The following is an 88,127-nucleotide window of genomic DNA, read 5'->3' as shown; positions in this document are numbered from 1 at the left end:
ATTGAGTATGATGGAACATTAGATTTCTTTGCTAAACCTCGTAATAATACCCAAAAGTCAAACCAAAAATTTATGCCTGATGAGGCTAAAAAAATGGCAAAAAAAAGACCCATTATTGAAACGGTTATTGGACTTCAAAAGGGTGTTTTAGACTTAGAACATACTCGCCATAGGTCGGCTTTAAATGCTTTTACTCATATGTTGGCGGCTATGTGTGCCTACTCTTTTTATCAAAGAAAACCAAAAGTTTCTATTCAGACTCATAAAGCTTTGAAGCAATATAATGGATTGATAGCCGCTTGAAATCTGAAAAGTTCACGTTTCTTTTAATATTTTATTGTAATATTTCAACTGTTCGTCCGCAATCGTAATAGACTCTATGTCAGAATCTTGCAATTCAATTTTCAAACGCAACAATTCAAACAAATCATCTTTTTCATAAGCCTGCGTAACCAATTTCATGATTTCGGTTTTGCGTTCACGTTCAGTTTCATCTTGCTCACGGTCGGGATGAAATGCCTTTACTAAGTCCGTATAAATACTTCGTGCAACTTTACTTATATTTTTGGCTTCTTGTTTTAGTTTTTCTTCTTTTTCAATTTGCTTTGCCGTTTTTTCTTTCGGAGGGTTTTGGGAATGGGCATTTGTTTTCTTTTCCTCCAATTTCAATGCAATATAATCTTGTATCTTTTGAGGGTTACTCAAATCTGCATTTTTATCAACTTCAATTCCGTATTTGGCTTCTATCATATTCTTCATCAAATCTGCCGTGATGGTATCAGCCTGAGAATTTACTTCGTCATAAGAACGATTGGCGTATTTTTCATAAAGAGGTTTCAAATTATCCATACCCAAATTTTCAATCAATTCTACCGTTCTGTCAATGATAAATTCAGCCATTTTAGCTCTCTCTTTTTTCTTGAAAAATGGATTATCATAATGTCTGTCAAAAACATAGACCAGTTCAATCAACTGATTATTATGCTTATGTTCAAGCGGTACAATTTCTGCTTGAATCCGAGTCATAATTCGTCGAAGCATTTCTTTTTCTGAAACAATATTGGCTTTCAACTCTTCTATTTTTTTAACATTAGCATTAAATTGTTTTTGGAGTTTGGATAAATCTTTAGCTGATTTTTTAGTAAGTATTAGAGATTGGTACGACATTGTTTTGAGTAGTTATTTTGGTTTAGATTTAAAAAGTAAAAAACCGTGAAATATTGCTACTTCACGGTTTTTATTTGAGTGATACTTATGAAATTTTGCTTCGTAAGTAGCCAACCAATATTTCAAGTCCTTTTTCAAAGTGAACATTGTTTGGAATGACCAAGTCAGATGCCTTTCGGTAGGGCTTTACATATTTCTGAAAAGCAGGTTCAACATGATTATTCCAACGGTACATCACCTCTTCACGTTCACCGTAGCCACGTTCTTCTGCATCACGTCTGATACGGCGGTCGAGTCTTAGTTTACGTTTGGCATCAATAAAAACCTTCAAATCTAATAAATCTGCAATTTCTTTAAAATAAAAAACGAATAAACCTTCCACCACGATAATTGGTTTAGGTTCAAAGGTCAAAGTTTTTGGAACAATATCAGGATTATTGAAAGTATATTCTTGTTTGTTGAAAGGCATTCCAGAGCGAATTGTCTGAATATCAAGAGCATACTGATGTAAATCTAAAGAATTTGGTTCATCAAAATTAATGTATCCGTGTTCATCAACTTGCTGGTCTTTGCGGTCACGGTAATAATTATCTTGAGAAATCAGGCAAATTTCATCTTTAGAAAAAGACTTCAATAATTGATTTAAGAATAGAGTTTTACCCGAAGCACTTCCTCCAGTGATGCCAATAATATACGGTCGTTGATTTGGTTTCATGCGAAAATTAGTCGTCGTGAATTTTCTGCAAAGGTCGTAAAGAATGTTAAAATTAACATCATATTTACTTCAAAGAGGTAATTAAAAAGTTTTTAGAAGGTTTTGATTAGTGATATCTGCTTAAAATGGGGGATTTTATTAAAATTAATAATTTGTTTATCACCGAGTTGTAGGTCTTTTTTATTATAAATTGTATTTTTGTTTAGCGTTGCCTATTAGTTCATCCTTCATTGTATTAAGCCTTTCATCCAAGTCCTACATTATCATACAAACTTAAAAAATCAATCATTCAACTAACTCATTCTATTGATAATGAAACACTTCGTCAACCAAAATTTCAGAAGCGTGCTTCTGAGCGTTTTTTCTTTGCTGTTATTTCAGACAGGATTTTCACAGGTAAACCCGACTCCACTTATTTTAACATCTAATTCTCACAGTATATTTACAAGTTGGGCTAATACTTCCACAAATGGTACTTTCCCATCAAATATGGCATTTTGGGTTGCTGGAGGAAGACAAGAAGTAACTCCACCAACAGTTGTTGGTGATTGGAATTGTGTTTATAATCTTACGTCTAATTCTCGATTTGTAGGAAAGGGTAGTGACGGAATAAGTATGGTGAATACGGGTACAGGAGCGTTAACAACTTGCTCAAATCCAACAAGTTCGGCAACTGTATATCCTTATGCAATCGTTTTGGCACTCAATACTACAAATAGAGTATCATTAGATATTGTTTGGACTGGCGGAACAGTTTCAACAGGACAAAGACCTTATATTTTACAATTACAATATAGAATTGGTAGTACGGGAAGTTTCATAGATATTTCAGGAGCGTCTTACAGCGGTTCAACCACAGGACATTCTCAAGTATTGACTTCAACATTACCAAGTGCTTGCGAAAATCAATCATTAGTACAACTAAGATGGATATATATCCAATCCGCAACAGGCTCAGGAACTCGTCCAGAACTTCGAATAGATGAAATATCTGTTAATAGTATTCCTGCATCCCCTACTCTTACGGTCAATCCAACCTCTTTAACAAATTTTACTTACGTTGAAAGCAATGGACCATCTACCGCAAAATCATACACGCTTTCAGGTAGCATTTTATCGCCTGATGCAGGAAATATCACTGCTACTGCTCCTACAAATTTTGAAATTTCAACAACTTCTGGCACAACAGGCTTCGCAGATAGCCAAACGATTCCATACACAGGCGGAGCATTCACAGGTACAACCATTTATACTCGCTTAAAAGCAGGATTAGCAGTTGGAACTTATAGTGGCGGAAATATTACTCATAGTGGCGGAAATGTGGCAAGTCCTCCAAGTGTTGCTTTATCTGGTTCTGTAACATCAGTTCCTCCGCCAGTAGTTACCACAACTGGTACGTTAACAGCATTTTCAACATTCGTAGGCAATCAAGCAACGTCTCAATCCTATACCGTTTCGGGTACAAATTTGGTTAGCGATATTACAATCACAGCTCCTTCTGGCTTTGAAATTAAAACAGGTTTAGGTACTTATGCTTCTTCATTGGTATTGCCACAATCAAGCGGAAGTGTTGCATCAACTACCATTGATGTAAGATTGATTAATACAACGGCTGGTACATTCTCTGGAAATATTACTCATGCTACAACCAATCTTACGCCTTCTCCAACTGTTGCAGTGAGTGGAACGGTTGTAGCAGCTTGTGCTACTCCAACTAATATTTCGGTAGTTCGTGCATCTATTCCAGAACAAGCATCTTATACAGGTGTTTCACCAAATTCTCCAGCTACGGTAGCTGGGCGTGTAACGGCAATCTTCGGTACTAATAAATTTTATGTGCAAGATGCAACAGGTGGACTTGCCATTTTTTCAACTGCCAACGGAGGGGTTGTAGCTGCTAATGGAATTGCTTTGGGTGACTCTGTAAAAGTTACAGGGCCAACTGCCCGTTTTAACGGAGAAGCTGAATTTAATGGGGTTACTTGTGTTAATAAAGTAACAGGAAGCGGTGTAACAACAACGCCTCCTGCAATTGTTTTTGATGCAAATAATCCGCCATCGGGTGTTAATTTACCTACATTCTTGACAAACAATGAAGGAAGATTAGTAAAAATAATAAGTAACAATATTAACGTTACAGGAACTTTTGGCTCAGGTACTAATTACTCTATTACTGCTTGTAATTCTCAAGGTGAAGCAGAAATTAGAGTTGATGCCACTGCAACGACTATCCCTTCTCAGCCAATCCCAACCGTTACTCAAGATATTACAGGGGTGATTGGTCATTATATCAATGCTTCGGCAACCGTTAATATTTTACAATTATTTCCAAGAACTATCTCTGATTTCAGTAACAGTGCTATTACTTGTGTAACTCCTGTACCAAGTCCGAGTGCAAGTTGTGGTGCTATTGCTTCTACAAATGTACCTGTTGATTCTACGCTTGATGTTACTGCATGGAACGTAGAATGGTTGGGAAATACAACAACTTCACCAAGTGCATTAGGGCCAACAAATGACGCCCAACAAATGACCAATGTTATCTCTGTTCTCAATACATTAAAGTCAGATGTATTTTGTGTAGAAGAAGTTTGTGACCATAAACAATTTATCGCAAGAGTTGGTACAGACTTACCAGATTATGGTGTAGTATGCCAGACTAAATATTACTCTCACTTTTTTGACTCGCCAGAAACAAATAGTGCCACTTCATTTGGACAAAAAGTATGTTTCTTGTACAAAAAGAGCATTGTAAGTTATGTTGATACATTATCTCTTTTAGCAAGTCAATATGGATATAACGCAACGCCTGTGGCAACTCCTTATCCAAACAACTGGGCTTCGGGACGTTTACCGTATATGTTTGTTGCCGATATTACTTTAAATGGACTTACAAAAAGAATCAACTTTGTAGGACTTCATGCTAAATCGGGTTCAGATGCAGCAAGTTATAACAGAAGAAAGCAAGACGTAATTGACTTAAAGGCTGAATTAGACACTAATTATCCAAATGCAAATATTATCATGCTTGGTGATTATAACGACGATTTAGATGGCTCTATTTATGTAGGACAAACTTCTACTTATGCGAATTTCGTTTCAGATAACACAAATTATGTTCAAATATCAAAATCGTTGAGTGATTGTGCTGTTTCGAGTACTGCTTCATACGCTGATATTATTGACCATATCATGGTTTCAAATGAATTTGGTGTAATTCCTGTAACAGGTCCAAACCCAGCTCCATCAACTTCTGGCATATACTATTTGGAAAAAACAGTAAACGTTTCAAGACCAATCAATTATGTGGCAGGATATACATCAACAACTTCTGACCATTACCCTGTTAACGCTCGTTTTAGATTTGGTTTACCTCCTGTTGCTCCTGCTACCATTACAAGCATAGGCACAGGCAATTGGTCATCACCAAGCACTTGGGACTGTAACTGTGTACCAACATCTGCAAGTGATGTAATTGTTGATACTGCCCATACCGTAACTGTTGATATTGCTTCACAAGCTAAAACGTTAAATTTGAAAGGAACACTTAATTGGGTGGCTACTTTTACATTATCATTAGGAATGTAATTGAAATCTAAAATTGATTGAAAAAGGTTCAAACGATTCTGTTTGAACCTTTTTTGTTTGATAAATGACTGATTATTTGTAGGTTTGGCATGAATCTATGACATAATCCATACCAACGTTTTTCAGCATGATTATTCCAACTTTACCAATATGCTCAATTTTTCAAAAAAGCCTTTTCACTTTGCTTCTATTGAGTTGTATCTGTTTAAATGGATTTTCTCAACGAAAAATCTTAATGCAAAACCCCAATGAAGCACAATTAATTGGTCGCCAAATTGAAGTTTTTGAAGATAAAACCGCTGAACTGACTTTTGAAGAAGTCAGCAAACGTTCTGATATTGATGCACGTTTTACGCAAAGTATTCAGCCCAATCCTAATTTTGGAGTGACCTCTTCGGTTGTTTGGGCAAGATTTACGCTCCAAAATAAATCTTCTCAAAAACTCTATCTTGAAATTTCGGAACCCGTTATTGATAGTATCGACGTTTTCAGAATTGATGCTAATGATAGAGTAACGCACAAAAAAGCAGGCGTTTATATTCCTGTCGGAAAAAGAGATTTTCATACCAATTTTTATTTATTCGACCTCAACCTCAGTTCAGAACAAACCTGTACGTATTACATTCGCTTCCAAAATTCATTGCCTTTATTGTTCCCGATACGAGTAGCCCCGCTAAAAGTGTATTTTGAAGATAATCACTCCAAAGACTTAATGCAGGGAATTTACTTGGGCTTGATGCTTGTCATGGCAATTTTCAACTTCTTTATTTATTGGACAGTTCGTAGCAAAGAATATCTTTATTATGTATTATACGTACTTTCTTTCGCTTGTTTTTTTGCGTATAACAAAGGTATTTCACATGAATTTGTCTGGAATAATGCCCTGTGGTTCAATCGTTTTACGCCTATATTTATTTCATCAGGCGTAATTTTTGGGCTACTCTTTGCCAATAGTTTTTTGGATGCAAATCGTTATTTACCCATTGCTCAAAAAGTTTCAAAAACACTCATCATTTTAATTATTGTTTGCTTAATATCATATTGGATAGGCTTGGGTTCATTAAGCATTACCTTGCTACATCTTTTTGCTTTCTTAACAGTCATTTATGTACTGATGATAGCTACATACGGATGGATGGAAGGCTCACAATCAGCGTTATTTTTCTTGATTGCATGGTCAGTTTTTTTAGTAAGTGCCTTAATTTTTATCATGCAATTATCGAATATTCTGCCAAGTGATAATTTCACCAGAAATGCACTTCAAGTAGGTTCGGCTCTGGAAGTTGTCCTTCTTTCATTTGCTTTGGCTTACAGAATCAATGCCGACCGTAAAGAAAAAGAACAATATCAAGCTGAGGTAATCAGACAATTACAAACTAATGAGCAGATGCGAAATCGTATCGCCCGAGATTTGCACGATGATATTGGTTCAACTTTGAGTAGTATCGGGATTCTGAGCCAAGTAGTAGAAAATCAGATGGGAGAAAACTCAAACGCTGTCAAAGAAATGGTAAAACGCATCGGCGAAAGTTCTCAGAAAGTTCAACGTTCATTGAGCGACATCGTATGGACGACCAAACAAACCGAAGATAATTTTGATAATGTTTTGGTAAAAATGAAAGAATTTACTTCCGAAATGTTAGAAATGAAAGATATATTTTACACTTTCAATACAGACTCGTTACCCGACGTAAAACTCTCTCCTTCAAAACAATACAACTTTTATTTGATATTCAAAGAAGCCATAAACAATATCGTAAAATACTCAAATGCTGAGGAAGTCACGATAGAATTAAATCGTCAAGAAGACAATTTAATTTTAAATATTACCGACAACGGCATCGGTTTCGACGAAAAAAATATCAAGTCAGGAAATGGCTTAGGAAATATGCGAAAACGAGCCGAAAGTCTGGGCGGAGAAATCAAAATTAACTCCAAATGCAAAGAAGGAACACAGGTTAGATTGACGATACCGGTATCATCTCAAATATAAGAATTGTATTTTTATTATTTCAGCCCGAAAAAACTTATTTTAAATCCAAATACTAACGTTTATCGAACAACTATTAAGTATTGATTTACAACAACTTAACGCTTCTGACGATAAATACTTAATCCAAATTATTTCTTCATTATTTTTTCTAACAAATAGTATTTTTCTAAGATAAACTCCGTACCTTTGCACCCTGATTTGGTTGCTCGGTAATCTGTTATTGATTGTCAGTTATTAGATACGGTATTTCATTGTTCTTTCTTTCATGCAAGAAGATGATTTTATACGTTTCAAATAACCAATAGCCGAAGACTAATAACCGAACACTGATAACATAAATTGAAATCATGCAAAGTATTCGTAACATCGCCATTATTGCTCACGTTGACCACGGTAAAACTACCCTTGTCGATAAAATCATCCACGCTTCAAAGTTATTTCGTGATAACCAAGAATTCGGAGATTTAATCCTTGACAACAACGACTTAGAGCGTGAACGTGGCATCACAATCGTTTCTAAAAACGTGTCTGTTCGCTATAAAGGCGTAAAAATCAATATTATCGATACACCTGGTCACTCCGACTTTGGCGGTGAGGTAGAAAGAGTATTAAAATTAGCTGATGGTGTTTGTCTTTTGGTAGATGCTTTTGAAGGTCCGATGCCACAAACTCGTTTTGTATTGTCGAAGGCAATTCAATTAGGATTGAAACCAATCGTAATCGTCAACAAAGTAGATAAAGAAAACTGTCGTCCTGACGAAGTTCACGAACAAGTTTTTGACTTAATGTTTAACCTTGAAGCAACAGAAGACCAATTGGACTTCCCAACACTTTATGGTTCGTCAAAACAAGGATGGATGAGTACAGACTGGAAACGTAAAACTGAAGACATCACCGAATTATTAGATGTTATCATTGATACGATTCCTCCTGCACCAGTAAACGAAGGAGCAGCTCAAATGCAGATTACTTCTTTAGATTACTCTTCATTCGTAGGTCGTATCGCTATCGGACGTGTTCACCGTGGAACTTTCAAAGAAGGACAACAAGTTGCTTTAATGAAAGCAGATGGTTCTGTAAAAAGAATGAAAATCAAAGAACTTCAAGTATTTGAAGGTCTTGGAAGAGCCAAAGTTACAGAAGTTTCAGCAGGTGAAATTTGTGCAATGACAGGTATTGAAGATTTTGAAATTGGAGATACTGTTGCAGATTTTGAAACGCCAGAAGCATTACCAAGAATCTCGATTGATGAGCCAACAATGAATATGTTGTTTACCATCAACAACTCTCCATTCTTTGGTAAAGAAGGTAAATTCGTAACATCTCGTCACTTACGTGACCGTTTATACAAAGAAACTGAGAAAAACTTGGCATTAAAAATTATGCCTACTGACTCGGAAGATAAATTCTTAGTATTCGGTCGTGGTATTCTTCACTTGTCAGTATTAATCGAAACGATGCGTCGTGAAGGTTATGAATTACAAGTAGGTCAACCACAAGTAATTTTCAAAGAAGGAGAAAACGGAGAACGTTTAGAACCAATTGAAACTTTAGTAGTTGACGTTCCAGACGAATCAGCAGGTAAAGTAATTGAATTAGCAACACAAGGAAAAGGAGAATTGTTGATTATGGAACCAAAAGGTGACTTACAACACTTAGAATTCGACATTCCTTCACGTGGTTTGATTGGTATGCGTTCAAAAGTATTGACTGCAACATTCGGAGAAGCTATCATGGCTCACCGTTTCAAGTCTTACGAACCATACAAAGGACCAATCGCTGGACGTATCAACGGTTCATTAATCTCAATGAACTCTGGTTCAGTAACCGCTTATGCAGTAGATAAATTACAAGATAGAGGCGTGTTCTTTATCGATCCGGGTGAGGAAGTTTACGCAGGTATGGTAGTTGGAGAGCATAACCGTCAGAATGACATTGAAGTAAACCTTCAAAATGCTAAGCAATTAACAAACATGAGAGCATCTGGTACAGATACAAACGTGAAAATTGCTCCGAAAATCCAATTCTCATTAGAAGAATCAATGGAATATATCCAAAAAGACGAATACTTAGAAGTAACTCCTAAGTCAATTCGTATGCGTAAAATATACTTAGACCCAAGTGTACGTAAGCGTATGGAGCAAAAAACTGAAATGGTTTAGTCTTCCAAGAATGATAAAACAACGAAAGCCTTCACATAAAGTGGAGGCTTTTGTTGTTTAAAATTAAAAGTATTTTCAAACAACTATGTCTGTATCAAATTAGTAAGTGTAAATTTGTATATTGAACTCTTTCAATCAATATATTTTCTACAATTTCTTATTCATAAGGCAATCAGATTATTTAATAGTTCACTCAATGGAAGAAAAACCATATAAATTCAGTAAAAGAGAAGATAAACGCTATGAATTTTATAGTGAAAGCGAGAATAGAAAAGTAAAAAAATTAGTCATATTTTCGGGTAGAGACGATAATCATGTTTATAATTTAGCCTTGTTAGATGTATTAGAAGATGGTCAGTACAGTGATATTATAGTAACAAATAACAATGACTTTCAAACAGTTATGGCAACTGTTATTGACATTTTGAAGGACTTTTTAAATGAATTTCCTCAGAAAATTGTTACTTTTAGAGGAAGTGATGAAAGAAGGCAACGACTGTACAGAATTATCATTACTCGTGAATTAGATATAATCAAACAAAGTTTTTCAGTATTTGGTCTTAAAAATGAGCATATTGAGCTATTTGAGCCCAACAAAGAATATGAACTTTTTATAATCACAAAACGATGAAAGAAGGATTAGATAAAGCAAAAAAAAAGTCAGGTTTAAAAATATATAAATCACTTGACGAAATTATTGAAAAGAAATTAAATGAATCAGAACGCCTTTTGAAAGGCGTTGATTTGAGTATGTTAAAAATATCTCAATTGAGATAATAAATGAAAGAGTGTAAAATAAATTCCACTCATAACTAATAACCAACAATGGGATTATTTGATTTTTTTAAGAAAAAAGAAGTATTAAATACCGAGGAAAAAGAAACTCTCGACAAAGGATTAGAAAAAACCAAAGAAGGGCTTTTTTCAAAACTAAGCCGTGCCGTTGTAGGAAAGTCGAAGGTAGATGAAGATGTATTGGATGAATTAGAAGAAATTTTAATTTCGTCGGATGTGGGCGTAGATACAACCCTAAAAATTATTGAAAGAATCGAAGCTCGTGTAGCCCGTGATAAATTCGTGGATACAAAAGAGTTAGACAATATTCTTAGAGAAGAAATCGCTGAATTATTAGCCGAAAATAAATCGCAAGATATTACCAATGCCTTCAAAATTACAGACGTAAAACCTTATGTAATTATGGTTGTTGGTGTAAATGGCGTTGGAAAAACGACTACGATTGGCAAATTAGCTTCGCAATTTCATAAAGCAGGAAACAAAGTTATTTTGGGAGCAGGCGATACTTTCCGTGCCGCAGCCGTTGACCAACTGAAACTTTGGGGACAAAGAGTAGGTATCACCGTAATTGACCACGGAATGAATACAGACCCAGCCTCAGTAGCATTTGACGCTGTAAAACAAGCCGTAGAGCAAAATGCGGATGTTGTAATTATTGATACCGCTGGACGTTTGCACAATAAAGTAAACTTGATGAATGAACTTTCAAAAATCAAGCGAGTGATGCAAAAATTCCTACCCGAAGCTCCACATGAAGTATTATTGGTTTTAGATGGTTCAACTGGGCAAAATGCTTTTATCCAAGCTCAGGAATTTACAAAAACTACTGAAATTACAGCTTTAGCCATTACAAAATTGGACGGAACGGCTAAAGGTGGTGTAGTTATCGGAATTTCAGACCAGTTAAAAATTCCCGTAAAATACATCGGTGTTGGTGAGAAAATAGAGGATTTACAAGTTTTCAATAAGAAAGAATTTGTGGATTCGTTGTTTAAAAGGAAATAATTCAATTTATCATGGCATATCGTGACTTTACGTTTTCAGACCTTTATACAAAATTTGGGATTCAACAATCTCGAAAGAAGCTATTTGTTAATGTAACTCCAGAACAACCAAGTGATTTATTATTGGCATATTTAGATACAGCTTCAGATGCAGCTCTTTCAACCGAAAAAGCGGTGTCAGAAGCGTTAGTATATCCAATTTTACAGGAAATAAGAATCAAAAATAGAGAAGAACTCAAATTATTTTCTGGTGAAAATTTAATGGGTGATAAAAGCAAGGGCTTGAACGGAGAATGTGATTTTATTTTATCAAAATCTCCCAGAACGCTTGATTTAGGTTCGCCAATTATTAATATTACAGAAGCAAAACAGGGTGATATAGAAAATCTAAAATCACAAGCTCAAGCAGCCGCTCAATTATTAGGAGCAAGATTCTTTAATCAACATCATGGTTCGTCTGTTGAAACTTTATATGGAGCGTGTACAAGTGGTTTCACATGGGTTTTTTTGAAATTAGAAAATAACGAAATCTTTATTGATACCGACCGTTATTCAACTTCAAATCTCCCACAACTAATAGGTGTTCTTCAAACAATTATCAATTCATATAAATGAAAATATCATCACTAATTTTATGTATTTGTTGTTTCATGACAACGCTTTCTTTTGCACAAAAAGCTAAAAAGAAGGTGCATAAAAAAGTGAAAAAAGTAAAGATAGTTGCCAAAGCTAAACCACAACCTGCCGTAGAAGAAAATACAGCAAGCTCTTCAACAACACAAGGAATTTGTGGTACAATTGTCTGGAAATCAGGCAATATGATGCCTTCGCCAGACCGTCCGATTCCTCCTCCTAAACCCATTGAGCGTGAATTATTAGTTTATGAACTTACCAATATTGCTCAGGCAACGCTACAAGATGGTTTTTATACTGCCATTGCTTCAACATTGATAAAAACAGTAAAATCTGATGTTCAAGGAAGGTTTTGTGTGGATTTACCCGAAGGAAGTTATTCACTTTTGGTACGTGAGGGAGAGAAAGGATTATTTGCCAATTCGTTTGATGATAAAGGGAATATTTTGCCTGTAACTGTGGGTAAAGATAAGGTTTCAATTATTGTCTTTACCGTTGATTATCAGGCGGTTTATTAGTAACACAGACTTCAGTCTGTAAATTTAGTAACACAGACTTTAGTCTGTAAATTAATGACATACAGACTAAAGTCTGTGTTACTGAACTACTTCTTAAAGCTATCTTTCAAACCTACGGTACGGTTAAATACTAAATTTTCAGGCGTTGAATCCGTATCTAAACAGAAATATCCTTTACGCATAAATTGGTAATTTGTGCCGATTTTAGCCTCTTTCAAACTTGGCTCTATAAATACCTCTGAAAGTACCGTCAACGAATCTGGATTAAGGAATTTTTTGAAATCATCTCCTACTTGCGAAGCGTCTTCTAAAATCAATAATCTATCATACAAACGTACCTCTGCTTTGTGAGCATGAGCTACTGAAACCCAATGAATTACCCCTTTCACACTCACACCTGAAGTATCTTCTCCCGAACGACTATTTTCGATATAACTACAATGTAATTCTGTAATATTACCGAATTCGTCTTTCACAAAATCATCACATTTGATGATATACGCCCCTTTCAAACGAACCATTAATCCAGGTCCTAAACGGAAAAACTTCTTCATCGGTTCTTCCATAAAGTCATCACGTTCAATATAAATTTCACGGCTAAATGGTACTAAACGGCTTCCTGATTCGGTATCTTCTGGATTATTTTCGATTGATAGTTCTTCCGTTTTTCCTTCTGGATAATTCGTAATAACCACTTTCAAAGGGTCAAGAACCGCCATAACACGAGTAGCAGTTTTATTCAAATCTTCTCTAACACAGAAATCTAAAACACTAACATCAATCAAGTTTTCACGTTTACCAATACCAATTTTTTCACAGAAATTACGAACTGAGGCAGGCGTAAAACCACGACGACGTAAACCCGAAATCGTTGGCATACGTGGGTCGTCCCAGCCTGACACTAAACCCTCTTGCACTAATTGTAATAATCTACGCTTACTCATGACCGTATTTGTCAAGTTCAAACGAGCAAATTCATATTGTTGAGAAGGAAAAATATTGAGTTTTTCAATAAACCAATCGTATAAAGGACGGTGAACGTCAAACTCTAAAGTACAGATTGAGTGTGTAATTTCTTCATAAGAATCTGACTGTCCATGAGCAAAATCATACATTGGATAAATACACCAAGCATCGCCAGTGCGGTGATGATGAGCGTGTTTGATACGGTACATCAATGGGTCACGCATGTGCATATTGGGGTGAGCCATGTCGATTTTTGCACGCAAAACTTTCGCTCCGTCTGGAAATTCTCCCGCACGCATACGAGCAAATAAGTCAACATTTTCGGCAATCGGACGATAACGATATGGACTGTCTTCCCCCGCAAAGTTTGGATTTCCTTTTTGTGCAGCAATCATATCAGCAGGTTGGTCATCAACGTAAGCCAATCCTTTTTTGATAAGTTCTACGGCAAATTGATAAAGCGTTTCAAAGTAATCAGAAGCGTATAATTCTTGGTCATTTGTCCAATTGAACCCCAACCATTTTACGTCCGCTTTGATAGACTCCACATATTCTGTTTCCTCCTTTTCTGGATTGGTATCATCAAAACGGAGATTAGTTTGTCCGCCATATTTTGCAGCTAATCCAAAGTTTAAACAGATAGATTTGGCATGACCGATGTGTAAATAACCATTTGGCTCAGGTGGGAAACGAGTAAGGACACGTCCGCCATGTTTGCCAGAGGCTAAATCTTCTTCTACAATTTGTTCAAGGAAATTCAGTGATTTTTTTTCTTCTTCCATATTTCAATATTCGATGTGACCGTTTTATGGCTCGTATTTCGATGTTTGTTGTAACTCTATATGCTTGATTCGATAAATTTACTTTATAAGGACTACTAAATTACGGAATTTTTGGGGAATGGGCTTTGCTGTGGGAGTGGTTTTATCTTGTTTTAAAGATATAAATAGCTTCATCACAAATTTATCCCTCAAAAATTCATTTATTTTTAAAACCGTTGAGTGAACGGTATGTTTTTATGTTGGTCTTTTGGTAAATTTGCCCAAGAGATTTTTTCTTCATCACAGCTTCTTGATTATTATATTCTACTCAATTTTTCTGATTTCGCCCAAAGTATATTTAAAAAGATGATTTTCTGAAATCGATACTAACGCATCGGTTAATAAAACGTGTTCAAATATTTATGAAACTAAAACTTACCGTTTTTTTTATCATTCTATCTGCTATCAATTTTAACATTCAAGGACAACAAACAGTAACTTTTGGACTTGGTAATGTTAAAAATGTGACTGTTTCGTCATCTTCAAACAGTACAGATGGAACAAAAACATTGTTGAGTTCGGGATATTTACCCAATTATAATTCGGCTTCACGGTTTCTGTCGCACGCTACGCTTGGAGCAAAAATGACTGATATTCAGAGTGTTGCTACTTTGGGAAAAGAACAATGGATTGACAATCAACTCAATTTGTCAAACTCTTTTAGTACGGAAACATATTTGAAAAGCCTCCACCAAATAATGGTCGATTCTATGCTTCGGGATAATCCTGCTGGAGGATATACGCTTGATAATACGGGTGTACAAAATTGGCATTTCGATGCGTCGTGGTTTCAAGGAAGTATGACTGCCCCAGACGTACTACGTTGGCGAGTGGCATTAGCATTGAGTGAGATTTTTGTTATTTCTCGTATTTCTGGTCTTGATGGTCAACCCTATGCTTTGGCTAATTATTATGATGTTTTACTGAATAATGCTTTCGGAAATTATCGTACAATATTAGATAAAATCACCTATCATCCTGCTATGGGTTCGTATTTGACTTTCTTGAATAATCATGCTACCAATACCACCAAACAAATCTATCCCGACGAAAATTATGCTCGTGAAATCATGCAATTATTTTCTATTGGTTTGTACAAGCTCAATTTGGACGGGACTGAAATAAAAGATGCCAACAATAAGTCTATTCCAACTTATACCAATACTGATATTGCCGCTTTAGCGAAAGTTTTTACGGGTTTGGGTTGGGGAGACAGACCATATTTAGGTCATTATCAAAAAGATAAGTGGAGTTATACCAAACGAATGAAGTTCTTTCCGCTTGATTCTCTGGAATATTATCAGGGTTGGTGGCAACCCAAAATTTATAATGGTCACGAACCGGGTTCAAAAACTTTTTTAGGAAGTACCATTCCCAATCGTCCAGTAGTACAAGGTGAACAAGATATTCAAGATGCTTTAAATATTATTTTCAACCATCCCAATGTTGGTCCTTTTATAGCACGTCGATTAATTCAGCGTTTGGTCGCTTCTAATCCTTCTCCTGCTTATATTCAACGAGTTGCCACAGTTTTCAACGATAACGGAAGTGGTGTTCGGGGTGATTTAAAAGCGGTAGTCAGAGCCATTTTGTTAGACCAAGAAGCTTGCGACTGTAACCCTGACAATAACAATAATTATGCAGGAATGCTCCGTGAGCCTTTCGTTAGATATATGAACTTAATGAGGGGATTAAAATTGACAACTCAGAGCGGTGTATATCGAAATGTCATGTACACCCTGTATAATAGAATTGAGCAAATTCCTTTGTATTCACCAACGGTTTTCAATTTTTTCCAACCTGATTATTCGCCAGATGGAGAGTTGAAAACAGCAAAAAAATTCGCTCCAGAATTTCAATTACTCAATTCACAAACACTTACTGCTTATGTAAATGCTTTAAATAGCTGGCTCGTCAATGATGACCCCGTAGAATTTTGGGGACTTTTCAATAATGAAACTTATAAACCCGACCAAGACGCAAAGTTTGATTTATTGGCAGATTCTACTTTAGCCATCAATGCAAAAATTCCGCAATTATTAGATAAATACAATTTGATTTTGGCACATGGAGCAGTCACTAAAGAGAACATTGAAATAATCAGAAAAGCCATCGTCAGTATGCCTTATACCTATGATTATTACGGACGACCATACAGTGAGGACGTTTACAGAAGAATTAGAATGGCAATTTTACTCATAATGGTATCTCCAGATTATTTGATAAACAGATAATTTTAAATGGTGAATTAGTGAGTTGTGAATCGTAATTCACTAAATCACAACTCACTAATTCGCAATTCTCAATTGAATATATGAACAGAAGAGATTTTATAAAACAGACCAGTTGTGCAGCTATGGGAACAACCACCCTATTAAGCACTTTGGCTAATTTGACAAGTCTGAATGGAGCTTTAGGGTCTGATTTGGTAAAATCCTCGCCTCCCTCCGACTACAAGGCTATTGTCTGTATTCTGCTTTCTGGCGGACTCGATTCTTACAATATGTTAGTCCCAACAGGTACAACTTCGGGAGGAGATAACGGTTATAACGAATATAAAGCAGTACGTACTGACCTCGCATTACCCAATGTAGGTTCGGCTGGCGGGTTATTGTCTCTCAATAATCCACAATGTAGCAGTTTTAGAGGAATTTCATGTTCTTATGGTTCATTTGGGGTACATCCAACCATGACGGGTGCAAGAACATTATTCAATAGTGGCAAACTTGCTTTCATGGGAAATATCGGTACTTTGGTTGAGCCTATCGCCAATTATACGCAATATCAAAGTGGGCTGAAAAAACTACCTGTTGGGCTTTATTCGCATTCAGACCAATCTATGCAATGGCAAACGTCTGTACCACAAACACGTGACGCTTTAGGTTTTGGCGGACGACTCGCAGATTTATTGAATGCAGCCAATGCACATCAGGAAGTATCGATGAATATTTCTTTAGCAGGAAAAAATATCTTCCAAAGAGGGCAAGGAATTTCAGAATATGCTATCAGAAATGATGTAAATGCCAGTAATGTGGGTTTTGAAAGTGTGCCAACTTGGTGGGGAAATTCGGGTTTATTGACCCAAACCAGAAATAATACGATTGACAGTTTGGTATCAAAAACATATTCTAATTTACTCCAAAAAACCTATTCTACTACCACCAAAAACTCTATGGCATCGTTTGGGGTTTTCAAAGATGCTTTACAAAAAGTACCTACCCTTACCACCACTTTTGCCAATAATCAGCTCTCAAATGACCTTGCCGCCATTACAAAAATCATGAGTGTTCGTAATTTTTTGGGAGCAAAAAGGCAAATTTTCTTTATTGATTTTGGTGGTTGGGATATGCACAGCGACTTGATTGCTGGCTTAAATAGCCGACTTTCCATTGTGAGTCAAGCCCTAAAAAGCTTTTATGATGCAACCGTAGAATTAGGAATATCTGATAAAGTTACCACTTTCACCATTTCTGATTTTGCCCGTACCATTACTTCAAACGGTGGCGGAGCAGACCACGCTTGGGGTGGCAATACAATGGTAATGGGAGGAGCAGTAAACGGTGGAAAAATCTATGGAACATATCCTAAAATGGACGTTCTGAGTGCTTCAAATCAGCAAAATGTTTCTTTTAGAGGAAATTTCATTCCTTCTATTTCAACCGATGAATTTTATGCAGAATTAGCCCTTTGGTATGGCATCAGTCCGTATGATTTGTGTTATGTGTTGCCCAATCTTGGTAATTTTTATAGCTACTCAGCTAATAATTATCCTGTTGGCTTTATGAATTTTAATGGAACAAGTATTTCAACCGAAAACCTCCCCCAAGATTGCTTAACGTATTGAGTTTATTTGTGATTGAGTGAGTTGTGAATTAGTGATTGAAAATTATTGAAAAAATGAAACTAAAGATATTTTACATATTAATCATTTTAACTTTAGCCCAAACTTCGCTCTACTCGCAAAGTAGTTGTGTGGGTACTCCCGGGCAGGTGAAATGGAGTTATTGGCTAAATTTCTCTTCGTATCCTGATAGTTCAGATTTGACTGCTTTAGAGAATTTCCCAACTCATCCCGACGGCACACAGCTTTTAGGTTCGCTGAAAATGCCCCAAAACTTTGCCGATAATTACGCTTCCATGATTAGAGGATATATTTACGTTCCTCAAACTGCTACTTATAAATTCAATATTACAGGCGATGACAGAGTAGCTTTTTATTTAAGCACCGACGATAATCCTGCGAATAAACGAAAAAAAGCAGAAGTAAAAACCTACACTGAAACCGACGAACACAATAAAGAAGCGAACCAAACATCATCGGCAATAACACTAACGGCTGGTCAAAATTATTACTTTGAAATGTATAATTATGAATCAGCTTGGAGCGACCACATGACCCTTTTTTGGCGAAAAACCGCTAATCCAGATACTACGTGGCTCGTAATAGATTATAATTATTTGAAAGAATACGTCTGCGGACAAAACTGTGCCGTCAGAGGAACGCCTTGTAATGATGGTAATTCCCTCACGAGCAACGACCAACAAGATGGATTTTGCAATTGCGTAGGAACATACCCAACCACAAATACTTGCGTTGGGCAAAAAGGGCTTACAGAAGCCTATTATTACGATAATATCGTGGGGAGTTACGTTGAACCAGACTTAGTAAATGCTGCAAAATTTCCACTTGTACCCGATAGAAAAGAAAATTTATTGGGTGCTTATGGACCTTTAGTACCTTATACCAATGATAATTACGGCACTTTGGTACAAGGCTTTTTGACTGTCCCAATTTCTGGAATGTATGAATTTAATATTACGGGAGACAATCAGACCTATTTTTTCTTGAGTAAAAATGACTCTATCCAATACAAACAATATCACCAAGCTATCGTAATTTATGGCGTAGATGAAAACGAGCATAATACTTCCAGTTTTCAGAATATTTCACCACTTTATTTAGAAAAAGGGAAATATTATTATTACGAATTTAGACATAAAGAAAACGGTTGGCGTGACCATTTTAATCTTTTCTGGAAAACACCATTTTATGAAAGTAAAGAATGGAAACGTGTTCCTAATTTTTATTTATACGATTATAACTGTGAAATTTCATGTATTTCGCAAGGAACGCCCTGTAATGATGGAAATCCATATACCAAAAACGACCAATATAATAACAATTGCCAATGCGTAGGAACGCCATGTTCGGGTACAGATTGTGACGATTTATCCGTCAGTTATCAGTCGTATGAAAGTTGTGCTGCTACCAAAAACCTCCTCAATAATGCAGAAGGCTCTTGGGTTTCATGCAATACAAGTCCAAATCCCAACTCAGCCCGTTCAACGCTAACAAAATGGATAAAATACGATTTTGGCGATGTGCATAAATTTCAAGGAACACGAGTTTGGAACTACAACGTTGCCAACGAAACCAATAAAGGATTTAAAAACGTAACGGTTGATTATTCAGAAGATGGAACAACTTGGCACGCTCTCGGTACAAGTTATTTATGGCAACAAGCTCCGGGAACATCAGATTATTCAGGTTTTGCAGGACCAAATCTCAACGATGTCAAAGCACGTTATATCCTCATTTCAGCCATTGATACTTGGGGAAATTCGTGTGCTGGATTTAGCAAAATTACCTTTGACGCTTCGTTATGCAGTGCAAAAGGAACTGCCTGCGACGATAAAGACCCACTCACAAAACATGACCAATTTGATGCAAATTGCAACTGTCGAGGCGTAAATATTAACTGTGCAACCGATACGCTAAAATTGGAAAACCTCACACTTTCTGAAGCATCATACAAAGCCGTAAAAGAAATAAAAGCGACCAGTCTTGTACCAAAACCAAAGAATATTTCATTTACTGCGGGTAATGACATTGTGCTTTTACCGGGTTTTGATACCAAAGATAGTACCGTTTTTTCAGCTGATATTGCCAATTGTTTACAAACGGCTTTTGTGCAAAATAAGTTAGAATCGAATAAATCTGTTGACTCAACAGCCACTGAATTTTCGGCAAAAGATACGTTGAATAATAAAACCAAAAAGATAATTTTCAGACTCAATAAACCTGCTCAGGTAGTCTTGACCGTGAAAAATGCAAGCGAGCAAATTGTCACGACCATTATTGATGATTATTATCAAAATTTAGGAACACAAATTAAGTTTTTGCCCACCAATAAATTAGCCAAAGGACAATATTGGGTAGAATTAAAAGCTGATAAAGAGGTTTTACGAGAAAGTTTAATTGTGGATAATTAGCCAAGTGTTATTGAAGAAGAAAAGGATTGAGAAATCATACCTAATCTTCATTATAAATCATGAAGTATTTTTTTTATATTTTACTATTTATTCTATCGTCAATCAAGTGTAAAGCTCAATTAGATTCCATGAGTTTTACACCTGTAAAGGATAATTCCATTTATTCTGAAAGCTCAAATTTGAGTAATGGAGCAGGAAATAACCTTTTTGCTGGTAGAACTCTTTCTTCATTAATGAGAAGAGCTTTATTAAAATTTGACTTCACAGCCTTACCTCAAAATGCTCAAATTCAGAATATTACGCTAAAATTACCTATTTTGCAGTCGTCAGGAAATACCACTATTCCGCATAGTTTCTCATTACATAAACTAACTAAAAATTGGGGAGAAGGCACATCAGCAGGAAGTGGACAAGGAGCAGCCGCAACTACAAATGATGCTACTTGGGGATATAATTTTTATAATTCGAGTTCGTGGACAAACGCTGGAGGTGATTTTGTGACTACTGCTTCTGCTACTTCAAACGTAACTTTTGCGATGTTTCCTCTGCAATTTGGTACTTGGAGTAGCTCCAATATGATAACAGATGTGCTTGACTGGATTGCAAATCCTAATAATAATTTTGGGTGGATTCTTAAAGGCAACGAAAGCCTTAGTGGTTCAGCCATGAAGTTTTCTTCTCGTGAAGAAACATTTTATCCCAAACCAACTTTAATGGTTTATTACACCTTTCCTGTCGTCGAAAAAGTTTTGATTAACGAAGTCAATCCGCAGAAAAAATGGATAGAACTTTACAATCCTTCAAGTCCTTCTATCAACTTAAATAATTATTGGCTTAGCAATGGAAATTCCTCTGTATCATTGGCAAATGTTACCGTTTTGAATGGGAATTTAACCTTAGATTCTGCTAAATATGTCGTTCTGAATTGGGTAGAAATTGGGCAAAACGATGGAGAATTGGCACTTTTTAACGGAAATCCAAGCAATGCCGAAATGAAAGATTATGTACAATACGGTTCAGCAAATCATCAACAAAGTGCCGCAGCAGTAACGGCTCAGGTTTGGGATAATATCAATAACTTTCTACCAAGTATTGCTACCGATACATTAACTTTTTCATTAAAAGGAAACAATATTTACACTTCTGGGAAAGCGACAAACTCAACTTCTTTTGTAACTCAGCGACAAACCCCGACTTACAAAAACCTACTTTGTCCGCCCAACCTCTCACTCTCAGGCAACATCATTGATGCCACCTATTCCACGTCAGGAAGTTTACAAATGACGGGCAGTCTTACCCCCACTTCATTCTCAAAATTCATTTCAGAATCATTTATTCAACTCAATCCAAACACTTTAATAGAACAAGGAGCTAAATTTCAAGGGCAAATTTCGGGTTGTTTGAATAATTGATTTTAAAACATAATCCCCAAACCAATAGTTATCAAAAAGTCGTAGCAATTGTTACGGCTTTTTTATTGACGAAAAATGAAATTAGCAAAACCCGAATTAACCGACCAAGAAATTGACCGTATTGTAGAAATGGCATGGGAAGACCGCACGCCTTTTGATGCTATCCTCACCCAATTTGGACTAAAAGAACAAGAAGTTATTGAATTAATGCGACGTGAAATGAAACCGTCTTCATGGCGAATGTGGCGTGAGCGTGTACAAGGGCGTGCCACTAAACATCTTGCAAAAAGTGCGGTAAATGATGCACGCTTTAAATGTACTTTACAAAAGAAAATTTCGTTAAACAAGATTTCTAAACGCAAATAATGCCATTTGCAAAAGAAGATTCTGTTTTACCAATAAACCAATTATCAAAATAATTCTGTTTTTACCGAATTTTATACCAATTTAAGCTAAAATCTACCACTTAATAAAAATATTATTCTTCCATATTGCATTTCTGTAAAATTTCTTAGAATTTTTCAAGAAAACTAATTAGCTTTGCAAATATTCCTATCCCACCGCTGATTTAAAATCAAGAAACGTATTTTCAAAAAATCATAAACTCTTTAGTGATAATTAATTACTGATTAGTTGAATGTTTTTCATTCTCTAAGTTTGGTAATTTTTCATTATACAAATATTCTAAACGCTGCATAAAATGAGCATTAAATTAGACTTAATCGACCATAAAGTATTAGAAATTTTACAACAAAACGCTAAAATTACTAATGCTCAATTGTCAAAAGAAATTGGTTTGTCACCAGCTCCGACATTGGAACGAGTAAAAAAATTAGAAATGTCGGGGATTATAGAAAGTTATCACGCACAATTGAACCGTGATAAGGTGGGTTTGGGCGTAACGACTTTTGTAACTATCACTTTGATTGGACATAAAAAACAGGTGACAGAATCATTCGTTTCTCAAATCAATATGATTCCAGAAGTTATTGAATGTCACCACGTTACAGGCTCAGGAGATTTCCTTTTAAAGATAATTGCCAAAGATATTGCCTCTTATCAGAAATTGATGTTGGAGAAAATTAACGAAATCGAAGAAGTAGCAGGAACGCAAACAATGGTTATTCTTTCAACTTTCAAAGAAAGTAAAGTATTACCAATTCCTTGATACAGTTAGCAGTTAGCAGTTAGCAGTTAGCAGTTAGCAAAAATGGCGATAAGGAAGTTAAAGTTCCTTATCGCCATTTTTTATTTTCTGGTAACTGTTTACTGATAACTGTAAACTGTCATTAAACTTCCACCATAATATAAAAACTAAAATCAAGCGGGTCAAAGACTTCTGCAACTTGGGTCAAGAATGCAGGGTTATTAAGTGAAAAATTCAAGAAATTTTCGGCTCTTTCCTGTGGTACGCCATTCGGGAAGAGTTTTTGTTTTAAGCCCAATAATTGATTTACTTCTACTTCTTGGTTACGCTCTTCTGCTTTTTTAAGGCGTTTTTCAAGGTTTTCTAAAGCATTTAAAACCTTTTGTTGTTCTCCCTTTACCGCACCTTCTAAAGTCTTATCAATTTTGACAGCCTTCTCCAAAATCTTATCGAATACTTTGGCAAAGTCTTGTCCTTCATCGGTTAAGCTTAATGTATTTTCAGAATTTCGTTCCACAAAATTCTTTTTCAAACTGATTTCATCTAAGAATAAATCGTTGGCAGATAATCCTAATTTCTCAATTTTCTTAGCTGATGGTTTATTAACTACCAAACCAAAATTACGAGGCATTAAAATTGGGAAAGGAATTTGATGAATTTCAAATATTTCTTTGAGTTGAAGCCAATAAGGAACTTCAGAAGGACCCCCAATATAGGCTAAATTCGGAAGGATAACTTCCTGATAAACAGGACGAAGTACTACGTTTGGACTAAATCGTTCGGGTTCGTTTTCAAGCAATGTCAAAATTTCACTTTCCGAAAACTGAATATCCGTATTTAGAACTTTATATACATTATCTTCTTTTACAATACGTTCACGAACACCGTCAACAAGGTAAAAAAAGTTGATTTCTCTTGGAGCAATTTGTGTTTTGTAACCTAAATTTTCAAGTTCTTTGGTCGTTTTTGTTACAACATCAAAAGCAGTATGTTGCAATAAATCGTTCTTGATAATTGGGATAAATTGTTTTTTCAGTTCACGGTCGTCGGCATCAATACAAATAAGTCCTTGACTACCAAATAGTTCATGAGCGTAACATCGAGCGGCATCTGCTAAAGTTTCATGATTCAAATAGGCATTTTTGAAAATGGTAGGACATTCAGTCATTTCTGAAATCAAGGTTTCTAATTCCTTCGGATTCATACGTCCAACTGCTCCTGTTTGCTGAGTTTCCCAAGCTAAATTTTTCCCAAATAATGAAAAATGGTTGATTTCAGCAAAATCATGGTCTTCCGTAGCCATCCAATACACAGGCACAAAATCATAATCTGGAAAATAACTTTTCAGCTTTTTCGCCAAATTAATCGTCGTAATCATTTTATAGACTACGTACAAAGGCCCTGTAAAAATATTGAGTTGATGTCCAGTGGTAACGGTGAATGTATTTTCGTTTAAGAGAATATCAAAATTGGGCTGATTCGGAAGGTTTTTATATTGGTTTTTGAGGGTTTCTACTAAAACCTTTCTTTTGTTGGCATCTAATTTTTTAGTAGCAATTTGTCGGTTAAATCCATGAATATCAGGGAAGTTGCTATAAAAATCTTTTACTTTAGATGATTGTTGGATAAAGTCTAAAAACAGAGAAGAAAATTGATTTACTTCCGAAAGTGGCAATTGATTAATTTGCATGACTTAAAAAAACAGTGAATGGTGAACGGTGAACGGTGAACGAAATTTGTTTACCACGCCTTTTTTTTAACGCATATTGGGGGCAGTTTGTTCCGTGAATAAAAAAGCGGATAATAATAGTAGATATTTAGCGTATTGGAACTATGATTGTTTAGATTTATAGATTTCAGAATTAACGTTTCTCAAAATCCCAAAATCTAAGAATCTGAATAATCTTAGTTCCAAACTTTCTTATTTCTTACTCACTCCCAGCAAAAACAAAACCCATCCAATCATCAAACTTGTTCCGCCGATGGGTGCTACTGCTCCCCATATTGTTACGCCTGTTGCACAAATTAGGTAAAGCGAGCCTGAGAAGATAACTGTTCCAATCAAAAAGGCATTGCCTGCCCAAGACAGATATTTATGCGAAATTTTATCGGTTAAAATTCCCACTAAAATCAAAGCCAAACCACCATACATTTGGTAACGTGCGGCAGTTTCAAAGGTTTCTGTACGATTAATTGCTTCTAAAGCTGCCTTAAATGCGTGAGCTCCAAAAGCACCAAGGGCAACGGACAAACCCGCTAAAACGGCTCCTGATTGGATAAAAAATTTGTTCATCTTGAAAATTATCTATGTGTTTGAAAATGATTCTAATTAGTCCTACAAAGGTAAATGATTTGAACGGAGGAAATCAGTTTTTAATCGTAAATCAGACGAATCGTAAAGCGTAATTATAGTACGAATTCATAAAAAAAATCACTAACTCCTATTTATTCTTCTATAAAACAGGTATTTCTACCCTTTTAAGACATCAATATTTCTCGGAGTTTTGTAAAAAGGTGTAAGCAGAAAAACCGTTTAAGAGAGTACGCAACAAAAAATCTAAATACTAAAACTATGGCAACCCCACTTTCATTGTACATTCCAATCAAACAAGATGCTGCTTCTCAGGCATCAGCCCAACATTTATATAATGATTTCATGAACATTGTAACGCCTATTCTTACTGAAATACAAATTGTGCATTATGCACGTTTGATATTAATTCCAAACTCAACAGGAGAAGGCATCAATTCAATCATGTTAATTACAACATTTGATGGAGCAATGAATCCGTATCTTAGCACATTTTGGAATTCTGGACCGGGTTTTAAGGGGTTATTAAACGCTATTGCAGCCATTGCTGTAACGCATCCTCCGCTACCAATAGTTTCATTAAGTGTTTTTGAAAATTTCATTAACAGTAATAATCTTAGTCAGCCAACAGATTTATATCAGGCTTACACTTACACGGTAGCACAAATCACCGAAGATTAAGAATGATTTTCATTTTGGGTTGTGTTGAAGTATAGATTAGGCATTGGGATTTGGGTGTTAGGGTTTAGTGCAATTTGTTAAAAATACTTTTGCCTAATAACTAAATTCTAACACCTTACCACTTCTAAGTACAAGGACGATTTAAGAATTACGATTTACGATTGTCATGAATTTGATTATCAATCATTATGAACTATCAAAATGGTACTTTATTTTGTCTCATTACTTAACTTCAACACAACCCTTAAAACCACTTAATAATGGCTGGTACAACTCCTCCTCCTCCCCCTGACAATTCAAATATTCAGGGTTTGCTCATTCGTGGCTATACACATCCGTATTCTTGTCATTTACTATTCAGTTTTCAAGCGGCATCGGTTACGTTAAATACCAAAGATTTTTTTGCTGAATTATATCCAAAAGTACAATCTGCGGTAGATTGGGGAAATAACAAGCCTGTTTCTATGCTAAATATTGGCTTGACTTTCAATGGTTTATCAATGCTTGGCGTTACCCAACCTAACTCAACATTTCCTGCGGAATTTCAGCAAGGACCTTGGTCGTCGGCATCACAACAGTCTTTGGGCGACTTCAATGCAAGTTCTCCTGATAATTGGTGGTACAACAACTTTTCAAATACCGCTTTACACTGTGTTGTTCATGCCTACGGACTAACGAACGATGCTTTGAATGATTTGATTTCTTTCATTACAAATGCAGCCTTAGCCAATGGTTTAACCGAACTTTTACCTATTAAAGATGGTGATGGCAGACTTTATCAGTCAATTATTGATGATAATCCTGCTAAAATTCACTTTGGATATGTTGATGGGATTTCTGAACCTGCACTCAGTATGCCAAGCAACCATTCATCCCGAAATCAGGCAGATTTAGATAATTTCTTGATTGGTTATCCACAATATTCAATTATTGACCCAAGTCCGTCGGGCGATGCTTCTACCAATTCGGAAGCAAAATTTGCCTTTGATGGTTTTTATAATGCTTTCAGAATTTTGTATCAAGACGTGGCAGGCTTCGATAATTTCTTGATTGCTCAAGCCACCAATCCTAATAATGTAGCAAAATTGGCGTATTTAGGGTTGAATCAAGATGAATTGGTGGAATGGTTTGCGGCAAAATTAGTGGGCAGATGGCGAAATGGCTCTCCATTGGTATTAAGTCCAAATGCTCCAGACCCTGCAACCGCCAAAAGTGAAAATTTTGGCTATGCAACGGCAGGCGTCCCAAGTCCAAACCAAGATGTTCCGAGTAGTTTTAAATGTCCATTTTCTGCTCATACACGAGTTTCTAATCCCCGTGACCAAACGCTCACTCCAGGAGAAGGCAATTTAGGCCCTGTCAGAATTGTTAGACGAGGAATGTCTTACGGAAAAGAATTAATTGGAAATACCGATGATGGCGTTGATAGAGGCTTAATTGGCTTATTTTTATGTGGAAGTATTGCTCAACAATTTGAGAAATTATATGGGTGGATGAATTACAATAATTTTAGTCCGAAGCCAGATTTTTCAGTCAAAAATCCTCCGCAAGATGCCTTATTGGGAAATCGTCCAACGGCTCCAAATTTGACTAATTATCCCGGAGTTGTCAGTACATTTACCATTCCGATTCAAAATCCAGCCACACCAGACCAACCTGATTCAATTGTCATTAGCGGTTTGCCCGAATTTATCCAAACCAGAGGAACAGCTTATTGTTTAATGCCAAGTTTGAATGCTTTAAACTATTTAGCAACTGGCGTGATGGCATAAGTTTTACTGATAAATACAAAAGTCCTACTTTAACATTTTAAAATAAAGATGAGAATTGGGGAGTTTGCTATTCAACTTGCCGAAAGTTTTGAACTTTCGGCAAGTGCGTAATTGAATTTATCTATTTCAAGTACCAAAATAGGACTTGATACAAAATCTATTTCTTACGTTTCAAAGCCAAATCATGGGCAGTATCGTAATAGCTTCTCAAATTACTCCAATCAAAAGTTTCTGAAATACTTTCTACACGGTTACGTTGCGTAATACGCTCACGAAGCGATTGTTTTACGAATTTCAATAACATTTCTGAAAGTTGTTCAGCCGCTTTGTGGAAATCTTGCGAAGTACGATTTACCACCATAACGCCCCATTGTTCATAGTCACGCATAATTTGCATCATATAATCACCAAAACCCGAAAGGTCGGACGTAATAGTTGGTACACCACGAGCAATACATTCAAGTGGCGTATATCCCCAAGGTTCATAATAACTTGGGAAAACGCCCAAATTACAGCCTCTCACAAACTGTCCATAATCTAAACCGAATAGCGGATTAGTAGAAACAATAAAGTCTGGGTGATAAACAATTTTCACTTTATCGTCAGGATTATTCATCAAGTTTGCCTTGCGAGTATAATCTGTAATTCCGTCTTCTTGCTTCAATAAGTGTGTTACCACTTTCGGACGTTTATTGGTTTTCCAAGTCTGAATAGTTCTACGCAAACGCAAACGCCAATATTCGTCAATAAAATCATTCAAATCAGGCATTTTCAAATCAGTTGCCATTGCCGAAGCTTTGAATAATTTTTCTCCAATTTGTTCCTCAATTGAATTACAAGTTTCATGAATTTCGTCCATTACGGCTCTTGATTGCAAAACTTCTGGGTCGATAGAATGATAAGGTTGTTTGGTGATAAAAAACATCACAACGGTTTTATCAATCTTTGCTTGTTTCATTTTCCAATTCAAACGAGCAAGGGCTTCAAGGGTAATATCATATCCTTTATTTGAGAATTCGTAACGTCCCGAAGTAAAGAAATAAAGCGTTTTTTCGAGGTCAAAAGGTTGACTTTGGAAGAAATGCCCCATCACAAATTCATTGATTTTATCTTTGAATTTTGTATGAAGATTTTGATGCTCGTGCATTGCCGAGAAACGAGTGATATTCAAACCATTAGGCAGAATTAAATCAGGAACTTTACCTAACAAAAATTCACATTCCCGAGCCGTAACATCACTTACCGTAGTCATCACATTACAGAGATTTGCCGCCAAACGTTCAATCGTTGCTTGTGCTTCAATACCATAATGACGAGCTTCATCTAACCAATTGAAAGTATGCAATTTATCATAAAAATCAGGCACATTTCCTGCTAAATAACGACCTAACATCGTAGCGTGAGTAGTAAAAACCGTTGCAATTTTCACACCGTCCGCTTTCAAATCAGGTACACAAGTTGCCGCCATCCACTCATGGATATGGGCTGTAACTTCCGCTTTATTGGCTTGGTCTTGGGCTAATTCAGTCAAGAAAATACGAATCATTTCACCAAACAAAACTGTTTGATTTACGATGTCTTCAACATTCAAAGTAGAAACTTTATGTCTTTCCCACAATCTTGCTTTCAGTTCGTTAATTTTATCTGCTACCGAAGCTAAATCAAAAAGTACAATACGAGGTTTTCCAGTAATCAACCAATAGCCGTAATGAACTCCTAAACCCGCTGCACGCATTTTTTGAATGGTTTTTCCGAGTAAAGAGTCGTCCAAATCATGAATCGGTTCAAACTCTGCTGAAGCCGTTTGAGGGAAATATGGCCCCAGCAAGAAGTAATTATCTCCCCATTTTTCTACCATCGAAGGCACTTTTGTTCTGATAACGGTGTAAATTCCGCCTACTTGATTACAAGTTTCCCAAGCAATTTCGATTAAGACTTTTTGCTTATTCGCAGAAGATTTGAGAGGGTTTTGAATTTCCATATATTGGAGGTTGGGTAATTTTATCTTATAAAAATGAATAATATTATCAAATATGTTAAATTATTCCGTAAAGTTTTCCTGAAATGTGAGTTTTTTTAAAAAAGACCTAATCTTCTAAGATATTACCCATAAAAGTGCTTTTTAAGGCAAAAGAAATCAAGAAAAATACAATTGCCCAGCGTAAATATGGATGATAAAAATCTTGGACGTTTCGATACTGATTTTGTTTGATTTCTCCTTTCTCTAAACGGTTAATTTCTTTAAAGATATTTTCTAAAGAACGAGCATCTCTTGCACGGAAAAACTTTCCTTCACTAATTTTTGCAATTTCTCGAAGCGTTCCTTCATCAACTTTATCCGTAGTCGTTTTTTCACTTCCTACGGCAATGGTATAAACTCTCACGCTAAAGGCTTTTGCTAATTGTGCCGAAGTTACGGGGTCGAGGTTTCCTGCGGTATTGTCTCCGTCGGAAATCAAAATAGCTACTTTACTTTTAGAATCAATTTCTCTCAAACGATTTATACACATTCCGAGAGCATTGCCAACTGCCGTTCCCGACACGTTAATATGGCTTGACGAAATATCATCAATATAATCTTTTAGCATTTCATAGTCCGTTGTGAGTGGACAAAGAGAATTTGGTACTCCCGAAAATATTACCAAGCCAATTCTATCTTGTTTACGCCCTTTTATGAATTGATTTGCCACATTTTTAGCCACCGTCAAACGGCTCGGAGGAATATCCTTATTATCCATTGATTTAGAAATATCCATCGCCAACATAATATCAATGCCTTCTCCAAATTGGTCATCTTCAGAAATAGCTCTTTGTGGACGAGCCAAAGCTAAAATAATAAGAGCCGTTGTAAACATTAGAAAAAAACCCGGAACAAAACGTAAAAAACTAATCCAGTTTGACTGTATTTCATTGGCAGGAAATGCCACATTTAGCTTTTGGGTAGAATTATTCCGAAGCCAATCTCTCAATAAAAATAAAATGGGAATCAACGGCAAACTATACAAATAGAAAGGATTAGCCCAATCGAAACTCGAAAGGGTTGAAGGCAAAAACCAATATTTTGAAAACCAATCTTGCATAAGTAGGAATTAGGATTTAGTATTGAACCTCTCTAATAATCAAGCTATCGCAACAGAATCAAACCTAATCGCAGCGGTGAACCGCCTAATTTTTAACGGATACATATTGTTAAAATGGTGATTAGTTATTGGTAATTAGAAAACTGGCAAATTAATTTAAGAGAGTTTTATACAAATCACCAATCAACCAATAACTAATTTCCAATAACCACTCCTTGATTACCAAGGGCTAATTCTTGCCTACGTTCAAGGTAAAGTCCTTCTGCCAATTCTTGAAGAATCCGTAAAGAAGCAATTGTTTTATTTGAATAAACGCCTCCATAAACTGTTGCATCAATTTCTCTCAAAGCATCCGACAAACGGTTATCGTCTAAATTATCTAAAATTTCTTTTGTAGTAAAAGTTGTAAATGGCTTATTTTCAAGACGTTCAATATATTTTTTCCAAAGTACAACCGCTTTTTCAATATTTTCCAAGCGTTTTTGAGCATCATCCGTTCCACGACTAAGGCGTTGAAAAAGTTTCTGAAAATCGTCAAATCGTCTTTTGAAGTTAAACAATTGGATTTGTCTTCTAATTGGCTTTCCAAAAAACCAAAAAATCAGAGCTGCCAAAATCGCTAACGCAATAAAAATCAATAAGATAAGTGGTACATTAACCTGTTGTTTGATGGGGACTAAGTGAGTATCTTTTTTGAGAAACATTGTATCCACATCGCTTTCAGTACTGATAACACTTTCCAGAATTACTTTATCCATCGGAGCAAAAACTCGTGTACAGTCTTGTTTTGCACGTACATACACGGGTAAACTCAGTTCTTGAACAGGCAAAACTTCAAAAGAAATCAAAGTATAAACAACGCTATCCAAACTTCCATTTTGGTCAGTGATAGTCGGAAAATACTCCCGATTTACCAATTCAAAAGGAGCAAAATTATAAGACGAATCAGGAAAAAAAATATCCGCAGTTGCCTTATGACGATAACTGAGAGCATATTTTACAGGCAAACCAACCTTAATACTATCACTCAAAAATTTCCCTTTGGGTGGCGTCCAACTGGGGATTTGAGCAACAGTAGTAAATGAATAAAGAATAGAGAACAGAGAATAGAGAATAACCATCGTACCTAAAAGCGATGTTTCATTCTTTATTCTTCTTTTTGACTCTCTATAAATTAGCTTATAAAATCTATTCATTATTCTCTAAAATCTACTCTAAAAAATCACTTCCTAACCTTAAACAATTTAATCAACTTCGGGACGTAATCCTCTGAAGCATCAATGGCTATGTAATTGGCTTTGTTTTGCTTACAAATTTGGTCTAACTGCTCTGAATTTTTCTCAAAAAGGTTTTTCATTCTATTTCTAAACCAATTTGAGGACGCATTCACCCAAATGGTTTTACGGCTTTCGGTATCAAAAACAGGAATGATGCCTAAACGTGGTAAATTGGTTTCTCTTTGGTCGTAAAGATGAATTACAATAAGGTCATGTTTTCGAGCAAGAGCTTTTAAATTTTCTTCATAGCCCGAATCAATAAAATCTGACACTAAAATCACTAAACTTCTTCTTTTCAAAACATCCAAAGTAAAAAGAATCATCTTTTTCAAATTCGTTCCTGCTGAGTCTGTTTTGAGTTTAAAAAGCTCTAAAATCGTCCTATAACCGTGTTTGAGCGTATTGGCTGGTTTTATATATTTCTCCTTTTGGTCTGAAAAACACAACAATCCAACATGACTCGCTTCTTTAATGGCTGAAAATGCCAAAACGCCACAAATTTCCTTACTCGTATCCAATTTTGACCGATTCGAGCGTCCAACATCCTGAGAAGCACTCACATCCAACACAAAAAAAACGGTTTGCTCTTTTTCTTCTTTAAAGATTTTCACATACGTTCCGTGACCTTTTGCAGAAGTGTTCCAGTCAATCAAGCGAACGTCGTCTCCATATTGATACAAACGTAAATCACTGAATTCCAAGCCAGAACCCTTAAAAATAGAATGAAAGTTCCCCCGCATTTGCGATGTTACCGCCTTGCGAATTTTGATTTCATATTTATGAAGTTTGGATAAAAACTCGTTTGGATTCATTTTTTGTAATACGGACAGCCTTGTCCGACGTAAAAATAAATTGATTATTTACCATCGAACAAAGCTGTCCGTAGCACATTTTCAGAACTCAAAAATAAGCATTTAAGCCTGATAAGTCATTATTATACTACTTATTTATCAAAGCTATATTTCCGCTTGTCCAATGAAAATTGTAAAGAAATAAAATTCATTTCTTAAAAAAAACTATCTTGCATTTATTCCATCAACAATCAAAAACAATGAATATCCAATCTCAAACATCTCATCAAAGCCTTCTTGAAGAAAGAAAAAAAAGGCTTGAAACAATTAAGCTCGGCGGAGGACTCAAAAACATTCAAAAACAACACGAACGTGGCAAACTTACTGCCCGTGAACGCATTGATTATCTGATTGATGACAATTCTGATTTTTTAGAAATCGGGGCTTTTGTTGGTTACGAAATGTATGCCGAACATGGCGGTTGCCCAGCAGGTGGCACCGTTGGCGGTTTAGGCTACGTTTCTGGACGACTATGCGTTATTGTCGCCAACGACCAAACCGTAAAAGCGGGAGCATATTTTCCGATTACGGGTAAAAAGAACCTTCGTTTTCAGGAAATTGCCATGCAAAATCAACTTCCAATCATTTATTTGGTGGATAGTGCAGGTGTTTTTCTACCCATGCAAGACGAAATTTTTCCAGACCGTGAGCATTTCGGAAGAGTTTTTTACAATAATTCGCTCATGAGTGCGATGGGAATTACCCAAATTTCAGCCGTTTTGGGAAGTTGCGTAGCAGGTGGAGCGTATTTGCCCATCATGTCCGACGAAACGCTAATGGTTGAAGGGCAAAGTTCTATCTTTTTGGCAGGGCCCTATTTGGTAAAAGCAGCCGTTGGTGAAGACATTGACGCCGAAACGTTAGGCGGTGCGGTTACACATACCGAAATTTCAGGAATTGCTGATTATAAATTCAAGACCGAACAAGAATGTTTAGACCAAGTCAAAAGAACAATTGGTAAATTAGGCAAAAAATCAGAAGCAGGTTTCGACCGAATTGAGTCAAAACAACCTGTAAAAAGTCCAGAAGAAATATTGAATTTATTTCCAGAATTAAGAACGAAACCTTACAATATGCTCGAAATTATTGAGCGATTGGTGGACAATTCTGAATTTGATGAATTTAAAAAAGATTATGGAAAAACCATTATTTGTGGATATGCTCGTATCGACGGTTGGGCAGTTGGCATTGTCGCAAATCAACGCTTAGTCGTGAAAAGTGCCAAAGGTGAAGTCCAAATTGGTGGTGTGATTTACAACGATTCAGCCGACAAAGCTGCTCGTTTCATCATGAATTGCAATCAAAAGAAAATTCCTTTGGTTTTTTTGCAAGATGTAACAGGGTTCATGGTCGGTAGCCGTTCTGAACATTCGGGCATTACCAAAGACGGAGCGAAAATGGTTAATGCCGTTTCCAATTCAATCGTTCCCAAATTCACCATTATCATCGGAAATTCTTACGGAGCAGGCAATTATGCCATGTGTGGAAAGGCGTATAATCCGAGTTTTATTTACGCTTGGCATTCAGCAAAAATAGCGGTAATGGGCGGAGAACAAGCCGCCAAAACACTTTTGCAAACGCAAATTGCTTCCATGAAAGCAAAAGGCAAAGTATTGAGTAAAGAAGAAGAGGACGAAATTTTACAAGAAATCATGAAGCGATATAATACACAAACAACACCATATTATGCAGCGGCTCGTTTGTGGGTAGATGAAATAATTGACCCAATGGATACCCGAAAGGTAATTTCAAAAGGGATTGAAGCCGCTAATCATGCACCTATTACAAAGGATTTGAGAGTTGGGGTTTTTCAAGTTTGATAAATTATGATTAAAATAAAGTAAAAATCTATTTACAAGTGCTTTATAGTATAAATAATCGAAAATTGTAAAATATTACTCATAAAGTAAAATTGGGATAACCACTGATTATAAACGGTATATTGAGCTTCAGGACTCTTTATACCGTTTTTTTATTTTTATTAATCTCGCCTCATTTATTCATCAATATCTTCTCTTTATCTCAAAAAACTGATTACAAGGGTAAAATTCAACTTGCATTTATCAAATATTTTGTATAAATTTTACTTCCTAATAAAGACCCTGTTTAAAACTAAAACTAATCGGTTATGAAAAAAGTCTCCAATCTTATTTATCACAAAGGAAATACCGTTACGGTAATCGACGCATCAAAAACGGTTTATGATGCCTTAGAAATTATGGTTCAAAAAAATATTGGAGCATTGGTTGTTTACGACGAAGATAAATTCGTTGGGGTAGTGACTGAGCGAGATTATGCCCAAAAAGTTATTGTAAAAGGCAAACATTCGCATGATACTTTAGTTTCTGAAATCATGCAAGTATCGCCTACAACCGTAAAATTTGAAGATTCTATTGAAAAATGTATGGAGTTAATGTCCGACAAACACATACGTTATCTGCCAGTAGTTGCCGATAGCCACGTAGTTGGTTTGGTTTCGATGGGTGACGTGGTAAGATATATTATTGAAGACCAGAAAAATACGATTCACCATTTACAGAACTTTATTTCTGGAGGAATGTAAGGATAGATGATAGTTTAAAGAGAATAGTGAATAGTTTAAAATGCGGTATATTTACTATCACCAAATACAACTATTCACTATTCTCTTTTAATTATTCTTTAACTAAACGTCAAATCCTGCTAAATCTTTAAATTCTGCAACACGAGCCGTCAATTCTTCTTCTGATAAATCTAATAAACGTTCTGTTCCGAATTTTTCAACGCAGAAAGAAGCCATTGCTGAACCATAAACGATTGCACGTTTCATGTTTTCGAAAGAAATATCATCTGTTTTCGCTAAATAACCGATAAATCCACCAACGAAAGTATCTCCTGCTCCTGTTGGGTCAAAAACTTCTTCTAATGGCAAGGCTGGACAGAAGAACATTTTATCTCCTTGGAATAACAATGCACCATGCTCTCCTTTTTTGATAATCAAGGTTTTAGGTCCCATTGCCATAATTGTTTTTGAGGCAGTTCTCAATGAATAATCTCCTGATAATTGGCGAGCTTCTTCGTCATTGATACACAATACGTCAACCATTTTCAAGACAGTTTTCAAATCGTCCATGGCAATATCCATCCAGAAATTCATAGTATCCATGGCAATCAATTTCGGACGATTTTCCAAACGGTCAATTACCGTTTTTTGAACTGCTGGCGTTAGGTTTCCTAACATCAAATATTGACAGTCTTGATATTCAGCAGGAACGATTGGGTCAAATGTTCCTAAAACGTTCAATTCTGTCACCAATGTGTCACGAGAATTCATATTGTTGTGATAACGTCCAGACCAAAAGAATGATTTTTCACCTTTTTTAATTTGAAGACCTGTCGTATCAACACCTTTATTTTGAAGTAATTCGATATATTCTTGAGGGAAATCTTCTCCTACTACGGCTACTAAGTTGATAGGCGTTTTGAAATAAGATGCCGACAAAGAAATGTACGTACCTGCACCACCAATAATTTTGTCTGTTTTTCCGTAGGGAGTTTCGAGGGCATCAAACGCCACCGAACCGATTGCTAATAAACTCATTCGTTGATTTTAAGAATTAAAGTTGAGGATAAACCTTGTAAATGTAAGCCAAAGCACTATTGCTTAGGTTTTTATGAATTCACAAAGGTACAATATTGTTCTGAACTATGATTTATGGGTTTACTGAAATTAAAAATATTGGTATGAACTATGATTTATGGTATTGAATGATTTTAAATTTTGGTCTGAACTATGATTTATGGGATTGAATGATTTTAGGATTACAAAATTCACTAATTTATAACCTACTAACTCACAATTCACCATTCACTAACTCACTAAACCGCTTCAATTAATGCTTCACTTTTAATTTGTCCGCCTTGTGGTTTCAAATCTCTCGACATATAACTATACACCGCAGGAATAATGTAAAGCGTTAAGGTTGTGGCAAATAACATTCCTCCTACTACGGCAATTCCCATCGAAACTCTACTTTGTGAACCCGCACCCAAAGCCAATGCGATTGGTAAAATACCTAAAATGGTACAAAGCGAAGTCATCAAAATTGGGCGAAAACGAGCCACTGCGGCTTCTTTAGCAGCTTGTAGTTTTGAACTTCCTTGTTCTTTCCGTTGATTGGCAAATTCTACAATCAAAATACCATTTTTGGTAACTAAACCAATCAATACAATAATTCCGATTTGTGAGAAAATATTTAAGGTTTGTGAGAAATCCCAAAGTGATAATAATGCCCCTGCAACCGCCAAAGGAACAGTCAAAAGGATAATTAATGGGTCAACAAAACTCTCAAATTGAGCCGAAAGAATTAAATAAATCAGAATCAAAGCCAAAGCAAAGGCAAAAACTAACGAAGAAGACGATTCCTTAAACTCCTTCGACTGACCATCATAAGCCGTTGAGAAAGAAGGGTCTAAAACCTCTTTGGCAATTTTATCCATTTCGTCCAAAGCTTCGCCTAATGTCACTCCTTTAGCCGCTTGTGCTTGTACCGTTGCAGCCACATAACGATTGTATCGGAATAATTGAGGTGGTGTACTTTGTTCCGTAATTTTCACCAAATTGTCTAATTGTATCAATTCATCACGATTACTTTTTACGTACAATGAACGTAAATCGGACACGTCATTACGCTCAGGACGGTCAATTTGTCCAATAATTTGGTATTGCTTTCCATTCATCAAAAAATAACCAAATCTACGTCCAGAAAGCCCCAATTGAAGCGTTTGAGCCACATCTTGGATTGAAACTCCTAAATTTTGTGCCTTTTCACGGTCAATTTCTAAGCGTAATTCTGGTTTAGTAAATTTCAAATTTACATCGGCAACTTCAAATTTTGACGACTCCCGAACTTTAGCCATAAACTCTGGAATTGCTTTTTTCAGTTTGTCAAAATTTGCCGCTTGAATTACAAATTGAACTGGCAAACCTCCGCCACGTTGCCCTGTTTGTATGGTTGGCTCTTGGATAACAAACATTTTTGCCCCCGTATATTTTTTCAATTTAGGTTGAATTTCCTCTACAATTTTCTGTTGTGGTCTTCTGGCAATGGTATCACGCAAAACCACACGCATCGTTCCTGTATTTGCTCCACCATTTCCAAAAGGTGGCGAAGTTACCGTTACAACGCCCACTCGTTCGGTTGGTGATAATTCCTTCATCAAGAAATTTCCCATTTCGTCGGTAATTCCCAACATATACTCAAAAGTAGCTCCTTCTGGGGCAGTTGCCGAAATTCTAAAACCGCCTCTATCTTCCATTGGAGCAAGTTCTGAAGGAATTGCATCAAATTTGAATAACGAATAAATGATGCCAATAAACAAAATCATTAAAACCCAAGCCGTACCTCTAATGCGAAGAAAACCAGCCAATGAATTTTCGTAAGCATTGGTAAATCCTTGAAAAAATGGTTCTGTAACTCTGTAAAACCAAGGATGATGATGCCCTCCTTTCAGAATTTTAGAACTTAACATTGGCGTTAATGTCAGCGAAACAAAGGCTGAAATAATTACCGAACCCGCTACGACAATCCCAAATTCACGGAAAAGTCTTCCTGTAATTCCTTGTAAGAAAATTACAGGTAAAAACACCGCAGCTAAAGTAACAGTCGTAGAAATTACGGCGAAATAAATCTCTTTTGAACCTGCCAAAGATGCTTCCCAAGGCGACATTCCTTCCTCGATTTTGGCATAAATATTTTCCAAAACCACAATGGCATCATCTACCACCAAACCAATTGAAAGAACGATTCCTAACAAAGTCAATACGTTGATAGAAAAACCCATCACGTACATAATGAAAAATACGCCAATCAATGAAACAGGAATAGCCGTTAATGGAATGAGTGTTGAACGCCAATCACGCAAGAAAATGAAGATAATTAAAGCAACAAGACCAATAGCGATGAAAATGGTTTCTTCAACTTCAGTAATTGAGCGTCTAACAAATTGCGTATAGTCAAAACCCAAAGTAATTTCAACGTCGTCGGGTAACGAGCTTTCTATTTGGACTAATTTTTTCTTTACATCATCAACAATTTGAATCTGATTTGCCCCTGGTTGCGGAATTACTGCTACCGCAATCATCGGAGTCATATCTCTTTTGAAGAAAGTTTTTTCATTTTCAGGAGCGAGTTCCGCAAAACCAACATCGCTAAATTTTACAACTTTATCAGCTTCTTCACGGAGAATTAAATTATTAAAATCCTCGGGAGTAGTCAAGCGTCCTTGTGTACGAACCGTTAACTCAGTCATTGCTCCCTCAATACTTCCAGAAGGTAATTCAATATTTTGCTTAGTTAAGGCACTCACAATATCTGGAGCAGTTAAGCGATAGGAAGACAATTTTACAGGGTCAATTCTCAAACGCATGGCATATTTTTTCTCCCCCCAAATTTGTACTGAACTCACGCCTGCTACGGTCTGAAATTTCTCTTTGATATTTCGAGTAACCAATTCGTTCAACTCTAATAAATCTCTTTTTTCAGATTTAACATTAATAAAATAGATAGGATTTGAATCGGCATCGGCTTTGGCAACCACTGGAGGGTCAACATCTTTCGGAAGATTTGCCAATGAACGAGCCACACGGTCTCGGACATCGTTAGCAGCATCTTCAATATCGACAGTTAAATCAAACTCAACGGAAATGGTTGAACGTCCATCTCTACTCGAAGACGTAAGTGTACGAATACCCGCAATACCGTTAATAGATTCTTCTAAAGGCTCAGTAATCTGCGACTCAACAATATCTGCGTTCGCCCCTGTATAATTGGTCAGAACAGTTACTACGGGCGGGTCAACGCTTGGAAACTCTCGAATACCCAAATAAGTATATCCAATTACACCAAATAGAATAATTAAGATAGACATTACAACCGCTAAAACGGGTCGTTTAATACTGGTTTCAGAGATAGAAGCCATAATTTTGGATGTGTTTGATGAAGTTAATTTTCAGTAAATTATAAAATTACTGACTGAATAGCATTGTTTATTCTTTCCGAACACTGTTTTAGTGTCCATTTTTGCTGAACATTTTGAATGGAAAATTTTGCCATTTCATTTCTTAATTCTTGATTTTCAACCAATTGCTGAATACAATTAGCCATTTCAACAGGATTCGGATTCGTTAAAAATCCATTTTTACCATGAATAATTGTTTCTCTCAAACCACCTTCAGCAATCGCAACAACGGGCGTTCCGCAGGCATTAGCTTCTAAAGGAGCAAAACCAAAAGGTTCAAGATTTGATGAATAAATCATGCAAGTTGCTCCACTTAGCAATGTTACCAAATAATCGTCTGCAACCATTTTTTTCAGTTCCAATTCAACCTTTAATGATTGAGCTAAATCTTGCATTGCTTGATAATAATCTTCATCAACCAAATTGCCTACCCAAATAAGTTTTGGACGTTTTTCTTTAATCTCAGCGATGGCTCTTATGGCTAACTCTTGGTTTTTATGTTTCATAAATCCACCAAGACCAATTACGTAAGATTCTTGTTTTTTACTTTCAGCAGGTTTAAATAATGAATTATCTATTCCTAAATAACACACTTCAGAATTTAATCCATAAGCTCTTTTACAGCTTTCCATTGAAAAGTATGAATTGACCAATACTTTATCAAATGCTTGAAAATTTATTTGTTCCTCTCGAACATACACCCTTAACTTATGTGTACGCCATAGGTCACTAAAAAAGTAAATCCAAAACTTAGGACTAAGTTTATTTAAAATCCTTTCTGGAGCCGACCAAACTTGTCTTGGCATTGCTTCATATAAATACCGATTGGGTTCATGCAAATACAAAACACTTGGAATATCCAAATATCTTGCAATAAATGGAGCTGCATATAAGTAACAACTATGAGCAAATAATACCTCAAAATTACCTTCCTTTATTTCAGAGACACACTCCTGACAATGTTCAATCATTGCTCGCATATTAGCATCTTTATTAAAAAACAAAGAGTCCATTCTTTCGCTAAAAGTAGGTTGTTCGTTACTAAGATTCAATGCTACTTTATGAAGTTTTACATTGGTTGGAAGTTTCATAAATCCCTCAGCATCTGGGGAATTTGCCCAAACTTCTACTTCATGTCCATTTTCTACTAATCCCTGAATATGATATTGCAAAGCTCGACTTGCTCCGCCACTATGCAAATTGTGCCAGATGGCTATTTTCATTTGATTGTTTTTAAATTAACTGATAAAATATTTTACACGTAGCGGATTTTTTCACAATGGTGTTTAAAATTCTTAATGTACTGTAAACTATTAATCGTTAATTATAAATTTATCAAATGCCAATTGGCTCAATTAGGGTGTATTTTTCTTAGAAATTGATTAGGGTTTGTAAAAATGAAAGTCTTAATTTTAAGATTTCAGAATCATTATTATCTATTTAATGACTTCCCTTATATCAACGTCCCCGTCGGGTTTAACTTGTAGAATACCCGTTGTAATGAGCGTATCGCCCATAGTCAAACCAGAAATTACTTCAACCGTTTTTTCACCTCTAACGCCTAACTGCACTTTCATAGGTGTTGCTTTGCCATTTTTAACAACAAAAACTTTACTTCCTTTCAATTCTGGAATCACCGATTCAGTCGGAATCATCAAAGCAGAACCTTTGCTTTTTAGTACCAATTCTACTCTTGCAAAAGACCCCGGAATTAATTTCCGACTTGGGTTAGGTGCAATAGCTCGAATCTGTAATGTTCGAGTATTCGGGTCAATTTTAGGGTCAATGGCATAAACTGTTCCTATAAATTTCTGTTCAGAGTTTTCAACGGTAAAGTCGATTTTACTTCCTGATTTTACAATCGAGGAGTATTTAGCAGGGATTGCGAACTCAATTTTAGCGGGATTTGTATTGGTAAGTGTAGCAATTTTTGTGGTTGGTGAAATATAGCTTCCCAAACTTACAAATCTAAAACCTATTGTTCCATCAAATGGAGCTTTCAAAGTCATTTTTTGGATTTGGGCAGAAAGGTCTTCAATATCAGCCGAAATAGTATTCACAGAATTGACAGCAATATCGTATTCTCGTTGAGAAATCGCTTCCTTATCAAGAAGCTTTTTTTGGCGAGCTTCATTATCTTCAGCTAATTTTTTATTAAAGCCCAATTTTTTCAAACGAGCCTGTAAATCTTCATCATTGATATGTAATAAAGTTGTGCCTTTACGCACAAAATCGCCTTCCTTGATATTAAGTGTTACAATTCTACCTGAGATTTCACTACGGATTTCGACCTCCTCATTTGGGAGTATCGTTCCGTTGGTATTCACTAAATCATCAAGACGAGTAGGTTGAAGAATAGTCACAATTACAGATGTTTTTCCTCCTCCTTTTGCTCCTCCTGAGATTTCTTTCTTGTTATTTTCCTCTTTAGGCTTCAAGAATTGCTTAATCTTTGGGAAAAAAAACAAACCTATTATAATAAATATAGTAAGTACCGTCAGAATATTCTTCGTAATTTTTGACATAGATTTTAGAATTGATGAATTGAATTTAATCCCGAAAATACGTAAATAATTATTTTAATCAATAACTATCAACCATTTAAAGGTTGAATCAATGACATTAGAAGAGTTTATCAATCAAAGTCATCCATTTTCTCTACTATCAAAACACTTTGTTTATTCATAGTACCTTTACCTATCTTTTGTTTAGCCATTTCATAGTAATACTGAATTATCGCAAAAATCGAAATGTAGAAAAAAATAACTCCTAATGTTTTATAGAAACTCCAATGATTAAGGATTAAATCATCAAGCATTATAAATATCACCAAAGCAGACAATGACGAAACACCTATCAATATTCTTACCACATTCTTATCTGACATTCCCAAGTAAGCAAAATGATGTGTCGTATGGTCACGCCCGCCCACAAATGGCGAAACACCACGAGCCAACCGTCTGATTGTTACCGTTGTGGTATCAATTAATGAAACGATAAATGCTAAAGCAGGAACTAAAAATTGATGTGCTTGAAAACCTCCAGTTGTTTCATCTCTAAATATCCAAAAATATTGAATACTTACCCAAGCCAAAAATGCCCCTAAAAATTGACTGCCTGTATCACCCATGTAAATCTTAGCAGGATGCCAATTAAAAAATAAGAAACCAATCAAAGCTCCAATTGTTCCAATAATCAGAATTACATCTACCAAGTTCAGACGCTCTAACTTTATCATTATCATAAGTGCTACTAATAATGATGTAAGAGAAACACCTGTTACAACACCATCCATATTATCCAACATATTGATTGAGTTCATCATACCCACAACCCAGACTATTGTAAACCAATTATTCACCCAATCAATATTACAAATGTGTATAAGATTTTCAGAAAGCATAAAAAACAATCCACACACAAATTGCCCTACAAACTTTACAAGCGGACTTGTATTATAACTATCATCCGCTAAACCAACAAAAAAACCAATAGTCATTGGTAATAATAAGCCTACCATTAGATAATTAGAATCCCATTTAAGGATATTAAAATAAGCTAACGAGCTAATCAAAATCATTAATAGAATAAATACTGCATAAAATGACATTCCCCCCAAAGGAGGCTTTGAGGCACTTGCCCATCTAATTTGACTACCTCCTTTATTTTTCCCAAAAGATGAAGCATTTTTAAGGAAAAAGTTATTAACCCCATAAGATGTACATAGGGAAATGAAGATTAATACTGAAATAATTATAATAATTGAGTACAATTCGGTCATAATTATATTAAAAATAATCGGAAGTATGTACTTCATGTCGCAAAACCTCACCCGTGCGACGGTCGCCCCAACCCCTCTCCGATGGAGAGGGGAGAAAAATGGGGTCGAATGCTCCCCTCTCCATCGGAGAGGGGTTGGGGCGACCGTCGCACGGGTGAGGTTTTTTCGACTCAAATTTAACTTACGACATTAAGTATATACTTCCGAAAATAATAGAACAAGTCATGTCATTATTTATTAAACAACTCCAAAATCCTATCTATACCATCAGAAAGAGGGAGTAATTCTCCCTGTAAAATTTGCTTCATTTTAGTATTATCAGGTTTTCTACGAGTCATATCTCCTTCCTTAAGAGCAGGCAAATGAATGATTTTTGATTTAGAATTTGTTTTGTCAATCACTAATTTTGCTAAATCTAAAATGGTCATTTCAATATCAGAACCAAAATTGATGACATCATTTATTACCAAATCGTCATTCAAAATTCTAATAGTAGCTTCTAAATTATCTTCTATAAAGCAAAAGGTTCTTGTTTGGAGTCCATCGCCATAAATGGTAATATCTTTATTTGACAAAGCTAATTTAATGAATTTGGAAATTACAAAATCAGCACTTTGCTTAGAGCCATACGTATTGAAGAATCTAAAAATTGTATAGTCCAAATTGTATTCTTTTTTATATGACTTCAAAAAAGCCTCTCCTATATTTTTCACAATAGCATAAGGAATTTTAGAGTTTAAAGGCGTTGTGTGTTCATTTTGAGGAAATTCAACAGGTTCTCCATACACTTCAGAAGACGAAGAAAAAAAAACTCTTTTCACCCCTGTGTTTTTGGATAGATTCAATACATTTTTGATACCCTCTATATCTTGTAATACCAATAAAGGATAATCCAATGTTCTGGCTACACCAACAACAGCCGCATAATGAAAGACATAATCAAACTTATATGCCAACATGATGTCTGAGAGATGTTCATGATTATTTACATCACATTCTATAAATTGGTAGTTATTAGGGAAAATTGAAGGGATATTTTCTCTGCATCCAGTTGAAAGATTGTCAATTGAGACAACAAAATAATTGGGATTGACGATTAGTCGTTCTGCCAAATGGCTTCCAATAAAGCCAGCTCCGCCAGTAATTAGGATTTTGAACATTCTTTGAATAAAATAAATATAGAATAACGTTATTTTGTGTGTAAAACAAAAAATGACGAACCTTGAGAGTCCGTCATTTTTGCAAATATTATATGCTACTATTTCTTAGATAATTTCTTAGAAACAGCACCAGTTTCAGTCTTTAATGTATATAAGTATGTTCCAGAATTTATTCCTTCTCCCGAATATTTAACGGTATGATTACCTTCTGATACTTCTTGGTTATCCACTAAAGTTGCGATATTTAAGCCCATGATATTTGTAATTGATAGGCTAATTTTTCCTGCTTTAGGAACGTAATATTCAATCTCAACAGCCGACTCGAATGGGTTTGGATAAGCATACATACTTACTTTATCACTTGTTTCAGCCCCAGCAATTCTTGATGAAGATGCAATTTTAGCAATATTTGCTCTAAAAGTCGAACCACTTTTTGCTGAAAATCCAGGTAAAAGCGTTACAGACTTTCCAGCTTCATAATGAACTTTTGCTTCTTCACTTACCACGTTAGAAGCACTAATTCGTTCAGTTGCTACTTCGTGTTTGGTAGTCTTATTGATGTTATCAGTAATTTTCAAGTTTACATCTTGAGCAGAAGCAACTCTCACCGACATCACACAAAAGAACATTCCAACTATTTTTAGATAAGTTCTCATCTGATTTTAAGTTAAAAGGTGTTAAGCATTTGGCGATAAGGATTAGTATTTCACGTAAATACTTTATACCTCATACCTTATACCTCATACCTAAGTGAGTGACTACTTCTTTCTCAATTTACTCATTTGTTTCTTCAAAGACTGAATTTCTGCAGATTGAGCATCATTAGCTTTCTTCATTTCTAATAAATAAAGAGTCAACTCCTCTACTTTCTCCAACAATTTAATGTCCGTCTTATTCAAATTATTACCAGTTGACGCCATTTCAGTAGCACTTGGTACATTTGGTAAGTGTCCGTTGATAGCAATAAATTTATCAACTTCTTCTAATGACATTCTTTTATAAGAAGGCTTGAAAACATAATCAGGCCAAGACTCAGCACCTTCAACTTTAACATTCACTTCTTTAGACAATACACCACCTTTAACGATAAGAGCATTACCATCTAAACCAGCACCATTGATAACAACACCATTTGTGCTATTGTTATACAAATAACCATCAGCATTCTTCCAAGTGCTTTCAGCAATTGGATTTGTGGCAGTAGTTGTAGCACCACCAGCTAAAGCAACTAAAACAACATTACCAGAGCCATCAACGCTCAATACTTTAGGAGAACCACCTGATGCAACAGTAGCACTTGAAGAGTTCAAATTAGCAAATCTTAAACCTGAAGCTCCTGCTGCTAAACCTTGTCCTGTGATAGTTGTTGCTGCTTGTCCTAAGACTACTGTGTTGCTTAAAGTCGCAGCTGCATTAGCTCCTATAGATGTGCTATTAGATATGCCTGAAGAACCTACAGCTACCCCAGAAGAAAACCCAATAAAAGTATTATTGTATCCTGTTGTTAAATTTTTGCCCGCATAAACTCCTATTCCAGCATTATTCACTCCAGAAGTTAAAACTTCTGCACTTGCAGCACCTAAAAAAGAATTAAAGTCACTGGTACTATTAGCACCTGAATTTAAGCCAATAAATGTACTTGCATTACCAATCGCATTTGCAGACCCAGCATTTGTACCGATATACAAATTATTACCCCCAACTGTGTTAAATCGTCCAGCACCAGCACCAATAAATGTATTTGCAGATCCACTACTATTACTCACACCCGCAGAGGTACCTAAAAACAAATTTATATACCCTGTTGTATTTACTAAACCTGCTTCTTTTCCAATAAAAGTATTTGATGTACCTGTATTTGATAAACCTGTCCCTTCACCAATAAATACATTATCTGTACCTTTATTACTTAGAACTTTTTTGCCACCAATTTTAAATTCGCTATCAGTAAGAATATTTAGCCCTCCACCAGTTACATCAACTGCATTCGTAATTGTCAATGACTGTCCAACCGGAGCAGTAATCGTTTGAGCATTTGCAGACAATATCCCTAAACAGCATATAAGTCCAGAAAGTATTTTTGTTTTCATGATTTTCTATTATTAAAAAGTTTGAATGTTTTTCTATAAACGAAATTCTTTATTTTCTTTCAATTTACCAATTTTGTAAGATTATATATTCAATATAATTTATTATTCGGAATTTATTGAATTTTAACCTTATCTAATTCTTCATAAATAGAATTATTACTAATATATTCAGGAACAATACTTTTAATCTGACCAATTAATTCTCGATTATTACCTTCATACAATAATCTTTCCAATTCATCTAAAACAATCTCCATCACTCCAAAACTTGGCGTAACTACCTTAGCACACATAATTTTAGGATGATGGGTAGAAAGCGTATTTTCATTATTATTCAACAATTCCTCATATAGCTTTTCTCCAGGCCTTAATCCAGAATACTCTATTAAAATATCTTTACCTTCTCTCAAGCCAGAAAGGGTTATCATCTTTTTGGCTAAATCGGTTATTTTGATAGGTTCTCCCATATCAAATACAAAAACCTCTCCACCATTTCCCATGGTTCCTGCTTCCAAAACTAACTGGCAAGCTTCTGGAATAGTCATAAAATAGCGAGTTATTTCAGGATGAGTTACCGTAATTGGACCTCCTTGTTCTATCTGTCTTTTAAAAAGCGGAATTACTGAACCGTTAGAACCCAATACATTACCAAAGCGAGTAGCAATATATTTAGTATTCACCCCACTTACATAATTCATACTTTGGGTGTACATCTCTGCGACTCTCTTAGTTGCTCCCATCACATTGGTAGGATTAACCGCTTTATCAGTCGATACCATCACAAATTTAATAGCCCCAAACTCAGCCGAAAGCTCAGCAATTATACGAGTTCCTATGATATTTACTTTTATTGCCTCATAGGGATTATTCTCCATCATCGGAACATGTTTGTACGCAGCTGCATGAAAAACAAGATGTGGACGTGAAGCCCTAAAAATACGACTCATGCGAACTTTATCCGAAACATCCCCTATCGCTATTTGTATGGTAGTATTATTGGGAATTAATTTCTTGATTTCAAACTCTAAATCATACAAAGTAGATTCAGCTTGATCTATCAACACAATTTTAGCAGGAAAATAACGTAATAGTTGCCTAACTATTTCACTTCCAATTGACCCTGCTGCTCCTGTCACCATGATAACTCTCCCATCAACCTCTTTACCTATTAATTGGTTATTTATCTCAATTGAATCTCGTTCCAACAAATCCTCAATCTTCACATTATGAATTTGGTTGACTGAAAATTCTCCATTAACCCACTTTTCAACGGGTGGTAAAGCTTTCACCACAATTCCTTTCTCCAAGAAAAAATCACTAATTTGTCGCTTAGCCGAAGGAGTTATTTTCTTAATCGCAACAATTACATCAATATCCTCTATATCTTGACCCAAAAACTTATCTACTGCTTCTTCACGACTATATACTCTTATTCCTTCAATCGTTTTATTCACTTTAGCCTGATTATCATCTATAAATCCCAATATATGATATCCTTTAATTTTATCATTCAACAATACATTTTTAGTAATTAATCCAGAATACCCAGCTCCATAAATCAGTACATTCTTTGAAGCTTTAAGTTCAACAATTAAAGACTCATAAATAGATTTCACCAAAAAACGGCTTGAAACCAATAAGAAAAGGCATATAAAATAATCTATCCCTAATATAGAGAATGGCACATAATAGGGTGTATCAAAACCATATATATATCGAATAATCAAAGATAAAGTGCCTGCTACAAAGGAACTGAGAGAGATTGTTTTGAGGAGTAAAATGGCATCTTCAATACTGGTATGGCGAATAATCCCTGTGTAAGAGCGAAAATAGAAGAAACACCCCAGACGAATGTATAGCATGAATAGGAACTGTCTGCCAACTATTTCCCCATTAATTGCATTAATGTGGAAATTATGCCTTAAAACATTTGCTATAACGAATGAAAGAGACACAATTATAACATCAACTGCTAAAATGAGCCACCGAGAGACAAATTTATTCGAATATTTTGACAGTAAATGTTCGGACATAGAAATGTAGTTTTTACAAATTAGAAAAAGTATCGGAACTATAAATGGTTTGTCACAAGACAAACGATAGACCACAGATGAAACGGATTGTACTGATTTTCGCTGATTTTTCTTTATTTTATCTGACTACCTCCCAGTGTAAATCTGTATAATCCATTCAATCTGTGGTCTAAATTTATCTGCGACAAATAGTTGATAGTTCTGAAAAATATTTAGTAAATAGCCATATTTATCAATTTTACCACCAATTTAACACTTTTCCAAATACCAAATGCTTTAACTTATTAAACGGTTAGTAACATAACCTTTCGTTTGATAATAAAATATAATACAGAAAGACTAATTATGATACCAAAACTAACAAGCCATTGTGTTTGCTCACTACTTTTTAAATTAAAGATTATTATCACACAGATAATAGCTTGTAGCAACATATATAATGAAGCCATAAGTAGATGAGGTATTTTTAAGGTATGCACAATTACTTGAAATAAATGAAGACGATGTGCTTTAAAAATATTCTCTTTTAATAATAAGCGATGAATGATAGTTAAAACACTATCTACCCCATAAACTGCCAAAAAGAGGATATAAATTGGATTATAATCTTTTACAATAAGTTTTATCAATAAAAATATAATAATAACTGCGATTGAAATACTACCGACATCTCCGGCAAAACATTTTGCTTTCGTTCTAAAATTAAAATAGTTAAATACTATTAACCCCATCAGAATAAAAACAAAGAATTCGTTATCCATAAACTTTATGTGATAACTATTAATGAACCATAATGCCCCAATAACCACCATACTATATCCACCCGTTATACCATTAATACCATCCATGAAATTGTACGCATTAATAATACCAACACCAATAATTAATACTCCAGTCCATATCCACATTGGATTGGAGAAAAAGTGTAATTCAACTAAAATTAGAATAATGGCTAAAAATTGGAAGGGTAATCGGTAGCGATTTGGAAGGGTAAAAATATCATCTAAAAAGCTAATGACTGCAATGGCTGTAATACCCAAAAAAAAGAGAGGGTATTCGAAATTAGAGTAAATGAAATAAAATAGAACTGACATAAAAAAAATAACACCTCCACCTCTAATAGTAATGTCAGTATGTAAACTTCGAGCATTAGGTTTATCAATGATGTTAAAGCGTTCAGCTACTCGAAAGTATATCAACTCTGTAATGAATAAGCAAAGGGTGACAAATATAAATATCATTTATTAAAAGATTCAATTGTTTTTCTTAGACCATCTTCAGACGAAACAGGTAAATTTTTACCCAATGCAGATTTTATTTTTTGATTTGAAACTACGTAATTTTCTGTCATTTTCATTACTCTTTCTGTATTTAGGGGTAATGGCAAATAATCTCCAATTTTTGCAATGAGATTTATGATAAATTTAGGGATTTCCCAGATTAAAATCTTTTTATTTGTTACTTCACTAATTAGCTTTATTAAATCTTTGGTAGCAACTGGATCATCATCAGCTACATGATAAATTCCCGAAGAAATATCATTTCTTTCAATAAGCTCTTTTATTACAAAGCAAAGATTTTCAACACTTAAGAATGACCGTTTATTATCATAAGCACCTAATGGATAAGGTATGCCTTTTTTAACAAAATTATAGAGAAGTGTTAAATTTCCTTTGTTCCCTTCTCCATGAACCATACAAGGACGTAGAATATAAACTCTTTTATCTTTTGGCAAATTGGCTAAAATGTATTCTTCTGCTAATCGTTTGGATTTGCCATAATGAGTTAACGGATTGGGAATAAAATCTTCCGTTAAAATCTGTTCTGAAGTGTCAGCTACAGCTTTAACCGAACTTAATGTAATAAAGACTTTGGCATCAGAATCCAAGAACGCATCAAAGACTTTTTTAGTTAGTTCTGTATTTACTTCGTAATATTCTTGTGGATTTGATATACATTTTAAATCGTGTGCTTTTCCGATAAGATGTATGAAGGTGTGTGCATTATATTTTTTTTCAATGGAAGTTAAGTCAATTAATTGTTTTTTATTAATTGTTTTCAAAGAAAATTCATAAAATTTAGAAAAATATTTAGAAAGATTAATTCCAATAAAACCAGATGAACCTGTTACAATAATATTTTTTATCATTTATTAAGATACTTGACTATACAACAATTTGTGTTCGTCAATGAATTTATTTCTTGAAAAGTTTTCTCTATCCTTTATTGCATTATTACTTAATCGTGTTTTAAGAACACTGTTATAGTACAATTTTTCAATTAAGGAGATTATAGATAATATTGTTTCATTGATATCCAAGGATGGATTAATTAGAAATCCATTGTAACCATCTTTAACAAGATCATTATTTCCTCTTGAGTCCATAGTAATAACAGGAACACCCATTGACAAAGATTCAAGAACACAAGTAGGTAAACCTTCTTTTTTACTTGGAAATAGAAGTGCATCAGATATAGCTAAGTATTTTGGCACTTCACTCGTGTAACCAATATTAATTATATCTTGATGACTATCCATTTTTTTTTGTTCAAATTCATTAAGTCCGCATGAATGAATACTGTCTTTCCCACCTAAAAGTATTAATTTAAACTTTTTAGGATATTTTTCTGAAAGATAAAAAAAGGATTTAATGACTAAAGAAAAACCTTTAAACTCAACAAATCTACCAGTAAAACATATTACGAATTGTAAGTTAACATTTAAACTATTTTTAAGATTTTCCCTCATGCGTATTGAGAAATTGTTCTTACTAAATTTATCTATATCACATCCAAACCCTTTACAATTATATTTGTGAGCAGGCAATCGTTTTTTGCTATTTAATAATAAAAAATCTTCATTATTAACAAGAAATATTCTATTTAATCGCAAAAAACATAAATTTTCCACTACTGAGAATAATAAACGTCGAAATCCTTCACTTGAATTCAGTCCAAGACCATGAAATGTTGCCCAATAAATATAAGAATTATTTTTTAAAAGAATAGTAGGAAATGTGCCTGTTGTAAAATGCGAATGTACAATATCTGGTTTAACCTTATCCAATATTTTTCTAATAAAATAGGCAGCTTTTAATTGAGTTAATATATTTACACTCCGAGGAATATCCAAAAAATGTAAATAAAAATTAGAATAATTAAAATTATTTTTATCAGGAATATCGATTACTTTATAATTGGAGCAGATTATATGCAATTCTATGTTGCTATCCTTTATTAACTCCAGTGCTAACTCTGATAAAAAATTATTAAAACTTCCTAGCTCTGTTATTACAAATACAATTTTCATTTTTTAGAGTATGTTTTGGAATTATAACTTATTAATAATAAATGAGATAAATGCGATTTGTAACATAGCCTCAGCCGAAGCTATCGTTTTTTCCACGTCACGAAACAACCTTCGCCTAAAATTTAGCCAACCAAAGCTTCTTTCTACCTGCCAACGTTTTTTTTGTGGAATAAATCCTTTCGTTGATTCTGGTTTTTGTGCAATTTCAACCTCCCACTTATAGTTTACTTCAATATATTCTTGGAATGTGTTTTTATAGCCCATGTCTGCTATTATTTTTTGTAATCTTGACACTTTTCCTTTTAGCAGATCTACAGCTAATATACCTGCCTGATTGTCTGAAATATTTGCAGCAGTAACCTTAATTGAAAAGGGTAATCCTAAAGTATCAACAAGTATTGTTCGTTTTCGTCCATTTACGTTTTTATCCCCATCAATGCCTGTTTCTTGATTGATGAACTGGACTATTTTAACAGACTGACTATCAATAGCTAATAAGCTTGGAGTGCTTTCTTTTCCATTTCTTTTTCGTTCCATAATTACTAAGAATCAAGGATTTCGTTCCAAATACCACGTGCTTTTAATTCAGTGAAATGATAAAAAAACAGTTTCCCATGGGGGATATTTGCTGTCCAAATTTCTCCATTGAGTACCTGTGTTATTTATGGAAAATATGGCATTTATAATTGTCCTTAAACTATGCTTTCGCTTTCTTTGGTCGTTAAGTATTTTCTCAATAACTTGCCACAGTGCGACTGTCCGATGAGAATCGATGAATTCTTGAAATTTCTTTTTCATTTACTTTAGTTCTGATTAAACCAAAGTTACACCGATTCTCATTTTATTACAATTTTAACAAATTCCAAAACATACTCTTAGCTAAATAATAAAATATTAATATGTTAAATGGACGTTAATTTTTTGAATATTTTGATGCACCTACTTTACCAAATAGTCCATCATACCACCATGCATGTAAAATATATTTCAAATATTTTCTTTTAAGTATTTGGAATAATGTATTCGATAATAATGTAGGGGCGTATAGCATAACCCCAAATGGTCAGAACGTGGGCGTATGATATACGTTCCTACGATTTGACATTATTTTTATAATATCAATTAATTTGTTTTTCTTACTTAAGTAATTAAGCAGAATTAAATTATATTATATAAATTTACGGCATGAGCCGAAAGCAAAAATTTATCAACTTAACTGACAGCGAGCTTAAAACCTTGCGAGAAGGGTCTAAATATCATCCAAAACCTGAGTTTCGGATAAAGTGTCAGGGTTTATTATTGAACCATTCAGGCATGCAATTTAAAGACATAGCCAATTATTTGGAAGTTAATATTAATACCGTTGGTAATTGGGTAAAAACTTGGGAAACCAATGGTATTATGGGTTTTGTCCGTAAAAGTGGGCAAGGCTGTAAGCCTATTTTAAGTGTTACTAACCCAACCCATACCCAATTATTATCAAAATCAGTCGATGCTCACAGCCAAAATGTAAAAGCCATTCAAGCGGAGTTAATCAAAGAATTAGGAGTTGGTATGGGCGTGGATACTGTTAAACGCTTTTTAAAAAAAATAATTATTCATGGCGACGTATTAGGCGTTGTACCCACAAAGGGCAAGATAAAACCGCTTATGTCGATAAATACGAACGTTGGAAAATGCTCATAACTCTTTGGTTATTAGGCTATATTGAACTTTATTTTGCTGATGAGTCTGGCTTTACTATGCAACCATACGTTCCCTATGCTTGGCAAAAAAAGGGAGATACTCAACGTATTTTTGCCCGAAATAATAAAAAACGATTAAATGTTTTTGGACTTATGACTTTATCAGGCAAATTAACAGTATATCATAGCGAGCAATCTCTTGATGGACAATTTATTAAAAATGCCTTGGAGGATTTTGCCCTAAAACCCCATGAAAAACCCTATGTAATTGTACTGGATAATGGACCTATACATCATGCTAAAATTGTTAAAAACGAGTTTGATAAATGGGAGAAAAACCAAATGTCTTTTTTTTTCTTACCTACTTATAGTCCTCATTTGAACCCCATCGAAATACTATGGAAATCATGTAAATATAGATGGCTCAATAAAGTGAATTATAAATCGTGGGCAACCCTAAAAAAGGCAATAGTACTAATCTTTAAACAATTTGGCACATTATACACCATCAATTTCAACGAACTTATTATTAAAAATATTATCAAATTTAATTCTGCTTAATTACTTATGCTTTAGAAATTGAAAAATGAGATTGACATCTCTATACTCTTTTTTATGTTAATTTACCTGACACACCTTTAAAACCATCTCTCATTCCTTTAATCAGGTATCTAAGTCTTTCAAAAAAATTACCGGTATAAATAGAAATAGCAAAAACAACTACAATTCTAATTAATATCTCTTTTAAAAAAAACCAACCCTTTTTATTGTTTCTCTTAAGTGATAATATTAAATTTCTGATTTGATAATAATGTCTGTATGTATCTGATATTGGGAATAATCTTTTTTTTAAAAAAATCACGTCGCCAACTCCGACATTATGAATAAACTTTGCATTTTTATCTACATAAATTGCCAAATTATTTTCCCAACACCTCATAGAAAAGTCCATATCAATATGATCAATAAAAAAGTCTTCGTAAAAAAAACCAACTTTTTCAAAAGTGGTTATAGGTATTAAAGAAAAACTACTTGGTACTTGATGAACTTTTAAAAGGTTAGAATAATTAGAAACTCCGTGTCGCTTTCGAATTCTATATGGCATACCATTTTGTCTCATTGCTGTTGCAGCAATAATCCCAAATGGTTCTTTTAAAAATAACTTGTTAAACGATTTCTCAAGATTTCTTACAGCCTCTAAATTAACTTCACTATCCTGATCAAAAAAATATATTCCTTTACAATCTCCTTCTCTAACTGCTATTTTTACCATCTGATTAAAAGGATAGCCTAAGCCTACATTTCCTTTAGCTGATTTTAAAACAAATACATTGTCTCCAAATCTATCAAATAATAATTGTTTATTATAATTTAGACATTCTAGTTTCGTTGAATTATCAAATACTATAACTTTAATTTCACAAGATAATAATATTTCAATTGACCTTACAAATAATTCGTTTTCGGGATTAAACAATATAATCCCAGCATAAAAATTTTTTTCATTCCCAAAATTATCAGTTGTACTTAAAAGTTGTTCCATTTATCTGTAAGCTCCTTTTTTATTTAATATTCCATCTAAAATCCCCTTAAATGTAAATTTAACATATTCTTTCTTAAAAGAAACATCAAATAAATGTATTGACACATTTAATACTAATCCAAAAACTATTCTGGCCCTATATCCTAATGGCACCCATTGAATTTTGGAAAGAATCAGATTATTTCTAATCATGTAATATCTTCTTAAAGGAGAATGAATAGATATTTCTCTGCCAAGAGACCTCACTCGTTTATCTCCTATAGCGTGTGATATTTCAGTACTCTTGGAGGCAAACAAAAGATAACCTTTACTAGCAGCCCTAAAACACCATTCAATATCAACACAATCTATAAATAAACTATCATCCATTAATCCTACTTCCTTTATAGTTGAAGTTTTAATTAAAGACCCCGAAGCAATTATAAAACTAGCTTTAATATTTTTTTCACTCTCTCTTTCAGGCCAAACTTTTTTAATAAAAATACCTTTTATTCTTATTAAAGGGTAGAAGTTTTTTGTTCTAGGATCAATATAAACGGGACCAATAGCTCCTACTTTATATCCCAAAATATTCAATTCATTCTCTTGTTCTAGTAAATTTTCAACAAAATCATGAGGTATTTTACTATCTTGATCAAACAAAACAATATGTGTACAATTGGATTCAAAAGCTTTTTTTATTCCTTCATTTTGAGCATAAGCTATACCTTCATTTTTAGTTAAATTAACAAAAATGATCGATTTTTTCTTTGTCAATTTCTGAATTAAATCATGAATTTCTAAACTGTTATTTGAATCATTATCAACTATTACCAAAGAATCAACATTTGTATTCAAATGAAACTCTAGAACATCTGCAAATTGAAGTAAATCTGGATTAAATGTTACTATTATAGAAAATATTTTATTTGTCATTCTAAAAGATATAATTGTGCTACTATCAAGCGAGTTAGTATTATAATTGTAAGTATTGCTTTGAGCATAAAACTGGTTATTGGGGTAAAAATGATATTATTTGGTCTCGACAATCTAATTATAAAAATCGCCATTATGATACATTCAAATGGTGCTGCAATATCAGCTAATCTAGAAGCAATAGGGTATATATCGTGAAAAGCAGCATAAAAAAATAAGCTAAATAAAAAAACAATTCCAAATCTTAAGTAGTCTTCTTGAAACTTCATTTGTTTTATTGTTGGTTTATGATACACCAATAAACCCAAAGCAAATATTTTAAGTAAAAAGAAAATATCTGTATAAATTTTGGGAGCTTCAAAATCAGATTCTTCAATAAAATAATTATATAATCTAACATCAGGAAAAGTTGAGAACATGTCAACTATTGATATTTTGTTTAATAAAAACGTTGACAATAGCAGGATTGCTCCTACTGCAAAAAATGAATAGTTAAAAGAAGTTTGTAAAAATTTATACGGATCTTTTACTAAGGCTGCAATCAATATCACTGGTATATAAATTAAAGTACTGGTATGTGACATAATAGAAAGTATCATGAATAGAAAACTATACCAATACTTTTTCTTAATCAAATTTTTATATGCAACTAAAACCATTGCAATACCAAATGATATTCTCACTTGTGTAACATCGTGAACTAAAAAAAATCTAGCAAAATAATATGATACTGCAATAAAGGCAACTGAACTATCCTTAACAAGGAAAGAAATCTTAATTTTCAATGCGATAATTCCTATAAGAAATGAAGTAATTAATATATTTTGCGTTAAATATGCAAAACTTGTATAAATTATTTCCGGACCAGCAATTGAGTCAAAAAAAGAATTAGCATTAGAAGCAATATCAAATATTTCTTGATAATTACCCCAATCTCTAGAAAAAGGCATTAAATTTAATGCGATAATTGTAGCAACTAAAGAAGTTAATATTGATGTAAGATTTTGTCTTAAAATCATAAATTATTACTTGAAATAGTCTTGCAAAATTTATTTGCAAAAAAAATCTGATAATCCTTTTTTAATTTCTATAAAATAGAAAAATACAAAACCTACTATCAACCCTACATAAAAATAGGGGTAGTAAGCATATTCTCTAAAGATTATTGACCATGAGTTTTTATTATTAAAAGGAGTTATCCCTTTATAACCAATTGCCAGCCAAACAACTCTGATACAAATAAAATATCTAAAAAGCCTATATTTATCAATTTCAAAAGCAAGTAAATCAATAAATTTTAAATGATAATATTTTCTAGTAAAGCTTAAATAATTAGAAATAAAAACTTCAAATACATTGTAACCTCCTTTATCACTTGCAGAGAAAACATCGTAATAATTTCTGAAATAAACAATTGCCTTGCCTTTTGCAGACGCTAAACTAAAAGTCCAATCAACCTGCATTAAAAGAGTATGAAAATTCCTGTGAAGAGGTGAGATTTCATCCAAATCACTTCTCCAAATCCCAAAATTGCCAATCCAAGTACATGTAAAGGTTACGGTTTTTAAAAAATCATTAAAATTTAAGCATACACAATCTAAGTCATTATAATTTGAATAGTTTTGATAAAAAAATATAGGCTTTTTAAATTCAATGTTTTTCTCAATCGTATTGAGCATAAATCCTAAAGCATCTTTTTGAAACTTAATAGTATCATTACAAAGTTTTAAATACACTCCAGTTCCTGCCAATAAAGCATTACAGATATTCATTTCTGCTCCAATATTTTTTTCATTTCTAACATAAACAATATTTGAATATTTTTTAATGTATTTATCAGCAATAATAGAAGTATTGTCTGTAGAACAATTGTCTGAAATAATAATTTCAATACGTTCATCAAAATGTAAATCGGACACAATCGATTCTAAACTTTTATCCAAAATATTACCCCTGTTATAAGTGGGGATAGCTAATGTTAATATTCTTTTCATTGTTTTGAATGAATATTTTTTTTAAGAAAAACGGAAATAGGGAAAATTGAAATTAAAAAACAAATTAATAAATTGCTATTTGAAAATTTAATATACTTTTTATATTTAGTAAAAACTTTAAAGGAATATGCCTTAGCTGATTTCTGATAAAACAAAGATTTTACTGAAAAAATCCCTGTCATTTTATCATGATTTTTAATACATTGAATTTTAGTTTCTAAAGAATATGAACTTGGTAAGGAAAAAACTGTATCTGCCCAATTTTTCATGAAATACTCCCATGCTTTATTGGGATACCAAGTATTGATTTTCTTTGTTTTTGGTTTATTGATGTAATCATTATCATCCCAATAAACCTTTATAAACTCCTGTAGCCCTAAATACTCAAAAATAATCCCGAATTGAAAAAAAGATTTATTTTCATATCGTTTAAAATAATTGTTATTAACAATTCGTTCAGAAACTATTAAAGCAGGTAATTGTGTCATATGCCATCCCAACTTCAATAACAAATCTTCTCTTTCGACAAATAATTGGCTTGGCAAATTCTTTACTCTTGAAGAAACATTTATAATATAAGCATCCGGATTTTCAACAGTAAGAAAATTTAAAATAGGAAGTAAAGATTTATTTTTTAAACAAGCAGAATCGCCAATAAGCCAATAGTAGTTAGCCTTAAATAATTTTAGAGTTGATTGTATATTTTTATCAGCTCCTAAATTTTCTTTTTGCTGATTATAAATTATATATTCATATTTCAACATATATTTATTAACGATTACTTTAGTATCATCTGTAGAAAAATTATCGCTAATCAAAATAAAAAAACTATAATCTTTAATTTTTGAAATCAAATCCTCTAGTACTTCCTCAAGAATTTCAGAACGATTATATGTTGGTATACAAAATGCAAGTAAATTATTTTTAATTGATTTTTCCAATTTAATAAAATTTAAAATACTATAAGTGCCATTTGTTTTTACAATTAATAAAAATAAAATTTGCCCAAACTAATGAAAGCAGAGTTATAATAAAATAACCTAGTGTAATACCGATTACTCCAAAAAAATTTCCAAAAACAATAGTTGAAGTCAGACACAAAATACCAGTTACAATAGAAAAAACAAGATAGGGTTCCTTATTGTGACATCGTAAATAAATAGCCCATGAAGAAACAAATTGATTCAAAAAAAGGGCACCCATCATTAAAACTAATGGACCATAGTCCAAAAACCTTTCTCCAAGAACATTTCCTGTGACCGTAATTTTGTAATACTTAATAAAATAAATTGTTAAAAACATTAACACTAATAGTGAGCCATTAATTATTGAAACCTGTCTTAATGTTGTATTAAAAACAGAATCTAATTTTTTATATTCTTTTAATGCTACTAAATTTGAATACTGAGAAACTTTTGTACTCATCCAACTCAAAGACAAAGAATTGATACCATTTAAAAGAGCTAAAACTATACCCATTTGACCTGCAATCATTGGTCCATCAGTTGCAAAAAGTACAGGATTGAATAATTGAAAAATAAAATAGCCACTAATCCAACTAATAGAAATTTTCCATTGATATGGAAAAATTTCTATTCTGTAATTAATTTTCCATTGACCTAAAAGCTTCCATATTTTAAGAAGTACAGTTCTAAAATCTGAAAAAATAAATACAAATACTACAACTAATAATGAACATAATCCTGAAATTGGGGCAGAATAAAGCTTTCCGCCATTAATCAACATTGTCCACAATATTATTAAGTTAATTATTTGCTGCAATAATCTTAATTTAGCAGTTTGTTTTATTCTTCCAATACCTTCCAAAAAAGAAAAAAGAGGTGATATAATGAATGATAAAGAGGTGTTAATAACTAAAATCAGCCATGGTAACTGCCAATTTACGGCATTAACAACTCCAAATTTATTAAAGAAAAAATATCCTATAAAAAGGAGAGCAAAAAAAAGTACAAGACTAATCTTTAAAAATATAGCAAAACAGAAATATAATAAACTTGCCAATCTTGATTGGGCTTTTGATTCTAATCGATCTACTGAAATATCAAATGTAGAAATGTGGACCATTTCATGCGCTGCAAACTGAGTTATTACATTGTTAAAGCCTAGTTCAAAAAAGACTTGCAAGGCTAAAATACTACTGAATGTATAATAAAAACCTTGCTCTTCTTTTGTTAAATATAAAGCAATAAGATATAAAGAAAAAAAGCTGCCACCTGCTTGAATTATTCTTGTCAAAACAGTATACCCAATTGGTCCATCTATACCTATTTTGGTTGTAATTCTTTTTATCCTATACAACATATAATACTATGAATTCAAATAATCTCCAATTATACTAGCAATATAATCATAATGATCTTCTTTTAAACCAGGCCATACACCTAACCAAAATGAATCATTCATTATTTTATCAGTATTGGTTAAATCTCCTACAATTCGTTTCTGTATATTAGCGTAAGCTGGTTGTTTTACTAAATTTCCTGCAAATAATAAACGTGTACCAATTTTATTTTGTTCTAAATGGCTCACTAGTTCATTCCTATTTATTAAAGTGGCATCTTTGATTGTTAGCAAAAATCCGAACCAACTTGGGTCTGAATTAGGTGTAGGTTCGGGAAGAATAAAGTACTCCTCAAATGGTTTTAATTTTTTATAAAGCAATCCATAATTATATCTACGTGCTTCTACAAATTGATCAGCTTTTTGCAGTTGGCTCAGACCAATCGCAGCTTGCATATCTGTTACTTTTAAATTAAATCCAATATGAGAATAAGTATATTTATGATCATAACCATAAGGTAAATCACCAAGTTGCCATTCAAACCTTTTACGACATGTGTTATCACAGCCTGTTTCACAGTAGCAGTCTCTCCCCCAGTCTCTGAAACTTTCGGCTAACATTTTTAACTTTATATTATTAATAAGTACTGATCCTCCTTCGCCCATTGTGATATGATGAGCGGGATAAAAAGAAACTGTCGCTAAATCGCCGAATGTACCCGTTTTTTTACCTCTATAGGTTGCTCCTAATGAATCACAATCATCCTCAATTACCCATAAATTATACTTTTTTGCAACTTCCATAACAATATCCAAATTAAATGGATTTCCTAATGTATGAGCAAGCATGATTGCTTTAGTTTTAGGAGTTATAGCATCTTCTATCAATTCTGCTTTTATATTATATGTTGGAATGTCAACATCTATAAAAACTGGAATAGCACCGTATTGAATTAATGGGTTTACAGTTGTTGGAAAACCTGCTGCTACTGTAATAACTTCATCGCCTGGTTTAATTTGACGTTCCCCTAATTTAGGTGAAGTTAAAGCATAAAATGCAATCAAATTAGCAGAAGAGCCAGAATTAACCAGTAAAGAAGCTTTTGAACCAAAATACTGAGCAAACTGATATTCAAATTTTTTACCAAAACGACCAGTAGTTAACCAGCCATCCATTACTGCATCAATCCCATATAATAAATCATTCTCATCTACTACTTTACCAGAAACAGGAATATAGTCTTCACCTGCAATAATTGTTCTGGTTACGTTTTTTGTTAGTGTAGGCAGAAGTAATTCGATTAAATTACTTTCAAGGTTTTTGAATTGTGAAATTGATTTTTCCATTTATGTTATGTTATGATTGTATGTTATAATCATAAATCATTTTTATTAATAAAAATTAAAAATAGAATCTATGGTAACAAAATACTTACTAAGTGCTTTCCATTGCTATTGGCTTAGAAAAAGGCTCCATTTCTGTAATTGGTTTACCAAATGCAATCTTTGGATATGTATTTGTATGAGGATCAATCATTACTTGGAGTAGTACTGGTAATGATAAATTTTCTTCATTCCACATCCAATTAACAGCTTCTAATATTTCTAATTCATTTGTAACTGTTTTTGCTGGAATACCATAAGCCATGGCTACTTTTTCAAAATCAGGAGCAGAATACCCCCACCAGGTTGATTGATATCTGGATTCAAAGTATGAATCCTGAAATTGACGAATCATTCCAAGATTTTGATTATTCATTACCACAATCTTTATTGGAAGTTTATTACGAACAATTGTTTGTAATTCTTGAATATTTATTTGCATACACCCATCACCAATTATTGTAACTACCGGCGATACATTTAAAGCCAAACAAGCTCCGATTGATGCTGGTAATGCAAAACCCATTGCACCCATACCTCCCGATGTTAAAAATAACTGTTTATTGTTAATTTCTATTGATTGCGCTGCCCACATTTGGTGTGCTCCAACGTCAGCTAAATAGGCTTTAGTTGCAACAGAAGCTTTGGAAAGTTGATGCATAAATACATTTGGATTTATGCCAGCAGTATTTAATTCTCTTGTATCAGGCCATTTAAATCTTAAGTCTTCTATATAATTATACCAATCCGATTTTTTTTGAAAAATTTCTCTTTGAAACTTTTGATTAAATTGATTTAAAAAAACTTTAACATCTGAAACTATTGGAACACATTTTTTTACTCTATTATTTATTTCACCCTCTTCACAGTCAATATGATATATTATTCTATCTTCAAAAAACTTGGTATCTGCTCCAGTTTGTCTTATGTCTAATCGACTGCCAAGTACAATTAATAAATCGCATTCTCCGAAAGCGATATTTGCCCACCTGTTGCCATAGCTTCCAATAAACCCTATTTTTTGCTCATTTACAGAATCTAATGAGTCTATTGCTAAAAGAGTTGTAACTACTGGAATTTTTGTTAATTGCAGAAAGATTTTTAATTCATCATCAGAAAAGGAACTTTTGATACCTCTACCAATAAGTAATAAGGGTTTTTTACTCGTTGATATAGATACTGATAATTCATTTAATTTGCTTAATTCCAAATTGTAGTTTAGGTTTTTATCTTCACAATCGAATATTATTTCTGCTAAAGGGATATTTTCTCTTTGAATATTCATTGGTATATCAATAAGAATCGGTCCTGGCCTTCCTTCTGTAGAGATTCTAAAAGCTTCATTCAAAATTTGAGGTATATCATTAACATTCTCAACACGAAAACATTTCTTCGTAATAGGTTCTGCCATCGAGACAATATCAGTTTCTTGAAACCCCAATTGTCTTATAGACCTATTCCCTTTTTGTTCATGTAGATTAACTTGACCAGTAATAAATATTGCAGGAGATGAGTCAAAATAGCAACTTGCAATTCCAGTTAACAAATTCGTAGCCCCTGGCCCACTGGTTGCTAAAGCTACACCAGGTAACCCCGTAACTCTTCCATAAGCATCTGCAGCAAATGAGGCACTTTGTTCATGATGCATGGTTACTACTTTGATAGAAGTTACTTGATTTAGCGAATCAAGTAAATGTGTAATCATACCTCCTGAGAGTTCAAAAACATAGCCTATGCCTTTTAATTCTATAAACTTCGCAATATAGTCAGATGCTTTCATTTTATTTCACCAATGAATTGAGTACTATAATAAGCAATAGTACTTTCTAAAGCCACCTCAAAGGGTGTATATGGTACCTTACCAACTTTTGTAAAAAATTTATTCATAGAACCTTCAATAAATGAAGATTGATTCTCTCGTAAAGGCAATGCTCCAAATTTCAAATCTATGTCTTGATTATCAGATAAATGTACAATTTGCTGTATAATGCTTTTTAAACTTTTGGCATTAGCTCCTGAAATATTATATATTCCAGATTGCAAATCTTTCTTACATGATAACATATATACTGAATTAGCAAAATCTTTACAGTACATATATGCGTATTGTTGAGTGCCAGAACTTAATTTTAATTCTTTATCTTTTGAAAGAACTTTCTTGATAACTGATGGAATCAACCATTGTTCAGACTCTTTCTCACCAAAAACAGAAAAAACTCTAAGCCAATACCAATTGATATTATTTAATTCACAATAGCATCGAAGAAGTTGATTGGCCAATGTTTTAGTAATACCATAGATGTTATCAGGATTTAAAGGATGTAATTCATTAGCTATACTATCTAATTTACCATATTCAGCTTGTGAACCCAATGCAATGAACTTAATAACAGAAATTTTTTGTGCAACTTCCAATAACTCAGCAAGCATAGTTATATTTCCCATCTGTAGAGCAAGCTTATTTCTTGAATCAGACGTAACACCATTCCAAGCAGCATGCAATATTATAGAAGGATTTAAATAAATAACTTTAGATTGCCAATCTGGTTCATCAACATTGATCCAATTAATGTCATTTAAATATTCACTATTTCGCCATGTATCAGAGTTCACTCTCTTAAGACCTATTACATTAAAACCTTCTACTAAGAATTTTTCAGCAATATGAGAACCTAAAAAACCTGTAATACCAGTTATAAGTATTGATTTAGACATTTGTGATAAATGATTTTATCTGCTTTTCAGTAAAGTCAATGATACTGTTTTTTTTATCAAAATAAGCTTTATACCAATCGATAGTCATAGAAACTGCTTCGGACGCATTAAATTGAGGATTCCAATCTAACTTTTTTAATGCTTTGCTAATATCTAATTTCAGTAATCCAGCCTCATGGAGTTGATTACTTAATAATTGTATTTCGTAAGTACCCAATCCCCAACGTTCGATGGCTATCTTTACCATTTCCTCCACAGACAAGGCATCCGAAGAATTGGGCCCAAAATTAAAAGCTTCAGAGAACTTTAGGGGTGTTTGGTGAAGATTTATGCCTAATATTAAATACCCTATTAATGGTTCTAAAACATGTTGCCAAGGACGTACCGAGGTAGGATTTCTAACAATAATAGGTTGTTCTCTATTTAATGATTTTACTATATCTGGCATTAATCTATCTTTTGCCCAATCACCGCCTCCAATTACATTTCCTGCTCGCCCTACTGCTAAAGCCTTATTATGTATATTATAATTAGAAAGATTAAAAAATGAATTTCGATATGAATCTATTATTAACTCCGCACATGCCTTACTGGCACTATAAGGGTCATAGCCTCCGAGTTTATCATTTTCTCGATAAGGATAATCCCACTCATTATTATAATAAACCTTATCTGTAGTTATTAATATTACGGAGCAAGGATTTTCTAATGTCTTGACCGCATCTAATAAATTAGCAGTACCAATTGCATTTACCTCAAAGGTTTGAGAAGGAATCTCATAAGATAATCGTACTAAAGGTTGAGCTGCAAGATGGAAAACAAAATCAGGTTTAAAAGTTTTTACTTCGTTTAGCAATTTCTCTCTATCCAATAAATTCCCAATTATGGATTGGCATAGCGTTTCCCCATTAAGCAAATTATACAAATCAAATTCGCTTTCTGGTGCTAATGAATACCCTTTTATATCTGCTCCAAATAAATGTAGTATTTTTAAAAGCCAACTTCCTTTAAATCCAGTATGTCCAGTAATAAATACTTTTTTTCCTTTATAAACAGAACTTAAATTTATCATTTCCATATTTTCCATTTTGCATTTTCAGAATTCCATTCTTCTTCTAATTCAATTTTATCACGCATTGCATCCATACATTTCCAATATCCTCTATGGCGATAAGTTGCCAACTGTCCATCATTAGCAATTTCAATTAATGGTTTCTTTTCCCACTGAATATCGTTCATATCTCCTTCAACATAATTGAATATACCAGCATTTAAAACGAAGAAACCTCCATTTATCCAAGTTCCATCTCCTTCGGGTTTTTCTTGAAATTTTAATACTAATCCATCTTGATTGGTTTCAATATTACCAAAACGGCCTGGTAATTGAACGGAAGTAAGCGTAGCTAATTTGCCGTGACTTTCATGAAAATGTAACAACTCTTTAATATTTACATCCGCCACCCCATCTCCATAAGTCAACATAAATGTTTCTTCACCAACGTACTTTTTTATCTGTTGAATTCTACCAGCCGTATTTGTTGTTAAACCTGTATCAACTAAAGTAACTTTGAACGATTCTGAATTAGAATAGTGAATATCTAATTTATTATTATGGAGTTCAACTGTAATATCAGAATTATGGAGAAAGTAGTTTATAAAATATTCTTTTATTGTGTATCCTTTATATCCTAAACAAATTATAAAATCATTAAAACCATGATGTTCATATATTTTCATAATATGCCATAAAATTGGTTTGCCACCAATCTCAACCATAGGTTTAGGCTTCAAAGACGTTTCTTCACTAAGACGAGTACCTAATCCACCTGCAAGAATTACAACTTTCATAATAATATTTATTCTTTAAAATTGGTATAATTTCTTTAATATTAATTTTGGGAGGTTACTAGTATGGCTTTACCAATTCTTCTTTAAACCCAAGTAAAAACCAACACAGTCTTTATGTAACTCACCACTATCAATTGCAAAAGACAATTGAATTATTGTTTTTTCTAAAAATAAGGGGGAATAATTTAAACTAATTAATCCAGAAAATTGATTCTTTACTTTCAAAAAAGACGATTCATATGTACCAGCATTTTTGATATTAGCAATTCTAATTTCTGAACTTATGTTATTATTAATTACACCTAAGACTCCTAAATAAAACGCTTCAGCCCGAGTATTATTAAAAAATAAATTTGTAGTATTCGTAATGCCTGAAAGATTATTAATAAATGACGTACCTAATGAGGTTTGGTTGTAAGACCAGCCATTTTTATAAACACCATTATTAAAATAATTATCTCCCCCTCTTAATCGAGCATCTGTATTATCAGAGCCTCCAACACCTCCTTGGCTGGTAGTATTCAAATACTCAACCACGACTTTTTGTATTCTAATCTTAGCGTCAGATGTTTTTTTGATATTTATAGAAATGCCATTCAAACCATCAGCAATATTGCTCAAATAAGCCAAAGATCCGTCTTCATAAATGTTTTGTCTATAACATAAAACCGAAAAGTCTTTAACATTTATTTCAAATCCAAAATCAAGTGTTCCTAAATGATTTCCGGAACGATTTAAAGCATCATTAGAGCCATTTTTAGTAGTATCACTGGCACCTGCCAAACTCCTTCCCGTAACAATATTGAGATAATCGTTAAAACTGGAGCCTACTTTTCCATTGATTGCAAATTGATTCTTTGGATCTGGATATAATAATTCCCCCCCCCACTGCACTTGATGATTAAATCCTCCGTAAAAATGAAATTCCCAATCAGGTTTACCTAATCTGAAATATAAACTCTTTTGATGCAAATAAAAGTTTTTCACATCAGTACGAGAGTTTTCAAACCAACCATGAGCGTAGTTTCCTTTGAAGGATAAAAAGCCTTTAGTAAATCCCAAAGGGACAAAATTGGGTGTTGAAATTTGTATTTTAGGCATTGGCAGTGCATTACCTGACCAAATGTAAGAACCTGAAGATAGTGTCGTATCAACCAAACCAACTATTTCTTTTCTTCTTCCTGCATAAATTTCAAATGCTCCATATTTGGCTTTAATATATGCTTCAGGAATAAGTATCTGATTCTCTTTGCCAACATTCCCAACGACATTTAAACCATATCCCCAATCAAATTTTGATAATTTATAATGGTCTTCTTTAGTGACTGGTTTTTTATAATCAGAAGATATGCTTCCTCGTAATGTTAAAATCGGAGCTTGTGTAGGTACAATTCCATATTGATTCGCCCTCAACCAAAAAGGTGTTTCTCCTGTTGTTGATAAGATAGTACCAACTTCAGCGGTATATTTAATTTCTCTTTTAATCTCTTCATGCTGTCCGAAAAGATTAAATATGATAAAAAAGAAAAATATAAATAGCCCTGCTTTCAAATTATTTATTTTTAAAAATAGCAATATCAGCTTGCATCATATCATCTACCAGAGCATTAAGGTCATATTTAGGAGTCCAACCTAATTTAGTCATTGACTTTGTTGGATCGCCTATTAATAATTCAACTTCAGTTGGTCGGAAGTATTTTTCATCAACTGAAACAACTATTTTACCTATTTCTACTTGATATTCGCTATTATGACAAGCAACTACTTTCCCTACTTCATTTACGCCTTCACCTTCAAAGGCAACCTCTATGCCTAAATAAGCAAAAGACATTCTAACGAACTCTCGCACTCTCGTAGTTACTCCTGTGGCAATTACATAATCTTCTGCAACTTCTTGTTGCAATATTAGCCACATTGCTTCTACATAGTCTTTGGCGTGTCCCCAGTCTCTCTGTGCATCTAAATTTCCAAGATACAATCGTTCTTGTTGTCCTAAGGCAATTTGAGAAACAGCTCTTGTAATTTTACGTGTAACGAAAGTTTCTCCTCTTAAAGGAGATTCATGGTTAAATAAAATTCCATTAACGGCAAACATATCGTAGGCTTCACGATAATTAACAGTTATCCAATAACCATACAATTTAGCTACGGCATAAGGAGAACGTGGATAAAACGGCGTTGTTTCTGACTGAGGAACTTCTTGTACTAAACCATATAATTCTGACGTAGATGCTTGATAAATTTTGGTTTTCTTTGTTAAACCTAATAGTCTTACTGCTTCCAAAATTCTTAAAGTACCTATTCCATCTACTTGAGCTGTGTATTCTGGTTCATCAAATGAAACTTTCACATGAGACATTGCTCCCAAATTATAAATTTCATCAGGTTGTACTTCTTGAACAATACGAATTATATTGGTTGAATCACTTAAATCGCCATAATGAAGAATAAATTTAACATCATCTTCGTGCAAATCTTCATAAAGATGGTCTATTCTCTGAGTATTAATCAAAGAGCTTCTACGTTTAATGCCATGCACTTCATATCCTTTTGAAAGTAGTAGCTCTGCTAAGTATGCTCCATCTTGTCCTGTAATACCTGTAATGAGTGCCTTTTTCATTAAATGTTAAATATAATTAGGATATTACCTAATTTAGTCCTTCTTAAAATAGTAATATATTGATATATCTATTCTGAAATACAGAATAAAATCACTTGTGTACAAAGGTAATAAATGATTAGGTCTAAGACAAAACAATATTTCTTCTTTGTCAACCAACAAAAATATAAGGTAATGACATTCAGACAATTAATAACGAGCAAACAATAAACAAATCTATTAAACGGCAAAACATTAAAGTCTTGCATCAACTAATGATTTATCTAACACGCCTTTTATATCAAATATTACTGCATTATCATTTTTGAAGTTTTCTAAGTTGAGAGTCTTAAAATCATTGTGAGCAACTGCTAATAATATCCCATCATACTTAGTCTCTAAAATATTCAGGAGATTAATATTATACTCATCTTTAACTTCATGTTTATCAGCCCAAGTATCATAAACATCTACATTTATGCCAAACTCTCTCAATTCATTATAAACATCAACTACTCGTGAATTACGAATATCGGGACAGTTTTCTTTAAATGTAACTCCTAATATTAGTACATTGCTTCCTTCTACTTTATGCCCTTTTTTAATTAACAATTTAACTAATTTATTTGCTACAAAAATCCCCATATTATCATTTACTCTTCTTCCTGAAAGAATTACTTGTGGATAGTACCCAAGGCTTTCTGATTTATGAAGTAAATAATATGGATCAACACCAATACAATGTCCGCCTACAAGTCCTGGATTAAATTTCAAGAAATTCCATTTTGACCCTGCGGCTTCTAAAACTTCTGAGGTATCGATTCCCATTTTATCAAAGATTAAGGCTAATTCATTTACAAATGAAATATTCACATCTCTTTGGGCATTTTCAATAGCTTTACTGGCTTCTGCTACTTTCATGGATGTTGCTTTATAGGTTCCTGCTTCTATGATTGAACCATATAAGGAATCTACAAAATCTGCAACTTCAGGAGTTGAACCAGAGGTTACTTTTTTAATTTTAGTGAGCGTATTTACTTTATCTCCTGGATTAATCCTTTCTGGTGAATAACCACAAAAGAAATCTTCATTAAATTTCAACCCACTTTCCTTTTCCAAAACAGGAACGCAATCTTCCTCTGTACATCCTGGATAGACCGTTGATTCATAAATAACTATATCTCCTTTTTTGAGAACACCTCCAACCGTTTTACTGGCAGATAAAAGTGGTTTTAAGTCTGGTTTTTTATAATTATCAATTGGCGTTGGAACAGTGATAATAAATATATTACATTCCCTAATATCCAAACTTTGATTTGAAAATTGCAAGTATTTGGCAAATAAAATTTCTTGTGAATTCCTCTCACGTGTTTTATCGTAGCCCTCCTTCAACTCTCCTATCCGAGTCGCACTAATATCAAATCCAATCACAGAATATCGTTTCCCAAATTCTACTGCAAGTGGTAAGCCTACGTAGCCAAGGCCAATAATCGCTATTTTAGTATTTGGAATATTGAACATACTATTTTCATGTAATAAGATAAAACTTAGATTTTAATAATTTTAATAGAGTAGTCTTATTTCAGGTCAAAGATAACTCTCTATATTGCATGTATCCAAATACCATGTCTTATTATTGATATTTCTATTCATTTGTCAAGTTATGAGAACAATTCTACCCATAATAAATCATTGTTATTCTTGTACTTTTTCCTAAATTCGGGAAAAAACTATCTAAGAAAATTAATCCATTGAATACACAAACTACTCACAACCCTATCCGTTGGGGAATACTCGCTTGCGGAAATATTGCTGAAAAATTTGCTGATGATTTAGTTGCTCATGTGCCTGATGCGGTTGTTTATGCTGCTGCTTCGAGAGATATAAATAAAGCTAAAGCCTTCGGGGAACGATATAATGCTACAAAAACATTCGGAAATTATCAAGAATTGGTTGATTGTCCTGAAGTTGATGTCATTTATATTGCATCACCTCATGCTCAACATTATGAACATACGCTTCTTTGTCTGGAAGCAGGCAAACCTGTGTTGTGTGAAAAAGCCTTTGCCATTAATACGGGAATGGTTTCAGAAATGATTTTGAAAGCTCGTGATAAAAATTTGTTTCTAATGGAAGCAATATGGACACGATTTCATCCTGCTATCGCACAAACTTTAGACATCGTACAATCGGGACAAATTGGCGATATTATTCACCTCACGGCAGATTTTGGCTTTTTAGCAACTTATGATGAAAATGCGAGATTATTTAATCCGTCGTTAACGGGTGGTTCTTTGTATGACATTGGTATTTATCCTTTATTTATCAGTAAATTATTATTAGGAAATCCAAAAGAAATAAAGGCTTTGGCTACGCTTGCTCCTACTGGTGTGGATATGAATACTTCTATGACACTAAATTATGAAAGTGGTGCAACGGCTTCTCTATTTTCAACTTTTGCCGCACAAACTGATTCCACTTGTACTATTTACGGAACAAAAGGAAAAATATTCTTGCATGGTCGTTTCCATGAAACTAAAGGTTTGACTTTACAAATTGAAGGTCAAGAACCTCAGTTTTTTGAAACAGAAAGATTAGGTCATGGCTATTCGTATGAAATCGAGGAAGTACAAAGATGTTTAAAAGCAAGCATGACTGAGAGTGATAAATTACCGCTTCAATTCAGTTTGGAATTAATGGAATTGCTTTGTGAAATCAGAAGCCAAATAGGTGTAGTATATCCACAAGAAATCTCTTAAAACTAAAAGGCGACTATGGTTTATTTCATAGTCGCCTTTTTAATATCACAAACAGAAAGGTAATAGTTTTGCAAAATCCATCATGGTAAGTAAATTTATCTTTTTACTTAATATCAAATCGCTAATAAAGAGCGTTTAATGCAATTTTATCATAATTTGAGAATGGAACATCACTGCCTGCACAAGAAATCATAAAAGAAGCATTATCAATGGTTGATGGTGTTCCGGGAATTAAAATTGCTCCAACACCTGCTGTACCTTCATTACCACCTCCGCAAACACGAGCCATATAATCTGTATGGCGGAAACCAATACAGTGACCTACTTCGTGCGTTAAGACGGTTGCCACAAATCCTAAACTTGGACTTGCCCCAAATGTTGAAGGCTTCATTTTAACCGTTCCATAAGGATTTCCCGAAGATGTTGGAAAACCTGCCGAACCTAAAACGCCACTTGGTAAAGTCTCATCTTTGGTAATATTGATAGTCGCTGTTCCACTGGTAATACGTTGAAATGTCAATAATAATCCTTGTGAATTGTAACGTGCTATCATCTCATCTGTTGCTTGAACAAAAATAGTTGGAAGTGTTGTTGCCACTTTTACTTTAATCACTCTTGGCAATCCTGTTACTAAACGAGTAGTACGGTATTGCTCTTCTTTGGGAGCAGCCTTATCGTACATCAAAGCACCTTTCGCTAAATCTTCTTCAGTTAAAAGTACATCTTTTTCTACTAAATAGCCTTCTGCTACTTTCAGAGCATTATTTGGATTAAATCCCAAAGCTTTTATTTTAGCTGCGGCAACACTTGATATTGCTTCTTGTTTAGGAGCAACTGACGACTCACTAATGTCTGAACACGAAGCAAAAAAAATAGAACCTGTAATTAAGGTAGCGGTAAATAATCTTAGATTCATAATTGTTGTTGTTTTAATAATATGAAGTTTGCGATATTACATTTTGAAAAGCATTGAGATTTCACCCCTTAGAGATTATATTTCTAAGAGCCTTTAAGCTAACAATAAAATTTTAAAGGAAACTATTTAAGGAAGATTGCGGATATTGTTGTTTGAAAACAACTAAAGCAAGTTATGTGTTTACAATATGATAAACAAATGTTTTGAGAATTATTTTTAAAAACCATTTAGTGAAAACGCAAAAAATAAGCATTAATCGGCAAAATTTCCATGTAATAAATAGGAACTGGATTTTAAGAATTAGGATTTAGTATTATCATGGCTTCATTATCAAACCTATGAAAATCATAATCGAAACGGCAAAACGTTCTTAAATCCTCACTGTACTTACTTAATAGAAATCATATTGATAAGTATCTCGTTCTAATCAGTTTATCATATTACCCAAACTACATTTAAAAACAAAAACGTTATTATTATTATTCTTAGAAAATGTTTCTATTACCTCAAAACCAATCTGGGTTAATAGTTTTGATAGTTCTTCTTTTGTAAAAAGTCTTTTGCCACAACCTTCGTGTATTTCGCCTACGGACATTCCGATTACTTCTTCAATAAATAATATTCCGTCTTTTTTAAGAATATTTAAAATATCTCGAAGAATTAAAGAAGGAGAAGAAAACTCGTGCAAGGAATTAATTATCAATACTTTATCAAAAGTATTTTGGGGCAAATTAGTTTTTTTTTGAGTTCCAATAATAGGAATAAACTTTCCATTAATCTTTTTTTTCAACAATTTCTCATAATACTGAACGCCATAATCTATTTCTTCTTGATTACAGTTTTGTTCATCAATATCCTGAATATAAAACGTCAAATTATCAACCTGAGAAGCAAACCAAATTTCCCAAACGCCACTGCTTGCCCCAACAGAAGCAATGGTTTCATTTTCTTTAAATTGAAAGGTTTGGAGAGACTTTTGCATTTGGGTTTATTTTAGAGAATCAAAATTATATCAAAGATTAGTCAACTTTTAAAAAGTTGACTAATCTAAACTTATGATTGGTAGTTATTAAAGTTTTTGAAACAAAAATGGTGAATATAGATTAAAGTTTTGAAAACTTCTGAAATCTACATTCACCATTTTGAATTCTGAATTATTTTTTAAAATTAATTCTTCGCACCCTGCACAGCATTTGGTTTTGATTGTTGTTGCATTGGATTTGGTTGTGCTGGACGAGTTTGTTTGAATACTTGGAAACGAGTAGGTTCTTCTGGTTCACGTGGGAAACTGTTCGTTTTAGTATCAATATCTGCCGTTTCGAAGAATGGGTCAAGTGTCCATTTTACTACTTTTTTATCAGTAGGAATTACTTTCTTGATTTCTTTGTCGTTCAAACGCCAAATTTCGGCAGGAATTCTGATTACTTCGTCTGTTCCGTCTTCGTAATTCATTTTGATGATTACTGGACTTGGTAAGCCTCCAACGTTTTTCAAATTCACAACATAGAAGTTTTTATTTGATTCTACCAATTTCTTTTCGTCTTCTGCTAAACCTGACATAGCTTGGTCAAAACGTTTTTTGTCAGCTTCTGAAGTAGCAAATTTGTCGTAAGAATTATAGAAATCTCTCATATCAGGGTTTTCTTCTACCACCGTTTTTTGAATATCCTTTTTGTTACGAATATTACTGATGGTCTGACGTTTGGCATCTGCTTCAGCTTTTGCTTTTTCGTTCTTTTTTTCTGGCGTAAGGTTATCTATTCCAAACCATTCTACATTTTCAATTGATAAATCCACAGGCTCAACACCGTAGAACCAACCTTTCCAGAACCAGTCTAAATCAACGCCCGAAGCATCTTCCATTGTACGGAAAAAGTCTTGCGGAGTTGGGTGTTTGAAAGCCCAACGACGAGCGTATTCTTTGAAGGCTGCATCAAATAATTCACGTCCCATTACGGTTTCACGAAGTACCGTTAAAGCTGCCGCTGGTTTTGAATAAGCATTTGGGCCAAAAGCCATAATATTGTCAGAACTCGACATAATTGGTACTTGTTGCGTTTTATCAGTACGCATATAACCAACAATGCTTTGAGGAGTTCCACGTGTTTCAAAATCTCTATCCCATTCTTTTTCAGCGAGTTCCTCACAGAAAGTATTTAAACCTTCATCCATCCACGACCATTGTCTTTCGTCTGAATTAACAATCATTGGGAAGAAATTATGCCCAACTTCGTGAATAACTACACCAATCAAAAAATCTTTTGTTCCTTCTGAATACGTTCCGTCAGCTTCGGGTCTTGCTCCGTTGAAAGAAATCATTGGATATTCCATACCACCAACTGGACCATGAACAGACTGAGCCACAGGATATGGATAAGCAATCGTATGTTTTGAATATGAACGAAGCGTATGTGCAACCAGCATCGTTGAATATTGTCCCCAAAGTGGATTTGCTTCTTTCGGAAATGCCGACATTGCCCATACTTTTTTCCCTTCAACATCTACTTGCATGGCATCCCAAAGAAATTTTCTTGACCCTGCAAAAGCAAAATCACGCACATTTTGAGCGGCAAAAGACCAAGTTTTCTTTCCACTTGGTTTTGCTTGGGCGGCATCCCGCTTTTCTGCTGCCGTTGCCTCTTCTTGCGTAACAATCATTACGGGACGAGTGGCAGTTTTGGCAGTTTCTAAACGCTTCAATTGTGAAGCAGAAAGCACCTGAGCAGCATTTTGTAATTCGCCAGTACCCAAAATTACAAAATCGTTTGGAGCAGTGATTGACACTTTATAATCCCCGAAAGGAACGGTAAATTCACCTTGTCCTAAAAACTGTTTGTGTTGCCAACCGTTCACGTCGTCATACACGCACATACGTGGAAACCACTGAGCCAATTCGTACAAATAATTTCCATCTTTCGGGAAATATTCATAGCCACTTCTTGCTCTTGTAGCAACTGCATCAGTAATATTAAAACTCCAATCAACTGAAAATGAGAAACTTTGACCCGTTTTTAAAGACGTTGGCAAATCAACCCTCATCATGGTTTCGTTGATGGTAAATTTCAATGGGTTTCCTGCACGGTCTTTCACTGAAATGATTTTGTAGCCGTATTCTTTCCCTGCTAAAACATTCGTTGAAGCATTTAAACGGGCAAACGATGTACCTTGTCCACTAACCGACGAAGTAGAAGTCAACTGAGCAATTCCACCTTTTTTGAAGTTATTTTGGTCTAATTGTAACCATAAATAACGAAGTTCATCGGGCGAAAAGTTTTTGTACGTAATTACTTCCGAAGCCGTCATTGACTGATTTTGGTCGTCCAATTCAGCTTTGATGTCATAATCAGCACGGTTTTGCCAATAATCTTTTCCCGGAGCTCCCGAAGCAGTACGATAAGTGTTCGGCGTAGGCAACAAAGTACCAACTTGCTCGAAACGAGTATTGCCATTAAATTGATTCGTTGGCTGTTGAGCAAAAACGGTAATGCTTTTTATCGACGAAACTAAAAGTGATAGTAGGAGAATTTTGCGATTCATTTTTTAGTTGATGATTTTAAAATGCGTTAAAGCTTTGAAGTTAGTCAAAAAACAAAAAAGTTTTGTACAGATTTACAAAATCCTTGATGAAAACTTGATGAATGGTTTTCAATTTTCGTCATAAATTAATGACGACTCTTTCTTAATTACTGATAATGATAAAATACTTTCTGCCATTTTAGTCATAATATTTGTTCGGTTGAATTGATGAATAAATTGCTCACGACAAATATTCTGTGGCTCATAATTCTCCACAACGTGAATAAATTCTTCAATATTACAAGGCTGAAAAATAAGAGAATCCACTAAATATGTTTGCAAAAATTCCCTTGCGTAGCCATTCACACCTGCAATAATTGGCTTTTGCGTTGCCCCATATTCAAAAATTTTGGAAGGAATTACTTTTTCAAAAGCCTGATAATCATTCAAGTGTAAAAATATAAAATCGCTTTTAGCATAATATTCCATCAATTCAGAACGCTTCATAGGCGGAAATAAATTGACATTATTTACTTTCAATTCAGTTAATTTATCCACTAATTTTTGCTTCGTTCCTCCATCTCCAATCACATTGAAAATATATTTACCTTCTAATCTTTTTGCTGTTTCTGGAATAATTTTCTCTAACCCTTGCCCTTCACCAATATTTCCTGCATACGTAATTATTGGAATTGTATTATGTGAAGATTTTGCAAAATCAACTCCTAAAAAATCTTCATCAATTCCATTGGTAAAGAAGGTTACATTTCCGTTAGACTCAGTAAAACTTCCCCTAAAACCTTCTGAAACTAAATTGAGATGCGTTGCAGATTGAATGGTATATTTCTCAATACGCTTGATAATTGGCAATAAAAAGAAGCGAATCCATTTATTCTTAACAACATCTTTGATGGTATCACTCAAAATATCTCGAATGTCTAAATACAATGGAACTTGCTTGTTTTTAGCCATTTTTGCCCCTAAAAAACCCGTAAATAATCGTGATGAAGTAGCGTAAATGAGGTCATAATGCTGATTTTTAGTAAGCTGAAATACACCTTTCCAATATTCCCAAAACGCCAATATTTGGTCAAAAAAACCATTATTATGGTCAGGCATTGGGATTCGATGAATCGTCAAATTTCCAATTTCTTCATACGTTTCTGCCTTTTCTCGCCTGCTTTTATAGCGATTTGGCATCGTTGTAATTACTTCCAAAGTGTCATTTTTACTCATTTTGCTTTGCAAAGCATTGACCAAAGCAGTCGTTCTAAAAGAGCCAGCACAGAAATCAGGCTGAAAATAGAAGGTTAGAATTAGTATTTTCATGTTTTTTGGTAGAATCAATTATCGTTTTTAAAGAGTTTGTAAAATATATTGTCAGCATTTTAGCAGGAATCGTTTTATTAAATTGCTCAGCGTAGAAGTAGGTATTTTGTTCAATTCTGGAAATATTTTCAAAATAAATTGTTCCTAAATTGGTCGAAATAGTATTTTCAAAAACCTTAATTCCAACATCGGGATGAAAATGCAGATAGGCTTTTACGGGGTAATTCGTTCCGCCCAAAACCTTATCAACAATAATAATTTGGCGATTTTCAATCTTAAAACTACGTTGATGAGCAATACCAATTTTCTGAAATCCATCGTGCAATGCCAATATTTCTTTTTGTGAATCGGTTAAAATTTTCACTTTTGCTCTTCTTCCAATTCTAAAACTACTCCAAATTTCAGATTGCTCAAAATCACCAATTTGGACTGTATTATGAGCCACCGTTGAACGTTCAAAATGTCTTCTTTCATTGTTTTGGTAAGTTGAAGTTCCAGTATCTACAATAAAAGGTTTTTCGTCCACATAAAGGATAAAATTGAAAATATCGCAATGCGAATGGGCAGGTAAATAATCTGGTGAAGCCCTGCCAACATTAAGCAATAACTCCACATTTTCTTCTTCAAATTTACGATAGTCACTTGCAGAGAAATCAATTTTTTGAGCTTCAATATTCAGTAGTTGAGCATATTCTAACAATTGAAAAGTAGTAGGAGTAATATTTTTTGCGGCATCGCCCATTAAAGGAATTTCACCATTTTGAAAGGTAAGTGTTTGTAAAAATCCTAACATTTTTTGAGCATAAAAAGCTATCTCATTTTCAAGTTCAACAAGATTTAATGCTCGATTATTTTGGAGCAAATTCAAGCAATCCAACAATCGAAAAAGGATAATTTGATGATACATTACTGACCTTTCAAAATGACAACCATCTGCTAAAATCTGTTCCGACAATTCCGTTTTCAGAATATTCTTTGCCAATTTCAAAAAAGCTTCTTTTCTGAAATAAACACCGCCAAACAACAACGAAAAACCATTTTCTAATAAATGATTTCCCATTAAATGATATTCCAAATTATCAGATAATCGGACATATTTAGCCATTAAAAAAGCGTCTATTTCAGTATCTTGAATTTGATATTTACTCAAAAATTTTATCCAATTTATATTTCTCAATGATATTGGATAAGATTCTAAACCTGTTTTAAGCGTTGGATAGGCATATATATAGGCACGTATGAGGGCAATCCCTTTGGCTTGAGAAAGGTCTTTTTGACTCAAAAAATCAAAATAATTGAGGTTATACGCCCATAGTTTACCGAAGATTTGTTCGTCATTCCAGTTGATTTGTTGTTTTGGGAAAACTTGTTCTTGGTTTAAGAAACAAAAACGATTTTCATTCGGGAAATAACTTTTATTGCTTGAAATAGAAGGTTGTAAGGAAATTGAAAAACTTTGAGCATGAATAAATTGAGGATATTTATGACCAATTATCTTCCGAAATATTAACCTGATTTTGTTGAAAACTTGGTAATAAATCTGAATTGGGCGAAGGTGGATTATCGTGAAGAAATATAGGTGAATTGTTTTCATAAGATTTTCGTAACACAAACTTTAGTCTGTAAGTTTTCAAAACAGACTAAAGTATGTGCTACGTTTGTCAATGCGGAAAGAAAATATAACTCACCCAAATAGCTGTAATGATACTCACCAAATCAGCCGTAAGTCCTGCCCAAAGCGTATAACGAGTTTGTTTTATACCCACTGAACCAAAATATAAAGCCAATACATAAAAAATGGTATCAGAAGAACCTTGAAAAACGCACGATAATCTGCCTGCAAATGAGTCTGGACCCGAAGTCTGCATGGTACTAATCATCATCGCTCGTGAACCACCCCCACTCAATGGATGCATCAAAGCCGTTGGTAAAGCATCCGTAAAGGCAGTATCAATTCCCAAAAGGGCAACGCCATCTTTTATCACTCCTACAATCAAATCCAATGTTCCTGCATTGCGTAAACAACTGATTGCAACCAACATTGCTACTAAATAGGGAATAATTTTAACAGAAGTTTCAAAACCACCTTTTGCACCTTCAATAAAGGCATCAAAAATGTCAACTTTCTTCCAAACTGCTCCTAAAATAAAAGCCAATACAAAGCCGTAAAGGATAATATTACTCACAATTTTAGAGGTTGATTGTACTTCTTCTTGCGGTAAACTTGAAAAATACCAAAGGACAAAACCCACAAAAGCGGTAATTCCACCTAACCACGACATAACAACTTTATCAAAAAGATTAATTTTTTGCTTGATTGCTACGAATATTAATCCCGTCAACGTAGCAAAATAAGTCGCAATTAAACAAGGAATAAAAATATCAGAAGGGTCTTCGGCTTTGTAAATAGAACGCTGAGCCATGATACTCAAAGGAATCAAAACTGGGCCTGCCGAGTGCAACACCAAAAACATAATTTGGGCATTGGAAGCCACTTCTTTATTAGGATTCAAATCTTGTAAACTCTGCATGGCTTTTAGTCCAAAAGGCGTTGCAGCATTGTCTAATCCCAACATATTGGCGGAGAAATTCATAATCATTTGTCCACTCGCAGGGTGATTTGCAGGAACTTCTGGAAATAATTTACTGAAAAAAGGTCCTACGATTCTTGCTAAAAAACCAATGGCACCTGCTTTTTCTCCAACGGTCAACAATCCCATAAAAAAAGTCATTACACCCGCCAACGGCAAGGCAATTTTCATGACGGCAATTTCCGCAGAATCAAACATTCCATCTACAATTACTTTAAAAAGTTCATTTTTTTGCTCTTGAGGAATATCAGGATTTGCCCATTTTATCAAGGCTGTAATGAAAGCAGCCACAAAAAATAGCACCCACATGGCAGAGAGTGGACTTTGTTTTTTGAGCGTAATAAAATTGAATAGTTTTTGAGATAAGTTTTCCATTGATTTAGTGGGATAGTCAAAATTTCTAAATTACTGACTAAATTTATGCCATTATTTCTTACTAAATGACCTAAGTTATGAAAAAAACATCATTGTTTTTAATATTCTCACTATTTTCAGTTTCAGTACATTCTCACCAAAAAGTAAAACCTAAAACATCTAAACCAAAGCAAGCTTGTGAATACGAACAAAAAATGCGAGAGCAAGGATTGGTAAATATTCAAGAAATTGACCCTTCTATTTTAGTAGAATTAAAATATTCCACCACAGATAATTTTGTCGGAAAAGATGTGTACGGGTGTATTACTCAATGTTTTATGCAGAAGCGTCCTGCCGAAATGTTGGCAAAAGCCTGTGAATTACTCCAAAAAAAATATCCTAATTATCGACTTTTAGTGTACGATGGCGGGCGACCTGTTCATTTCCAAAAAGTGCTATGGAATTCTTTACCACAATATGCTCCAAGAGAGCGTTCAAAATACGTGGCTAATCCATCGGCAGAAGGCTCAATTCATAGTTATGGAAGTGCGGTTGATTTAACCATTGCTACAACTGATGGATTGCCTTTGGACATGGGAACAAAATATGATTATTTCGGGGAGTTAGCCTATCCTAAAAAAGAAGCTTATTTTTTGAAAACGAAGAAATTAAACGAAAAGCAAATTAACAATCGTTTGATTTTGAGGTCAGTTATGAAAGCCGCAGGTTATATGCCTATCGACTACGAATGGTGGCATTTCAATGCTTTTTCTCGCCATACTGCCAAAGCCAACTATCGAATCATACAATAATTTGACAGATTTAGGTCTAAAATCAATTGTTCGGTTATAAAAATAAAGTGTTCGGAAACGGACACTTTTATTTTTACAAAAAACAACATAAAACCATAAAAATCAACAACTTAACACTTCTGGTTCATTATTTGAAACATTTATAATAGTTAGAAAATATCGTAAATGGCTCAAGATTCGCTTCAAATGCTGAAATATCTTCATATTTCCATTTATCCATAAGAGATAGCCGTTTATCCTAAACTTTTTTAAATCAAAAATTATCATTCGTAACATTGAACCATCAAATGAAAAACAACATGAATCGTTTCCTATTATTCGCCCTCACAATTACCTGTTTAACTTTCCAAACGAAAGCTCAAAATGCTGTACAAGCAAGCGGTAATGAAACACGATTGAGTTTACAAGACGCTGTCAATATTGCTCTTAAAAATAATATTTCTGTTAAACAAAGCGAAAACCAAGTTTTACTCAATAGTTTACAGTTACAACAGTCAAAGTTCAATCAATTACCCAATGCAAGTGGAAATATCAACGAATCCTTCAATTTTGGACGTAGTTTAGACCCTTTTACTAACACTTTTGTTGACAGAAATATCAATTATAACCAATTGAGTTTAGGTGGAAATGTTACGATTTTTAATGGTTATCAGTTGAAAAATACCATTGCTCAGAATGACTTGTTATTGAAAGCAACTCAATTTGATTTACTTGCAATGAAAGAAAATATTTCATTGCAAGTGGTTTTGGCTTATTTGAATATCATGAATGCCGAAGACCAACTTGCCATTGCCCAAACTCAAACAGGAATCACAAAATTACAAATTGATAGAACCGATAAATTGGTAAAAGCGGGTTCTTTACCGCAGTCAAACTTATTTGATTTAAAAGCTCAATTAGCAACTGAAGAAACTACAGTTATCAACAACCAAAGCACTTTAGATTTAGCCAAACTTTCGCTTTTACAATTACTAAATGACAAAAATATAGCTGATGTAAAAGTTGATAGAATTTCTGTTCCAACGCCTTCAACTGCAGGATACGACGCAACGATTAGCAAAATTTATGAGATTGCACAAGAAAGTCAGCCAACTATTAAAGCAGCCGATGTTCGTATTCAAGGAGCTGATAAAGGTATAGAAATTGCAAAAGCTGGCTTTTTACCAATTATCACAGGTAATGTTAATTTAGGAGCAAATCAATCTAATGCTCAAAAGGATTATACATTTAAATCTGTTACTTCTGACCAGAATTTAGGCGTTGTAAAGTTTCAAGGACAAGATATTCCATTAATTGTAACGACAACGAATAATGTACCCATAGATAATGGAACAACAGGCTACTTTAAACAACTTGGAAATACCTTTAATTATGGTTTTGGTGTAAATGCCAATATTCCAATTTTCAGTAAATTCGCCAATAGAAGTAATGTTTCAAGAGCAAAAATTCAGAAAGAAAATGCTAATCTGAACGCTCAGCAAGCACGTTTGACTTTGAGACAAAATATTGAGCAAGCTTATACAAACCTCAATAATTCAGCAAAAAGATTTGATGCTTTAACTATTCAGGTTTCAGCTTTGGAAGAATCGTTCAGAGCTGCAGAAAGCCGTTTCAATGCAGGAGCAATTGATTTTGTAAATTATAGTTTACAAAAAACAAACCTCGACAAAGCCAAAGCCAATCTTGTACAAGCAAAATATGACTTTATTTTCAGAACCAAAATTTTAGATTATTATCAAAATAAACCGCTTACCTTTTGATTAGTGACTGGTTAATTAGTAATTAGTATCTTAAATCGTTACTGATAACCTCAAATAGCTCAATTTAAACTTGATAACTATACATTGAAAACTAATAACCAATCTCTAATCACTAATAACAAAAAAAAATGGCAAAGAAATCTTCAAATAAAATCTGGTGGATACTCGGTGGCGTTATTGTCCTTTTGGGCGGTGGCTTATTTATCGCCAAAAAGCAAGGACTTATCGGTAAAGAACCTGCTACCGAAGTAGAATTTACCAAAGCAAAAAAAGCTGACATCATCGAGAGAGTTTCAGCTTCTGGAAAAATTCAGCCTGAAATTGAAGTAAAACTTTCGCCAGACGTTTCGGGTGAAATCGTAGGTCTTTATGTAAATGAAGGGGATTCTGTAAAAGCAGGACAATTACTTTTAAAAATTAAACCTGATAACTACGAATCACTTTTGGCTCGTGCTGAAGCACAAGTTAATTCTGCCAAAGCATCTGTTGAGCAATCAAAAGCACTTCAATCGCAGTCAGAATCTCGTTTGTTAAAAGCAAAAATCGATTACGACAGAAACAAGCGTTTGCATGATGATAAAGTGATTTCTGATGCAGATTTTGACCAATTTAATTCTCAATATCTTGTCGCAAAACAAGATTTAGAATCTGCAAAAGCCAATGTACAATCTGCCAGTTTTAATGTTAAAAGTTCGGAAGCAGCTTTGAAGGAAGCCCGCACTAACTTAACAAAAACAACCATTTATGCACCACAAAGCGGTACAGTTTCAAAACTCAACGTAGAGTTAGGAGAACGTGTGGTTGGTACTTCGCAAATGGCAGGAACTGAGTTATTGAGAATTGCCAATCTGAATAAAATGGAAGTTCGTGTAAATGTTAATGAAAACGATATTACACGTGTTTCAATGAACGATACTGTAATTATTGACGTTGATTCTTATAGTGCATCTGGACGTAAATTTAAAGGAGTTGTTTACGAAATTGCCAGTTCTGCCAATGGGCTTAGTACCACTTCAGCAGCAGCAGTTTCAACCGATGCAGTTACAGAATTTGAAGTAAAAATCAGAGTTTTACGTCAATCATATTCAGATTTAATTGTAGGGAAACGTTCTTATCCTTTAAAACCAGGAATGACAGCCTCTGTTGAAATCATTACAGATCGTAAAAATGGTGTATTATCAGTTCCACTCGCATCTGTTACCACTCGTGACCCGTCTTTAAAAACAGATGGTGGAGATAAAAAAGAAGGCGAAGAAGACAATAATCAAGAGCCAGAAAAAGTTATTAAGAAAGATAAAATTAAAGAAGTTGTTTTCGTAGTTGATAAAGCGAATAAAGCGAAGTTGAGAGAAGTAAAAACGGGCATTTCCGACTTTGAAAACATCGAAATCTTATCTGGTTTAGCTGATGGAGAAACGATTATTTCAGGACCTTATATTACGGTTTCTAAGAAATTAAAAGAGGGTGAAATTGTGACGAAGAAAAAAGCAGAAGAAAAGAAAAAGAAGTAAATATACTTTTAAAAAACAATAAATTAGTTTGGTTTAGGGTTTATGAAAAAGCCGTCTCAGAGTATCTGGGGACGGCTTTTTTGTATTTGTAAGCTACTAAAAAGGCTTCTTTGAAACCAAAGAAGCCTTGAAATCTAATCTTTAAAAATCTATTCTCTGAAAACTACCCCACCAACTCTTTCAAATCTTCATCATTCAATTGCTTACGTTCATCAGCCATTAAAAGAAAACGAGTATAAAGTTTATCCAATTCTGGCTTTTCAAAATCAAAACCAATCAATTGCAAACGGTGACGAAGTGCCGCACGACCTGAACGAGAAGTCAAAACAATTGCCGAAGATGGTACACCAACATCTTCTGGCTTCATAATTTCATAGTTTTCTGAATGTTTCAAGAAACCATCTTGATGAATTCCTGACGAGTGAGCAAAAGCATTTGCTCCTACAATTGCTTTATTTGCTTGCACAGGCATTCCCATCAATCCAGATACAAACGTTGAAAATGGATATAAATGTTGTGCGTTAATTCCTGTATGGAAACCTAAATCTTTGTGCGTATTTAAAATCATGGCAACTTCCTCCAAAGAAGTATTTCCTGCACGCTCTCCAATACCATTAATAGTCACCTCAACCTGTCTCGCTCCCGCCTGAATACCTGCAATTGTATTAGCCGTAGCCAAGCCTAAATCATTATGATTGTGCATCGAAATAGTAGCCTTGTGAATATTTGGCACGTTTTCAAACAAATAATTGATACGTTGGAACATTTGATGTGGCAATAAATAACCCGTAGTATCAGGTAAATTCACCACCGTAGCCCCTGCATTAATAACAGCTTCCGTCAATTGAGCCAAAAATACCAAGTCCGCACGACCTGCATCTTCCGCAAAAAACTCAACGTCTTCCACAAACGATTTAGCATATTTAACCGCCCAAATACCACGCTCAATCATCTCTTCACGAGTCGAATTGAATTTATATTTAATGTGTGTATCCGACGAACCTAAACCTGTGTGAATACGTGGATATTTAGCGTGTTTCAATGCCGCCGCAGCCGCATCAATATCTTCTTTTTTAGCACGAGTCAATCCACAAACTGTCGCATTCTTAACCAACTTCGCAATTTCCTCTACTGAACGGAAATCTCCAGGAGATGAAATTGGAAAACCTGCTTCAATAATATCAACGCCTAACTGCTCCAGTTGTTCTGCAACCTGCAATTTTTCCTCTGTGTTTAACTGACATCCTGGAACTTGCTCTCCATCACGTAAAGTAGTATCGAATACTTGAATTTTCTGGCTCATGTGTCTTATTTTGTTTTTTTCTAAGTCAAAAATACATCTATACGATAAAAAAAACAAATCTCTTTTCTCCTCTAAAAAGAATAAAAATCTACAAAACACCAATAAATAACAATACTAAGAATTAAAATCTAAACAATAGAATTAATAAAGATTTATAGTCTTAAAAACAAAACACTTCAAGAGAAAATATTTTTCTATACTAATTTATCAAAAATTGTATATTTTTAATATTTTTATCATTAAAACAGGTTTCATATTTTCGAATAGAAGAAATAACGAACTTTTCTTCCATTTTATTTGGTACTGACATTATCAAGCCCCTCCAAGTTACCCAAAATTAAAAATTTATTGTCTGACACGTTAACAAAATCGGAGGTGTGAAAACGGGGGATGAGTACTGAATAGCAGCTCCATTTTGTTTGAGAGCTGGGAACTCCAAATATAATGTCATACCTGATTTACCTGGGTCTGTAATATTATCAATGGCGGAGTTTCTACAACACTTTGCCCAAGACATATAATATCCTCCTGCATCGGTATAATTATCCAAATTTAGTGTTACTTCTTTTGAATATTGATACTCTCTGGTTTTAAGATTTCGGATTTTTGCACAGGTTTCATTGTCGTAAACTAAGTCTTGAAACTTCTCGAAGGGTAAGGCTATTTCTGCTATCTGTGCATTATCTCTTTTTCTAAATATCCGAATCGTTACTGGTGTTTTTTGTAGGTAAGTATCTTCACTGGATGGCATGATGATAAAATCAACAAACATATTCAGGGCAATTTTAAACTTCCCTGCATCCTTGTCCGTTTGAACCATATACAGATTACCTCCGTAAATATGCTCGGCTTTAACCTGATTTTTGAACGTGAAAAATATCAGGATTATCAGAAGGTAAGTGTGAAGTTTAGTGTGAAGCATGAAACGGTGATTATGTGCAAGAATACGTCAAATAATTCAATACATGAGTACGTAATTTCCAAATGCTTTTCTTCGGACTACCGCTTTGATGATACAACATAATAGAGACGAAGAAAAGAAATTATTAGCCATAGTATCAATCATTGTTGATTGTATTAATACAGTCGAGGATACATAAGTAGTCGTTAATAAATAAACGACGTTTTATTTTGATTACTTTTGTGTTATGGGATACAGATTTATACAATTAAGTCCATCGGAAGTAAGTCTTTTGGAAAAGACCTCATTTCCTTGGTCGGTAGCCCCTCTTTGTCCGTGGCTGAGTCTCCTGACCAGTCATCGTGCGACAGCAATTTTCTGAACAAATATTCCTTCCTTTTTTTACTTTTTCCCGACCAACAACACATGTTTAAACAATTCACCAAATATAATAAATATTAACACTCAGTGTCTGAGACAAGTTTTCCAATCATCTACTGGCATAGAAAATTCGTCAACTATAAAATCAAAGAACATATTATTAATAATCCAATTAGTCATTAAACGCAAAAATCCCCTTATACATTTCAGTAAAGGGGATTCTAATAGTATTTGGGGTTTATTTACTTTCCCGCATGTGATTGCAGTATCATCAACGGCAGTAGGCTTAACTTCTCTGTTCGAGATGGGAAGAGGTGAACACTACTCCTATCAACCCCATAAGTTCTTTGAGCTTAAGCTCTATATCTTATGGATGTTCATGTAATATTGTGAAAGATTTTGAAGAGCAAGAGCTATACTTGACTATCAGACAGTATAATTTAATAAGCTATTGGGTAATTAGTATTGCTCG

70 protein-coding genes and 1 rRNA gene are annotated in these 88,127 nt (G+C 34.1%); 25 read left to right on the top strand and 46 right to left on the bottom strand.

The annotated features are described in order from the left end of the window. Nucleotides 1–303, top strand: a 303-nt coding sequence (locus LV89_RS18620; protein ID WP_310588793.1) for a transposase, incomplete at its 5' end; no start/stop codon positions are given. A gap of 12 nt (nucleotides 304–315) precedes the next feature. On the opposite strand, the gene LV89_RS18615 is transcribed toward LV89_RS18620, so the two are convergent. Together LV89_RS18615 and LV89_RS18610 are read right to left on the bottom strand one after the other, a co-directional pair. After that, nucleotides 316–1,167: a hypothetical protein gene (locus tag LV89_RS18615; protein ID WP_109744433.1), complete on the bottom strand. Its 852-nt coding sequence runs from the start codon at nucleotides 1,165–1,167 to the stop codon at nucleotides 316–318. A gap of 85 nt (nucleotides 1,168–1,252) precedes the next feature. Continuing rightward, nucleotides 1,253–1,882 carry a uridine kinase family protein gene (locus tag LV89_RS18610; RefSeq protein WP_109744432.1) on the bottom strand — a complete coding sequence of 210 codons (630 nt, stop codon included), beginning with the start codon at nucleotides 1,880–1,882 and terminating at the stop codon, nucleotides 1,253–1,255. Nucleotides 1,883–2,194: 312 nt separating this feature from the next. On the opposite strand from LV89_RS18610, the gene LV89_RS18605 reads away from it, so the two are divergent. From LV89_RS18605 to LV89_RS18575, 8 genes are all read left to right on the top strand, one after another. After that, nucleotides 2,195–5,470, top strand: coding sequence for an endonuclease/exonuclease/phosphatase family protein (locus LV89_RS18605; RefSeq protein WP_146199207.1), 3,276 nt, complete (start codon nucleotides 2,195–2,197; stop codon nucleotides 5,468–5,470). A gap of 235 nt (nucleotides 5,471–5,705) precedes the next feature. Then, a complete protein-coding gene (locus tag LV89_RS18600) occupies nucleotides 5,706–7,463 on the top strand; it encodes a sensor histidine kinase (RefSeq protein ID WP_158279629.1) in 1,758 nt (585 codons plus the stop codon). 347 nt (nucleotides 7,464–7,810) lie between these two features. Beyond that, nucleotides 7,811–9,625, top strand: coding sequence for a translational GTPase TypA (typA, locus tag LV89_RS18595; protein ID WP_109744429.1), 1,815 nt, complete (start codon nucleotides 7,811–7,813; stop codon nucleotides 9,623–9,625). Nucleotides 9,626–9,821: 196 nt separating this feature from the next. Next, nucleotides 9,822–10,256, top strand: coding sequence for a DUF6934 family protein (locus LV89_RS18590; RefSeq protein ID WP_109744428.1), 435 nt, complete (start codon nucleotides 9,822–9,824; stop codon nucleotides 10,254–10,256). Then, a complete protein-coding gene (locus tag LV89_RS25275; protein WP_158279628.1) occupies nucleotides 10,253–10,402 on the top strand; it encodes a hypothetical protein in 150 nt (49 codons plus the stop codon). Before LV89_RS18590 ends, LV89_RS25275 begins: the two co-directional genes overlap by 4 nt. A 48-nt stretch (nucleotides 10,403–10,450) precedes the next feature. Then, on the top strand, nucleotides 10,451–11,425 hold the full coding sequence (ftsY, locus tag LV89_RS18585) for a signal recognition particle-docking protein FtsY (RefSeq protein WP_109744427.1): 975 nt from the start codon (nucleotides 10,451–10,453) through the stop codon (nucleotides 11,423–11,425). Between the two features lie 11 nt (nucleotides 11,426–11,436). Beyond that, nucleotides 11,437–12,039, top strand: a complete 603-nt coding sequence (locus LV89_RS18580) for a hypothetical protein (RefSeq protein ID WP_109744426.1) — start codon at nucleotides 11,437–11,439, stop codon at nucleotides 12,037–12,039. Then, on the top strand, nucleotides 12,036–12,575 hold the full coding sequence (locus tag LV89_RS18575) for a hypothetical protein (protein ID WP_146199206.1): 540 nt from the start codon (nucleotides 12,036–12,038) through the stop codon (nucleotides 12,573–12,575). Before LV89_RS18580 ends, LV89_RS18575 begins: the two co-directional genes overlap by 4 nt. 86 nt (nucleotides 12,576–12,661) lie before the next feature. Here LV89_RS18575 and LV89_RS18570 read toward each other — a convergent pair whose 3' ends face one another. Further along, on the bottom strand, nucleotides 12,662–14,323 hold the full coding sequence (locus tag LV89_RS18570; RefSeq protein WP_109744424.1) for a glutamine--tRNA ligase/YqeY domain fusion protein: 1,662 nt from the start codon (nucleotides 14,321–14,323) through the stop codon (nucleotides 12,662–12,664). 401 nt (nucleotides 14,324–14,724) lie between these two features. Here LV89_RS18570 and LV89_RS18565 point away from each other — a divergent pair, with 401 nt between their 5' ends. The 6 genes from LV89_RS18565 (at nucleotide 14,725) to LV89_RS18540 (ending at nucleotide 23,215) form a co-directional block, all read left to right on the top strand. Beyond that, on the top strand, nucleotides 14,725–16,596 hold the full coding sequence (locus tag LV89_RS18565; protein WP_109744423.1) for a DUF1800 domain-containing protein: 1,872 nt from the start codon (nucleotides 14,725–14,727) through the stop codon (nucleotides 16,594–16,596). A gap of 80 nt (nucleotides 16,597–16,676) precedes the next feature. Continuing rightward, nucleotides 16,677–18,206 carry a DUF1501 domain-containing protein gene (locus tag LV89_RS18560; protein ID WP_109744422.1) on the top strand — a complete coding sequence of 510 codons (1,530 nt, stop codon included), beginning with the start codon at nucleotides 16,677–16,679 and terminating at the stop codon, nucleotides 18,204–18,206. A gap of 53 nt (nucleotides 18,207–18,259) precedes the next feature. Continuing rightward, nucleotides 18,260–20,635, top strand: coding sequence for a PA14 domain-containing protein (locus LV89_RS18555; RefSeq protein WP_146199205.1), 2,376 nt, complete (start codon nucleotides 18,260–18,262; stop codon nucleotides 20,633–20,635). Between the two features lie 59 nt (nucleotides 20,636–20,694). After that, nucleotides 20,695–22,047 carry a DNRLRE domain-containing protein gene (locus LV89_RS18550; protein ID WP_109744420.1) on the top strand — a complete coding sequence of 451 codons (1,353 nt, stop codon included), beginning with the start codon at nucleotides 20,695–20,697 and terminating at the stop codon, nucleotides 22,045–22,047. Nucleotides 22,048–22,122: 75 nt separating this feature from the next. Further along, nucleotides 22,123–22,413, top strand: a complete 291-nt coding sequence (locus LV89_RS18545) for a TIGR03643 family protein (protein ID WP_109744419.1) — start codon at nucleotides 22,123–22,125, stop codon at nucleotides 22,411–22,413. 334 nt (nucleotides 22,414–22,747) lie between these two features. Beyond that, complete coding sequence (locus LV89_RS18540) at nucleotides 22,748–23,215, top strand: Lrp/AsnC family transcriptional regulator (RefSeq protein WP_109744418.1); 468 nt, start codon at nucleotides 22,748–22,750, stop codon at nucleotides 23,213–23,215. Nucleotides 23,216–23,336: 121 nt separating this feature from the next. Here the strand turns inward: LV89_RS18540 and bshC are convergent, their stop codons facing one another. Together bshC and LV89_RS18530 are read right to left on the bottom strand one after the other, a co-directional pair. Beyond that, nucleotides 23,337–24,884, bottom strand: a complete 1,548-nt coding sequence (gene bshC / locus LV89_RS18535; RefSeq protein ID WP_109744417.1) for a bacillithiol biosynthesis cysteine-adding enzyme BshC — start codon at nucleotides 24,882–24,884, stop codon at nucleotides 23,337–23,339. 231 nt (nucleotides 24,885–25,115) lie between these two features. Continuing rightward, entirely contained in the window at nucleotides 25,116–25,487 is a 372-nt protein-coding gene (locus LV89_RS18530) for a DUF423 domain-containing protein (RefSeq protein WP_109744416.1), read from the bottom strand. A gap of 279 nt (nucleotides 25,488–25,766) precedes the next feature. Between LV89_RS18530 and LV89_RS18525 the strand changes: the two genes are divergently transcribed. After that, nucleotides 25,767–26,186, top strand: coding sequence for a hypothetical protein (locus LV89_RS18525; protein ID WP_109744415.1), 420 nt, complete (start codon nucleotides 25,767–25,769; stop codon nucleotides 26,184–26,186). A gap of 260 nt (nucleotides 26,187–26,446) precedes the next feature. Then, nucleotides 26,447–27,958 (top strand): Dyp-type peroxidase, encoded by a 1,512-nt coding sequence (locus LV89_RS18520; RefSeq protein ID WP_109744414.1) that lies wholly within the window; start codon nucleotides 26,447–26,449, stop codon nucleotides 27,956–27,958. Between the two features lie 157 nt (nucleotides 27,959–28,115). Here the strand turns inward: LV89_RS18520 and LV89_RS18515 are convergent, their stop codons facing one another. The 4 genes from LV89_RS18515 to LV89_RS18500 form a co-directional block, all read right to left on the bottom strand. Next, on the bottom strand, nucleotides 28,116–29,939 hold the full coding sequence (locus LV89_RS18515; protein ID WP_109744413.1) for a glycosyltransferase: 1,824 nt from the start codon (nucleotides 29,937–29,939) through the stop codon (nucleotides 28,116–28,118). Between the two features lie 106 nt (nucleotides 29,940–30,045). Then, entirely contained in the window at nucleotides 30,046–31,038 is a 993-nt protein-coding gene (locus LV89_RS18510; protein ID WP_109744412.1) for a VWA domain-containing protein, read from the bottom strand. Between the two features lie 194 nt (nucleotides 31,039–31,232). Next, nucleotides 31,233–32,234: a hypothetical protein gene (locus LV89_RS18505; RefSeq protein ID WP_109744411.1), complete on the bottom strand. Its 1,002-nt coding sequence runs from the start codon at nucleotides 32,232–32,234 to the stop codon at nucleotides 31,233–31,235. Nucleotides 32,235–32,260: 26 nt separating this feature from the next. Then, entirely contained in the window at nucleotides 32,261–33,127 is an 867-nt protein-coding gene (locus tag LV89_RS18500) for a DUF58 domain-containing protein (RefSeq protein WP_109744410.1), read from the bottom strand. A 239-nt stretch (nucleotides 33,128–33,366) separates the two neighbouring features. Here LV89_RS18500 and LV89_RS18495 point away from each other — a divergent pair, with 239 nt between their 5' ends. Together LV89_RS18495 and LV89_RS18490 are read left to right on the top strand one after the other, a co-directional pair. After that, a complete protein-coding gene (locus tag LV89_RS18495; RefSeq protein WP_109744409.1) occupies nucleotides 33,367–34,986 on the top strand; it encodes an acyl-CoA carboxylase subunit beta in 1,620 nt (539 codons plus the stop codon). Between the two features lie 308 nt (nucleotides 34,987–35,294). Then, on the top strand, nucleotides 35,295–35,729 hold the full coding sequence (locus tag LV89_RS18490) for a CBS domain-containing protein (RefSeq protein ID WP_109744408.1): 435 nt from the start codon (nucleotides 35,295–35,297) through the stop codon (nucleotides 35,727–35,729). Between the two features lie 102 nt (nucleotides 35,730–35,831). Here LV89_RS18490 and LV89_RS18485 read toward each other — a convergent pair whose 3' ends face one another. The 14 genes from LV89_RS18485 to LV89_RS25960 all read right to left on the bottom strand — a co-directional run bounded on the left by LV89_RS18485 (nucleotide 35,832) and on the right by LV89_RS25960 (nucleotide 53,337). After that, on the bottom strand, nucleotides 35,832–36,746 hold the full coding sequence (locus LV89_RS18485) for a PfkB family carbohydrate kinase (RefSeq protein ID WP_109744407.1): 915 nt from the start codon (nucleotides 36,744–36,746) through the stop codon (nucleotides 35,832–35,834). A 278-nt stretch (nucleotides 36,747–37,024) separates the two neighbouring features. After that, nucleotides 37,025–40,126 (bottom strand): efflux RND transporter permease subunit, encoded by a 3,102-nt coding sequence (locus tag LV89_RS18480; protein WP_109744406.1) that lies wholly within the window; start codon nucleotides 40,124–40,126, stop codon nucleotides 37,025–37,027. Nucleotides 40,127–40,164: 38 nt separating this feature from the next. Further along, the gene (locus tag LV89_RS18475; RefSeq protein WP_109744405.1) at nucleotides 40,165–41,388 is read right to left on the bottom strand and encodes a glycosyltransferase family 4 protein; all 1,224 of its coding nucleotides are present in this window, start codon (nucleotides 41,386–41,388) and stop codon (nucleotides 40,165–40,167) included. A gap of 213 nt (nucleotides 41,389–41,601) precedes the next feature. After that, complete coding sequence (locus LV89_RS18470) at nucleotides 41,602–42,690, bottom strand: efflux RND transporter periplasmic adaptor subunit (RefSeq protein ID WP_109744404.1); 1,089 nt, start codon at nucleotides 42,688–42,690, stop codon at nucleotides 41,602–41,604. A 110-nt stretch (nucleotides 42,691–42,800) separates the two neighbouring features. After that, nucleotides 42,801–43,946, bottom strand: a complete 1,146-nt coding sequence (locus LV89_RS18465) for an MraY family glycosyltransferase (protein WP_158279627.1) — start codon at nucleotides 43,944–43,946, stop codon at nucleotides 42,801–42,803. A gap of 230 nt (nucleotides 43,947–44,176) precedes the next feature. Continuing rightward, entirely contained in the window at nucleotides 44,177–45,106 is a 930-nt protein-coding gene (locus tag LV89_RS18460) for an NAD-dependent epimerase/dehydratase family protein (protein WP_109744402.1), read from the bottom strand. A gap of 98 nt (nucleotides 45,107–45,204) precedes the next feature. Then, nucleotides 45,205–45,762 (bottom strand): 3-coathanger stack domain-containing protein, encoded by a 558-nt coding sequence (locus LV89_RS18455; RefSeq protein ID WP_109744401.1) that lies wholly within the window; start codon nucleotides 45,760–45,762, stop codon nucleotides 45,205–45,207. A 102-nt stretch (nucleotides 45,763–45,864) separates the two neighbouring features. Further along, nucleotides 45,865–47,196 carry a bZIP transcription factor gene (locus tag LV89_RS18450; protein ID WP_146199204.1) on the bottom strand — a complete coding sequence of 444 codons (1,332 nt, stop codon included), beginning with the start codon at nucleotides 47,194–47,196 and terminating at the stop codon, nucleotides 45,865–45,867. A gap of 113 nt (nucleotides 47,197–47,309) precedes the next feature. After that, nucleotides 47,310–49,229: a polysaccharide biosynthesis protein gene (locus tag LV89_RS18445; protein ID WP_109744399.1), complete on the bottom strand. Its 1,920-nt coding sequence runs from the start codon at nucleotides 49,227–49,229 to the stop codon at nucleotides 47,310–47,312. A 284-nt stretch (nucleotides 49,230–49,513) separates the two neighbouring features. After that, nucleotides 49,514–50,470: an MraY family glycosyltransferase gene (locus LV89_RS18440; protein WP_109744398.1), complete on the bottom strand. Its 957-nt coding sequence runs from the start codon at nucleotides 50,468–50,470 to the stop codon at nucleotides 49,514–49,516. Beyond that, nucleotides 50,467–51,378 carry an NAD-dependent epimerase/dehydratase family protein gene (locus tag LV89_RS18435; RefSeq protein WP_109744397.1) on the bottom strand — a complete coding sequence of 304 codons (912 nt, stop codon included), beginning with the start codon at nucleotides 51,376–51,378 and terminating at the stop codon, nucleotides 50,467–50,469. Before LV89_RS18435 ends, LV89_RS18440 begins: the two co-directional genes overlap by 4 nt. Before the next feature lie 3 nt (nucleotides 51,379–51,381). Then, nucleotides 51,382–52,539 (bottom strand): glycosyltransferase, encoded by a 1,158-nt coding sequence (locus LV89_RS18430; RefSeq protein ID WP_109744396.1) that lies wholly within the window; start codon nucleotides 52,537–52,539, stop codon nucleotides 51,382–51,384. 21 nt (nucleotides 52,540–52,560) lie between these two features. Then, nucleotides 52,561–53,076 (bottom strand): transposase, encoded by a 516-nt coding sequence (locus LV89_RS18425; RefSeq protein WP_109744395.1) that lies wholly within the window; start codon nucleotides 53,074–53,076, stop codon nucleotides 52,561–52,563. A 48-nt stretch (nucleotides 53,077–53,124) separates the two neighbouring features. Further along, nucleotides 53,125–53,337: a transposase gene (locus LV89_RS25960; protein WP_109744394.1), complete on the bottom strand. Its 213-nt coding sequence runs from the start codon at nucleotides 53,335–53,337 to the stop codon at nucleotides 53,125–53,127. A 516-nt stretch (nucleotides 53,338–53,853) separates the two neighbouring features. Here LV89_RS25960 and LV89_RS18415 point away from each other — a divergent pair. Together LV89_RS18415 and LV89_RS18410 are read left to right on the top strand one after the other, a co-directional pair. Continuing rightward, complete coding sequence (locus LV89_RS18415; protein WP_211321235.1) at nucleotides 53,854–54,225, top strand: helix-turn-helix domain-containing protein; 372 nt, start codon at nucleotides 53,854–53,856, stop codon at nucleotides 54,223–54,225. Continuing rightward, nucleotides 54,150–54,785, top strand: a complete 636-nt coding sequence (locus LV89_RS18410; RefSeq protein WP_109744393.1) for an IS630 family transposase — start codon at nucleotides 54,150–54,152, stop codon at nucleotides 54,783–54,785. Before LV89_RS18415 ends, LV89_RS18410 begins: the two co-directional genes overlap by 76 nt. Before the next feature lie 52 nt (nucleotides 54,786–54,837). Here LV89_RS18410 and LV89_RS18405 read toward each other — a convergent pair whose 3' ends face one another. The 14 genes from LV89_RS18405 to tviB form a co-directional block, all read right to left on the bottom strand. Further along, entirely contained in the window at nucleotides 54,838–55,767 is a 930-nt protein-coding gene (locus tag LV89_RS18405; RefSeq protein WP_109744392.1) for a glycosyltransferase family protein, read from the bottom strand. Further along, the gene (locus tag LV89_RS18400; RefSeq protein ID WP_109744391.1) at nucleotides 55,768–56,682 is read right to left on the bottom strand and encodes a glycosyltransferase family 2 protein; all 915 of its coding nucleotides are present in this window, start codon (nucleotides 56,680–56,682) and stop codon (nucleotides 55,768–55,770) included. Then, nucleotides 56,679–57,701, bottom strand: a complete 1,023-nt coding sequence (locus LV89_RS18395) for an EpsG family protein (protein ID WP_109744390.1) — start codon at nucleotides 57,699–57,701, stop codon at nucleotides 56,679–56,681. The genes LV89_RS18400 and LV89_RS18395 overlap by 4 nt, the downstream gene beginning before the upstream one ends. Nucleotides 57,702–57,731: 30 nt before the next feature. Next, nucleotides 57,732–58,676: a glycosyltransferase family 2 protein gene (locus LV89_RS18390; RefSeq protein ID WP_109744389.1), complete on the bottom strand. Its 945-nt coding sequence runs from the start codon at nucleotides 58,674–58,676 to the stop codon at nucleotides 57,732–57,734. Next, a complete protein-coding gene (locus tag LV89_RS18385) occupies nucleotides 58,673–59,617 on the bottom strand; it encodes a glycosyltransferase family 2 protein (protein WP_158279626.1) in 945 nt (314 codons plus the stop codon). The genes LV89_RS18390 and LV89_RS18385 overlap by 4 nt, the downstream gene beginning before the upstream one ends. A gap of 19 nt (nucleotides 59,618–59,636) precedes the next feature. Next, entirely contained in the window at nucleotides 59,637–60,998 is a 1,362-nt protein-coding gene (locus tag LV89_RS18380; protein WP_109744387.1) for a lipopolysaccharide biosynthesis protein, read from the bottom strand. Between the two features lie 6 nt (nucleotides 60,999–61,004). Further along, complete coding sequence (gene rfbH, locus LV89_RS18375) at nucleotides 61,005–62,324, bottom strand: lipopolysaccharide biosynthesis protein RfbH (RefSeq protein ID WP_109744386.1); 1,320 nt, start codon at nucleotides 62,322–62,324, stop codon at nucleotides 61,005–61,007. Between the two features lie 88 nt (nucleotides 62,325–62,412). Continuing rightward, nucleotides 62,413–64,140 (bottom strand): thiamine pyrophosphate-binding protein, encoded by a 1,728-nt coding sequence (locus LV89_RS18370; RefSeq protein WP_109744385.1) that lies wholly within the window; start codon nucleotides 64,138–64,140, stop codon nucleotides 62,413–62,415. Beyond that, a complete protein-coding gene (locus LV89_RS18365; RefSeq protein WP_109744384.1) occupies nucleotides 64,137–65,075 on the bottom strand; it encodes an NAD-dependent epimerase/dehydratase family protein in 939 nt (312 codons plus the stop codon). The genes LV89_RS18370 and LV89_RS18365 overlap by 4 nt, the downstream gene beginning before the upstream one ends. Then, the gene (gene rfbG, locus LV89_RS18360; protein ID WP_109744383.1) at nucleotides 65,068–66,162 is read right to left on the bottom strand and encodes a CDP-glucose 4,6-dehydratase; all 1,095 of its coding nucleotides are present in this window, start codon (nucleotides 66,160–66,162) and stop codon (nucleotides 65,068–65,070) included. Before rfbG ends, LV89_RS18365 begins: the two co-directional genes overlap by 8 nt. Then, complete coding sequence (rfbF, locus tag LV89_RS18355; RefSeq protein WP_109744382.1) at nucleotides 66,144–66,923, bottom strand: glucose-1-phosphate cytidylyltransferase; 780 nt, start codon at nucleotides 66,921–66,923, stop codon at nucleotides 66,144–66,146. The genes rfbG and rfbF overlap by 19 nt, the downstream gene beginning before the upstream one ends. A gap of 69 nt (nucleotides 66,924–66,992) precedes the next feature. Then, nucleotides 66,993–68,474, bottom strand: coding sequence for a capsule assembly Wzi family protein (locus LV89_RS18350; RefSeq protein ID WP_158279625.1), 1,482 nt, complete (start codon nucleotides 68,472–68,474; stop codon nucleotides 66,993–66,995). Between the two features lies 1 nt (nucleotide 68,475). Further along, nucleotides 68,476–69,543, bottom strand: a complete 1,068-nt coding sequence (gmd, locus tag LV89_RS18345; protein WP_109744380.1) for a GDP-mannose 4,6-dehydratase — start codon at nucleotides 69,541–69,543, stop codon at nucleotides 68,476–68,478. Nucleotides 69,544–69,777: 234 nt separating this feature from the next. Then, the gene (tviB, locus tag LV89_RS18340) at nucleotides 69,778–71,043 is read right to left on the bottom strand and encodes a Vi polysaccharide biosynthesis UDP-N-acetylglucosamine C-6 dehydrogenase TviB (protein ID WP_109744379.1); all 1,266 of its coding nucleotides are present in this window, start codon (nucleotides 71,041–71,043) and stop codon (nucleotides 69,778–69,780) included. A gap of 230 nt (nucleotides 71,044–71,273) precedes the next feature. Here tviB and LV89_RS18335 point away from each other — a divergent pair, with 230 nt between their 5' ends. Further along, the gene (locus LV89_RS18335; protein ID WP_158279624.1) at nucleotides 71,274–72,281 is read left to right on the top strand and encodes a Gfo/Idh/MocA family protein; all 1,008 of its coding nucleotides are present in this window, start codon (nucleotides 71,274–71,276) and stop codon (nucleotides 72,279–72,281) included. A gap of 121 nt (nucleotides 72,282–72,402) precedes the next feature. On the opposite strand, the gene LV89_RS18330 is transcribed toward LV89_RS18335, so the two are convergent. The 6 genes from LV89_RS18330 to LV89_RS18305 all read right to left on the bottom strand — a co-directional run bounded on the left by LV89_RS18330 (nucleotide 72,403) and on the right by LV89_RS18305 (nucleotide 81,008). Continuing rightward, a complete protein-coding gene (locus LV89_RS18330) occupies nucleotides 72,403–73,197 on the bottom strand; it encodes a M57 family metalloprotease (protein WP_109744377.1) in 795 nt (264 codons plus the stop codon). Nucleotides 73,198–73,624: 427 nt separating this feature from the next. Further along, the gene (locus tag LV89_RS18325) at nucleotides 73,625–74,179 is read right to left on the bottom strand and encodes a class I SAM-dependent methyltransferase (RefSeq protein ID WP_109744376.1); all 555 of its coding nucleotides are present in this window, start codon (nucleotides 74,177–74,179) and stop codon (nucleotides 73,625–73,627) included. Between the two features lie 185 nt (nucleotides 74,180–74,364). Further along, nucleotides 74,365–76,734, bottom strand: a complete 2,370-nt coding sequence (locus tag LV89_RS18320) for a M1 family metallopeptidase (RefSeq protein WP_109744375.1) — start codon at nucleotides 76,732–76,734, stop codon at nucleotides 74,365–74,367. Between the two features lie 108 nt (nucleotides 76,735–76,842). Further along, the gene (locus LV89_RS18315; protein ID WP_109744374.1) at nucleotides 76,843–78,042 is read right to left on the bottom strand and encodes a glycosyltransferase family 4 protein; all 1,200 of its coding nucleotides are present in this window, start codon (nucleotides 78,040–78,042) and stop codon (nucleotides 76,843–76,845) included. Continuing rightward, nucleotides 78,005–79,636: an alginate lyase family protein gene (locus tag LV89_RS18310; RefSeq protein ID WP_109744373.1), complete on the bottom strand. Its 1,632-nt coding sequence runs from the start codon at nucleotides 79,634–79,636 to the stop codon at nucleotides 78,005–78,007. The genes LV89_RS18315 and LV89_RS18310 overlap by 38 nt, the downstream gene beginning before the upstream one ends. A gap of 67 nt (nucleotides 79,637–79,703) precedes the next feature. After that, nucleotides 79,704–81,008, bottom strand: coding sequence for a spore maturation protein (locus LV89_RS18305; RefSeq protein ID WP_109744372.1), 1,305 nt, complete (start codon nucleotides 81,006–81,008; stop codon nucleotides 79,704–79,706). Between the two features lie 77 nt (nucleotides 81,009–81,085). Between LV89_RS18305 and LV89_RS18300 the strand changes: the two genes are divergently transcribed. The 3 genes from LV89_RS18300 (at nucleotide 81,086) to LV89_RS18290 (ending at nucleotide 85,070) form a co-directional block, all read left to right on the top strand. Then, entirely contained in the window at nucleotides 81,086–81,799 is a 714-nt protein-coding gene (locus LV89_RS18300; RefSeq protein WP_109744371.1) for a M15 family metallopeptidase, read from the top strand. Nucleotides 81,800–82,098: 299 nt separating this feature from the next. Next, nucleotides 82,099–83,559 (top strand): TolC family protein, encoded by a 1,461-nt coding sequence (locus tag LV89_RS18295; protein ID WP_158279623.1) that lies wholly within the window; start codon nucleotides 82,099–82,101, stop codon nucleotides 83,557–83,559. A 128-nt stretch (nucleotides 83,560–83,687) separates the two neighbouring features. Further along, nucleotides 83,688–85,070 (top strand): efflux RND transporter periplasmic adaptor subunit, encoded by a 1,383-nt coding sequence (locus LV89_RS18290; protein ID WP_109744369.1) that lies wholly within the window; start codon nucleotides 83,688–83,690, stop codon nucleotides 85,068–85,070. A 163-nt stretch (nucleotides 85,071–85,233) separates the two neighbouring features. On the opposite strand, the gene LV89_RS18285 is transcribed toward LV89_RS18290, so the two are convergent. The 3 genes from LV89_RS18285 to rrf all read right to left on the bottom strand — a co-directional run bounded on the left by LV89_RS18285 (nucleotide 85,234) and on the right by rrf (nucleotide 87,996). Continuing rightward, on the bottom strand, nucleotides 85,234–86,373 hold the full coding sequence (locus LV89_RS18285) for a 2-isopropylmalate synthase (protein WP_109744368.1): 1,140 nt from the start codon (nucleotides 86,371–86,373) through the stop codon (nucleotides 85,234–85,236). Between the two features lie 337 nt (nucleotides 86,374–86,710). Continuing rightward, on the bottom strand, nucleotides 86,711–87,295 hold the full coding sequence (locus LV89_RS18280; protein WP_109744367.1) for a hypothetical protein: 585 nt from the start codon (nucleotides 87,293–87,295) through the stop codon (nucleotides 86,711–86,713). Nucleotides 87,296–87,884: 589 nt separating this feature from the next. After that, a 5S ribosomal RNA gene (rrf, locus tag LV89_RS18275) occupies nucleotides 87,885–87,996 on the bottom strand. Between the last annotated feature and the right edge of the window lie 131 nt (nucleotides 87,997–88,127).

Origin of the sequence: Arcicella aurantiaca, assembly GCF_003148625.1 — a bacterium.
GTDB classification, from domain to species: Bacteria; Bacteroidota; Bacteroidia; order Cytophagales; family Spirosomataceae; genus Arcicella; species Arcicella aurantiaca.
The sequence above is the reverse complement of the archived record's forward strand: the minus strand, read 5'-3'. Positions and strand labels throughout refer to the sequence as shown.

Bases quoted from the DNA above. Each gene is read 5' to 3' on its own strand.
- LV89_RS18465 (WP_158279627.1), bottom strand. From the start codon at position 43,946: ATGACCGAATTGTACTCAATTATTATAATTATTTCAGTATTAATCTTC.
- LV89_RS18515 (WP_109744413.1), bottom strand. From the start codon at position 29,939: ATGGAAATTCAAAACCCTCTCAAATCTTCTGCGAATAAGCAAAAAGTC.
- LV89_RS18405 (WP_109744392.1), bottom strand. From the start codon at position 55,767: ATGGAACAACTTTTAAGTACAACTGATAATTTTGGGAATGAAAAAAAT.
- LV89_RS18570 (WP_109744424.1), bottom strand. From the start codon at position 14,323: ATGGAAGAAGAAAAAAAATCACTGAATTTCCTTGAACAAATTGTAGAA.
- LV89_RS18285 (WP_109744368.1), bottom strand. From the start codon at position 86,373: ATGAGCCAGAAAATTCAAGTATTCGATACTACTTTACGTGATGGAGAG.
- LV89_RS18560 (WP_109744422.1), top strand. From the start codon at position 16,677: ATGAACAGAAGAGATTTTATAAAACAGACCAGTTGTGCAGCTATGGGA.
- LV89_RS18505 (WP_109744411.1), bottom strand. From the start codon at position 32,234: ATGAATAGATTTTATAAGCTAATTTATAGAGAGTCAAAAAGAAGAATA.
- ftsY (WP_109744427.1), top strand. From the start codon at position 10,451: ATGGGATTATTTGATTTTTTTAAGAAAAAAGAAGTATTAAATACCGAG.
- LV89_RS18315 (WP_109744374.1), bottom strand. From the start codon at position 78,042: ATGAAAATACTAATTCTAACCTTCTATTTTCAGCCTGATTTCTGTGCT.
- LV89_RS18365 (WP_109744384.1), bottom strand. From the start codon at position 65,075: ATGTCTAAATCAATACTTATAACTGGTATTACAGGTTTTTTAGGTTCT.
- LV89_RS18555 (WP_146199205.1), top strand. From the start codon at position 18,260: ATGAAACTAAAGATATTTTACATATTAATCATTTTAACTTTAGCCCAA.
- LV89_RS18320 (WP_109744375.1), bottom strand. From the start codon at position 76,734: ATGAATCGCAAAATTCTCCTACTATCACTTTTAGTTTCGTCGATAAAA.
- LV89_RS18430 (WP_109744396.1), bottom strand. From the start codon at position 52,539: ATGAAAATTGTATTTGTAATAACAGAGCTAGGAAGTTTTAATAATTTT.
- LV89_RS18550 (WP_109744420.1), top strand. From the start codon at position 20,695: ATGAAGTATTTTTTTTATATTTTACTATTTATTCTATCGTCAATCAAG.
- LV89_RS18460 (WP_109744402.1), bottom strand. From the start codon at position 45,106: ATGTTCAAAATCCTAATTACTGGCGGAGCTGGCTTTATTGGAAGCCAT.
- gmd (WP_109744380.1), bottom strand. From the start codon at position 69,543: ATGAAAAAGGCACTCATTACAGGTATTACAGGACAAGATGGAGCATAC.
- LV89_RS18545 (WP_109744419.1), top strand. From the start codon at position 22,123: ATGAAATTAGCAAAACCCGAATTAACCGACCAAGAAATTGACCGTATT.
- LV89_RS18605 (WP_146199207.1), top strand. From the start codon at position 2,195: ATGAAACACTTCGTCAACCAAAATTTCAGAAGCGTGCTTCTGAGCGTT.
- LV89_RS18590 (WP_109744428.1), top strand. From the start codon at position 9,822: ATGGAAGAAAAACCATATAAATTCAGTAAAAGAGAAGATAAACGCTAT.
- tviB (WP_109744379.1), bottom strand. From the start codon at position 71,043: ATGTTCAATATTCCAAATACTAAAATAGCGATTATTGGCCTTGGCTAC.
- LV89_RS18400 (WP_109744391.1), bottom strand. From the start codon at position 56,682: ATGACAAATAAAATATTTTCTATAATAGTAACATTTAATCCAGATTTA.
- bshC (WP_109744417.1), bottom strand. From the start codon at position 24,884: ATGCAAATTAATCAATTGCCACTTTCGGAAGTAAATCAATTTTCTTCT.
- LV89_RS18600 (WP_158279629.1), top strand. From the start codon at position 5,706: ATGCAAAACCCCAATGAAGCACAATTAATTGGTCGCCAAATTGAAGTT.
- LV89_RS18575 (WP_146199206.1), top strand. From the start codon at position 12,036: ATGAAAATATCATCACTAATTTTATGTATTTGTTGTTTCATGACAACG.
- LV89_RS18330 (WP_109744377.1), bottom strand. From the start codon at position 73,197: ATGAATCTAAGATTATTTACCGCTACCTTAATTACAGGTTCTATTTTT.
- LV89_RS18540 (WP_109744418.1), top strand. From the start codon at position 22,748: ATGAGCATTAAATTAGACTTAATCGACCATAAAGTATTAGAAATTTTA.
- LV89_RS18445 (WP_109744399.1), bottom strand. From the start codon at position 49,229: ATGTCCGAACATTTACTGTCAAAATATTCGAATAAATTTGTCTCTCGG.
- LV89_RS18610 (WP_109744432.1), bottom strand. From the start codon at position 1,882: ATGAAACCAAATCAACGACCGTATATTATTGGCATCACTGGAGGAAGT.
- LV89_RS18325 (WP_109744376.1), bottom strand. From the start codon at position 74,179: ATGCAAAAGTCTCTCCAAACCTTTCAATTTAAAGAAAATGAAACCATT.
- LV89_RS18510 (WP_109744412.1), bottom strand. From the start codon at position 31,038: ATGCAAGATTGGTTTTCAAAATATTGGTTTTTGCCTTCAACCCTTTCG.
- LV89_RS18305 (WP_109744372.1), bottom strand. From the start codon at position 81,008: ATGGAAAACTTATCTCAAAAACTATTCAATTTTATTACGCTCAAAAAA.
- LV89_RS18580 (WP_109744426.1), top strand. From the start codon at position 11,437: ATGGCATATCGTGACTTTACGTTTTCAGACCTTTATACAAAATTTGGG.
- LV89_RS18435 (WP_109744397.1), bottom strand. From the start codon at position 51,378: ATGATAAAAAATATTATTGTAACAGGTTCATCTGGTTTTATTGGAATT.
- LV89_RS18485 (WP_109744407.1), bottom strand. From the start codon at position 36,746: ATGAGTTTATTAGCAATCGGTTCGGTGGCGTTTGATGCCCTCGAAACT.
- LV89_RS18395 (WP_109744390.1), bottom strand. From the start codon at position 57,701: ATGATTTTAAGACAAAATCTTACATCAATATTAACTTCTTTAGTTGCT.
- LV89_RS18370 (WP_109744385.1), bottom strand. From the start codon at position 64,140: ATGAAAGCATCTGACTATATTGCGAAGTTTATAGAATTAAAAGGCATA.
- LV89_RS18295 (WP_158279623.1), top strand. From the start codon at position 82,099: ATGAATCGTTTCCTATTATTCGCCCTCACAATTACCTGTTTAACTTTC.
- LV89_RS18280 (WP_109744367.1), bottom strand. From the start codon at position 87,295: ATGCTTCACACTAAACTTCACACTTACCTTCTGATAATCCTGATATTT.
- LV89_RS25960 (WP_109744394.1), bottom strand. From the start codon at position 53,337: ATGAAAAAGAAATTTCAAGAATTCATCGATTCTCATCGGACAGTCGCA.
- LV89_RS18520 (WP_109744414.1), top strand. From the start codon at position 26,447: ATGGCTGGTACAACTCCTCCTCCTCCCCCTGACAATTCAAATATTCAG.
- LV89_RS18480 (WP_109744406.1), bottom strand. From the start codon at position 40,126: ATGGCTTCTATCTCTGAAACCAGTATTAAACGACCCGTTTTAGCGGTT.
- LV89_RS18475 (WP_109744405.1), bottom strand. From the start codon at position 41,388: ATGAAAATAGCCATCTGGCACAATTTGCATAGTGGCGGAGCAAGTCGA.
- LV89_RS18455 (WP_109744401.1), bottom strand. From the start codon at position 45,762: ATGAGAACTTATCTAAAAATAGTTGGAATGTTCTTTTGTGTGATGTCG.
- LV89_RS18525 (WP_109744415.1), top strand. From the start codon at position 25,767: ATGGCAACCCCACTTTCATTGTACATTCCAATCAAACAAGATGCTGCT.
- LV89_RS18565 (WP_109744423.1), top strand. From the start codon at position 14,725: ATGAAACTAAAACTTACCGTTTTTTTTATCATTCTATCTGCTATCAAT.
- LV89_RS18500 (WP_109744410.1), bottom strand. From the start codon at position 33,127: ATGAATCCAAACGAGTTTTTATCCAAACTTCATAAATATGAAATCAAA.
- rfbH (WP_109744386.1), bottom strand. From the start codon at position 62,324: ATGGAAAAATCAATTTCACAATTCAAAAACCTTGAAAGTAATTTAATC.
- LV89_RS18425 (WP_109744395.1), bottom strand. From the start codon at position 53,076: ATGGAACGAAAAAGAAATGGAAAAGAAAGCACTCCAAGCTTATTAGCT.
- rfbF (WP_109744382.1), bottom strand. From the start codon at position 66,923: ATGAAAGTTGTAATTCTTGCAGGTGGATTAGGTACTCGTCTTAGTGAA.
- LV89_RS18300 (WP_109744371.1), top strand. From the start codon at position 81,086: ATGAAAAAAACATCATTGTTTTTAATATTCTCACTATTTTCAGTTTCA.
- LV89_RS18495 (WP_109744409.1), top strand. From the start codon at position 33,367: ATGAATATCCAATCTCAAACATCTCATCAAAGCCTTCTTGAAGAAAGA.
- LV89_RS18390 (WP_109744389.1), bottom strand. From the start codon at position 58,676: ATGAAAAGAATATTAACATTAGCTATCCCCACTTATAACAGGGGTAAT.
- LV89_RS18470 (WP_109744404.1), bottom strand. From the start codon at position 42,690: ATGTCAAAAATTACGAAGAATATTCTGACGGTACTTACTATATTTATT.
- LV89_RS25275 (WP_158279628.1), top strand. From the start codon at position 10,253: ATGAAAGAAGGATTAGATAAAGCAAAAAAAAAGTCAGGTTTAAAAATA.
- LV89_RS18290 (WP_109744369.1), top strand. From the start codon at position 83,688: ATGGCAAAGAAATCTTCAAATAAAATCTGGTGGATACTCGGTGGCGTT.
- LV89_RS18615 (WP_109744433.1), bottom strand. From the start codon at position 1,167: ATGTCGTACCAATCTCTAATACTTACTAAAAAATCAGCTAAAGATTTA.
- LV89_RS18450 (WP_146199204.1), bottom strand. From the start codon at position 47,196: ATGAAAACAAAAATACTTTCTGGACTTATATGCTGTTTAGGGATATTG.
- LV89_RS18380 (WP_109744387.1), bottom strand. From the start codon at position 60,998: ATGTTGTATAGGATAAAAAGAATTACAACCAAAATAGGTATAGATGGA.
- LV89_RS18440 (WP_109744398.1), bottom strand. From the start codon at position 50,470: ATGATATTTATATTTGTCACCCTTTGCTTATTCATTACAGAGTTGATA.
- LV89_RS18415 (WP_211321235.1), top strand. From the start codon at position 53,854: ATGCAATTTAAAGACATAGCCAATTATTTGGAAGTTAATATTAATACC.
- typA (WP_109744429.1), top strand. From the start codon at position 7,811: ATGCAAAGTATTCGTAACATCGCCATTATTGCTCACGTTGACCACGGT.
- LV89_RS18490 (WP_109744408.1), top strand. From the start codon at position 35,295: ATGAAAAAAGTCTCCAATCTTATTTATCACAAAGGAAATACCGTTACG.
- LV89_RS18530 (WP_109744416.1), bottom strand. From the start codon at position 25,487: ATGAACAAATTTTTTATCCAATCAGGAGCCGTTTTAGCGGGTTTGTCC.
- LV89_RS18310 (WP_109744373.1), bottom strand. From the start codon at position 79,636: ATGAAAACAATTCACCTATATTTCTTCACGATAATCCACCTTCGCCCA.
- rfbG (WP_109744383.1), bottom strand. From the start codon at position 66,162: ATGGAAAATATGGAAATGATAAATTTAAGTTCTGTTTATAAAGGAAAA.